The following is a 115,023-nucleotide window of genomic DNA, read 5'->3' on the forward strand; positions in this document are numbered from 1 at the left end:
CGTGATTCCGCGCGAGTTCATCCCGGCGGTCGAGAAGGGCATCCTGGAGACGTTGAAAGCAGGCGTGCTCGCGGGTTACCCCGTAGTCGACACGAAGGTCACGCTGACGTTCGGTTCGTACCACGATGTCGACTCGAACGAAAACGCGTTCCGCATGGCCGGCTCGATGGCGTTCAAGGACGCGATGCGCAAGGCGAAGCCCGTGCTGCTCGAACCGATGATGGCCGTCGAAGTGGAAACGCCGGAAGAATTCATGGGCAACGTGATGGGCGACCTGTCCGGCCGGCGCGGCATCGTGCAGGGCATGGAAGACATCGCGGGCGGCGGCGGCAAGCTGGTGCGCGCCGAAGTGCCGCTTGCCGAAATGTTCGGCTATTCGACGTCGTTGCGTTCGCTCACGCAGGGCCGCGCGACGTACACGATGGAATTCAAGCACTACGCCGAAACGCCGAACAACGTGTCGGAAGCGATCATCAACACGAAACATAAGTAAGCGGCATTTGACGTTCCATCGAAAGCCCGTTCACGACGAACGGGCTTTTTTTCGCGCACGCCAGTGCATGCAAGCAATGCACGCAAAGCAACGCAATGCCCGCGAGCGAGCGCGCCATTTTTGGCCATGCCAGAATGAATCGCGCGTCCAACCAGGGCTTGCGCATGGAGATGACTGATGAGCCACGACCACGATCACGATCACGACGACACCCGTGACAAAGCGGCGCACGGCCCGCACGGAACGCAGGATCAACCGATCGACTGGCGCGAACACGGCGTGAAGGTGATCCGCGGCGACCAGCTCGACACGAACACCGCGCAAACGCCGGGCATGAACCGCGCGGCCGCAATCAACGCGGCGCGCGTCGGCGCGCAGAAAATCTGGGCCGGCACAGTGACGATCCACCCGAACGCGAAGACAGGCGCGCATCATCACGGCGCGCTCGAAAGCGTGATCTACGTGGTGCGCGGCCACGCGCGCATGCGCTGGGGCGAGCACCTCGAATTCACCGCCGAAGCGGGCCCCGGCGACTTCATCTTCGTGCCGCCTTACGTGCCGCATCAGGAAATCAACGCGAGCACGGACGACCCGCTCGAATGCGTGCTCGTGCGCAGCGATAACGAGGCGGTCGTCGTGAACCTCAATATCGACGCGGTCGAACAGCCGGAAACCGTCTATTGGGTCGATCCGATCCACAAACATCCGCACCAGCACTGACGCCCCCGCCCTTTCCATACGACGCCTCATGACGCCGACCGCCACGCGCCTTCGTCTTCCGACACGACAGATCATTACGCTGTATGCGGCGCTGATTGCCGTGAACCTTGGCGCGTGGGCGTGGGCGCTGATCGCGTTGCGCCACTATCCGCTGCTGCTGGGCACCGCGCTGCTCGCGTACGGCTTCGGTCTGCGGCACGCGGTCGACGCGGACCATATCGCGGCAATCGATGCGGTCACGCGCAAGCTCATGCAGCAGGGCAAGCGGCCACTGGGCGTCGGCCTCGCGTTTTCGCTCGGCCATTCGACGATCGTGATCGCCGCGACGATCGGCATCGCGGCCACGGCGTTGTCGCTGCACAGCCGCTTCGACGCATTTAAGGCGGTCGGCGGCACGATCGGCACGATGGTGTCGGCGGCATTTCTGCTCGTGCTCGCGGGAGTCAACCTGACGATTCTGCGCGACGTGTGGCGCCGTTATCGCCACGCGCAGCGCAGCGGCGATCACAACGGCAACGACGCCGATGGCGGCCATGCAGCGGCCCACGCGAACCTCGAAGCCGCAGCGCGCGCCGCCGCACCGGCGGGATTGCTGTCGCGCGCGTTAAAGCCGCTCTTTCGCGTCGTCACGAAGAGCTGGCATATGTACCCAGTCGGCGTGCTTTTCGGCCTTGGCTTCGACACCGCGACCGAGATCGGCCTGCTCGCGATCGCCGCGGCCGAGGCCGGCAAAGGCCTGCCGCTCTATTCGATTCTCGTGTTTCCGGCGCTCTTCACCGCGGGCATGACACTCGTCGATTCGACCGACAACGTGCTGATGGTGCACGCATACGGCTGGGCCATGGACGACCCGAAGCGCAAGCTCTACTACAACGCGAGCATCACGTTTGTCTCGGCACTGGTTGCGATCGCGATCGGCGGCGTCGAGGCGCTCGGCCTGATCGCCGACAAGCTGGGTCTGTCCGGCCGCGCATGGGATGCGATCGGCGCGGTCAACGCGCAGTTCGGCACGCTCGGATACGGCATCGTCGCCACCTTCATGGCGTGCTGGATCGGTTCGATCCTGTTCCACCGCTGGCGGCGTGCCCCGTCGGCACCGTCCGCGCGGTAACCGCAATCGCCGCAATAACCGCAATCGCCGCGGCGACCGAAGCGCGCGCTGCAATAACGATGAATCCGCTGGCGCAGCGACGCGCGCTTCCCGCGCTTCATCGCACGCCCGAACTTACAAGCCGCCGCGCAACCGAACCCCAACCGTTGTCAGCGCGAGACAAGCCGCCCCGCTTTCTCGCGCCCGACAGCGCGGTTCGCGGCCGCAAACACGCCGCGGCACAAGGCAATCGCTTACACTGAGTCCTCATCCATCGTCGCAGTACCGCTCGCACCGCCGCGCCGCCTTTGCCTTATCGCGAGGTCGCGCGCGACGCTCAACAGAACGGACCGGACTATCTATCGATGAAGATCCCCGCGGACCACCCGTATCTGCCGTCCCTACGACGCGCCCTCGAAGCCGCACGCAGTGAAGCCGACCCGTACGGCAATCATGCAATCGACGAATTCCTCGCGGGCCGCCTGTCGCGCCGCGAACTGTTGCGCTACGCAAGCGTGATCGGCCTTTCGCTCGCGGGCACCGGTCTTTTCGCGTCGCGCGAAGCGCGTGCGCAAGGCGCGTCGAATGCGACGATCCGCGTTGCGCACCTGACGCCCGCCGGCGCCGTCGATCCGCTCACGGTGACCGACGCCGGCGGCCTCGCGCTTCTGAATCAAACCGGCGAGTTCCTCGTCGACGACGACAGCGAGAAACTGACGCTGCGCCCCGCCCTCGCCCTATCGTGGAAGCCGAACGACAAAGGCGACGTGTGGACCTTCAAGCTGCGCCAGAACGTGAAGTTCAGCAATGGCGAACCGTTCGCCGCGAAAGACGTCGCCGCTACCTTCGACCGCCTGACGGACCCGACGACGGGCTCAGCCGCGCTGTCGGTATTTAAGGGCGTGCTGTCGAAAGGTGCCACGAAGGTCGTCGACGATCACACGATCGAATTTCACCTCGACGCGCCGACCGGCAACTTCCCGTACTACGTTTCGTCGGACAACTACAACGCGATCATTCTGCCGGCGAGCTACCAGGGCGATTACGAAAAAAGCTTCGTCGGCACCGGCGCGTTCAAGCTCGAAAAGTACCAGCCGAAAGTCGGCGCGTCGTTCGTGCGCAATCCCGACTATTGGGGCGAAAAAGCATTACCCGAACGCGTGCAGTTCACGTTCTACGCGGATCAGCAGGCGCAGATTCTCGCGCTGCAAGGCCGCCAGGCCGACGTGATGGGCACGTTCACCGTACAGGGCGGCCGGGGTCTGCTGAACAACCCCGAATTCAAGGTGATCGGCGTGAAGTCGAGTGCGCATCGTCAGATTCATATGCGCAACGACAGCCCGCAGTTCAAGGACAAGCGCGTGCGCCAGGCGCTGGCGCTCGCGATCGACCGCGACGTGATCGTGCGCGGGCTCTTTCAGGGCCGCGCGCAGGTCGGTAACGACAGCCCGTTCGCGCCGGTGTTCTCGTCTTCGGACGCCGGTGTGCCGCAACGCAAGATCGATGTCGCGAAGGCCAAACAGTTGCTCGCGCAAGCGGGCGTGCCGAACGGCTTCGACATCACGCTGACCACAGAAAAGTACATGGAGCTGCCCGACCTCGCGGTCGTCGTGCAGAACTACGCGAAGGCGATCGGCGTGCGCATCAACCTGAAAGTGGAAAGCCAGTCGATGTATTACGGCGCGGGCGTGCCGGGCAAGTCCGACTGGCTCGATTCGCCGCTCGGCATCACCGATTACGGCGCGCGCGGCGTACCGAACGTATTCCTGAAAGCGCCGTTGACGAGCACGGGTACGTGGAATGCTGCGCATTTCCGGAATCCGCAATACGATCGGCTTGTGGCGAATTTCGACGCAGCGCTCGACATCACGTCACAAAAGCGCATTTCCGCCCAGATCCAGACACTCTTGCTCGATGAAACTCCGGTGATCATTCCGTTCTTCTACGATCAGTTGGTAGCGGCGCGCGCGAAGCTGAGCGGCGTGCGTTTTACTGCGCTCGCGCAGTTGTATTTCGATCGCGCGGTGATTGCCGCGTAGCCGGCCCCGATGTCGACTTCCGCCTCTACCGCCGCCACCGCAAAACGCGTCGCTTCAGGCAACGCGGCGCGTGTCGCGGGTTTTCTCGCGACGCGTCTTGCGCTTGCGCTCGTGACGTTGTGGCTGCTATCGGTGCTTGTGTTCGCAGGCGGCCAAATGCTGCCGGGCGATATCGGCCGCGCAATACTCGGGCCGCTCGCCGATGCGCGTGCGGTCGCCGCGCTCAATCATCAGCTCGGCGCGGACCGGCCGCTCTTCACGCAATACTCGCAGTGGATCACGCATCTGCTGCACGGCGATATGGGCACGTCGTACGCGTTTCGCGAACCGGTCGCGCCGTTTATCGGCAGCGCGCTCGCGAATTCAGCAAAGCTCGGCCTGCTCGCGTTTATCGTCGTCGTGCCACTCGGCATCGCGGGCGGCGTGTGGGCCGCATTGCACGAAGGACGATGGATCGACCGCACGATCAGCGTCGCGGGACTGTCGGCGACGGTGGTGCCGGAGTTCGTCTCGTCGATCGTGCTGATACTCGTGTTCGGTATCTGGCTGCGCTGGCTGCCGATCGAAGCGGCCGCGCCGCCCGGCGCCGGCGCGCTCGAACAATTGCGGCATCTGATTCTGCCGGTGCTGCCGCTCGTATTCATCTTCTTCGGCTATATCGCGCGGATGGCGCGCGCGGGCACCGTCGAAGCGCTCGATGCCGACTACACGCGCACGGCGATTCTCAAAGGCTTGCCGCCGCACGTCGTGATTTTCCGGCACGTGCTGCGCAATGCGCTGCTGCCGACGGTCACGGTCGCCGCGACCCAGCTCGGCTATATGATCGGCGGCCTCGTCGTCGTGGAGACGCTGTTTCACTACGAAGGTATCGGCTCGCTGATCTACAACGCCGCGAAAGCGAAGGACTTCCCGATGCTCGAGGCCGGCGTGCTGACGGTCGGCGTGGTCTATACGGTGGCCAATTTCATCGCGGACGCGCTGCATGTGACGTTGAATCCGCGTCTGCGCGTACGGAGCGCCGAATGAGGAGCCCCTTATGACGAGCGCCGCACCGGGTACACCTGAGGCGCGTGAGGCGTCTGCAGCAACAGGCACGGCGGCGGGCACGGTGGGTGCAAGCACCGCGACGCCCGCCGCCGCGCCGCCGCCGCGCGCGCAGGACCCGCGCTACGAGCGGCTGCTTCTGCTGCTGCGCTCGCCGAGCTTCGTCGTCGGCGCGCTGATCGTGCTGTGGTGGGTGGCCTGCGCGATTGCCGGCACGTGGATCGCGCCGCACGACGCGTACGCATCCGATCCGCTCAATTCGCTGCTACCGCCCGATCACACGCACTGGTTCGGCACCGACCAGCTCGGCCGCGACGTCTATTCGCGGGTGATTGTCGGCGCGCGCGACATCCTGACCATCGCGCCGCTCGCTACGCTCGTCGGCACTGTCGCGGGCACCGCGCTCGGTTTGATCGTCGGCTACTTCGGCGGCTGGGTCGATCATGTGATCGGCCGCGCGATTGACGCCGTGCTCGCGCTGCCGCTCGTGATCGTCGCGCTGCTCGCGCTCGCCGCGGTCGGCGCGTCGAACCTCACGGTGATACTCGTGATCGGCATCACGTTCATGCCGATTACCGCGCGCACTGTGCGCGCCGCGGTGCTTGCCGAACGCCATCTCGACTATGTCGCCGCCGCGCAGCTGCGCGGCGAGCACGCGCTCTACATCATGTTCGCCGAGATCCTGCCGAACGTGCTGCCGCCGATCGTCGTTGAAGCCACTGTGCGTCTCGGCTACGCGATCTTCTCGGTCGCAACCCTATCGTTTCTCGGCTTCGGCATCCAGCCGCCTTCCGCGGACTGGGGGCTCGCGCTGTCCGAGTCGTACACGCTGATGGCGGGCGGCGCATGGTGGACCGTCGTGTTCGATGCGGCGGCGATCGCATCGCTGGTGGTCGGCGTGAACCTGATCGCCGACAGCGTCGAAGGAGTACTGGACCGATGAGCGCGTCGCCGGCCGCAGCGTTTCCCGCCTTCGACGTGTCGAAGCGCGACCGTTCCGACGCGCTGACGATCGTCGGACTCACGGTCGCATACCGCGTGCGCGGTCGCGATCGCGAAGTGCTGCAGGACATATCGTTTCGCGTGCGGCGCGGTGAAGCGTATGGGCTTGTCGGCGAATCGGGCTGCGGTAAATCGACGGTCGCGATGGCCGTGCTGCGCTACCTCGCGCGCAACGGCCGCGTCAAGGCGGGCCGCATTTCGATCGATGGAGAGGATGTCGAATCACTCGATACGGTCGCGCTGCGCGCCATGCGCGCGAATGCGATCTCGATGGTCTATCAGGATCCATCGCGCGCGCTGAACCCTTCGTTGACAATCGCGCGCCAGGTCGCCGAAGCGTTCGAAGTATCGGGTGCGACCTACGACGAAGCGATGCAGCGCACGCTCGAGATGCTGCGACGCGTGCGTATCGCGGCGCCCGAGCGCGTGATGGAAAGTTATCCGCACGAATTGTCGGGCGGCATGCAGCAACGCGTCGTGATCGCGATGGCGCTCGCGTCGAACCCCGCGCTGCTGATCCTCGACGAGCCGACCACCGGGCTTGACGCGACCGTCGAAGCGGAAGTGCTCGAGCTGATCGCGCAACTGCGCAAGGAGTACGGCACCGCGGTGCTGTTTATCAGCCATAACCTCGCGGTGATCGGCAAGATGTGCGAGCGCGTCGGCGTGCTGTATGCGGGCAAGCTTGTCGAGGAAGGCGCGACGCGCGATGTGTTCAACCGGCCGCGTCACCCTTATACGGTCGGCTTGTTGCGCTGCCTGCCGAGCCCGGGCCGCAGCAAGGATACGGACCGGCTCGATACGATCGCGGGCAGCTTGCCGACGCCCGGTTCGATTACGCAGGGCTGCATTTATGCCGACCGCTGCCGGCTCGCCGACGATCGCTGCCGCCGCGAAGCGCCGCCGCCATACCGGATGAGCGCGCAACATGGCGATCAGATGGCGCGCTGTCACTATCATGAGCGCGCGATCGAGTTGCCGCGCACGAACGTGAATGCGTCGACGCAGGCTGAGGAATCTGCGAATTCGAATGCGGCGCAGTCCGCGCATTCCGTTGAAGCGCGAACAGACACGCAAGCGCCCGCGGTTGCAGTTGCTCCAAAGCCCAACGGCGCAGCACGCGTGCTGCGCGCCGAGGACATTTCGAAGACCTTCCACGCATCCGGCGTCGCGCTACGCGCTGTCGATTCGGTATCGCTCGAACTGGCGACGGGCGAAACACTGGGCCTTGTCGGCGAATCGGGCAGCGGCAAGACGACGCTCGCCAAGATGCTGCTCGGCCTGATCGCGCCCGACGCGGGCGGCGTGCTCGAACTCGACGGCATGCCCTTGGCCTCACGTGTGACACGCCGCAACGACGAACAGGTGAAGTCGCTGCAGATCGTGTTTCAGAACCCCGACTCCGCGCTCAATCGCGCGCATTCGGTCAAGCGACTGATCGGCCGCGCGCTGTCGCGACTCACATCACTGCATGGGCTCGCGCGTGAAGAGCGGCTCGCGACGCTCGCGGCCGCCGTGCGCTTGCCGGACCGCTATCTGAGCGCGCGCACGCGGCAATTGTCGGGCGGACTCAAGCAGCGCGTCGCGATCGCGCGCGCGTTCGCGGGCGACCCGCGTGTGGTTGTCTGCGACGAACCAACGTCCGCGCTCGACGTATCGGTGCAGGCCGCAATCCTGAACCTGCTTGCGGATTTGCAACGCGAGCACCACGTGAGCTACGTATTCATTTCGCACGACCTGCATGTGGTCCGTTATCTGTCGGATCGCATCGCCGTGCTGTATGTCGGACGGCTGCTCGAAATCGGTCCCGCCGCCGCTGTGTTCGATGGCCCACATCATCCGTACACCGAGGCGCTGCTGTCGTCGGTGCCGACACTCGATGCGCATGCAACGAATTCGGGCCGCGAGCGCATCCGTCTCGAAGGTGAACCACCGAGTCCCGCCGCGCCGCCTTCGGGATGCGTGTTTCATACGCGCTGTCCGCGCAAGATCGGCGCGATCTGCGAACAGCAGGACCCGCCCTCTGCCGATGCCGGCGACGGCCATCGCATCCGTTGCCATATCCCCATCGACGAGCTTCGCTCGCTTCAACGTCGCCGATGAAACATCGCGCGAGCTGATTTCGCGCCTCCGTTTCAGCGCAGAAACGTTTTCCACCGGTTTTCCCCTCCTCGCACTCGACGCTCGCGTAGCGCGCTACGCGCGGCGCGGCTTTGCGCGCAATGGCATGTTTATCGCTACATGCCGGGCGTCCGCTTTCGTCTGATCGTCACCATGTCGATCGACGTGAATCGGCAGGCACGCGGATCGACGGTCACGTCGATCCACAGGGAGCGTGGCTGACCGCACCGTGAAATGCGGTGCGGTCAGCATCAACAAAGCTACGGGGCAATCAGGGCGGCGGCGGATTGCGTGACGGCGAAGTCATGCGATCCGCCCGTCGACAGGATTGAAACAAAGGGAATCGCGGTGAAAGCGGGGCCGCAGATTCCAGGGAGATGTGCGATGAAACCCACGAAATTTATTACGCACTGCGATCTTTATGGTCACAGAGCGGTGGTGAAGGTCGCCCTTGGCGCGGCGCTCGTTGTAGTAATCGGCGCGCCGCCGTGGACGGCAGCACGAGCGGCAAGCACGAACGAAGCCGCACCAGCATGGCTCGTGCTCGCGGATGCGGCATTGCCGGCAAGCAGCATATCGATTGCCGCACTGCCCGGAAGCGGCGAAGCCGGCACGCCCGGCGAGCCCACCGCCGCAGGACAAGTTCCCACCGATGCAACATCCTCGACCGCTGCCGATGACGCCGCCGCGGTATTCACGCCAGATAGTTGTGTTGGCAACCAGAACAACTGTGGTCCTTACACGCATGGCGGCGCGCGCGGCGGCTCGGGTGCCGCGGCTGCGGGCGCCGCGGCGGGTGGCGGCAGCGGCTCGGCGGGAAACGCAGGCGGCTCGGCAGGCGGCAGCGCGGGAAGTGGCGCAGGGAGTAACGCGGGTAGCAATGCCGGCGGCGGTAGTAACGCGGGTGGTGGTGGTGGTAACGGTGGTGGTGGTAACGGTGGCGGCGGTAACGGTGGTGGTGGCAACGGTGGTGGCGGTAACGGCGGCGGTGGTGGCGGTGGCGGCGGTAACGGCGGTGGCGGTGGTGGTGGTGGTGGTGGTGGTGGCGGCGGCGGCGGTGGCGGTGGCGGTGGCGGTGGCGGTGGCGGTGGCGGTGGCGGTGGCGGTGGCGGCGGCGGCGGCGGTGGCGGCGGTGGCGGCGGTGGCGGTGGCGGCGGTGGCGGCGGCGGTGGCGGTGGCGGTGGCGGTGGCGGTGGCGGTGGTGGTGGCGGTGGTGGTCACGGCGGCGGCGATGGTGGCGGCGGTCACGGCGGCGGTGACGGCGGTGGTGGTCACGGCGGGCATGGTGGTGGTAACGCCGGCGGTGGCGATGGTTGCGGTGGCGGCAACGCAGGGGCTGGCGGTCCTGGCAGCGGTCACGGCAACGGCCACGGCGGTGGCCATGGAGGTGGTTTTGGCGGTGGCGGATTCGGCGGTGGCGGATTCGGCGGAAGCAACTCCGGCGGTGGCCACGGCGGCTTCGGTGGTGGCGGCTTCGGCGGAAGCGGCCACGGCGGCGGCTTCGGTGGTGGCCATGGCGGCGGCTATGGCGGCGGCTCAGGCGGCAGCGGTGGTGGCGGTCACGGTGGCGGGCACTAGGCTCGTATCGAACGATGCGCTCGCATCGTTCTTCCACCCGCGGCACGCGACTCATCGCGTAATCCGCCGATAAGGGCCGGCCAACGCCGGCCAGCGGCGGCGGTGACGCTTCGATCCCCCCGGTCGAACGTCACCGCCTTGACCGCGAAGGCGCGTATCGACACGTTTGCGCGTTGAATCCCGTCGATGTGCGGCATTGGAACCAATGCGCCTCGAGCGTCTCAGACTTGAGTTCCGTTCGACGAGCGCTCACCATGCAACGATTTTCGCACCGCGCTGCTGCGCGCATCGCCGCCAGCCTGCTATGCGCCGTGACGTGCGCTTCTTTAACCGCGCTTGCGCAAGCCGATGGAAGCGCCCCCGGCGTGCCATCCCGATCGATCACGCTAGCGAGACTGCAACCTGCCCAGTCGCATCCGATGCCAACCGCCGACCCGGCATTCTCCGCCTACACGCTCGAGCAGTTATGCAAACGCAAGAGCGACGGCGTCGCGCAGGGCCAGTGCCTCGGCGCCGTTCGCGGCATCATTCACGGCTACCAATACGGCGTGCTGTTTCTCGCGCAGCACGCGCAACTGAACGCCGGTGAAACACAACGCGTGTCGCTGTGCCTGCAGGACGTCAAGCTATCGTCGATCATCGACGACTACGTTGCCGATACGAGCCAGGTCGACACCGCGTCGCTGAAGGACACGCCCGCCGAAGTCGCGCTGCTCGGCTCCGTACACATGCATCACCCGTGCAACTGATTGCAGCGAGCCGGCCGACCGGTAGCGGCTAGAAAAGCCGTCTGCCCGTGTGCAGTACAGCGCAGGATCACAGCATCTCGAGCGGCTGCTTCCGAAGCGGCGGACGAAAGTGCGCATCGATCGCCGCGCAGTCGTCGGCGCTCAGCGCAATATCCGCCGCGCGCCGGTTATCGCGCACATGCTCGACACGTCCCGCCTTTGGAATCGCGAACACGTCGGGCTGCTGTAGCACCCACGCCAGCGCGATCTGAAACACCGATACGCCATGTGCGGCCGCGATGTCATTGAGCGGTGAGTGCTTCGGCAAACGCGCGTGATCGACCGGGCTATAGGCCATCGCCGGAATATTGCGCGCTTTAAGCCATGGCAGAAGGTCGAATTCAGGCCCGCGCCGCGCGACGTTAAAGAGAATCTGGTTCGTCGCGCAGGCATCGCCGTGCGGAACCGCAGCGAGTTCGTCCATATCGTCGGCGTCGAAGTTGCTGACGCCCCAGTGACGGATCTTGCCGGCCTGGCGCAACGCCTCGAAGCCCGCAACCGTTTCTTCGAGCGGCTCCGAGCCGCGCCAGTGCAGCAGGAACAGGTCGAGCCGGTCGGTCTTCAGGCGCTTGAGCGAGCGCTCGCACGCCGCCTGCACGCCGCGTCGGCTTGCGTTATGCGGATAGACCTTGCTGACGAGAAACACATCGTCGCGAACACCCGCGAGCGCTTCGCCGAGGAGCGATTCGGTCGAGCCTTCGCCGTACATCTCCGCGGTGTCGATGAGCGTCATGCCGAGTTCGATGCCTTCGCGCAGCGCGGCGATCTCCGCCGCGCGCTGCGACGCGCGCTCGCCCATCTCCCACGTGCCCTGCCCCAGCTTCGGAATGCGCTCGCCGTCGGGCAGCGTCACGGTGGCGATGTCGGTCGTCATTTGTTTCTCCAGAACGGGTTGCATTGCGCTGCTGCGAGTGTAGCGTTTCGGCGCATAACGCATCGGCAGACCAGGCAAAAGCCTGCTATAACGCCGCGCGCCGATGTCATAGAATTGCCGCTTGCCCTTCTTGTGCACAAGTCATGAACTCAACCACGGAAGACCGCTGGCGCGATTTGCGCCCGGACCCGGAAAACGATACGCCGCTTTACTTGCAACTCGCCCGCAAGCTCGGCCATGCCATTCATGACAATCGCTGGAACCCCGGGGAAGCATTGCCTTCCGAACGCGTGCTGTCCGACGCGCTCGGCGTGTCGCGCATCACGGCGCGCAAGGCGATCGCGCTGCTCGTCGAACAGGGGTTGATCCGCCGCACGCAGGGAGCGGGCAGCTTTATCACGCCGCGCTATGAAGATCCGTTGTCGCGGCTGTCAAGCTTCAGCGAAATGCTGCGCCGGCGCGGCTTCACGCCGAGCTCGCAGTGGCTGTCGCGCGAGATCCTGCCGGCGAACCGCGATGAAGTGATCCGTCTCGGGCTGTCGCCGGCGGCCGCCGTTACACGTTTGCGCCGCTTGCGGCTCGCGGACGGCATCGTGATGGCGGTCGAGAATTCGACGTTCCCCGCATCGGTCATTCCCGATCCGCATGCGATCGGCGATTCGCTGTATTCGTATCTCGAGCAGCGCGGCTTGTCGATCGTACGCGCGCTGCAACACTTTCGCGCGGTCAATGCGAGCGCGGAAATTGCGCAGCAGATGAGCATTGCGCAGAACGAAGCACTGCTGTTGATCACGCGTGTCGGCTATACGTCGGACCAGCGCGCGATTGAGCTGACCGATACGTATTGCCGCAACGACTACTACGACTTCGTGGCGGAACTGCGGAAATAGTGGATTGCCGGGTGGACTGCTCAGTGAGCCGTTGAGTGAGCCGTTGAGTGGACCGCTGAGTGGACCGTTGAGTGGACCGCTGAGTGGACCGTTGAGTGGACCGCCAGGTGGCGGGGTCGCGTCCTGCCGGTCGCGAAAGGCTAGCTCTCCCAGCACGCCTGATCGGTACCGATCGGCACCGGCGGCCGGCCATAGCGCGCCGGCGTCTCCGAAAGCTGCTCGGCCGGCGGCGTACCGAGCACGCGGCCAAACAGCGAATCGACCGCCTCGAGCAAATCCTTCACATCGTCGAATCTGACCTCGGGCGCGCGCCAGCCGTCCTCGATCTGCCCAAGCGACTGCAACCAGCGGCCGGTCTGCGCGAGCGACAGCCGCACGTGCCAGCTGCCGCCCTCTGTCGCGCGGCGCGCGAGCGCCACCATCGCGCCAAACGCGGCGAGATAGCCGGTGCCGTGATCGAGCGCCTGACACGGCAAATGCTTCGGACCATCGACGCCGGCCGCGCGCGCCTCCGTATGCGCAATGCCGCTTGCCGACTGCACGAGGCTATCGAAGCCGCGCCGCGTGGCCCACGGCCCTGCGTGCCCATAGGCGCAAATCGACACGCAGACGATGCCGGGCCTCAACTGCGCGAGCGCCTCCGGACCGAAACCATGCGCGGCAAGCGCGCCCGGCCGATACGCCTGCAGGAACACATCGGCATCGCGCGTGAGCGCTTCGAGTTGCGCGCGGCCCGCCGCGTCGCGCAGATCGAGCGTCGCCGAACGCTTGCCGCGGCCCGTGTCGATCACGAGCGGCGCGATATTCGGCAGATGCGGCCCGTTGACGAGCAGCACCTGCGCGCCGTGCGACGCGAGCGCGCGTCCCGCGACCGGCCCCGCGATGATCCGCGACAGATCGAGCACACGCACGCCGGAAAGCGGCCGGTCGACCAATCCGGCCGATGCAGCGGGTTGAGCGAGCGAGCCACTGCCGGCCAAGCCTGACGAAGCAATTGGCTGCGGCGGCGCATCGCCAATACGCTCGATCTCGAAGAGCGGCAGATTCGCAATCGCTTTCGCCTGTTCGAGCGCCGCCCATTCGCGCGGCGTGCGAATCAGCGCGCCAGGCAGACCCGCATCGGCGAGCGTCTGATCGAGCATGGCGCCGTCCCAATGGCGAATCGCCTGTGCGACGGAAGCTCTTTCGTTCGCGCAGCCGAGGATTTTCAGCACACCTTCGAGGTGATACGGAAAATTCGTGTGCAACTGCACCCACCGGCCGTCACGCGTCTCGAAGAAGCCGAAGATCGGGTTGCGCATGTCGAGCGGCGGACCATCGTTCACACGCAGATACCGTTCGCTGCGGAACGCGGTCAGCGCGTGCCCCACGTCGACGTGGACGCGTTGCCGCTGCCCGTTTTGCGCCCCGCTTTGCAGCCGATAACACTCCGCCGCGGCCAACCCCGTCGCCGCAATCGTCGCGGCCGCGAGCGTGCCGACGCGGAACACCGACGGCAGCGCGGGATCGTTGCCGGTGATCGATACGGCGTCGAGTGCCACGGCGTCGCAGCCGGCCACGGTCCACAGATGGTCCAGAGCAATGAGAGGCGTCATAGTGGGAAGCGGCGTCGCGCCGACGATGGGAATGGCCACCAGTCTAAAATTCCGCTTCCCGTCGATCAATCTTGATCGTTAGAATCAACATATATCGATTTATCCGGTTTTTGCCGACTCTTATGTCCGCCACCCGCCCCACAGGCGTTTCGCCTGGTCGCGCCACAGCAACTCCCTCGGGCCGCTATCTCTCGGCTGACGAAGCCGCGCAGGCCCTCGGCATCAGCCTGCCGACGCTCTACGCGTACGTCAGCCGCGGCATGCTGCGCTCCTCGCCCGATGCCGATTCGAAGCGGCGTCTGTACGACGCGGACGAAGTACGACGTCTCGCGCGGCGCAAAGCCGATGGCAAGCGCGCGGGCAAAGTGGCGCAGAAGGTGCTCGACTGGGGCGTGCCGGTCCTCGAATCCGCCATCACGCTGATCGCCGACGGGCGGCTCTTCTATCGCGGGCACGATGCAATCGAACTGGCGCGCACGGCCTCGCTCGAAGACACCGCCGCGTTGCTATGGGATTGCAGCGAGCGACGCATCGCGCAGGCGCCGGCCGCGCCGATCGCCGCCGCGCAATGGTCCGCATGGCTGAAATTGTGGAGCGACAGCACGCCGCTCGATCGCGCGCTTGTGCTGCTGCCCGCCACCGCGGCGCAAATGCCGCGCGTCTGGGCGCTTGGACGCGATGCGCAACTCGACACCGCGTGCGTGCTGTTGCGTCTCGTGGCCGCCGCGATGATCTCGGCCGCGCCGTCGAACGATCCGCTGCATCGGCAACTCGCGGCCGCATGGGGCGTGCGCAGCCGGCCGCAGGTCAACCTGTTGCGCGCGGCGCTCGTCGCGTGCGCCGATCATGAACTGAACGCGTCGACGTTCACGGTGCGCTGCATCACGTCGACCGGCACGCACCTGTTCGGCGCGATCGCAGGCGGCCTCGCCGCGCTGTCGGGGCCGCGGCACGGCGGCGAAACGGTGCGCGTCGCGGCGCTGTTCGACGATGCATCGCGCGCGCCCGACCTCGATCGCTTCCTCGCCACGCGTCTAGCACGCGAAGAACATAGCGATGCACGCAGCGTCAGCACACTTGAAACGCAGGCGCTGCGCGCGCCGCTGCCGGGGTTCGGTCATCCGCTCTATCCGGACGGCGACCCGCGCGCCAAGCTGCTGTTAGAGATGCTCACCGACTGCGCGCCCGCGCGTTCGCCGCTCGTCGAGGTGCAACGGCTCGCCGCGGCCATGCGCGACACGGCCGGCGTGCAGCCGACCGTCGACTATGCGTTGGCGGCAATCGAGCGCGTGCTTGCGTTGCCGTCTGGCGCGGCGTTCACGCTGTTTGCGGTGGGACGGGTGGCGGGCTGGATCGCGCACGCGATCGAACAGACAGCGGACGGCAGGCTGATTCGCCCACGCGCCCGCTATATCGGCGCATACGAAGGACATAGCTGATCGGCGTCACTCGCCGCGCCGATCACGCGGCCTGGACCGGTGACCTAAACCGGCAACAGCCAGCGCGGCAACCAGCTCCATGCCGACGTGCGCGTCAAAGGCCACCCGGTGAAGCGCCGGTTCCCCGACAGCACGACCCGCGCGCCATGGCTGCCGGCGCTCAGCCACGCGGTCGCGCCACGCGGCAGCCTGAAAGTGTCGCCGCGCGAGAGCCAATAATCCATCGCATCGCCTTCCATCGTCAGCCACACCTCGCCGGCCGTGACTTTGAGCAGGAGCGGCTGCGCGACACGCCACGCGGCCGCCGGCTCGCCGTGTTCGAGTTCAAACGTTCGGATTTCGCGCATCGCAGTGCTCCTTGCAAGGCATTTCGGTGAGTCAATTATTGACGTACGATGTTGCCAATCACATGCACAGTACTGAACACTTTCAACGGAACTGTGCAGTTAAAAAAACGGACACTTTGTGCAGTGCGGGCGAAAGCCGGCGGGCCGTTCAAGGAGACGCATGAAGCTCGATATCGAACTCGATCGCGAAAACGGTGTGCCGCTCACCGAGCAGATCGTCAATGGCGTGACGCAATGGATCGGTTCGCGCACCGCGCACGCAGGCACGAAGCTGCCGTCGATCCGCCAGTTCGCGGCCGATCATGCAATCAGCCGCTTTCCCGTGATCGAGGCGTACGACCGGCTCGTCTCGCTTGGCTATCTGGATTCGCGGCACGGCTCGGGCTTTTATGTCGCGCAGCGCGCACGCGCGGGCATCGATAGCAGCCGGGGCACGTCGGACCCGCGGCGCGCCGAAGAAGAGTCGTTCCATCTGCTGCAACAGATGAATCATCCGGGCGGCACGCTGAAGCTCGGCAGCGGCTTTATTCCCGAGGCGTGGCGCGATATGGACAGTCTCGCGCAGGCAATCCGCCACGTCTCGCGCACCGACGCCGCGAGCCTCGTCGACTACGCGACGCCGCTCGGCAATGCGGTGCTGCGCGAGCACTTGCGCAGCCGTTCCGCGCAACTCGGCATGGAAGTCGACGCATCGCAAATTCTCGTGACACAAGGCGCGAGCCAGGCGCTCGACCTGCTGATGCGTTACATGCTGAAAGCGGGCGACACGATGTTCGTCGAAGACCCCGGTTACTACAACTTGTTCGGGTTGCTGAAGCTGCATGGCGTGAAGCTCGTCGGCATTCCGCGCACACGCAACGGCCCGGATCTCGACGCGCTGCAGGCGCAACTGGCGCAGCACCGGCCGAAGCTGTTCTTCGTCAACAGCGTGTTCCACAACCCGACCGGCACGACGGTCGCGCCGCACGTCGCGTTCCGCCTGCTGCAACTCGCGCGCGAGTACGACTTCACGATTATCGAAGACGACATCTTCGCGGACTTCCAGAACGAAGCGACCGACCGGCTCGCGACGCTCGATCAGTTCGAGCATGTGATCTATATCGGCGGGTTGTCGAAAACCTTGTCGTCGTCGCTGCGGATCGGCTATACGATCGCGAGTCACGCGATCATCAAGGATCTCGCCGACATCAAGATGCTGACGAGCGTGGGCGGCTCGCGTTTCGCGGAAGCCGTGGCCGTGGCGATGCTCGAGCGCGGCATGTATCGCAAGCACATCGAACGGCTGCGGCGGCGCATGGGCGAAGCGCTTGGCGCGACCGTGCAGATGCTGGAAAGCGTGGGCTGGGAAGTGTTCGAAAAGCCGCTCGGCGGCAACCTGATCTGGGCGCGCGTGCCGCATATCGACGATTCGCGCGTACTGGCCGAATGCGGCGCTCCGCTCGGCGTCACCGTCGCGCCCGGTCACTACTTCCGTCCGAACGCGGAAACGTGTCCATGGATCCGCATCAACGCGGCGTACACACAGGACCCGCGCGCGCTCGCGTTTTTCGAAGCGGCGGCAAAGCTGTAAAAAGGGCAAAAGTCCGGCGCTTCACGACGCGCCTTCAGCCCGCGCACGCACTTTGTCATACGCGCACCCCCTGCCCGCTGATACAGTTTTTGCTTAAAATATCGCCCGACCGGTGCAATCCGGCTCGCTCTAGCGCTCATGACTCAAACGACAACGTCCGAGACACCTCCCGTCAAGCCCTCCGCCCGTTCGCTCACGGTCATGCTGTGGATCGTCGCGACTGGCTTCTTCATGCAGACGCTCGATTCGACGATCGTCAACACCGCGCTGCCCGCGATGGCGACGAGCCTCGGCGAGTTACCGCTGCACCTGCAATCGGTGGTGATCGCTTACTCGCTGACGATGGCGGTGATGATCCCCGTCTCCGGCTGGCTGGCCGACAAGCTCGGCACGCGGCGCGTCTTTATGAGCGCGATCTTCGTGTTCTCGGTCGGCTCGCTGCTCTGCGCGAGCGCACATACGCTGCCGCAGCTCGTGCTGTGGCGCATCTTGCAGGGCGCCGGCGGTGCGATGCTGCTGCCGGTCGGACGTCTCGCGGTGCTGCGCGTGTTTCCCGCCGAACGCTATCTGCCCGCGCTGTCGTTCGTCGCGATACCGGGCCTGATCGGTCCGCTGATCGGGCCGACGCTCGGTGGCTGGCTCGTGAAGATCGCGTCGTGGCACTGGATCTTTCTGATCAACGTGCCCGTCGGGGTGATCGGCGTGATCGCCACGTTTATCTTTATGCCCGACGCGCGCAATCCGGACACCGCGAAGTTCGATCTGAAGGGCTACCTGCTGCTCATCGTTGCCATGATCGCGATTTCGATGGCGCTCGACGGCCACGGCGAGTTCGGCTTCGCGCACGCCACGGTGCTCGTGCTGCTGATTTTGAGCCTCGGCTTTTTCACCGCATACGGGTTGCATGCGGTACGTGTGCCGCAGCCGATCTTCTCGCTCGACCTCTTCAAGATCCATACCTTCAGCGTCGGGATACTCGGCAACCTGTTCGCGCGCATCGGCAGCGGCGCGATGCCGTATCTGCTGCCGCTGCTGCTGCAGGTGAGCCTCGGCTACAGCGCATTCGAAGCAGGCCTGATGATGTTGCCGATCGCCGCGGCCGGCATGACCTCGAAACGGCTCGTCACGCGCCTGATCTTCCGATACGGCTATCGGCGCGTGCTCGTGACGAACACCGTGCTGGTCGGCCTCGCGATGGCGAGCTTCGCGCTGACGGGGCCGAACCAGCCGCTGTGGCTGCGGCTCGTGCAGCTCGCGTTCTTCGGCGGCGTGAACTCGATGCAGTTCACCGCAATGAATACGCTGACGCTCAAAGACCTCGGCACCGGCGGCGCGAGCAGCGGCAATAGCCTGTTTTCGCTGGTGCAGATGCTGTCGATGAGTCTTGGCGTCACGGTGGCGGGCGCGATGCTGACCACGTTCACCGGCATCATCCCGCGTGTCACTGAAGCAAACACGCTGCCTGCATTTCACGCGACATTTATTTGCGTGGGCATCATCACCGCGGGCACGTCGTGGATTTTTGCGCAGCTCGCCCAGGATATCCGCCGGCCTGCGGCGAAAACCGATCCTTCGGAGCGAACCTGATTTCACGCGCGAACACGCGTGCCCGTTCGACACGAACCGCAACAGGGCGCGATGCACTGTGTTGCAGCATCGATGTGCCAGCAACAAACGCATGCCATACGGGCCTTGCGCGATGGAGCCGCGCCATGCCTTGCCGGAAAGCCATCCGTCAGACGACGCGTCAGATTGCCCGTGCGCATGTTTCTTGCTGACCGATCCGGTAAACTAAAGACTTCGCGCAACTTGCGCACACCTGCAAATGATCGACACGATGAGCATGGTCGAACTCGACCCTCCCGGTTTTCAGCCGCCGCGCCCTGTCGCGGGGGAGGAGGGGTCCCGCCGCACGGTCCGCTACGGCGGATATACCGTGTTCAGCGTGTTTCAACCCGTGTTTTCGGTGTCGCATCGCCGCGCGATCGGCTATCACGCGTCGCTGCGCGTACACGACGAAAACGCGATGCAGGTGCCATCGCACGAAGTGTTCACGCAGGCCGCGCGGCGCGGCGATCTGCTCGAGCTCGGACGGCTTGCCGAATCCTTGCACCTCGGCAATTTCAACGCATTCGATAGCCACGACGAGTGGCTCTTCCTGAGCCTGCATCCTGCCGCGCTGATGGATATGAGCTATGGCGACGCGCTGCTCGCCGGCCTCAAGGCGCTCGGGTTGCCGCCGCAACGTGTCGTGCTCGAAGTCAGTGAGCAGGCGGGCGGCGAAACCACGCGCTTTGCCGAGATCATCGACGCGCTGCGCAAGTCGGGCTTTCTGATTGCGCTCGACGGCTTTGGCGCGAAGCATTCGAATATCGACCGCGTCTGGACGTTGCGACCCGATATCGTCACGCTCGACCGCGGCATTCTCGCGCAGGCCACCGAGCATTCGCATATCGAGCGCGTGCTGCCCGGCATCGTGTCGCTGCTGCACGAATCGGGGCAACTCGTGCTGATGGGCAACCTCACCACCGAGAACGACGCGCTGATCGCGCTCGAATGCAATGTCGATTTCGTGCAGGGCGGATTCTTCGCGTGTCCGAGCGTCGAACCCGTGAAGCCGCAGGTGGCCGTCAGCCTGATGGACGACCTGTCCGCGGCGCTGCGCAAGCGCGTGGCATCGCGCGGAGAAGCGCAGGCCGAACGGCTCGCGCCGTTCGTCGCCGCGCTCGAACAGGCGAGCACGCAACTCGCCGACGGCGCGACGATGGCGACCGCCGCCGCACCGTTGCTCGCCTTGCGCGAAACCGCGCGCTGCTTCCTGCTCGATGGCTCGGGCCGGCAAATCGGCGACAACGTGCTGCCGAGCGGGCGCGCTTCGCAGCGCGCGAAACGCTTCCGTCCGCTGCTGCATTCGGAGGGCGCAAGCTGGGAACGGCGGCCCTATTTCATCCAGGCGGTGCGCGCGCCGGGACATGTGCAACTCACGCCGCCTTATCTGTCGATCAATGAGGCGCACCTGTGCGTGACCGCGTCGATCGCCTCGCAGACCGCGCGCGGCATGCAGGTGCTATGCGTCGATATCAACTGGGACGGCGCCGCACCGCGTCCATGACGCCGGCTGATTTGCGATTTGCCGCAGCAGGCGGCGGACGGCGGACAGGCTGAATTCTGGCGGCGGCACTTGCGCGCTGAGCATCGATATCGCCGATGCGGAGGTTGTGTTCGTCGACGTACCGTCGACGCGTCCACCGTCTTCCTCGATCTGCACGCTGACGCGGAACAGGCGCACGAGTTCGATACGGTCCTGAGCGTCGATTGCCGCGCGCAAGCGCTCGACGAGCCGCGCATGCTCGGCCGGGTCCGCCGCTTTCGACGGCGCGCCCGCGCGCCGCAAGCGTTCTTTCGCACGATGCACGATCTGCCGGCAATGAACCGGCGTCTTCGCGAGGATCTTGGCGATTTCCGCGTAGTCGCAGTCGAGCGCTTCGTGCAGCACGAATGCCGCGCGCTCGTCGGGTTTCAGGCGCTCGAGCAGCAGCATGACGCCGTACGACATGTCCGATGCGTGAGATGCGGGTTCGTCGGCGGCGGGGGCGAGCGCGTCGGCGAGCCACGATTGCGGCAGCTTCCCGGAAACATGCGAGGCGCGCTCGATCCGCAAGCGGCGCAGGCGATCGATCGCGAGGCGCGTCGTGACGGTGGTGAGCCATGCGTCGGGCGAGCGGACGTCTGCGGGCGATGCGCCGTGCCATTTGAGCCACGCGTCCTGCACGACATCTTCGGCTTCGGCGCGGCTGCCGAGCATGCGCTGCGCGTGTGCGACGAGTTTGCGGCGCAGCGCTTCGAAGCTTGCGTCGGATGGGGACGGGGTACCGTCCATGCTCGCGTCCTCCTCCATTCCGCTCAAATGACTCGTCCCGTCTGTCCCGTGCATGTCGTCCGCCTCCGTCCGTTGCGCATCGTCATTCATTCGTCATGCTCCTCGATCGTTGTCGGGACCCTTGTCCGGACCTTTTGCGCCGCGCCCCGCTACCTGTAGACGCTCGACCTCGCCGCCCTGTGACAGCCGCTCGAAAAAATATTCTTCGTCACGTTCACTCGCACGGACGCGTCTTCGCTGACAGGATCCGCGCTCAACGCGTGCGCGGCCCTGCCACTCTCTTATGGACTCAGCGAGGACCTCATGCACGTGCGCTACCCCACCCTGTCAGCTTCCCCCTCCGGCCTTAACCTCGTGCCGACCGTCATCGAACAGTCGGGCCGCGGCGAGCGCGCCTACGACATCTATTCGCGGCTGCTGCGCGAACGCATCGTGTTTCTGGTCGGCCCGGTCAACGAACAGTCGGCAAGCCTGATCGTCGCGCAGTTGCTGTTTCTCGAATCGGAGAACCCCGATAAGGATATTGCGTTCTACATCAATTCGCCAGGCGGCTCCGTCTATGACGGTCTCGCGATCTACGACACGATGCAGTTCATCAAGCCCGACGTGTCGACGCTATGCACCGGCTTTGCTGCGAGCATGGGCACGTTTCTGCTGGCCGCAGGCGCAAAAGGCAAACGCTACGCGCTGCCGAATGCGCGGATCATGATCCACCAACCGTCGGGCGGCAGCCAGGGCACAGCGTCGGACGTCGAGATCCAGGCGAAGGAAGTGATTTATCTGCGTGGGCGGCTCAACGCTTTGCTTGCCGAGCGCACGGACCAAACCGTCGCGCAGATCGAAGCGGACACCGACCGCGACAACTTCATGTCCGCCGACGCTGCGAAAACGTATGGGCTGATCGACGATGTGCTCGAAACCCGCGCGGCGCTCGCGCACAAGGAGAACGCAAACGCGCTGTAGGTGCACGCCAGCACCGACCGATCGCGGCTGCCTCATGCCGGTTTCAGCGAAAACGCGACCGCCACTGCAATAAATGGACAAAAGCCCTCGCCGCGAGGGCTTTTTTGTCGATCAATGCTTGCCGTGGCCGTGTCGCGTGCGATCTAATACTTTCTCTGTTTCTTACCGCGGCTTTGCAGGCAGGGCATGTAAAGCGGGCAAGCATTCCAATGGAGAAAACCACATGGCGTCATCTTTCGACACCGTCAGCATGGCGCTGTTCTGCGACTTCGAAAACGTCGCGCTCGGCGTGCGCGACGCAAAGTACGAAAAATTCGATATCAAGCTCGTGCTCGAGCGTCTGCTGCTCAAAGGCAGCATCGTCGTCAAGAAAGCGTATTGCGACTGGGAGCGTTACAAAGGCTTCAAGGCGGCCATGCACGAAGCGAATTTCGAGCTGATCGAAATTCCGCATGTGCGGCAATCGGGCAAGAATTCAGCCGATATCCGCCTTGTCGTCGATGCGCTCGACCTGTGCTACACGAAGTCGCACGTGAACACCTTTGTGATTATCAGCGGCGATTCGGACTTCTCGCCGCTCGTATCGAAACTGCGCGAGAACGCGAAACAGGTGATCGGCGTCGGCGTGCAGCGTTCGACATCCGACCTGCTCACCGCGAATTGCGACGAGTTTATTTTCTACGACGACCTGGTCCGCGAAAGCCAGCGCGCCGCCGCCAAACGCGAGGCGGCACGCGCGCCGCAACCATCGGCGAAGCGCGCGCCCGACAGCGACAAGCAGCGCAAGGAAGATCTCGATACGCGCAAGACGAAGGCGATCGATCTCGCCGTGCAGACCTTCGATGCGCTTGCGACCGAACGCGGCGACAGCGGCAAGATCTGGGCGTCGGTGCTGAAAAATGCGATCAAACGGCGCAAGCCCGATTTCAACGAAACGTATTACGGCTTTCGCGCGTTCGGCAATCTGCTCGAAGAAGCGCAGGCGCGTGGTCTGCTCGAAGTTGGGCGCGACGAGAAGTCAGGCACTTATGTGTATCGCAACGTGGTAGCGGGGCCGGCGGGCGAGACGGCGGTGGAGTCCGCGGTCGAGGCGGTCCGTGAGTTCGGTGGCGAGCGCGCGAGCCGCGGCGAAAGCGAATCGCAAGCCGCTGTGGAGGTGCTGCGCGAGGTCATCGATGGTCCGCAGGCGACGCTTGCGGCGTCTGCCGAAGCAGCGGCCGATGCAGAAGAGCTGGAGTCTCGCGAGCAGGATGGGCGGGACGAACGAGACGTACCAGGCGCACGCGCCGCGGCGGGGCAAGCACCGGCTGACCATGCCGGCGGTCGCAACCGGAAACGCACCGAACGCAAACCGGCCGCGAAAAAAGCGAAGAAGCCAAAGAAGGGATCGGCCGAAGGCGGCGGTCAGGCGGCGGAATCGGCGGGGCCCGTCAATGCGGAGTTGCCGTTTCTTGCGGAGGCTTCGCACGAGCAGGACGCAGCGCACGAATCCCAACACGAAGTCGCCGCTTCCGCTGCCGGAACCGGGAGCGCGGAAACCGGAAAGCCCGGCAAAACCGCACGCAAGTCGACGTCTCGCGGACGGCGGCCGCGCAAGGCCACGACGGCCGCGGGCGCGGAGTGATCGTCACGCACGATCTGACGTCGCGGAAAGCGCAATGCAATGTCGGTTGCGCGTGGCACGCGCGGCGCAGGCGAGTCTGACGCGGCCCGCGTTGCGCGCGTCGGTACCGTGTGTGCTAGATTCGCGATGCTTCTGCAATGCAGTTTTCAACACTCGACGCGCGCGCCGTTGCGGTTTCCAGGTCTTCACCCGTGCTCAACCGCAAGACATCAACCGCACAAGCGTCATCAAGAAGGCATCGTTTCAATGAGCTATCTCCCTCAACTCGCGCTGGTGGCCGGCGTCATGCTGCTCGCGTGCGCGAGCCCTGGGCCCGACCTGATGGCCGTTACGTCGCAGGCGTTGGCGAGGCGCCGCGCCGGACTCTCTGCCGCGTGCGGCATTGCGACGTCGCATGCGTTATGGGCGACGCTCGCGATCTTCGGGCTCGGCCTGATCCTCGCGCAACTCGCGTGGCTCTACGGCGCGATCCGCGTGGCCGGCGCGCTTTATCTGATCTATCTCGGCATCAGGATGCTCGCCGGTCTGGGTCAGCCGGCGGGTAAGCTCGAAGCGAGCGCTGCGGCCGCATCCAGCATGCGTGGCGCGTATCGCCGCGGACTCCTGGTTGGCCTGACCAATCCGAAAGGCGCGGCATTTTTCGGCGGATTGTTTGTCACCGTGTTGCCCGCGCATGCGCCGTCATGGGTCCATGCGGCGACGGTCGCCGTGGTTACCCTCGTATCGCTTGGCTGGTTCAACGCGATGGCCATCGTGTTTTCGATGCAGCGCGTGCAGAACGGCTACGGCCGCATCCGCAAGGTTGTTGACGGCGCGATGGGCACGATTCTGATCGCGCTCGGAGCAAAGCTCGCGCTCGACCGGTAAGCACACCATACCGCGTGGCACAACCTTTATGGCGTGCCGCCACCCATCAGACTCGAGAGGTTCGGGTTATCCGCTTTCCGGGTGCGCGCGCTCGTGTACCGTTCGGGCCGGAAGGCGCCCGGCAGTTCGACCACGACCTGCGCGCCGGGTCCCGCGTTATTGCTGGCCGTGATCGTGCCGCCGTGGCTTTCGATGATCGTCTTGCAAATCGACAGCCCCATTCCCATGCCGTCCTGCTTGGTCGTGAAGAACGGCGAAAAAAGCTTTTCCTGATCGTTCGCCGCGATGCCGGTGCCGACGTCGCGCACAACCACACGCACGCCGCCGTCCACGCTCGCCGACGAGATCACCGTCAGCACGCGCGCGCCGTCGACGCGGTCCATCGACTGGCTGCCGTTCGTCATCAGGTTGATCAGCACCTGCTGCAGCTGCACCGCATGCACTTCGACGCGCGGCAGTTGCGGACACAGCTCGAGCTTCAGCACGACGCGACTCTTCGATAGCTGAGGCTGCGCGAGCAGCACGGTGTCCTGAATGATGCGGTTCACGTCGTCGAGCCTGCGCACGGTGCCGTCCTTGCGCGCGAGCGCGCGCAGTTGCCGGACCACATCGGTCGCGCGCTGCGCATCCTTGATCATCCGCTCGACCGCGAGCCACGCTTCGCCGACGTCCGGCTCGGTGCGCGCGAGCCAACGCAAACTGGCCGCGCCGTTCGCGGCGATGGCCGCGAGCGGCTGGCTCACCTCGTGCGCAATCGATGCGGTGAGTTCGCCGAGTGTCGCGATACGCGTCGCGTGTGCGAGGTCGTCGTGCGCCTGCTGCAGACGCCGTTCGGCCTGCTTCGCTTCGCTGATGTCGATGACCGCGCCCGCATACTCGGTCTTGCCGCCCTTGTAGTCGACAGGGTGCGCAAGCAGGCGAATATCCTTGACTCGACCGTCAGGCATCATCAGCCGATGCGTGGTGTCGACTTCATGATCGCCGGCGCCGAGCCGCTCGAACGCACGCGTCGCTTCGTCGATATCGTCGGGATGCGTGCGCGCGAATACGGCATCCAGATCGATCTTCGTGCCGCGCTCGTATTCGTAGAGTCGATACATTTCGTGGGACCAGAAAAGCGCCCCGGTATGCGGATTCAGCGCGAAGCTGCCGGTATGGCTCAGGCGCTGCGCGTCGGTCAGATACGCTTCGCTCAACCGCAATGCGTCTTCGGCGCGCTTGCGGTCTTCGATATCGAGAATCGCGCCGTACCAGCGTACGATGCGCCCCGATGCGTCGCGCCGCGGCTTCACGATCGACATGCACCAGCGATAGCCGCGCCCGTCGTTGCCGAGCCGGAATTCGCACGAACCTTCGACACCGCTAACGAGCAGCTGCCGCCACACCTGCATCGAACGCTCGCGATCGTCCGGATGCACGGCTTCCTGCCAGCCCCAACCTTGCGCGCGGTCGAGCGTCATGCCGGTGAAGCGCACCCAACGGTCGTTGACGAAATCGAGGTAGCCGTCTGCCTGGGTACTCCAGACCATCACGGGCACATGGCCCCACGGAAAGCGCAGATCGCGTTCGCCTGTGCCATGCGCTGGCTCGTCCGCGCGGCATTCAGCGAAGCGGATCGCCGCGGCCGCGAAACCGCCGGGCGCATCATGGTCCACCCCGTGGTCCGCGCCGTTCGCGTCATTCGCGCTGATGCTGACGAGAAACCGCTGATAACAGCCGCTCGCGTCGAGAATGCGCACGTGCATGCGCCGGTCGGCGTTGCCGCCATGCGCGCGCGCACAGCCTTCCTGCACGCAGTAGAGGTCGTCGGGATGCAACAGCCGCTGCCAGCCGAAGCCGAGCAACTCGGTCAGAGGCCTGCCCGTATAACGCGTCCACGCTGCATTGAGCGACGCCGCGCCGCCATCAGGTGAGCCGTTCCAGATCAGTGCGGGCGCCGTGTCGAGCAGATTGAGTGAATCGAGTTCGGGTGTCATTGACTCAGGCCACGATAGTTAGTAGAGCGCACCGGCGTTAATAGATCGAATGTTGCGGACGCCACGACGGCACCATGACCCGGCATGCCGACACGCGAGACCGTTCGCGTCGCAGATGCCGACAACCCTTAAGAGACCTCAGTGATTGCGCGCATTCCTTGCGCGCGCGGCGCGAACCTTGCGAGCCCGGACCGCGCGGCTGTGCCGCCTGACCTCGGACGGCGGCAGCGCGATGGGCATCACGCCTCAAGACACCGGACGCCGATAAACCGTCGTCGCGAAGGCCTCTTTGCATTGCCTCGCCTCGCTGCGGTCATCGCGTCGCGAATGAGTGTACTGGCATATTTTTCCATCATCAAGCACGCACGCCGAGTGCGGTAACGCACGCAAACGGGCGACGCGTCTACATGTATAACAATGCATTCAAACAGGAAACGATGCTTCGTGAAACGCGAAACCGCAACACACAGAACGACGACATCACGATGACAGCGGCATAGCGGTCGCAATGGTCGTAACCCGCTATTGCCGGTGGCCGGATCTATTGGCGTGGATGGGTACGGACAACATACGAATACAAAAACAAAAGCCCTCGCAAGGGAGGGCTTTCATTTTCACTACGTCGCTTCGCTACGCCACTAAAGATCATTCGCCACACGAGGTGATGCGAACAAACGGGCGGGACCGGATGCGACTGCTACTGTTCCTGCCGTATCACGAACTGCTTCAGGCGAAGTTCTTCGCTGCGAAGTCCCAGTTCACGATGTTCCAGTATGCTTCGACGAACTTCGGACGTGCATTGCGATAGTCGATGTAGTACGCGTGTTCCCATACGTCGATCGTGAGCAGCGGCTTCGCGTCGGTGGTGAGCGGCGTGGCCGCATTGCTCGTCGAGACGAGGTCGAGCGAGCCGTCCGGCTTCTTCACAAGCCAGGCCCAGCCCGAGCCGAACGTGCCGACTGCCGTCTTCGTGAACTCTTCCTTGAACTTGTCGAAGGAACCCCACTTCTTGTTGATCGCTTCTGCGAGCGCGCCGGTCGGTTGGCCGCCGCCTTGCGGCTTCAGGCTATTCCAGAAGAACGTGTGATTCCACACTTGAGCCGAATTGTTGAACACGCCGCCCGACGATTTCTTGACGATTTCTTCAAGCGTCAGATTTTCGTACTCGGTGCCCTTGATCAGATTATTCAGGTTAGTCACATAGGTCTGGTGATGCTTGCCGTAATGAAACTCGAGCGTCTCTTCGGACATGTGCGGCGCGAGTGCGTTTTTCGCGAACGGCAGAGGCGGGAGCTGATGTTCCATGGTGCTTTCCTTCTATCTGTTTATGGGGAAGTCTGCGGACAACGCTTGTAGAGCAATGGATTGTAGGCGAGTTGGGATAACCCCGCAAACCAACGGTCTTTTGACCAGGGGGATATCAATTGCGGGTCCGGCTTACGGAATTCACGCGGCGCGCGCGAACGCAACCGCAGGTCTGAACGTCGCGCGATGCCGCAGGCCGATCGCAGGGCATCTGCAATCCGGCGTTGCATCGAGTCAGTATCAAGCGGCGTACCCGGGCCGCTATTGCAGTCCTATCGGCGTTCTATCCGGGACTTCATGGGCGTTATATCCGCGCCTGTCTCCAACGCTTCCGTGACATTTCGTTCGCGTATTCGCGCGATATATGAATCGGCGTAATGAGTGCAATTGCTTCTTGCTTGAGCATGGCGACAAGGTCAAATCTACTTTGGACCGATGCGCTTCCAGCGCGCCTTAAAGCCCCGCCTTGACGCGCGCCTAGAACCCTTCCGTCAGACGCGGCTGCACATCGGATAGCGCAATGTCCGCCGAGCCTTCCGCGAGATGCACGGTCAGGCGGCGTCCCGGTTTCAGGGCCGTCGGCGCACGCACCGCGCGGCCGTTTTGCGCATCGAGTAGCGCGGCATATCCGCGCTCGAACGTGCGTTGCGGACTCAGCACTTCGAGCCGCGCGGCGAGCGCCGCGATATGCGCGGCATCGCGTTCATGCCGCCGCACGAACGCATTGCGCAAGCGTTCGTCGAGTCGGGCCAATGCGCTGCGGTGCACGGTCACGTCCGGACACCAGCGCTGCCAGCGCATGCGCAGCAAGGCAAAGCGCGCACGCGCGTCGCGAACCGGTCGCGCGCCTGCCGACGCGAGCCGCACGCTCAACTGATGCAAATGCGTACGTTGCCGCGCGAGCCTCTCAGCCGGCGACACGAGACGTCGCGCAAGCCAGTCGAGCTGTTGCGCACGACGCTCCATCATGCGGCCGAAGCCGCGCGCGAGTGCGGCGTGCCGATGGTCGAGATCGCGTAGCAACAGCACGCGCTGCGGGCTCACGAGTTCAGCCGCGCCGGTCGGCGTCGGCGCACGGACATCGGCGGCGAAGTCGGCAATCGTGAAGTCCGTTTCGTGACCGACGCCGCTCACGACTGGCACCTCGCTCGCCGCGATCGCGCGCGCGAGCACTTCCTCGTTGAACGCCCAAAGGTCTTCGATCGATCCGCCGCCGCGGCACACGATCAACACGTCGACTTCGCGCCGCGCGTTCGCCGTTTCGACCATCGCCGCGAGCCTCGCGCCCACGCCCACACCTTGCACCGGCGCCGGATAAACGATCACCGGAATATGCGGCGCGCGACGCGAAAGCGTGGTCAGCACATCGCGCAGCGCGGCCGCCTGCAGCGACGTGACGATGCCGATCGAGCGCGGATGCGCGGGCAGCGGCCGCTTGCGCTCGGCGGCAAAGAGGCCCTCGGCTTCGAGCTGTGCCTTCAGCTTCAAAAACGCTTCGTACAGGCGCCCCTGACCGGTGCGGCGCACCGCTTCGACGTTGAGCTGCAATTCGCCGCGCGGCTCGTACATCGTGACGAGCGCGCGCACCTCGATGCGATCGCCTTCGCGCGGCGTGAACTCCGCGTACTGCGCGCGGCCGCGGAACATCACGCAGCGCATCTGCGCTTGGGCATCCTTGATCGAGAAGTACCAGTGGCCGCTGGCGGCGCGCGTGAAGTTCGACACTTCGCCCGATACCCACACGAGCGGAAACGAGCGCTCGAGCATCGTGCCGATTGCGCGGTTCAATACGGACACCGGCACGACGGCATCGGCGCCGCTCGGGATGGATGAAGCGAAGGGACTATCTGAATTCATGCGATGTTCGGATTGGATCGGGTAGACGAAACGCGGTAATCGGGGCAGTTTCCTTAGGCCGAACAGACGATAGACCGAGTGGCCGGCCGCGTCCACCCTTCAAGAGATCGGGTTAGTCACGTTGTTAAAAGTGTCCACATGTCGGGATACTAAACAAGAGGGGTCGAAAACGCCCCGGAAAGCCCAATGAATTCGAGATAGGTTGCTGATTTTTATGGACTTTTTATCTCTTAAATGTATACCTAGCCCGGCGCGAGGCTTGGACGGCGGTGCTTGCAGTTGAATGCGGGGCAGGTTCTCCACAAAGTTATCCACAGGTGCGCCGGGTAGCGCCGGCGGTCGCAAAACGGCCGCTGGCGTGGTCGATGCTATTGCTGCCGACTTGCCGCGACGCGGCTTCGCGCGATAGAGTGCCGGGTCCCGCTGCCGGTACGTACGCACGCGGTGCCGTTGTGGTCCGCGTCCGCGGTTCGCTGCAATCAGAATTGCCTGGAGAAACCTGTCGATGCCGACCCCGTTCACCGTGTCACGCGCGCCTTGCCTGCCGCTCACATGCGCGCTCACGTGCGGCGTGCGCTCGCGCCGTCCGGCGGTAACTCAATACGAATGAACGAACTGCGAACTCGCATCGAGTCCACCATCGCGCGCGAGTGGCAGCGGCGCGGTCCGTTCGCCTGGGTGCTGTCGCCGCTGGCCTGCGTGTTCGGCGCCATCGCGGCCGCGCGCCGCGGCGCGTTCGCGGCGGGCTGGCTCGAGCGGGTCAACGTCGGCGTGCCGGTCGTCGTAGTCGGCAACGTCACCGTCGGCGGCACCGGCAAAACGCCGACTGTCATCGCGCTCGTCGAAGCGCTGCGCGCGGCAGGCTTCACGCCCGGCGTCGTATCGCGCGGCTACGGCGCGCGCGTGCGCACGCCGACCGCCGTGACCTCCGCGTCGGCAGTCTCGCAAGCCGGCGACGAGCCGCTTCTGATCGCGCGCCGCACCGGCGTGCCGGTGTGGGTCTGCCCCGACCGCGTCGCGGCCGCGCGGGCATTGATCGCCGCGCATCGCGACGTCGACGTGATCGTCAGCGATGACGGACTGCAGCACTATCGTCTCGCGCGCGACGTCGAACTCGTCGTGTTCGATCATCGCTTGGGTGGCAACGGTTTTCTGCTGCCGGCCGGTCCGCTGCGCGAATCGCTGTCGCGGCGCCGCGATGCGACGCTCGTCAACAGCCCCTACGAACGCACGCTGCCGCCCTGGCCCAATACGTACGCGCTGCAATTGACGCCCGGCGATGCGTGGCATCTCGACAATCCGCATCTGCGCCGGCCGCTTGCGCAATTCACCGGTGTCAGGGTGCTGGCCGCGGCAGGCATCGGCGCCCCCGAGCGCTTCTTCGCCACGCTGCGCGCGGCCGGCATTGCGCCCGATACGCGCGCATTACCCGACCACTACGCGTTCGCCGCCAATCCATTTGCCGATGTCGAGGCCGATGCGATCCTGGTTACCGAAAAGGATGCGGTAAAATTAGGGGCTTGGCGTGACGCGCGAATCTGGGTCGTTCCGGTCGAAGCCGCGCTCGATCATCGCCTTATCGAATCCGTTGTGGAGAAACTCCGTGGACGCCCGTCTGCTTGAAATCCTCGTCTGCCCGATCTGCAAGGGCCCGCTCAGCTACGATCGTTCGGCGCAAGAACTCATCTGCAACGCCGACAAGCTCGCCTACCCCATTCGTGATGGCATCCCCGTCATGCTCGTCGAAGAGGCGCGGCAGACCGTCGAAGGCACACCCGTCGATCTCAACCCGGGGTCGGTTGCGTGAGCAGCCGGCCAGGCAGTTCCATGAGCGGTTCGTCTGTCGCCGCCCCGCCCTTCATCGCCGTCGTTCCGGCCCGTCTCGCTTCCACCCGCTTACCGAACAAGCCGCTCGCCGACCTCGGCGGCAAGCCGATGGTCGTGCGCGTGGCTGAACGCGCGCGCGAGTCGGGCGCGCAGCAGGTGCTGATCGCAACCGATTCACCGCAGGTGCTCGAGGCCGCTCGCGAACACGGCTTCGACGCGATGCTGACGCGCGCCGATCATCCGTCCGGTACCGACCGGCTCGCCGAAGTCGCAGTGCAGCATGGATGGAGCGACGAAACGATCGTCGTCAACGTGCAAGGCGACGAACCGCTGATCGATCCGGCGCTCGTGCGCGGCGTTGCGTCGCACCTCGCAGTAAACGAAGGCTGTGCGATCGCAACCGCCGCGCATCCGATCAGCGATCCCACGGAAGTGTTCAATCCGAACGTCGTGAAGGTCGTGCTCGACGCACGCGGCGTTGCGCTTTACTTCTCGCGCGCGCCGATTCCCTGGGCACGCGATGCGTGGCAACCGCAATCGCCCGCGCAGTTGCCCAATCTCGCCGCGATGCCCGCGCCGCCTGCGTCCGCGACGGTCTACCGGCATATCGGCCTCTATGCGTACCGCGCGAAATTTCTGCGTACGTTTCCGTCGCTGACCCTTTCGCCGATCGAGCAGACCGAGGCGCTCGAGCAGCTGCGCGCGATGTGGCATGGCGAACGGATCGCGGTGCTCGTTACGCCCGATACGCCGCTGCCGGGCGTCGATACACCGGCCGACCTGGCGCGCGTGCAGGCGCTTTTCGGGTCGTCAGTGTAAAAACCCATGGCATAATCGGGACGGTTAGCGAACCACCGGCAAGGCCGTTCGCTATTGCGGTTCGCAATGGCAGTCGCCATCGCGGATGATGTAGCGGTTGCCACTGCCGTTGCCATCGCGATTGCCACTGCAGTTGCCACCGCAGTTGCCAAATATGTCCCGCTTGTCCGCTCGTTGTGCAGTCCACCATCGTATGCTGCAGCGCCGTCGCGTATCGCGCGTGACGAGCAGCGCGGCGCGTGGTCTGCGTCGATCCGGCGAGATGGCTTAAGGGCGAAGCTGCGGACCAGGCAGCGATCGAAGCAGCGTGATAAGCGCGGGTGCGCTGCGCGCCGAACAGAATTTACATAGAGATCTGGAGATATCGCATGCGTTTGATCCTGTTGGGCGCGCCCGGAGCGGGCAAGGGCACCCAGGCAAACTTCATCAAGGACAAGTTCGGCATTCCGCAGATTTCGACGGGCGACATGCTGCGCGCTGCGGTGAAGGCCGGTACCCCGCTTGGCATCGAAGCGAAGCGCTATATGGATGCCGGCGAACTCGTCACCGATGAACTGATCATCAACCTCGTGAAGGAACGCCTGCTCGAGCCGGACTGCAAGAACGGCTATCTGTTCGACGGCTTTCCGCGCACGCTGCCGCAGGCCGAAGCGATGAAGCAGGCGGGCGTCGCGATCGACTACGTGGTCGAGATCGACGTGCCGTTCGACGAGATCATCGTGCGGATGAGCGGCCGCCGCGTGCATGCGCCGTCGGGCCGCACGTATCACGTCAAGTTCAATCCGCCGAAGGTCGCGAACGTCGACGACGTGACCGGCGAGCCGCTGATCCAGCGCGACGACGACAAGGAAGAAACCGTGCGCAAACGTCTGGATGTCTATGTCGCGCAGACGAAACCGCTGATCGACTACTACCAGGCCTGGGCGCAGAAAGGCGATCCATCCACGACGCTGAAGGCGCCGGCGTATCGGCGTATCTCGGGGCTCGGCACGGTCGATGAAATTCGCACGCGCGTATTCGATGCATTGAAGTAAAAGCGTAGCGCTTGCGCACCACCCTTTCCGCACAGCGTTTTTAGAAAGCCGCCCCTTAGTGGGCGGTTTTTGTTTGTGCGATGGTTCGGAGACTGCGGCAGCCGTTTGATCAGACATCCGAATCATCGTCACGGTGATTACTGACGTGAGTCGCTGGGCCGGTGAGATGCCGTGCCTGCCTTTTACGCGCGAACCGCACCCGATACAATCGTTGCTTGACACGCAGTCGCGGCATCGGCCGCGGCAAACCGGTAGAAGGAGATTGTATGGATATCCGCGACAACGCATTTCTGATCACCGGCGGCGCATCCGGTCTCGGTGCGGCCACCGCGCGCCTCTTCGCCGAAAACGGCGGCAAGGTCGTGCTCGCCGATCTGAACGAGGCAGCCGGCACGCAACTCGCGAAGGAACTCGGCGGCGTGTTCGTCAAATGCGACGTCACGCGCGAAGACGATGCGGTGCAAGCGGTCGACGCCGCGGCGAAGCTGGGCGCGCTGCGCGGGCTGATCAATTGCGCGGGCGTTGCACCGGCCATGAAGACCGTCGGCAGGGACGGCCCGCATTCGCTCGACGCGTTTTCGAAGACCATCGCAATCAACCTGATCGGCACGTTCAACATGATTCGCCTCGCCGCGGCCGCGATGGCGAAGCTCGAACCGAATGCGGGCGGCGAACGCGGCGTGATCGTCAATACGGCGTCCGTTGCGGCTTTCGACGGTCAAATCGGCCAGGCCGCGTATGCGGCATCGAAGGCGGGTGTCGCCGGCATGACCTTGCCGGTCGCGCGCGACTTATCGCGCAACGGCATCCGCGTGATGACAATTGCGCCCGGCATCTTCGAAACGCCGATGCTGCTCGGCATGCCGCAGGAAGTGCAGGACTCGCTCGGCGCGATGGTGCCGTTCCCGCCGCGTCTGGGCAAACCGATCGAATACGCGCTGCTCGCGAAGCAGATTTTCGATAACCCGATGCTGAATGGCGAAGTGATTCGTCTCGATGGCGCGATTCGCATGCAGCCGAAGTAAACGTACGGAGTCGCTGTCGTATTGGATATGGCGATCGCGATGCGCTGTCGCGACGCATAAAGAAAAGCCTGCCGGCGAAAATGTTTCGCTAGCAGGCTTTTGTTCTTTGCGCACTTTGGTGCTTTCGTTGCTTCGAAGCCTTCGTATTCTTCGCGTTTTCGTGTGACAGAACGCGCCGCGCGCCGTATGCCGCACACGCCTTTCAGTTGGCACCATCCATCGCGGCCGTCAGTCCCGATCGTTGTGCTGCGTGCGCTGGCGAATTTCCTCGAGCTGCGATTCCACGACGGTTGCGTCGTCCGCATCGGGCCGGTCGCCGAGATAACGCTCGAGGTCTTCGAGCGCGGGCCGCAGATAGTCGAGCCGCGCGTAAGCAAAGCCACGGTCGCGCACTTCCTCGATGCTTTCCGGCAGCAGAATCACGAGCCGCTGCTGCACCGCGAGCAGACGCTGCCAACGCTCGGTCTGCAGATACGTCGACTTCAGGTTACGCAGCATGCGCGCGATAATCTCGCGCCGCGTCGCGGGCTGCAGCAGCATGCGCAGCGCGCGGCCGACCGAGTCGCCGGCCTTCGCGACATACGGCTCGAGCATCTCGACCATTTCGGATTCGGACAGCGAATGCCCGCTCGTCGGATCGAGCATCACATCGCCTTCGGGTGTCGTTACACGCAACAGGAAGTGCCCGGGAAACGATACACCGCGCACCGGAATATCGACCTGGCTTGCGATCTCGAGGTACAGCACGGCGAGCGAGATCGGGATACCGCGCCGCCGCTTGAGCACGACGTTGAGGTGGCTGTTGTCGGGATCGTAATAGTCGTTGACGTTGGCCGCAAACCCGAGTTCGCGAAAGAAGAACCGGTTCAGGATGCCGACTTTCTGCTTGACGTCCGCATCGTCGGGCATGCGCCGCTGCAGACGCAGGACCAGTTCGTCGATCTCCGCAAGCGTGCCTTGCAGATCGAGATCGGGGTAGGCGTCCTGCGCGAGCGAAAGCGCCGCTTCCGTCAGCGGAAGGCTTTCGTCCTCGGCGACAAGCGTGCTGAAATAGTCGAGAACCCGCGTCATCGTGATCACTTCACTCGCCTTCTGAAATACGCGTATTTGAAGCCCATCAGCCACAGCATACCGAAATATAGCGCGGCAAACAGAACGAGGCATGCGCCGAGCAGCACGATTCGCGTGAACGGCGCATCGTGCATGCCGATCCAGTCGAAGCTCGCGGAAAGCCACCGCATCACGCCTGCCAGCACGAGACACGCACCGAACAGTTGCACGAAAAAGCGCGTCCACCCTGCTGACGGCATATAGATGCCGCGCCGCCGCAAGCCGATAAAGAGAAACAACGCGTTCATGCAAGCGCCGAGCCCGACCGACAGCGTGAGCCCCGCGTGCGAGAAAATCGGCACGAAGACATAGTTGCACGCCTGCGTGAAAATCAGGACGCCGATGCCGATTTTCACCGGCGTCTTGATGTCCTGCTTCGCATAGAAGCCCGGCGCGAGGATCTTGATCAAGATCAGGCCAACGAGACCGACACCGTAAGCGGCGAGCGCGCGCCCCACCATCACGACCGCATTGCCGTCGAACTTGCCGTAGTGAAAGAGCGTCGCTGTGAGCGGCTCGGCAAAAAAGAACAGCGCGATCGCGCTCGGCGCGGCGAGCAGGAACGTGACGCGCAAGCCCCAATCGAGCAGCGACGAATACTCATGCGTATCGGCGTCGACGTGTGCTTTCGACAGACTCGGCAGCAGGATCGTGCCGAGCGCGACGCCGAGCAGCGCGGTCGGGAATTCCATAAGCCGGTCCGCGTAATTGATCCACGACACCGCGCCCGGCCCGATATGCGACGCGATATTCGTGTTGATGATGAGGCTGATCTGCGCAACAGAAACCGCGAACATCGATGGCACCATCTTCGCGAGCACGCGTTTCACCCCACGATGCGCGAGCGCGCGAATCGGATTGAGCCCGATGCGCGGCAGCATGTCGATCTTCTTCAATACCGGCAGCTGCACGATGAATTGCAGGATGCCGCCGGCAATCACGGCCCACGCGAGCGCATAGACGGGCGTGCGCAAATGCGGCGCGACGAACACGGCGGCGAAGATGAACGCAACGTTGAGCAGCACCGGCGCGAACGCGGGCATCGAGAAGTGCTTGTACGTGTTGAGCACGCTCGATGCGAGCGACGTCAGCGAAATAAAAACGATGTACGGGAACATGATCCGCGTCATCGTGACCGCAAGCGGGAAGGCGTCGCCGTCGGTGCGCAGGCCCGACGCGACGACGAGCACGACCCACGACGCGGCGACCACGCCCAGCAGCGATATGACGAGGAGCACCCACGCAAGCACAGTCGACGTTGCATCGACGAGCGCTTTCGTTGCGTCGTGGCCCTGCTGGTTCTTGAATTCGGCGAGAATCGGCACGAATGCCTGCGAGAACGCACCTTCGGCCGAAATACGGCGCAGCAGGTTCGGAATGCGGAAGGCGACGTAGAACGCGTCGGTGAATTGGCTGGCGCCGAACGCACGGGCGATCAGCGTCTCGCGGGCCAGTCCGGTCACGCGGGACAGCAGCGTGAAGCCGCTGACCGTCAACAGGGCTCGGAATAGATTCATGGGGCGCTTATTATACGGGTCCGTCCGGGACGAAAGAGGGTGTCAGAACGCGATTCGGACCCATCCGCGCGCAGGACGTTCGCGGCGCAAGCGTGATTTCGGCTGGAAATTGCGCGGCTTGTCAGTTGGGCGGTTCTGTTGCTATAATCGTCCGTTTCGAAGCTTGCTTGCCTTCTTTGCCTGCCCGCCACAAGGTCCCACGGCGCGGCACAGCGTCGGCATAGGCCAGTCTTCGCATTGTTGTCGTAATCTGAATCAGATCAACGCTCGCGGGCAATCGCTTCCGCGGGTTGAATCCAGAAGCAGCGCCGGGTATCCGGATCGGCCGTCGGCCGGTCGAAGGGGTCGGCACTGGAAACAGGAACAGGATAAGGAACCACGTCATGGCTAACACCAAACAAGCACGCAAGCGCGCCCGTCAGGCCGCCAAGGCCAACTCGCATAACTCGGCGCTGCGCTCGAAGTTCCGTACGGCAATCAAGGCCGTGCGCAAGGCAATCGAAGCCGGCGACTCAGCGAAGGCTGCTGAAGTGTTCAAGGCATCGTCGAAAACCATCGACATCATTGCCGACAAGAAAATCGTTCACAAGAACAAGGCCGCTCGTCATAAGAGCCGCCTGGCTGCAGCCGTCAAGGGCCTGCAAGCCCCCGCAGCACAGTAAATTCGCAAGTCCTGCCAACCCGCGCTATGCGGGTTGTTTCCTGTTTCCGCTGCTACATTGAAGCCCGCCTCGGCGGGCTTTTTTGTTGGCCGCTTTTTGTTGACCATCGTCGGCCGCAAGAGAATTGGCCGATACGGCTCGGGCATAAAAAAACCCGCCATGCGGGTTCGGATTGGGTCGGGCTTGATTGTTAGAACGTCCTGCCTTGTTGCGTCCCGTGGTGCGGTGGCAATTCACACGCTTCAGTGACGACGAGGTCGTTGTCTTTGGCGAAGTTCATCACAAAGTCAAACGCCATCGGCTCGATATCGCGCAAGCGCGAATCGAGAATCACGCATTTGAGGTCGCCAAGGATCGTAGGGCGGACGTACAGCGAATATTGCAGGCGCGCATTCGGCCCCCTCGCCCCCGGACCGAAACCCGACATCACGCCCGCAAGACGCTCCGACCAGTCGCTCGGCCGAAACTTCTTTCCCGTGCTGGTGATGCCTTGAATGAAGAACTCGGTTGGGGGTGTGTCGGCCATGTAGGAAACCCTGTGTGACTGCCCAGCGGAGCGCCAACGGAAAAGCTACCTGAAACACGACCACGCGAGGATCTGTACGCGCACGTTATGCGTACCCCGGTTGCGTAACTCCGTTACGTACCTCCGTGACGCAACCCAATTACGTAACTCAGCTACGTAACTCTGTTACGTACGATACGCCCGAAACGTTCATCGCAACTTCATGGCGCGTGGAAGTCCGCGCCAAGGGGCACTTACGCTGCGCCCTGTTCGCAAGCCGTGTTCCGCAAGCATGGAGCCTGCCTGCTGGGCTTTGAAAAACCTACGGATTATATCGCAGCGAGCCTCTTTCCGCACTGCACACAAGACTTTCGCGAACGATACAGCAACAATTTTTCTCACTGTCGAGGTGATTGGCCATATGGCCGATCGTCCATCCGGCTGACTCGTCAAACCTGGGAAAATCCTTTATGCTGCATTGACTTATCACAAACGACGGCGGCGCCGTCCGGCTTTTCAAGCCGGGTGAACCCGCCGTATTTGTTTCATGACCGCCAAAACTATCCGCCACTATCTGCAGTTCAAGGACTTCTCGCTAGCCGATTATGAATATGTGCTCGAACGCGCACGCATTCTGAAACGCAAGTTCAAGAACTACGAAACCTATCACCCGTTGCACGACCGCACGCTCGCGATGATCTTCGAGAAAAACTCGACGCGCACGCGACTGTCGTTCGAAGCGGGCATCTTCCAGCTCGGCGGCCATGCGGTGTTCATGAGCACGCGCGATACGCAGCTTGGCCGCGGCGAGCCGATCGAAGACGCCGCGCAGGTGATCTCGCGGATGGTCGACATCATCATGATCCGCACGTTCGGCCAGGACATCATCCAGCGCTTCGCCGAAAATTCGCGCGTGCCGGTCATCAACGGTCTCACCAACGAATATCACCCGTGCCAGGTGCTGGCCGATATCTTCACGTATTACGAGCATCGCGGGCCGATCCGCGACAAGACGGTCGCGTGGGTCGGCGACGCGAACAACATGCTGTACACGTGGATCGAAGCCGCGCAGATTCTCGGCTTCAAGCTGCGTCTGTCCACGCCGCCGGGCTACAAGCTCGACCGCGCAGTCGTCGCGTCCGAAAGTGCGCCGTTCTACCAGGAATTCGACGACCCGCATGAAGCATGCGCCGGCGCCGACCTCGTCACCACTGACGTCTGGACCAGCATGGGCTTCGAAGCGGAAAACGAAGCGCGCAAGAAAGCGTTCGCAGACTGGTGCGTCGATGCCGAGATGATGGAGCGCGCCAATAAGGACGCGCTTTTCATGCACTGCCTGCCCGCGCATCGCGGCGAAGAAGTCAGCGCGGAAGTGATCGACGGGCCGCAAAGCGTCGTGTGGGACGAAGCGGAAAATCGTCTGCACGTGCAGAAAGCACTGATGGAGTTTCTGCTGCTTGGGAAGCTCAATCACTAATGCTTGAGCGCTAATCTGCGAGCGCACGCTGGCGTTACCGCAGCGTGCCTCCGATGTGCCGCTTATGTTCCTCTAATGTTCCCCTTGCTCGCCGCCGCCCGTCCAAAACGCGGGACATCGGCCGGTTTAGTGTCAAAATAGCGTTTTTCCGCGCACCGGGGCCGCCGGCGCGCACTAGTCTTCCAGCTACGAGTCCATCATGAGCGATATCAAGAAAGTCGTGCTCGCCTATTCGGGCGGCCTCGACACCTCCGTCATCCTGAAGTGGTTGCAGGACAACTACGACGCAGAAGTCGTCACGTTTACGGCCGACATCGGTCAGGGCGAAGAGCTGGAACCGGCGCGCAAGAAAGCGCTGCAACTCGGCATCAAGCAGGACAACATCTTTATCGACGACCTGCGCGAAGAGTTCGTGCGCGACTTCGTGTTCCCGATGTTCCGCGCCAATACGATTTACGAAGGCGAGTATCTGCTCGGCACGTCGATCGCGCGTCCGCTGATCGCGAAGCGCCAGATCGAAATCGCACGTGCAACGGGCGCCGAAGCGGTGTCGCACGGCGCGACCGGCAAGGGCAACGACCAGGTCCGCTTCGAACTCGGCTACTACGCGCTCGAACCGGGCATCAAGGTGATCGCGCCGTGGCGCGAATGGGATCTGCTCTCGCGCGAGAAGCTGCTCGCCTACGCGGAGAAAGCCGGCATTCCGATCGATATGAAGCACAAGCAAGGCGGCGCGCCGTATTCGATGGACGCGAACCTGCTGCACATCTCGTTCGAGGGCCGTCACCTCGAAGACCCGAAGGCCGAGGCCGAAGCCGACATGTGGCGCTGGACGGTGTCGCCGGAAGCGGCGCCGGATCAGCCCGAATTTCTCGATATCGAGTACGAGCATGGCGACCCGGTAGCGCTGAACGGCAAGCGCCTGGCGCCGGCTGACATGCTGACCGAACTGAACCGCCTCGGCGGCAAGCACGGCATCGGTCGCCTTGATCTCGTCGAAAACCGCTATGTGGGCATGAAGTCGCGCGGTTGCTATGAAACGCCGGGCGGCACGATCATGCTGAAGGCACACCGCGGCATCGAATCGATCACGCTCGACCGTGAAGTCGCGCATCTGAAGGATGACCTGATGGCGCGCTACGCCTCGCTGATTTACAACGGCTACTGGTGGAGCCCGGAGCGCCGCGCGATTCAGGTGCTGATCGATCATACGCAGGAAAAGGTCAACGGCTGGGTGCGCGTGAAGCTGTACAAGGGCAGCGTGTCGGTTGTCGCGCGCGACTCGAAGGAGACGCTGTTCGACAAGACCATCGCCACCTTCGACGATGATGGCGGCGCGTACAACCAGGCGGACGCCGGCGGCTTTATCAAGCTCAATGCGCTGCGGATGCGGATTGCGGAAAATGCGCGTCGTAAGCGTGGGGCCTGATTCTTGGGTTTAGGTTTGGCCTTGGGTTTGGCCTTGGGTTTGGCCCGGGGTTTGGCCTTGCGTTAAACCGGGGCTGAAATCGAAAAAGCGCCGATGCACGAATGTGCATCGGCGCTTTTGCTTTGGGTCTCACGCAAGCTCGTCTGAGCGCGACGCAGCGCGTTTGAGCGCATTCCGCACCCGCCACCCTCAAAGAAAGATCGGCTCCGGCTCGAGCTCGACACCAAAGCGTGCCGCGACGTCACGCTGAATCGCCGTCGCAAGCGCAAGCACGTCGGCACCGGTCGCGCCGCCGCGGTTGACGAGCACCAGCGCCTGCCGGTCGTGAACCGCCGCCGCGCCCAGCGCGCGCCCCTTCCACCCGCAACGGTCGATCAGCCAGCCAGCGGCCAGCTTCATGCGCCCATCGGACTGCGGATACGAGATCACGCCCGGCTCCCGCTCCAGCAGCGCATTGAACTGCGCCGCGTCCACCACGGGATTCTTGAAGAAGCTGCCGGCATTGCCGAGTGCCAGCGGGTCGGGCAGCTTCGCGCGGCGCACGCTGACGACCGCATCGAAAATCGCCTGAGCGCTGGGCGCGTCGGCAGTCGTGGCCGCGTCGGCGTTTGTATTGGCGTTGCCGCCGCCGTTCCGGCGTGCGGCCAGTTCGCGCGCGACATCCGCATAGCCGGCACGCGGCGTCCAACCCTTCGGCAGCCTGAACGTGACCGACGTGATCACAAAGCGGTCGCGCCCTTCCCGCTTGAAAAAGCTGTCGCGATAGCCGAACCGGCACGCGCTTGCGTCCATGTCTACAATCCCGCCGGACGCGAGATCGACGGCGCGCAACGAGGCGAAGCGCTCGGACATTTCGAGCCCGTATGCGCCGATGTTCTGGATCGGCGCCGCGCCGACCGTGCCCGGAATCAGTGCGAGATTCTCAAGACCGGGCAAACCGTGCGCGAGCGTCCATGCGACGAACTCATGCCAGTTCTCGCCGGCCGCCGCCTCGACGAACCACGCGTCGGCGTCTTCACGCAGGACGCGCCGGCCGCGCAGCGCGATCAGCAGCACAAGCCCGGCGAAATCGCGCGTCAGCACGATATTGCTGCCGCCGCCCAGCACGAGCCGCGGCAGTCCGGCCGCGCGCGGGTCGCGCACCGCGGCGAGCAACTGGTCTTCGCGTTCGATCCGGCATGCCAGTTGCGCACGCACGTCGAAGCCGAAGGTGTTGTGCGCGCGCAGCGGATAGTCGGCGATAAGCGGGACGGAGGCGGTTTCAGACATCGGGTCGGGGATCGGCAAGGCGTCGAACTTATTTCGGTATCGGCGGGCGGGGTTCAGGTAAGTCTCAGGCGCGTCGTAGCAGGTCAGGACCGCCTCGTCGTGAACCCCGCGCCGGGGCTGGCCAGCAGGAGAAGCGATACGAAAAGCCGTACCAGCAACGTATAAACATCGAGCAAACTTGGGCAAACGAAGAGGCGTCGGTAAAATGACATCGATTCGTGATTATAGCGAGTGCATCGCGCGCGCCCGGTGGGCGGCATGGGGGCACCGCGGCACTATGGGAGAAAAAGATGCCATCGTTCGACGTCGTCTGCGAAGCCAACATGGTTGAGGTGAAGAATGCGATCGAGCAGTCGAACAAGGAAATTTCGACGCGCTTCGACTTCAAGGGATCCGATGCCCGCGTCGAGCAGAAGGAACGCGAGCTGACCGCGTATGCCGACGACGAGTTCAAGCTCGGCCAGGTCAAGGACGTGCTGCTCGGCAAAATGGCCAAGCGCAATGTCGACGTGCGTTTCCTCGATTACGGCAAGATCGAGAAGATCGGCGGGGACAAGGTCAAGCAGGTCGTCACGATCAAGAAAGGCGTATCGGGCGACCTTGCGAAGAAAATCGTGAGGCTCGTGAAAGACAGCAAGATCAAGGTCCAGGCGAGCATTCAGGGCGACGCGGTGCGCGTGACCGGCACCAAGCGCGACGATCTGCAAAGCGTGATTGCCATGCTGCGCAAGGACGTGACGGATACGCCGCTCGACTTCAACAACTTCCGGGATTGAGCGCGCGAAGCCAGGTGGGGCTCTCGCGGCTTTGATATCGCGGCTACGCGGTCACGACTCAGCGCCCCGGCTTCACAGCCCGGCTTCACAGCCCGGCGTCATAGCCCGGCTTCACAGCCCGGCTTCACAGCCGCGGCTTCAAAATCGCCGCTTAGTGCTTACGGTTTGCGCGGCCCCGTGCCGCCGGCTGCTCCGCCCGCCGCCTCCTTCTTCTTGTCGCCGATGCGGCTTTCCTTCCCAGCCACAAGCTTCGCGATGTTCCCACGGTGACGCCAGACCAGCAGCGCGCTCATCGCGACAACCGCAAGCGCAATCACGTTCGCACCGAACAGAAAGCCGTCGAATAGCGGCGCGAAGACAGCCGCGCAAATGGCCGCGAGCGACGAGTATCGCGTGAAGAACGCGACGATGAGCCAGGTCAGAAGCGTCGCGACGCCGAGTATCGGGTTGATCGCGAGCAGCACGCCGGCCGCGGTCGCCACGCCTTTGCCGCCCTTGAAGCGGAAGAATACCGGGTAGAGGTGGCCCAGAAATACGGCAATCGCGGCAATCGCGATCGCCGTTTCGTCGAGGCCGAAGCGCGGGCCCAGATAGCCGGCAAGCCACACAGCCACCCAGCCCTTGAACGCATCGCCGATCAGCGTCAGCACCGCGGCCTTCTTGTTGCCCGTGCGCAGCACATTGGTCGCGCCGGGATTTCCCGACCCATACGAACGCGGATCGGCGAGCCCCATCGCCGCGCTCACGATCACGGCAAACGACACCGAGCCGATCAGATAGGCCACGACGGCGACAATCAGGTTTTCCATGTCGAAACTCATATAGAAATCAAAAAGCGCGATGCAGGCGCTTCCACTATGCGCCGCTTCCTGGCAGCTACTCAGTTGCCTCGCAGTTGCTTCTCGCTGCTGCCAGGCAATTCCTCAGCAACGACGCCCGAGCATCGCGCGGACTTCCGCTGCGACGCCCCGCATTCGCGACGGCGCACATTCTACCGAAGCTGTCAGCGCCGGTCTGCGTGTGTCGGAACACCCACGCCTTGCCTGCTGCGCTCAGTCGACGCTCGCGCACTGCACCGGCTGCGCGCGAAGCAAGCCGGTCAGCACGGACGGCTCGATACTGACGAGAAATCCGCGCCGTCCACCATTGATCCATATCCGCTCCAATTCCAGAATGGACGATTCCACGTAGACCGGCATCGTCTTGCGCGTGCCGAACGGCGACGTACCGCCAATCAGGTACCCCGAATGCCGGTTCGCGACATCGGGCTTGCATGGCTCGACGCGCTTCGCGCCGATCTGCCGCGCGAGGTTTTTCGTCGATACGGTGCGGTCGCCGTGCATTAGCACGATGAGCGGCTTTGCATGCTCGTCTTCCATGACGAGCGTCTTCACGACGTGATGCTCATCGACGCCAAGCTGACGCGCCGATTCTTCGGTACCGCCATGCTCGATGTAGTCATACGGATGCTCGCCGAATTCGACGCCGTGGCGGCGCAGGAACTGCGTCGCGGGCGTCTCGGACACGTGTCTGGATTTGCTCATTCGGGGGATTGTAATGTCGGTCAGCGGTGGCGCGCCATCTGCCGAATGGCCAGGATTGTGCGGGCTTTGCGCCTGTGGCACGATTTTCCGCGATTCGTCGGTGGATTGATGAAGAGACGTTGTCCGGAGCGATGCATCGCGGATGCGTGTAGCTGGTGTGAGCCGCCTCGATGCGTTGCCGGCCTTGCATGGCGGTTCGCACCGGCTCGTGCCAGCGCCTCATGTGACCGCCGCATGCCGCCGCCACATGCCACTGCCGCATGCCAGCACCGCATGTCGCCGTATTACCGCCGCACCGTCTCGCCGCTTTACCGCCTTGCCGCCATGGAGATATGCCTTGAGTCATTCGCCGTACCCGCCATCCGCATCGGAACCGAGCACCGAGCCGCAAGCTCCCGCGAACGTGGCCATCGATGCCGCGACGCTCCTCGCATCGCTGCCCGCGCGCATCGCCGACATTCCGGCGCGCGGCGCCGCGCGCGACCCTGAGCATCTCGCGCTGATCGAAGATGAGCGTTGCCTCACCTATACGCAACTGGCCGCGGCCACGAACGAAACAGCGATGCGCCTGCGCGAGCTGGGCGTACGCGGCGGCGACCGCGTGATGATCGTCGCAGAAAACTGCGTCGCGCAAATCGTGCTGCTCTTCGCCGCGGCGCAACTCGATGCCTGGGCGCTGCTTTGCAACGCACGGCTCGCGCCGGCGGAACTCGATGCGATCGTCGACCACGCGAAGCCGCGCGTCGCAGCATTTGCAACGGGAACATCACCTGATGCCGAGCGGCATGCGCAGCGCCGCGGTGCGCGGCGCGCATCGGCACTCGCAACGGATATCGGCGCGTGGTCGTTCACCGTCGACGCATCCGCATCGGCCGAACCTTTGGAAACCGCGGCCGACCGCCAGTGCGCCGCGCTGATCTACACCACCGGCACAACCGGCGCGCCAAAGGGCGTGATGCTGTCGCATCGCAATCTGCTGTTTATCGCGGCGATGTCGAGCACGTTGCGGCGCGTCGGTCCCGACGACGTGGTCTACACGGTGCTGCCGGTGTCGCATGTGTACGGGCTCGCGTCGGTGTGCCTCGGCAGCCTGTATGCGGGCGCAAGCTTGCGGCTTGCGCCTCGTTTCGCGCCGCAAGCCGTCCACCACGCGCTTGCCGAAGAGTGCATCTCGATCTTCCAGGGCGTGCCCGCGATGCACGCAAAACTGCTCGACTACCTGCACACGCAACGTCTGCCCTGGCGTGCGCCGCGCTTGCGCTTTGCGTACTCGGGCGGCTCGCCGCTCGACGCGGCGCTAAAAGCGCGCGTCGAAAACCTGTACGGAGTCGCGCTGCACAACGGCTACGGGTTGACGGAGACAAGCCCGACCGTCGCGCAAACGTTGCTCGATGCACCACGCGCCGATTGCTCGGTCGGTCCGCCGATCCCCGGCATCGCCGTGCGCGTGATGTCGTCCGATGGCATGGACGTCGCAAACGGCGCGGTCGGCGAGCTATGGGTGCGTGGCCCAAATGTGATGCTCGGCTACTATCGCGACGCCGCCCTGACGCGCGCCGCCATCACCGACGACGGCTGGCTCAAAACCGGCGACCTCGGGCGGCAGGATCCGGACGGCGCAATGCATATCGTCGGGCGCAGCAAGGAGTTGATCATCCGCTCGGGCTTTAACGTGTATCCGGCGGAAGTCGAGCAGGTGCTGAACGCGCACCCGGATGTCGTTCAATCGGCAGTGATCGGCCGTCCGGCGGCCGACGGCAACGAGGAAGTGATCGCGTTCGTCGAACTCGCGGCCGGCGCGCGCGTATGGCCGGAGCAACTGATCGAATGGTGCGGAACGCGGCTTGCGCCGTACAAGCGGCCGGCCGAAGTGAAGCTGCTCCACGCGATGCCGGCGGCGTCGACGGGCAAGATACTGAAGCACAAGCTGCGCGAGCTTGCGTAAGGACTGGCTGGAGCAAGCTCGCGCAGCAGGCATCAGTCGCCGGTTACGACAGCGCCGCGACGGGCAATCAGCCCCGCGATGCTACGAGACCGCAGCGCCAACACAGCCCTTGCCGTGCTTGCCGCGTTTGCCACACTCATCCGCATTCACCGCCTCACCCGCACTCACCCGCGCTCACCCGCACTCACCGCCTCACCCGCGCTTAACGCCTCGCCCGCCTCACCCCCGCGGATGATGCGCCGCATGCAGCGACCTCAACCGCTCGCGCGCGACGTGCGTATAAATCTGCGTCGTCGAAATATCCGTATGCCCGAGCAGCAGCTGCACGACGCGCAAGTCCGCACCGTGATTCAGCAGATGCGTCGCGAACGCGTGCCGCAACGTGTGCGGCGACAGCGGTGCATGCACGCCGGCCGCAGCCGCATGGCGCTTGATGATGTTCCAGAACTGCTGGCGCGTCATGCCTTCCGCGCGCGCGGTAACGAACAGCGCATCGGCGGAACGCGCGCCCAGCAGCGCAGGCCGCGCCTCGCGCAAATACCGCTCGATCCAGCCATGCGCCTCTTCGCCGAACGGAATCAGGCGCTCCTTCGCGCCCTTGCCCAGCACCCGCACGACGCCCTCGTTGAGTCCAACCTCGACCGTCTTCAACGTGACGAGTTCGGTCACACGCAAACCGCTCGCGTACATCAGCTCGAGCATCGTCCGGTCGCGAAGCCCGAGCGGCGTATCGATATCGGGCGCGCCGAGCAGCGCCTCGACCTGCGCTTCGGTCAGCGTCGACGGAAAACGCGGCGGCTGTTTGGCCGAGCGGATGCGCAGTGTCGGGTCGGCGGCCGCGCGATGTTCGCGCACGGCCCATGCGTAATAGCGCCGAAAAACCGACAGACGCCGGTTCGCGGAAGTGGATTTGTCCTTCTGGCGCACCGCGCTATAAGCGGTGAGGTCGGGCTCGCCGGCCGTGTCGAGCGACGCATTGCGCGTCGACGCAAGCCATTCGGCAAATAACCGCAGATCGCGCCGATAAGCATCGAGCGTGTTGCGCGAGAGGCCATGTTCGAGCCACAGCGCGTCGCAGAACGCATCGATCGACGCGCTGCTCGACTGGAACAGAGGCGACGCAACGGGCGCGCCGGTGGCATCGGTGGTAACAGCGTCGCTCATGCGTAACTCGCGCCTTCGTGCGCCAGCAGCCAGCGCTTGACCGTGCGATAAAAGCCATCGCCGCCATGATGCGCAAAGCCGCCGATACCGCCCGATGCGACCACGCGATGGCATGGCACGACGATCGGCAGCGGATTCGATCCGCATGCCTGGCCGACCGCGCGCGGCACGCTGCCGATCTCTTTCGCAAGCTGTCCGTAGGTCAACACGACGCCGGGCGGAATCGCGCTGATGCCTTGCCAGACACGCCGCTGAAACGCGGTGCCGGGCGTGGCAAGCGGCAGGTCGAACGTCGCCGATGCGTGTTCGAGATAGCGTTCGATCTGCCTGACCGTTTCCTTCGCCAGCGCCGTATCAGGCGCGACGCTTGGCACGGAATCCGGCAGGTAGACGATCTCGCACACCTTCGCGCCGTCCACGCGAATGCCGATCTTGCCGAACGGCGCCTCGATCACTGCGTTGTACATGATGAACGTTTCCTCCCTAAAGCAGTCGCCGTTGTCTGCGTCACACGCGCACAACGGCACGCAACACGCAGCGCGCAACCCACACGCGTTCCAGCTATTCCACCCACCGATGCCAGCACTCTACGCCGCCTCCAGCGCCCATTGCACATGTTCGCGCACGAGCGCCGAAGGATCGTCGGCGCGGCCGCGCAGCGCATCGACAATTTCCAAACGCACCCGCGGCGCGAGCGTGGCCCGGTCCGCGCGCAACGCATTGCCCATGCCGACAGCGAGATTGCGCAGCCAGCATTCGTAGCCGATCCGTCGAATCGCGCTGCCTTGCATGCGCGTATCGAAGTCTTCCGCGCTCCAGCTGAACAGTTCGGTCAACGATGCACGGTCGAGCCCGTGCCGCACATCGAAGTCCGCGACCGGCGCGGCCTTCGCGAATTTGTTCCACGGACACACGAGCTGGCAGTCGTCGCATCCGTAGACACGATTGCCGATCAGCGGCCGCAAATCCCGGGGAATACTGCCCTTCAGTTCGATCGTCAGATACGAGATGCAGCGCCGCGCATCGACCTTGTACGGACCGACGATCGCCCCCGTCGGGCACGCATCGATGCAGCGCGTGCAGTGGCCGCAATGCGCGCCCGCGGTTTGCGGCGCACGCTCGGGCGCGCTTTGCGCGTCGGTCGGCAGCGGCAGATCGATGTAGATCTCGCCGAGGAAAAACAGCGACCCGGCGTCGCGCTGAAGCAGCAGCGTATGCTTGCCGCGCCAGCCGACACCCGCTTTCTGCGCGAGTTCGACTTCGAGCACGGGCGCCGAATCGGTAAACACACGAAACCCATACGGACCGATTTCGGCTTCGATACGTTCCGCGAGCTGCTGCAGACGATTGCGCATCACCTTGTGATAATCGCGGCCGCGCGCGTAAATCGACACGACGGCTGCGGACGGATCCGCGAGGCGTGCGACCTCGCGACTGCGCCAGTCAGGCTCGCCCGGCTCGGCTGCGCGCTGTTTGCCGCTTAGCGTCGCATGCGCTGTGCCGGCCGCTTCACTGCTCCGCTCGGCGCCCCGCGCACCGGCCGCGTCACCGGCCTGGTCGCTACTCCGCTCGCCGCCCTTTGCACCGGCCGCCTCGCCGGGCTGTTCGCCACGCCCACGATCGTCAGCACCACGCGCGACCTCCCCGGCGTCCGCGCTTTCATCCCCCTTTCCGGCATCTATCGAATCGGGCAAATGAGTCGGCAAATCAGCGGGCAAATAGGCCATGCGCGCGGTAATCACGCGTAGCGTGCCGGCCACAAGCTCGGCAGGCCGTGCACGTTTCATCCCATGTTTGGCCATATAATCCATCTCGCCGTGCCAGCCCGCGTGAAGCCATGCCGCGAGGCCCGCTTCGGCATCCGCGAGGTTCGTATCGCTGATACCCACCTCGCCGAAACCCAGCTCGCGTCCCCACGTCTTGATGCGCGACGCGAGCGCAGCCAGCGCGGCTTCATCGGCTGCATCGAACTGATGATGTAGCGGGCGATGTGTAGCGCGCGGGCCGCCGGTGGAGTCGGGCGTGCCGGAAACGGGATGCTGCTGGCTTCGGTCCATCACGTCATTTTACGAGAATGCCCGTTCAACCCGATCACGCGACACCGCCTTCTGCCAGCGTCCTGCTCGAGCGCACCACGATGCTCGCGGACGAAGCCGCGACCGCGGCGTTCGGCGAACGATTCGCGCGAGCGCTCGAAGCCGTGCGCGGCGAACAGCGCACAAGCGGGCACGCGTTCAAGGGTTTGCAGGTGCAGCTGATCGGCGACCTCGGCGCCGGCAAGACCACGCTCGTGCGCGCCACGCTGCGCGCACTCGGTCACACCGGCCGTGTACGCAGCCCGACCTATACGCTCGTCGAGCCTTATACGGTTGAGCTGCCCGGCAAGGGACCTGACCGGGAACTCGCGGTCTATCACTTCGATCTGTACCGTTTCAACGATCCGGCCGAATGGGCCGATGCGGGCTTTCGCGAATATTTCGACAGCGGCGCGGTCTGTCTCGTCGAATGGCCGCAGCGCGCGGGCACTGTGCTCGGTGTGCCGGATCTCGTCTTCTCGCTCGAAGTGGAGGGAGAGGGACGCAGGTTGACCGCCCTGGCGTATAGCGAATCAGGAAAAGCATGTCTCGAAAGATGTTGATCAAACCGTTCCGCTCGATCGAATCGGCCGCCACGGCTTCGCACAACTGGCGGCGCCGCCAGATTCTGCGCGCCGGCGCATCGACCCTCGTACTGGGTCTCTCGGTATCGGTGCCGCGCCTCGCGTGGGCAAGCTCGGTGCTCGGCGTGCGCGTCTGGCCCGCGCGCGACTACACGCGCGTGACGATCGAATCCGACCAGCCGTTGCAGACAAGCCAGCAGTTGCTGCAGGGCCCGGACCGGCTCGTCGTCGACCTGAACGGGCTCGACCTCGACCAAGCGCTGAAAGATCTCGTCTCGAAGATCGCGCCGAACGATCCGCAGATTCAATCGGTGCGCGTCGGGCAATACCAGCCGCACGTGGTGCGGATGGTGTTCGACCTCAAGGGTTCGGTGAAGCCGCAAGTCTTTACGCTGACGCCAGTCGGTTCGTACAAGTACCGGCTCGTGTTCGACCTGTATCCGGCTGTCGCGCCGGACCCGCTGATGGACCTGCTCGCGCAGACCGAGCGCAAGGAACAGCGTCTGCAGGAGCAAAGCGCGGCGCCGAATGCGACGCTCAACGGTCCGTCGTCGCCGCCCGCGTCAGCGGATAACAGCGATGCGTTCTTCCAGAAGTACGCGCAGAACGACGCGACCGCGCCTTCGGGTCCGGCCGCCGCACCGGGTACACCGCTCACGCCACTCACGCCGCGCGCGCAAGCTCAAACGCAAGCGCAGGCCCGCCTCAACCCGACGCCGACTCCCGCACCGCACGCGCCCGCAAAACCGGCGCAGCCGCCATCGGCGCTCGCGCGCAACGACGACAACGGCGCGGATAGCGACAACAACACCGACGACACCTACACGTTCACCACGCCGAAGGGCAAGAGCAACACGGTCCGTCTGCTAACGGTCGCGATCGACCCCGGCCATGGCGGCGAAGACCCGGGCGCGATCGGCGGCGGCGGCACGTACGAGAAGCACGTCGCGCTCGATATCGCGAAGAAGCTGCGCGCAAAGATCGATGCGCAACCGAACATGCGCGCGATGATGACGCGCGACCAGGACTTCTTCGTGCCGCTCAACGTGCGCGTGCAGAAAGCGCGGCGCGTCGGCGCGGACCTCTTCGTATCGATCCACGCCGACGCGTTTACGACGCCCGAAGCGCACGGCTCGTCGGTATTCGCGCTGTCGGAGCACGGTGCGTCAAGCGCCGCGGCACGCTGGATGGCGAACAAGGAGAACTCGTCGGATCAGATCGGCGGCATCAATATCAAGTCGACCGACGCGGCGGTGAACCGCGCGCTGTTCGATATGTCGACCACGGCGCAGATTCGCGACTCGCTGCGCTACGGCAACTTCGTGCTGAAGGAAGTCGGCGAGGTCAACAAGCTGCACAAGGGCTCGGTCGAGCAAGCGGGGTTTGCGGTGCTGAAGGCGCCCGATATTCCGTCGATCCTCGTCGAGACCGCGTTTATCAGCAACCCGGACGAAGAGCGGCGCCTGAACGACGACGCGTATCGCGACCGCATGGCAAGCGCGATCATGAGCGGCATCAAGCGCTATTTCGCAGCCAACCCTCCGCTGGCGAAGAGCCGGATGACGTAAGCACAAGGCGGCACACGCCGCCTTTACTGTGAACGAAGCGGCGCGAGTCGCCGGATCACCCACCCGCCGAACACATTCACCGCGAGCCCCACCATCACGACGGCTGCGCCGGCGATCTCCGCAGTCGACAGACGTTCGCCAAGTAGCATCGCCGCGGACGCAAGCCCGACGATCGGCACGAGCAGCGAAAACGGCACGACCTGGCTTGCCGGATGACGCGACAGCAAGCGGCTCCACAAACCATAACCAAGCAGCGTCGCGAGATACGCGAGATAGGCAACTGCCAGCAGCGAATTCACACTGATGTTCGACAGCGCGGCGACGATCCGCTGCGGTCCTTCGAGCCAGTACGACAACAACAGAAACGGCACCGGCGGAATCAGGCTTCCCCATACGACGAGCGCGACAAGGTCGATCTTCCCCACCTTCTTCGTGACGATATTGCCGAGCGCCCACATCACCGCGGCACACAAGGTGAGGATGAAACCGGCGAGCGTCATGGCACGACCGCCTTGCATGCCGATCACCGCGAGACCGCCTGCCGCGATCACGAGACCCGCGATGTTGTGCGCGCGAAACCGCTCATGCAGAAACAGCGCCGCGAACAGCAGCGTGAAAAACGCCTGCGCCTGCAGCACGAGCGACGCGAGGCCGGCCGGCATGCCGACATACATCGCCGAAAACAGGAACGCGAACTGGCCCAGCGAAATCGTCGCACCGTACGCGACGAGCCAGAACCATGGGATACGAGGGCGTCTCACGAAAAATACCGCCGGAACCGCGGCAAACGTGAAACGCAGCACGCCGAGCAGCATCGGCGGCACGCCATGCAGGCCCACCTTGATCAGCACGAAGTTGACGCCCCACACCACCACCACAACGAGCGCGAGCAACAGGTCTTTCGGCGCCATTCGCGCGTCTCCGGTTTTATCCTGCGTTGGCGAAAACATCAGAGTTTACCGAAGCGGGCGATGCGTCGCGAGCGGCCGGCCCGTGCGCAGGATGCCAGCGTGAAGCAACCTTCGGGCAGTAGAATGGGCATCCCGCCCCACTGACTGAACTTCCGTCACCATGTCCTCATCGATCAAAGCGGTTCTGAAGCCTCACTTGCGCGATATCGGCAACCTCGTTGTCCGGCGCGTGCTGCCCGCGATGGCCGCGCGCCTCGTCGGCCCGTTCATCTTCTTCGATCACATGGGCCCGGCTACGCTGGCGGCCGGCACCGGCATCGACGTGCGCCCGCATCCGCATATCGGACTCGCCACCGTCACCTATCTGTTCGACGGCGCGATCATGCATCGCGACAGCATCGGCTCAGAACAGAAGATCGTGCCAGGCGACGTCAACTGGATGACGGCCGGCGCCGGCATAGTTCATTCGGAACGCACGCCCGACGAAGACCGCGCGCGCGGCTCGCGCGTGCACGGCATCCAGACCTGGGTCGCGCTGCCGCTCGCCGATGAAGACTGCGCGCCGTCGTTCGAGCATCACGCGGCGCATACGCTGCCGGAGTTCGAACGCAACGGCGTCACGCTGCGCGTGATCGCCGGCACCGCATTCGGCCATACCGCGCCCGCCCATACGTTTTCGGGCACGCTGTATGTCGCCGCGCGATTCGCATCGGGTAGCGCGCTTGCGCTCGAGCCCGAGCACGAAGAACGCGGCGTCTATCTGGTCGAAGGCGATCTGTCGATCGATGGCACGCCGCTCGAGCCCGAGCAGATGGCCGTGCTGACGCCCGGCGAAACGGTGACGCTCGCGAGCCGCGACGGCGCAACGGTCATGCTGCTCGGCGGTGAAAAGCTCGAAGGCGAGCGCTTTATCGAATGGAATTTCGTCGCGAGCTCGCGCGACAAGATAGAACGCGCGAAAGAGGCGTGGACGAATCAGCAAATGGGCCAGGTGCCGGGCGAAACCGAATGGATTCCGCTACCGGAACGAAAATGAGCGCAAATGAGTGCAAAGACGCGCACAAGTAAGCACACAGATGAGTGCACAGATAAGCGCAAGCTGGCCGCGCTGACCGCGTCGCCGAACCGGGCACGGCAAGCCGCTTGCTCGTCATACGATATTGAACGGGCGCTTTTTGCCCGCAATTAATGCCCTCAACCAATCCGCTGAACAGTTTGACGACGAGGATGCGATGGACACCACTCTGGCCACTTTCGAAAAAGACGTAATCGCCGGCTCGACGCTCGCGCCGGTGCTGGTCGACTTCTGGGCGCCATGGTGCGGGCCTTGCAAGAGCCTGAGCCCGATGCTCGAGCGTCTCGAGGCCGAATACGACGGCAAATGGAAGCTCGTGAAGGTCAACGTCGACGAGAACCAGGAGCTCGCCGCGCACTTCCAGGTGCGCAGCATCCCGCACGTCGTGGCGTTCGCGGACGGCCAGCCGGTCGATCAGTTTATCGGCGTGCTGCCTGAAGGCCAGTTGCGCGCGTTTCTCGACCGGCTCGTGCCGAACGGCGCGGAAGCCGCGCGTGCGGCGGCCGCGGCGGCCGTCGCGGAAGGCCAGCGCGACGTAGCTTACGATTTCCTTAAAGAAGCGCTGGCGTTCGATCCGGGCTTCGAAGACGCGCGCATGGACCTGATCGAGCTGCTGCTCGCGGACAGCCGGGTCGACGAGGCGAAGCAGCAAATCGACCTGCTGTCGCCGAAAACGACGCAGGGCATCGACGCACGCTTCAACGCGATCAAGACACGCCTCGATGCGCTCGACGCCGCCGCCGACCTGCCGCCGACCGATGCGCTTGAAACGAAAGTGGCCGAGCACCCGGAAGATCTCGATGCGCGCTTCGATCTCGCCAGCGCGTTTATCGCGCGCCACAAATATGAAGGGGCGCTGGAACAGTTGCTGGAGATCGTCAAACGCGATCGAGGTTTTCGCGACGATATCGGGCGCAAGACCATGCTGTCGGTGTTCGATCTCGCGGCGCACAATCCCGAGCTCGTCGCGAAATGGCGGCGCAAGCTGAGCGCCTCGCTGTTTTAAGCGGCGCCGCGTAAGCTCAAACTGCCTTCGAACTGCGGCGACTCTGAAGCATCGAACTGCCTCAAGCCTCAAGCCTCAAGCGTCGAACTGCGGCAAGCCTCAAGCCGCAGTTCACGCCGCGCCGGTCAAACCCCAACCCGCTGCGCGATCGCGCGCAGCACATACGATACGGCCGCGAGCCCAAAGCTCGCGGTCACGCAAACGCTCGAACCAAACCCCGCGCAGTTGAGCCCAACCGGCCCCGCGTGCCCCGGCGACGTCGCGACATGCTCGGCTTCTTCGTCGATATCGCAAACGGCCGCTTCCGGATAGATCAGCGGTTCATCCGAATAGACGGCGCTGACCTTGAACTTCGCCTTCGGCCCGCGCGGGAAACCGTGATGCTTGCGCAGTTGCGCGCGCACCTTCGATAGCAGCGGGTCCTGAATGGTCTGCGCGAGATCGTCGATGCGAATGCGCGTCGGGTCGAGCTGCCCACCCGCGCCGCCGACCGTGATGAGCGGTTGCCCATGCTCGACGCACCATGCGATCAGCGCGGTTTTGGTCCGCACGCTGTCGATCGCGTCGATCACATAATCGAAGCCGCCGCCGAGCACCTTGTCGAAATTGTCGGGCTCGATAAAGTCTTCGATCACGCGCACGTCGCACTGCGGATCGATCAGTGCAATGCGCTCGGCCATCGCATCGACCTTCGGCTTACCGTAGTTGCCGTCGAGCGCATGGATCTGCCGGTTCGTATTGCTTTCGGCGACGTTGTCGAGATCGATCAGCGTCAGCGTGCCGATCGCGCTGCGCGCGAGCGCTTCGACCGCCCACGAGCCGACGCCGCCAATGCCGATCACAGCGACATGCGCACGCTCGAATGCGGCCAGCGCCGGCGCGCCGTAGAGCCGCGCAACCCCGCCGAAGCGCCGCGCGCGGTCGGCTTCAACACCGGTGTGGCTGGTAGTAACATCGATAGGCACGCTGACGTGAGGGGCTGACATGATCGGCTTGATATTGGACAAACTGCTGCGTCTGATAGACGCGGAGACTGGAACACACGAAGCCCCTATTTTGCCTGATCAGGCAAAAGGCTATTTCAGCAGTTACTTTCAGGCATGGCGTGGGTCGTCGCAAACGCCGCGGCCGAGCACCATGGCCGGTCGTATCGCATTGGCAGGACACGCGTTCGCGAACGCTCCGCTGCGCGGGCCATTTCTTCCCCACAGTAAAGAGACTTATTGACCCGGTTGAGTACAAGAAAATGCGTCCTTCGCTATACTGGCCCTACTGTAGCGCTTGCATAACAACATGAGCTCACTTGCTGAACTTCGAAAAAACTATTCACTCGGCTCGCTGGACGAAGCCGATCTGGATCGCGACCCGATCCGTCAGTTCGAAAAGTGGTTTGCTCAAGCGATCAAGGCCCAGTTGCCCGAGCCCAATGCGATGACGCTCGCCACCGTCGACTCACGCGGCCATCCGTCGGCACGTATCGTTCTGATCAAAGGCGTCGACCCGCGCGGCTTCGTCTTCTTCACCAATTATGAAAGCCGCAAAGGCCGCGAGATCGCGGGTAACCCGCGCGCAAGCCTGCTATTTCACTGGATCGAGCTCGAGCGCCAGGTGCGCATCGAAGGCTTCGTCGAAATGACGAGCGCCGCGGAAAGCGATGCGTACTACGCATCGCGGCCGCTCGAATCGCGAATCGGCGCATGGGCATCGGCACAAAGTCAGGAAATTGAAAGCCGAGCCGCGCTCGAGGCGCGCGAGCGCGAAATCATCGCGCAATACGGCGAACATCCGCCGCGACCGCCGCACTGGGGCGGTTATCGCGTGGTACCCGACACGATCGAATTCTGGCAAGGCCGGCCTTCACGGCTGCACGACCGGATGCGCTACACGCGCGACGGCAGCGGCGCCTGGCGGATCGCCCGCTTATCGCCATGAATGCGACCCTGATCTCAAGCTGTACATAGTAAGACCGGCAATACCGGCAAGAGGGCGCGGCTGCCCAGCGATTGCAACCGATTGCAAGCGGCCGCATACGCCAGCCATATCGCGCTCACCGCCGCGCTAAGCACGGCATCCCGCAGGCGCTAGCCGATTCGGCAGGCTTTGCTTTGATTCATAGGATACGGAGAGATCGCATGTTCTGGGAAAAGAAGCTGGCGCAGTGGGTTGACGAGGTCCGGACGAAATCGAATATTCCGGCCCGTCTGGTGCTATGGGACGGTCAGAAGCACGACTTCGGCAACTTCGCCGAGCCGCAGGTCACATTGAAGGTGAATACGGCGTCGGCGATGCCGCTTCTGCTCGACCCGAGCCTCGACAATCTCGGCGAAGCCTACGTGAAGGGCAAGATCGACATCGAGGGCAAGCTTTCGGACGTGATCAATATCGGCTACTCGCTTGCGCGCAGCACGGTCACGAACACGAGCAAGCTCGCGCGCGTGACGCGCTACTTCAATCATACGAAGTCGTCAGATAAAAAGGCGATTCAGTACCACTACGACGTATCGAACGAGTTCTACAAACTGTGGCTCGACGAGAACATGGTGTACTCGTGTGCGTACTTCGAGAACGGCGACGAAGATATCGGCACCGCCCAGCTGAAGAAGATCGATCACATTCTGCGCAAGATCCAGGTGCAGCCGGGCCAGCGCCTGCTCGATATCGGCTGTGGCTGGGGCGCGCTCGTGATGCGCGCGGCGCAGAAGTTCGGCGCGCAGTGTGTGGGCGTCACACTGTCGCAGAACCAGTTCGATCTCGCGACGGAGCGCGTGAAGGCGGCGGGCCTCTCGGACAAGATCGAGATTCGCCTGCAGGACTATCGCGACGTGACGGGCCAGTTCGATCGCATCACGAGCGTCGGCATGTTCGAGCACGTCGGGCGCAAGAATCTGCCTGGCTACTTCAGGAAGATTCACGACCTGCTCGTCGAAGATGGTGTCGCGATGAATCACGGCATCACGTCGAGCGATGCGGACAGCGGCGAGACGTCGCTGGGCGGCGGCGAGTTTATCGACCGTTATGTGTTCCCGGACGGCGAACTGCCGCATATCGGCCTCGTGCTCGAATCGATGCAGCGCGGCGGCATCGAGGCGATCGATATCGAAAGCCTGCGCCGCCACTACGCGCGCACGCTCGATATCTGGACCGAGAACTTCGAGGCGAAGGCCGCCGAGGCGAAGAAGCTCGTCGACGACGAGAAATTCCGTATCTGGCGCGTGTATCTCGCGGGCTGCTCGTATGCGTTCGAGCACGACGATGTATCGCTCTACCAGGTGGTGTGCCGGCGTGCGGGACGCAGTGCGAAGACCTTGCCGTGGTCGCGCCGGTATATGTATGACACGCCGCTTTGAGGCGGCTTTGCGAGCGTGACGCGGGTCCAGGCGACCTGATCTAACCCGCTGTGAAGCACCCGCTATGAAGCATTGCATGCGCCGGACGCGTCGAAGACGCGATCCGGCGCTTGCATAAGAGCAAAAAGGAATCGATGGAAGAACGCGGCATACGCGACGACAACGTGCCAGCCGGACAGCTCGATATGTTCGGAGGCGCAGCAGCAGACGATGCGACTGGAAACGCTTCGGCGGTGGCAGCATCGTCATCGGCGTCGACGCGCGGCGAGTCAACTGAGGATTCGCGCTCGCGTGCCGTGACCTCCGCTCGCCCGGCCCAATCCGACGAATCAGCGGGCGGCGAGTCGGATGCGAACGCGTCGTCGCTGCGCGCAGCCGCTTCTCGTCGCGCAGTCAAATCAAGCGAGCACTCCGTAGCGTCGTTTTGGGAAGACGAGGTCGAAGCGCCGCTCGCGGAATCCGAAACCGCGAGCCAGGCCACCCGCGCGAAGGCCTCCGGCAAATCCACTTCTGCCGAGCCCAAAAAACCCCGCTCCAAAGGCGTGCTCGCCGCCGAACCCAATACCGATGCAATCGCCATCGCCGCCGGGCTTCCGCCTCAAGTCCACCTCGGCACATCGACCTGGTCGTTTCCGGGCTGGCGCGGCATCGTCTATGGCGACGACTACAGCAACAGCAAGCTGTCGCGCGACGGCCTGACCGCGTACGGCGCGCATCCGCTGTTGCGCACGGTCAGCATCGACCGTTCGTTTTATACGCCGCTGACGCTCGCCGAATACCTGCGCTATGCACAGCAGGTACCCGAGCACTTCCGTTTTATCGTGAAAGCGCCCGCGCTCGTCACCGACGCGACCGTGCGTGCCGAACGCGGCGAGCCCGTTTCGCCGAACCCGTGTTTTCTGAATGCGCAGCTCGCCACCGATGAATTCGTGCGGCCGTGCATCGATGGTCTCGGCGCGAAGGCTGGTGCGCTCGTATTCCAGTTTTCGCCGCTGCCGGACGCCATGCTTGCGCAGCCGGCCGAATTGATCGAGCGGCTTGCCGCGTTTTTTGCCGCATTGCCCACGCTGCCCGAAGGCAGCTGCTATGCAGTCGAGATCCGCGACGCATGCGTGCTCACACCGCGTTTTATCCGCATGCTGAAAGCGGCCGGCGTCCGCTATTGCGTCGGCCTGCACGCGCGCATGCCGGACACGCTGCGGCAGGCGGCCGCGCTCGCGCTGCTCGATGACGTGCCGGCCGGCCCGCTGATCGTGCGCTGGAGCTTGCACAGCGGCTTCAAGTACGAACAGGCGAAGGCCAAATACGATCCCTTCGACAAGCTCGTCGACGAAGATCCGGCGACGCGCACAGCGCTCGCCGAGCTCGCGGCGCGCTATGCGATTGCGGGCCAGCCGGTGCTGATTGCAGTGAACAACAAGGCGGAGGGTTCCGCGCCGCTCAGTTGCGTCGAGCTTGCGCGGGAAATTGCAGCCGCGTGTGTGAGGCTGCGCGAAGAACGCGCTACGCCGGCGGCTGCCGGCGTGTGATCGAAAAACTGCGGGAAAAGCAGCAGTAAAGGCCGCGGGAAAAGCCGCAAGAAAAGCGGCCGGAAAAACTGCGCCGAAGCCTCCAGCGAGACGGGCGTTGAGATACGCGCGGGTGATAACGCGGCACGCACGCACACCAATCCGGCGTGCGCCCGCTCCCTCGCTCTCTTTATACGCGGCTGCTCTTGATCCGATGCGCGAACTTCTGCCGGAACTTCGCGACCTTCGGCGCGACGACAAACGAGCAATAGCCCTGATTCGGATGCTGTGCGAAATAATTCTGATGATAGGCTTCGGCCGACCAGTAATTACCGTCGAGCGGCAACACCTGCGTGACGATCTGCCCGTCGTAAATACCTTCCGAGCCGATCTGGCGAATCGCCTGCAATGCGGTGTCGCGTTGCGCATCGGAGTGCGTAAAAATCACCGACCGGTATTGCGTACCGACATCGTTACCCTGCCGGTTCAGCTGCGTCGGATCGTGAATCGCAAAGAAGATATCGAGCACTTCGCGATAGCTGATTTTCGACGGGTCGAACTCGACCTTCACGACTTCCGCGTGGCCCGTCACGCCATCGCACACCTGTTCGTATGACGGATGATCGACGTGGCCGCCCGCGTAACCGGACTCCACCGATACGACGCCGTCGACGTCGAGATACACCGCTTCGAGACACCAGAAACATCCGCCGCCTAGCGTGGCGGTTTCGACTGACTGACTCATGCTGCTCGCTCCTTGATCGAGTTCTGTCTTGCGACTCATGCACCAACTGTTCCACATAGGCGAATCGCCGCACGCAGCTTGCTACGCAACCGTAGGGCCTTGGCGGGATGGCCGCGCGATTCCGCTAAAATTGGGTCAATTCGCCGAAAATCTACATGACCTTCAATCCAGTTTTTGCCATTCGCGCGGTCCGCATCGCTCACAAGGCGCAAACACCGCGGGAGTTCCCGAACCGATGAAACGCGCCGTGCCGCCCAATTTCGACGCCGCCGCGTTCCGCAGCGCGCTAGGCGAATTCGCCACCGGCGTCACCGTCGTCACGACGCGCGCGCCGACCGGCGAGCTCATCGGCATCACCGCCAGTTCGTTCAATTCCGTGTCGTTGTCGCCGCCGCTCGTGTTGTGGAGTCTCGCGACGCGCTCCGCGTCGATGCCGGTATTCCGGACGAATAGCCATTATGTCGTCAATGTGCTCGCCGCATCGCAACTCGATTTGTGCAAGCGCTTCGCGACGCTAAAGGGCGACCGGTTCGAGGGGGTCTCGCATGCGGCCGGCGACAGCGGCATGCCGGTGCTCGACGGCGCGCTCGCGTGGTTCGAGTGCCATAACCGCAGCCGGTATGAAGAAGGCGACCACGTGATTTTCGTCGGCGAGGTGGAGCGCTGCGGCGTGCGCGACGACGCGCAGCAGGCGGGGCCGCTCGTGTTCCAGAACGGCGAATTCCATACGCTCAAGGGGCTCTAGCCGCTGTAGCGCGCAACGGCTCGAAGTTGGCGGTTCGAGATTCGCGGGGCGCGGTTTGAGATTCGTGGTTCGCGCTAGGCCTTCACGCCTGGCACAAGGCTAACCGGCACGCCGGAATCTTCCTTGAGCGTCTGCAACACGATATTCGAGCGGATGTCGAGCACGCCCGGCGCCTTGTACAGGCGCGTGAGCACGAAATCCGAATAGTGTTTGAGGTGATGCGCGAGCACGTGCAGCAGATAGTGCGTCTCGCCCGTCACGACGAAGGCGCCGATCACTTCGGGCCATTCGCGCACGGCTTCCGCGAAACGCTCGTGCCAGTTTTCCTGTTCGTTGCGCATCGATACCTGAACGAAAGCTTCGAGTTCGAAGCCCAGCACTTCGCGATTGAGACACGCGCGGTAGCGTTCGATGACACCCTGTTCTTCGAGCAGGCGCAAACGCCGCAAACAGGCAGACGGCGACAGCGATATCCGCTCCGCCAGATCGAGATTGCTGATTCGTCCTTCGTGCTGAAGCACCGTCAAGATACGGCAATCGGTGGCGTCGAGCGAGATCGCGTTCATTTTCGGTCTCCCTTTCCCGTCCTCGCCAAATTATGTTCCAAACAAGCGGAAATAACGAGTTTTTTTCGCAACCCTATTTCGTGCCAGCCGGCCTATCATCGAGATCATGGATACGAAAGCGAAAGGCGATCGGAAGAAGCGTGCGTTGTGGGACATCACACCCGCTGTCGATGCAGCCACGCCCGTCTGGCCCGGCGACACGCCGGTGGGTATCGAACGGGTCTGGCGCATGGAGGCCGGCTCGCCCGTCAATGTCGCACGCCTGACCCTGTCGCCGCACACCGGCGCGCATACCGACGCGCCGCTCCACTACGACGCCGACGGCGCGGCGATCGGCGAAGTGCCGCTCGATGTCTACCTCGGCCCGTGTCGCGTGATTCATTGCATCGGCGCGGCACCGCTCGTCACGCCCGACCACGTTAAGGCGGCGCTCGACGCCGTCCCGGCCCGCGTGTTGCTGCGCACTTATGCGCATGCACCGCTACGTGAATGGGATAGGGCGTTCTGCGCGGTTGCACCGGCAACGATCGACCTGCTCGCCGCGCGCGGCGTGCGATTAATCGGCATCGACACGCCCTCGCTCGATCCGCAAGACTCCAAAACGATGGACGCGCACTTGCGCGTGCGCGCACACGGCATGGCCATTCTCGAAGGCATCGTGCTCGACGAGGTCGAAGCCGGCGACTACGAGCTGATCGCGTTGCCGCTCAAGCTGACGACGCTCGATGCGAGCCCGGTGCGCGCGGTGCTGCGTGCACTGGACGGCGCGTCGAGCCCGAGCCCTAGCCCGAGCCAGCAAGACTAACGAACCGGTTGCCGGCGTTGCGACCGCCCCTGATTGACGGAAACCACAATGAATACCCGAGACGAAGCCGTGGCCCTCGACGAAGCCGACCCGCTCGCGCCGCTGCGCGCGCAGTTCGCGCTTGCGCCCGACACGATCTATCTGAACGGCAATTCGCTCGGCGTGCCGCCCGCGGCCGCAGCGCAGCGCGCGCAGGTCGTAATCGCGGCCGAATGGGGCGAAGGCCTCGTGCGTAGCTGGAACACGGCCGGCTGGTTCGCGCTCGCGAAGCGCCTCGGCAACAAGCTCGCGCCGCTCGTCGGTGCCGCGCACAACGAAATTGTCGTCACCGATTCGATTTCGGTGAATCTGTTCAAGCTGCTGTCGGCGGCCTTGCGTTTCCAGAGGCAGCGCGATCCGAAACGGCGCGTGATCGTCGCGGAGCGCGGCGATTTTCCGAACGATCTGTATATTGCGCAGGGCCTCGTTGCGCAGTTCGACGGCGCGTATGAACTGCGTTTCATCGACGATCCGTCGGAACTGCCGGCCGCATTGCAGCCGGACACGGCGGTCGCGATGCTGACGCAGGTCAACTACCGCAGCGGCTATATGCACGATATGGCCGCACTCACGCAGCTGATTCATCAGAAAGGCGCGCTCGCACTGTGGGACCTCGCGCATTCGGCGGGTGCGGTGCCGCTCGATCTGAATGGCGTCGGCGCCGACTGCGCAGTCGGTTGCACGTACAAGTATCTGAACGGCGGCCCCGGTTCGCCCGCGTTCGTCTGGGTGCCGCACCGCCATCAGAATGCATTCACGCAGCCGCTGTCCGGCTGGTGGGGACACCGCGCGCCGTTCGCGATGAATCCGGTCTTCGAACCCGAAGACGGCATCGGGCGCTTTCTGAGCGGCACGCAGCCGATCGTCTCGATGGCGCTCGTCGAATGCGGACTCGACGTGTTCCTGCAAACCGATATGCCCTCGATTCGCAAGAAATCGCTGGCATTGACCGATCTCTTTATCGAACTTGTCGAAGCGCGTTGCGACGCGTTTCCGTTGCGCCTCATCACGCCGCGCGAGCATGCGCGGCGCGGCTCGCAGGTGAGCTTCGCGCATCCGAACGGCTACGAAGTGATGCAGGCGCTGATTGCGCGCGGCGTGATCGGCGACTATCGCGAGCCGCACGTGCTGCGCTTCGGCTTGACGCCGCTTTACACGCGCTACGTCGATGTATGGGACGCGGTCGAGACGCTGCGCGACGTACTCGCGAACGAAACCTGGCGAGCCGCGGAATTCGCGCAGCGCGCGGCGGTGACCTGAGCGGACAAGCCAACGGACGAACGAAGCAGCGGATAAAGCAGCGGACAAGGAGCGCACGATGACCACCGACCCGATGAAGCTGCAGGACGACGAACGCCCGCACGGCCCGGGCGCCGCGCGCGACGGCACGCCTGGATCGCACGGGCCGCACGCGCCGCACAGTTCACATCCGCAGCACAGTCCACACGCGCCTCACATGGCCGCGGGCGACGGCAGTGATAACGACAACCACACCGGCAACCACAGCGCCAACCGCACCGGCCAGCACGCGGGCGAAGCCAGCGGCCCATCGAAGTCGATGACCTATGCCGACTACCTGTCGCTCGACACGCTGCTGTCCGCGCAGCATCCGCTGTCGCCCGATCCCAACGAGATGCTGTTCATCATCCAGCATCAGACGAGCGAGCTATGGCTCAAGCTCGCGCTCTACGAACTGCGCGGCGCGCTCGCCGCCGTGCATCGCGACGAGTTGCCGCGCGCGTTCAAGATGCTCGCGCGCGTGTCGCGGATCTTCGAGCAGCTGGTGCAGGCGTGGGACGTGCTCGCGACGCTCACTCCGTCCGAATACACGTCGATGCGGCCGTACCTCGGCAGTTCGTCGGGATTTCAGTCGTTTCAGTATCGCGAGCTCGAGTTTCTGCTCGGCAACAAGCATGCGGAAATGGTGGCGCTGCATGCGCAACGGCCCGAGGCCATGAACGCGATTCGCGGCTTGCTCGAAAAGCCATCGTTCTACGACGAAGTGGTGCGTCTGCTCGCACGGCGCGGCCTCGCAATTGCGCCGGAAAGACTGGAACGCGACTGGACGAAGCCGACCGAATACGACGCGAGCGTCGAGGCCGCGTGGCTCGAGGTCTATCGCAATCCATCGAAGCATTGGGAGCTGTACGAAATGGCCGAAGAGCTGGTCGACCTCGAAGACGAGTTTCGCCAGTGGCGCTTCCGGCATGTAACGACCGTCGAGCGGATCATCGGCTTCAAGCAGGGCACCGGCGGAACGCCGGGTGTGCCGTATCTGCGCAAGATGCTCGACGTCGTGCTGTTTCCCGAACTGTGGCACGTGCGCACGGTGCTATAGCCGTCCGCGCTTTCCACGCATCTCCACGTCCCTTCCCCACCTCCGCTTTCATGCCGCACCGCCGCACGAAAACCTCGTCGCGCCGCCTTGACTTTCGTCGCAGCGAATACGATCATAAGTTCACAAACTGAGCAAATGCTCCACGTCCGCGCCCAAGCTCCACGCGCCACGTGACGCACTGCTCATCGCGCACTGACCAGCCTGACGGCACCGGCAACACCGACAGCACGAAATCGACGCGGGCCGCACTCACCACGGCCACGCGCGGAAAAGACTTAGGAGACACATCATGAACAGCGTCCCGAGCGGCAGCGGCGCGAATGCGCACGTCATCCTGCATATCGGCGCAGGCTCGTTTCATCGCGCGCATCAGGCGTGGTATCTGCACCGGCTCAACGAAGCGCGCGTCGAAGGCGAGCCGCACTGGTCGCTTTCCGTCGGCAATATCCGCAACGACATGAATGCCGTGATGGACGCGCTGGCCGCGCAAAACGGCGTCTACACGCTCGAGACCGTCACGCCGCAAGGCGAGCGCGCGTACGAGGCGGTCCACTCGATCACCCGCGTGCTGCCGTGGTCCGCCGATCTGAAAGCGCTGATCGATGCGGGCGCCGATCCGGCCTGCAAGATCATCTCGTTCACCGTCACCGAAGGCGGCTATTACCTCGACGAGCACGACCACCTCGATACGGCGAACCCCGACCTCACGGCGGATCTGAACGGCGCGCGCACCACGATCTACGGCGCGCTCGCCGCGATTCTCGAAGCGCGCATGCAGCGCGACGCCGGCCCGGTCACGCTGCAGACCTGCGACAACCTGCGCAGCAACGGGCATCGCTTTCACGCAGGCATGACCGCGTTTCTCGACCGGCGCAACGCGACCGCGTTGCGCGCGTGGTTCGATGCGAACACCGCGAGCCCGAGTTCGATGGTCGATCGCATCACGCCACGGCCGACGCCCGATGTGCGCGAGCGTGTGCGCGCCGCGACCGGCATCGACGACGCATGCCCGGTGATGGGCGAATCGTTTATCCAGTGGGTGATCGAAGATCAGTTTCGCGCGGGGCGCCCCGCATGGGAAAAAGTCGGCGCGGAACTGGTCGACTCGGTAGTGCCTTATGAAGAAGCGAAAATCCGCATTCTGAACGCGACGCATAGCTGCATCGCATGGGCCGGCACGCTGGTCGGCTTGCGCTATATCCACGAAGGCACGATCGACCGCGAGATCCAGCAGTTCGCGTACGACTACGTGACGCAAGACGTGATTCCGTGTCTCACGCCAAGCCCGATCGACCTGGGCCGCTATCGCGACGTCGTGCTCGAGCGCTTCAGCAATCCCTTTATCCAGGACACGAACCAGCGTGTCGCGGCCGACGGCTTTTCGAAGATCCCGGGCTTTATCGCGCCGACGCTTTCCGAAACCTTCGCGCGCGGCAAGACGCCGGCTGCGACCGCGATGCTGCCTGCACTGTTCTTCCGCTTTCTCGACCGCTGGCAGCAGGGCAAGCTGCCGTACACCTATCAGGACGGCGTGATGGACGAAAAGGTCGCGCGCGGTTTCTTCGCGGCGGCGGATCCGGTCAAGGCGTATTGCGCGGACCGGCTGCTGTGGGGCCGCATGGCGCAGACGCCGCAGCTTGAGGATGCGGTGCGCGCGGCACTTGCGCGCGTCGACGAGTGGCTCGACAAGCGTGCTTGAGTGCACAAGTTGGGACGCAAGTTGCACGCAAATCAGAATTCCTGCGGTCCATGGTCCCAAGCTTCATCAAAAACGCGTTTAAGGTCTAACGCGCATGGCATCGCCCGCCGCATGCGGCTAAAGTAGCGCATCTTTATCGACGAAGGTACCGCGCACATGTATCTCGGCATCGATCTCGGCACGTCCGAAGTAAAAGTCCTGCTGCTCGCGTCCGATGGACGCGTGATCGGCACAGCGGGCTCACCGTTTACCGTATCGCGACCGCATCCGCGCTGGTCCGAGCAGAACCCGATCGACTGGTGGGAAGGTACGCGTGCCGCCTTGTTCGCATTGCGCGACAAGCACCCCGACGAATTCGCGCAGATTCGCGGCATCGGCCTGTCGGGCCAGATGCACGGCGCCGTGTTGCTCGATGCGCAGGACCGCGTGCTGCGTCCGGCGATTCTGTGGAACGACATGCGCAGCGTCGAAGAATGCGCGGAGCTGACCGAGCGCGCGCCCGAACTGCATCGTGTGGCCGGCAATCTCGCGATGCCAGGCTTCACCGCGCCGAAGCTGCTGTGGGTCGCGCGGCACGAGCCCGACATTTTCAAACAGACCGCCTGCGTGCTGCTGCCGAAAGACTACTTGCGTCTGCAACTGACGGGCGGCAAGGTGTCCGATCCGTCGGATGCGGCCGGCACCTTGTGGCTCGATGTCGCGAAGCGCGACTGGTCCGATTCGCTGCTCGCCGCGTGCAATCTGTCGCGCGCGAACATGCCGGGTCTCGCGGAAGGCAGCGCGCCGTCGGGCATGCTGAAGCCCGAGCTGGCGCGCGAGTTCGGCTTGCGCGAACCGGTCGTCGTGGCGGCGGGCGGCGGCGACAATGCGACAAGCGCGATCGGCATCGGCGCGACGCAACCGGGCGACGGTTTCGTTTCGCTCGGCACGTCGGGCGTGCTGTGCGTGATCGGCGACAGCTTCCGGCCGAATCCCGAGTCCGCGGTGCACGCGTTCTGTCACGCGATTCCAAACCGCTGGCATCAGATGAGCGTCGTACTGTCGGCGGCAAGCTGCCTGCGCTGGGTCTGCAAGCTGACCGGCACGAACGAGACGACGCTGCTGCCCGAAATCGAAGCGCTGCCTGAAGAGGCGCTCACGCATGCGCCGATCTTCCTGCCGTATCTGTCGGGCGAGCGCACGCCGCATAACGACCCGTACGCGCAAGGCGTGTTCTTCGGCATGACGCACGCGACCGATCGCGCGCTGCTCGGTTATGCGGTGCTCGAAGGCGTGACGCTCGCGTTGACCGACGGGCTCGATGCATTGAAGGCGGCCGGCACCGAAGCGAACGCATTGTCGCTGCTCGGCGGCGGCGCGCGCAGCAATTACTGGGGGCAACTGCTCGCGGACGCGCTCAATACGAATACGCGCAAGCATGGCGGCGGCGAAACGGGCGCTGCATTGGGCGCCGCTCGCCTCGGCTGGCTCGCGGCCGGCGGCGACCCCGCGCAGGTGCTGACGAAGCCGCCCGTCGAAATCGAATTCACGCCGAATCCGCGGCGGCATGCGGTGCTGCGTCGGCGCCTCGAGCATTACCGCGCGCTGTATCGGCAACTGAAGCCGCTGTTCGCGGAAACAGCGACAAGCGATTCGAAGGCGTAACGGTCACGTCGAACCGCTTGCCAGGCAGAAGCCTCACGTCATCCAATCACCGTGCCCAAGTCCAGCGAAAAACTCGATCTCGCGACGCGTGCTGCCTGGCTCTACTACGTGGCAGGCAACACGCAGAACGAGATTGCCGAGAAGTTGCAGGTGTCGCGCCCCGTCGCGCAGCGGCTCGTTGCGTTCGCGGTCGAGAAAAACCTGATTCGCGTGCGCGTCGATCATCAGCTGGCCGAGTGCCTCGCGCTCGCTGACGAGCTATCTAAACGCTACGGGCTGTCGATGTGCGAAGTCGTGCCCGTCGATAACGATACGCAGGAAGAAATCGACCGCAAGCTCGCGGTCGCGGGCGCGCAGGTCATGGAGCGGTTCCTCGGCGAAGAAAAGCCGATGGTGGTTGCAGTGAGCAGCGGGCGCACGCTGAAGGCCGTCGTCGATCAGGTCGGGCAGCTCGAGCGACCGCAACATCGGCTTGTATCGATGGTCGGCGCGATCGCGCATGACGGATCGTCGAACCGTTATGACGTCGCGCTTCACATCTCGGAGAAGACCGGCGGCAAGTACTTTCTGTTGCCGGCGCCGTTGATTGCCGATAGCGAGGCCGAACGCGCGCAGTGGTGCAATCACCGGCTCTATCGCATTGTCGAATCGCTTTCGGGCGAAGCTGATGTCGCGTTCGTCGGCATCGGCAATATCGGGCCGCAGTGTCCGCTGCACGAAGACGGATTTATCACGTCCGATGAAGTCGCGGAATTGATGCAGGTCGGTGCCGTCGCCGAACTGCACGGCTTGCCGATTTCGGCTGACGGCGCACGCATCGAGTCGCCGACCGAACGGCGTGTAACCAGTATTCGCCCGGTTTCCCCGCCGAAGCGGCCGACCATCGGCTTCGCCTGCGGCGAACGCAAGCGCACCGCTGTGATTGCCGCGCTCAAGGGCGGCTGGCTGTCAGGGCTCGTGACCGACGAGCTTTGCGCGCGCGCGGCGCTTGAAGAAGCCGCCGATGCCGGCGTCAAAGAGACCGCGCGTTAATTCTGCCGATTCGCCGTTTTAGTTGCGGCGAGCTGCGCTACGCGACCTCACCATCGCACAGTGTTTCTCATTACGTCGCCGCGTCTTCGCAGCGCTATCGCTTCTTTCGTATCACCTGTGTCACCGATGCCCTCTTGTTAGGTAGCTTCAAACGCTGACTAACCGAGGAGAAGTCGAATGCATCGAATCGCGATTGTGGGCGCGGGCCAGGCGGGCTTGCCGCTCGCCTTCGGACTGCTCGATAAGGGCTATGAGGTCACCGTCGTATCGGATCGCACACCGGATCAGATTCGCGGCGGCAAGGTGCTGTCCTCTCAATGCATGTTCGGCTCCGCGCTGCAGATCGAAAGCGATCTCGGCATCGACGACTGGCACGACCTGTGTCCGCCCGTCGACGGCATTTCGTTTTCGCTGCAAAGTCCCGATCCCGGCGGAGGTCCGCTGATCGACTGGAAGGCGCGGCTCGATCGGCCGGCGCGGTCCGTCGATCAGCGCATCAAGATGGCTCAGTGGCTCGTGAAGCTCGAAGCGCGCGGCGCGCGCGTGCTGATCCAGAAGGCCGGTGTTGCGGATCTCGAAGCGCTTGCCGATACGCATGATCTGGTCATTGTGTCTGCCGGCAAGGGCGATGTCGCGCAACTGTTCGAGCGCGATGCATCGCGTTCGACGTTCGATGCGCCTCAACGCGTGCTTTCGCTGACCTATGTGCACGGACTCAAGGAGGCCGACGACTACTCGCGTATCTCGTTCAACGTGATTCCCTCGGTTGGCGAATACTTCGTGATTCCGGCGCTGACGCTAAGCGGCCCTTGTCACATCATGTTTTTCGAGGGCATTCCGCAAGGGCCGTTCGATATATGGCGCGAGGCGCTTACGCCTGGCGACCATCTCGATGCGGCCAAACGCCTGCTGCGGACCTGGCTGCCGCGCGAAGCCGATCGCGCGAAGCGCGTGGAATTGACCGATGCGCACGGCATTCTGGCCGGCGCGTTTGCGCCTGTCGTGCGCAAGCCGGTGCTGCAATTGCCGTCGGGGCGACCCGTGTTCGGGCTTGGCGATGCGATCGCGATCAACGATCCGATTTCGGGCCAGGGCTCGAGCAGCGCCACGCACGCATGCAAGGTCTATCTCGATGCGATTCTCGCGCACGGCGATGCACCGTTCACGCGCGACTGGATGGAGCAAACGTTCGAGCAATACTGGACGTACGCGGAGGCGGTCACGCAGTGGACGAATTCGTTGCTGATGCCGCCGCCGCAGTATCGTCTGAAGCTGCTCGATGCGGCCGTACGGTCGCCTGCGATCGCAAGCGCGATCGTCAACGGCTTCGATCATCCGCCGTCGTTCTTCCCGTGGTGGTCCGATGCAGAGGCATGCGAACGGTTTATCGCGGATCGGCAGGATAGCGTGTCCAACGCGCCCGCCTCACGTGACCTTCAACGCGACGGCATGAACCAGCGATTCGCGACGCCGTAAAACATCTCGTCGACTTCGCTCTCCGAGAACTCGCGGAGCATCTCGCCGTAGCGCCGATAAACCTCCGCGAAGCCGACCGAAAGCCCCGCGATCGGCATATGGCTGCCGAACATACAGCGCGATACGCCGATCGTTTCGATCGTCGTCGACACCCATCGCGCTGCGTCCTCCGTCCGCCATTGCATGCCGAACAGGCATTCGAGCGCGGAGACGTCCATGCGCACGTTGTCGCATGCGGCGAGTTCGGCAAGGTTTCGCTTCCAGCGCGAGAAACCTTCGTCTGAGAGGTCGAGCGGCCAGCCGATCAAGGCGCTCGTGAAGCCGATATCGGGATGCTTGCGCACGACTTCGATGACATCGGGCAGTTGATGCGCGAACGCATAGAGCCCGCATTTCAGGCCGTAGCGCTTTAACAGCGGGAGCTGTTTGCTCCATGCGGGGTCGCGCATCACATGCGGACGCGTCGCAAAACGCCTGAGCGGATTCGTGTCGTCCCAGATCACATGCTCGCGAACGGCGGTCAGATTCGGCAAGCTCGCGTACCGGTCGAGCTTCGCTTCGAGTTCAGGGTCGAGAAATTCGACGAGCGCGCACAGCGCGATGCGCAGTCCCGAGCGCTCGCTTTCGTTCGCCTGCTGTTGCGCCCACGCGGCTTCCTTGTAGGCGTCCGTCGAAAGAAACTCATGCCATACGGCGCCTTCGGCGCGATAGCCGCCGGCGTCGGCGACAGCGGCCAGATAGTCGGCCGGCAGAAAACGGCGCGGCAGCGCGTCGTAGTTGCCGACGAACGCTTCGAAGCCCGGATCGCGGCGTTCGAAGAACGGATGCGTATTTTGCGTGTGATCGAAGAAGTGGAGGTGCGAGTCGATGATTCTCTGCGGAGTGGTCATGGCGCGGCCTCGTCGCGATGGCGTTGTCGGTGAAGACACGGCACATCGCAAAGCTTAAGCGTTCGCGACCGGGCGTCCAAGGCAGGTGCGCACACTCTTTAATGCTCGCGGGCTGAGGCCGCGCGCCGAACGAGAGCGGTGCGCTGCGCAGGACAGAGCGCCAAGGCAAGGCGCGGCACTGCGAGGCGCGAAACAGGCGACACTAAAGCGACGACAGATACTGCTGCGGCGACGCGCCGAACAGCCGCTTGAACATCACGGTAAACGCGCTCGGCGTGCTGTAACCGAGATCGATCGCGACATTCGCGACCGCCGCGCCCAGCGCGAGGCGGGTCGTCGCTTCCGCGGCGCGCATATGCTGACGCCAATGCCCGAAGCTCATGCCGGTCTCGTCCTTGAAATGACGCGCCAGCGTTCTTGCGCTCGTGCCGATCTCGTCGGCCCAGCGCTCGAGCGTGTAGTCGGTGGCCGGCTCGAGCATCATGCGCTCGCAAATCGCGAGCAGCCGCGGTGAGCGCGGCAACGGCAACCCGCCCTCGCCTAACGACGGCGCTTCCTCGAGCATCTTCAGCAGCAGCGGCACGGCAACCGCCGTACGGCTGTCGGGCTCGTAGTCGAGTCCGTCGCGCAGCATGCTCGTCAGCAGTTCGCGCAGCAGCGGCTCGACCGGGATCAGCCGGCCGCTCGCCCAGATCCAGTTCACCGCTTCAGGTTCGACGCTGACCGTGCACAGCGTGAGGCTGCCGATCGCGTGCAGTTCGTGATCGATATTCGGCGGCACCCACAACGCGCGCGACGGCGGCAATGTCCAGGTGCGCGTAGGCGTCAGCACGCGCACGACGCCGTCGAGCGGCACCACGAGATGCCCATGTTCATGCCGATGCCACGGCTCGCGCTGTCCGTTTTCAGACGTGATCGCGCGCACGGTCACATCGCGCGGCAATCGGCGGCGCGAATGCGGATAACGGGTGAGCAGGAATTCCTTCATGAACGTGACGCGATCGGTCTATGCGTTTCGGCCAGGTTTTGTCCAAAACTGAACACTTGTTGTCAACCTTTGAGAAAGCGTAACCGATATTCTGACGGTCGGCAAGTAAACGCGAATCGTTCTTATTCATTAGCATGGCAGTTCGGTTCGCCACCTACTCACAAAACGACCGGGACCGTCGAGGAACAATGAAAATCGGGGAACTCTCAAGCGGGCTACGAATGACGATGATCGCCGCGGTAGTCGGCGGCACGATGTTGCGGGCGCAGGCTGCTGACGTGCAGGTAGCCGATGCACCGGCCACGCCCGCCACTGCCACCGCCGACACCAACGCCAGCACGACGACCAGCGCGGACGCCACCAGCACGAACAGCACCGGCGCAGGCAGCACAACCTCAACCGACCCCGCCCGCGTCCTGCCGACGATCAAGGTGACATCGAACGCTGCCGCCGATCCGCAGAATCCGCAAGGCCCGGGCGTCGGCTACGTCGCGACGCGCACGAAGACTGCCACGAAAACCGACTCCGACCTGCTGACGAATCCGCAGAGCGTGTCGGTCGTCACGCGCCAGCAGATGGATGACCTCGGCGCGCAAACGGTCGATCAGGCGCTGCGCTACACGGTGGGCGTCAACACCCAGGACGGCACCGATGTCCGCTTCGACCAGATCTACGGCCGCGGCTTTCCGCTCGACTCTTACCTCGACGGTCTTCATCTTTATCAGTCACCGCGCTTCGCGACGCCGCGCATCGATCCGTACTTCCTCGATCGCATGGAAGTGCTGCATGGACCGGCGTCCGTGCTGTATGGACAGGGCAGCCCCGGCGGCCTCGTCAACTATGTGAGCAAGCTACCGCTCGCCGTGCCGTATCACGAAGTCGTGATGCAGATCGGCAATCACAACAACTACCAGCTCGGCTTCGATTTCAGCGGCCCTGTCGACAAGGACGGCACCGTTCTGTATCGCGTGACGGGCCTTGGCCGCACGTCGGACACGCAGGTCGGCGACATCCAGGATCAGCGTATTGCGATCCAGCCGTCGGTCACGATCAGGCCCGACCGCAATACGACGTTCACGCTACAAGGCAGCTTCCAGCGCGACCCGAACGGCGGCCTGTTCAACCCGGTGCCGTCGAGCGGCACGCTCTTCCACAATCCGAACGGCAAGTTCAGCCCGGACCAGTATCTCGGCGATCCGAACCGAGACGGCATGCATCGCACGCAATACTGGTTCGGCTATCAGTTCGACCACGCATTTAATGACGTTTTCAGCGTGTCGCAGAACGTGCGCTATCTGCACATCGATGAGAACTACTACCAGACTTCGGTCAACGGTCCCGCGTTTCTCCCCGATCAGGCGACCATGCCGATGTGGGCGAACGTCGACCACGAGCACTTCTCGCAATTCGAAGTCGATACGCACGGGCAGGCGAAGTTCGCGACAGGTCCGGTCGAGCATACGGTGCTGCTCGGCCTCGACTATCAGCGCGACATCCTCGGCGATTCGACGGGCGGCGGCGTGGTCGGCAACGTCAACCTGTTCAATCCGGACTTTTCGGCGCTGCCGACGATTCCCGCATCGACGCGTCTCGACTACGCGTTGAGCACCGTCGGCGTCTATGCGCAGGACCAGATGCGGCTGCTGAAGCATTGGGTACTCACGCTCGGCATGCGCGAGGACTGGGTCGGCACCAATCTCACGCAACGCTCGCCGACGCTCGCCTCGGGTTCGCACGCGAACGATCACGCGTTCACCTATCGTGCGGCCCTCGCCTACGAATTCGACAGCGGCATCGCGCCGTATGTGTCGTATGCGAAGTCGTTCCAGCCGCTCACGGGGCTCGCGTTCGGCAACGTGCCGTTCGCGCCGACGCGCGGCAAGCAGGTCGAGGTCGGCGTGCGCTATCAGCCGAAGGGCTTCGACGGCTTCTTCTCGCTGGCGGCCTACAACCTGACGCAGGAGAACGTAACGGTGCCCGACCCGGCACACCCGGGCTTCTCGGTCCAGACCGGCGAAGTGCGTTCGCGCGGCATCGAGGCCGAAGCGCATGCGAACGTGACCGAAAGCCTGAAGCTCATCGCGTCGTATGCGTATGTGGACCAGAACATCACGTCGAGCACGATTCCGGCGACGCTCGGCAACCGCCAGCCGATCACGCCGCGCACCACCGCGTCGGCATGGGCCGACTACACGCTGCATCGCGGGCCGCTGCGCAATCTCGGCTTCGGCGCGGGCGTGCGCTATGTGAGCGAATCGGCGGGCGACGTGTTCAACTCGTTCGAAGTGCCGGCGCGCGTGCTGGTCGACGTCGGGGCGCACTACGACATCGAGAAATGGCGTCTCGCGTTGAACGTCAACAACCTGTTCAATCGCGAATACATCTCGTATTGCACGGCGTCGGTCATCTGTTACTGGGGCGCGACGCGGACCGTGCTCGGAACGGCGCTCTACCAATGGTGAACCCGACGCGACGCCGGATGCTGACGGGCGGCACCGCTGCGGGAGTGGTGTCGTCGTGCGGTTTTGCCGGGGCTTTTGGGTTCTTTGCACGCGCGGCGGTTGCGGCGGACTCCAGCGCCGCGATGGTGAGAAAGAACGCAGGCAGCGCAGGCGAAAACTCAAGCGCAGTTGGCGCCGATGAAGCCGCTGACGCCGCTAAAGCCACAGCCGCCCGCACGTGCGCGACACAACGCATCGTCGTGCTCGACTGGCCGTTGACTGAGATCGTGCTGTCGCTCGGCGTCGTGCCGGTCGGCGTCTCGCGTCCTGTCTGGTACACGCGGCTCGATGGCGTGCCGCCGTTGCCGCCTTCCGCGGTCGACACGGGTTTGCTGTACCAGCCGAACTTCGAAGTCATCGAGACGCTGAAGCCCGATCTGATCGTCGTCACGCCCGCGCACGCACCCATGCGCACGCTGCTCGAACGCATTGCGCCGACGTTTGCGGTGCCGCTATACGGCGGCGGCGTTCGCGGCGGCGGTGGCGGCGCACATTCCGATGTCTATGCAGCCGTACGCAGCGCCACGCAGCAACTCGCACAACGCCTGTGCCGCGAGACACAGGCGCAAACGCTGATCGCGCAAGCCGACGCGCAACTGAAGCAGGTTTCGCAACGGCTGGCGGCATTTCGTGCGAGCGGCAAGCCCGTTTATCTGCTGCGTCCGATCGACGATAGACATGTATCGGTGTTCGGTACACCGAGCCTTTTCGGCGGCATATTGAGCCGCCTCGCGCTGACCAACGCATGGCAAGGCGCGACCGACTTGCAAGGCGCTGCCGAAGCCGATTTCGCGTCGCTTGCGAAGCATCCCGACGCACAGGCCGTCCTGATCGGGGTGCCGCCCGGCGTTGCCGCGCAGCTCGCGAAAAGCCCGCTGTGGAACGCGCTGCCGTTCGTCGCACGCAATCGCGTTGCCCATATCGACGCGAACATACCGCCGCTGGGCGGCATCGTCGCGTCGATGCGTTTTGCCGGCAGTCTCGGCGATGCATTGCAAGGAGCGGCATGATGAACCGCATCATCGCAACCGGCGCTCAGCAAACTCGCCGCACCGGATGGATGCCGCTGCTGCTGGTTACCGTCACGGTATGGCTCACCGGCCACACGCTCGGCGCGCGTCTGCCCGTCGATCAATGGCAGGGCGCGCTCTTGTTATCCCGCGACGCGACGCTGCCGCAGCTCGTGATCCACTACAGCTGGTTGCCGCGGCTAGCGATGGCGCTGGCAGCGGGCGCGGCGCTATCGCTTGCGGGCGTCGTGTTCCAGCAGGTGCTACGCAATCCGCTCGCCGAGCCGCTGACGCTCGGCGTGTCGGCCGGCGCCTATCTCGCGCTAACCATCGCGGCGATCATCGCACCGGCACTCGTCCCCGATCTGCGTTTCGGCGTCGCGCTCGCGGGCGCAAGCGTCGCGATGCTCGTCACGCTGGCGCTCACCTGGCGACGCGGTTTCGCACCGGTTTCGGTCGTGCTCGCGGGCATGATCATGAATCTGTACTGCGGTGCGCTCGTCCTCGTGTTGACGATCACGTACGAGCGCTCGCTGGCTGCGATCTTTATCTGGGGCGGCGGATCGCTGAGTCAGAACGGCTGGGCCACAGTCGCGTGGTTCGTGCCGCGCGCGCTTGTCTGCACGGCCGGCATCGCGCTGCTGGCGCGGCCGCTCACGCTCTTTTCACTCGACGACGGCAGCGCCTCGCAACTGGGCCTGTCGCTGCGCTGGATGCGACCGGCCGCGCTCGCACTCGCGGTGATCCTCAGCGCATTCGTGGTCAGCGCAGTCGGCGTCATCAGTTTTATCGGACTGGCGGGTCCAGTCCTCGCCCGTCTTGCCGGCGCGCGACGGCTGCGCGATCAGTTGCTCTGGGCGCCGCTCGTCGGCGCGGGGCTGTTGACACTCGCCGATCAGGCGGTGCAAAGCCTGCCCGGCATGTTCGGCGAGTTACTGCCGACCGGCGCCGCGCTCGCGTTAGGCGGCGGTCCGCTGCTGCTGGCGATGCTGCGCAAGCTCAGAACCGACGATCCGCGCATGCTCAGTGATCCGAATGACGCGCCGCGTCGCACGCTGCGCGGCACGACGCTCGTTCTCGTTACCGCGCTCGCCGTCGCGATGGTCGTCTCGTTAGGCGTGACGGTGACCGCGCACGGCTGGCATTGGACCCCGGCCGCGCAATGGCCCACGTTCGCGTTCTGGCGCGTGCCGCGCACGATCGCATCGCTGGGCGCGGGCGTGATGGTCGCGCTCGCCGGTGCAATGCTGCAGCGGATGACGGGCAATCCGATGGCGAGCCCCGAACTGCTCGGCGTGAGCGGCGGCGCAATGCTCGGCATGCTCGGCGCGGCGCTCGCGGTCAGCGCACCGTCCGCGCCGTTGCTGCTTTTGAGCGCCTGCGCGGGCGCTTTGATCTGCCTTGCGGCAATCATTGTGCTCGGACGTCGCAGCGGCTTTGCACCGCAACAGGTGCTGCTCGGCGGCATCGCACTCAGCGCGTTCGCGCAGTCGGCGGTCATGCTGGCAACCTCGAGCGGCGGCGCGTATGCCGCATTGCTGCGACCGCTCACGTACGGCTCGACGTATATCGTGCTGCCCGGCATGGCGACGGTCGTCGCGCTCTGCACGTGCGCGGGCGTGCTCGTCGCCTACCTGTGTTCGCGCTGGCTCGACATGCTGCCGCTCGGCGCCGACGTGGCCGATGCGCTTGGTGTGAGCAGCAAGCGCGCGCGGCTCGTGCTGCTCGTCGCGGCCGCATCGATGACCGCGATCGGTACGGTCGTGATCGGACCGATGTCGTTTGTCGGCCTGATGGCGCCGCATCTCGCCCGTTTGCTCGGTTTTGCCCGCGCGCGTTCATCGATGTTCGTAACGATGCTGATCGGCGCGACGCTAATGGTCGTCGCGGACTGGCTCGGACGCGTGGTGATTTTCCCGCAGCAGATGCCGGCCGGCGTGCTCGCGGCGCTGATCGGCGCGCCGTGGCTGATGTGGCTGCTAAGGCGCTAGCGTGAAGCGCCAGCAGGATCGACGAAAACTGAAGACGTGAAAGACCTGAAAAACCAACGCGAGGCGATCGGGCCTTGATTTGCGGCACGCGAGTCGAGGCACCGTCCCCGAAGGAAGAACCCCATGTCCCTGCTTGTTTATCTGTTACGCAGTTCGCGCTGGATCCTGCCGGTTGCGTTCGTCGCGAGCCTGATCAGCGGCTTCGGCAACGCCGGCCTGATCGCCCTGATCAATCAGGCGCTCGGCGCGTCGAATGATCGGCTGGCCGAACTCGGCTGGCGTTTTCTCGCGCTCGGCGTGGTCGTGCTGCTCACGCGCGCGCTGTCGCAAACGCTTTTCATGTACCTCGGACAACGCGCGAAAGCGCAATTGCGCATGCAAACCATTGAGCACATCGGCACGGCCGCCTACCCGCATCTCGAACGGCAAGGCGGTTCGAGCGCGCTCACGGTGCTGACGCAGGATCTCGATACGATCGTGGTGTTTTTTATCGGCCTGCCGACGCTTGCGATGCAAGGCGCGGTCATCGCCGGATGTCTCGTCTATCTCGCGTATCTGTCGTGGACGATTCTCCTGCTTGCGCTCGTGACGATCGGACTCGCGGCACTCGGCTTTCGCCTCGCGCATACGCGCGCGATGAAAGACCTGCGCGCGTCGCGGCGACGCGAGGACGATCTGGTCCGCCACTTTCGCGCGCTATTCGACGGCGCCAAGGAACTGAAGCTGCATCGCGCAAGAAAGCAGGCCTTTATCGACGAAACGCTTGCCCCGAATGTCGAAGCGGTACGCGTGCAGCGCACGCGCGGTTACGTGCTCTATGCGGCCGCCGCCAGCTGGGGCAATCTGATTCTGTTTGCGTTTATCGGCGTTACGCTCTTCGTGCTCGCGCGGCTCACGCATGTCGATGCGCATGTGATGTCCGGTTACGCGATGGTGTTTCTGTACATGATCATGCCGATCGAAGGGCTGCTTTCCGCGATTCCGTCGCTCGGCTCCGCGAAGGTTGCGTTTGAGCATATCGAGAAGGTCAACGCGGACATGCCGCGCGAACTCGCGCCGGACGTCGCGCCCGTGCGGTCGTTTCAAAGCATCGAGCTCGAACATGTCACGCATCAGTACTTTCGCGACAACGAAAGCGAGCCGTTTACGCTTGGCCCGCTCGACCTGACCTTCGCGCCCGGCGAGGTTGTATTTCTGATCGGCGGCAACGGCAGCGGCAAGACCACGCTGGCCAAGCTGCTGGTTGGCCTGTACACGCCGGAAAGCGGGCGCATTCTGCTGAACGGCGAGCCGATCGACGATGCGCAGCGCGACCGCTATCGCCACCATTTCTCGGCCGTGTTCAGCGACTTCTTCCTGTTCGATAGCCTGTTCGGCATGACCGTGCACGACATCGACGCGCGCGCGCAGCAATTGCTCGACGACTTGCAGCTCACGCACAAGGTCAGCGTGCGCGACGGCGTGTTCTCGACCTTGGGTCTATCGCAAGGTCAGCGCAAACGTGTCGCGCTGCTGGTCGCGTATCTGGAAGACCGGCCGTTTTACGTGTTCGACGAGTGGGCCGCCGACCAGGATCCGCTGTTCAAGGATGTGTTCTATCGGCGCCTGTTGCCCGATCTGAAGGCGAGAGGCAAAACCGTGCTCGTGATTTCCCACGACGATCGCTACTTCGCGCTCGCCGATCGCAGCATCAAGCTCGATGACGGGCAGATCGTCGCGAACGCGCAGCACGAGTCCGGTCGCGCGGCGATCGCGCATTCCGTATCACCCTTGCAGCCGAAGGCATCGATATGACCGATTCCGATACACAGGCGCAGCGCTCCGCGTTGCGTACGCCCGCAGACCCGTACCGCACGGTCGTCGCACAAGGTGACGGCGGCGAAGCGCTCTACACGCTCGACGGCGCGTCGTTCGTGATCGAGAACCGCACGGTGCTGCATCCGCTTACGCTGAATCTGTCGAAGGGCTGCTTCTACGGATTGATCGGCCACAACGGTTCGGGCAAGTCGACGCTGATCAAGCTGCTCGCGCGGCAACAGCCGCCGACGGCCGGCTCGATCCATCTGCTGGGCGAGCCGATCGACGGCTGGAGCCAGCGCGCGCTCGCGCGCAAGATCGCGTATCTGCCGCAGCAATTGCCGCCCGCGCAGGGCATGACGGTGCGAGAACTGGTCGCACTGGGCCGCTATCCATGGCATGGCGCGCTGGGGCGCTTCAGCGCGCAGGACAACGCGAAAGTGGACGAAGCGCTGGAATTGACCGATACCACGGGCTTCGCCGATCGCCGCGTCGACAGCCTGTCGGGCGGGGAGCGCCAGCGCGTGTGGATCGCGATGCTCGTCGCGCAGGACAGCGACTGCCTGCTGCTCGACGAGCCGATCTCCGCGCTCGACATCGGTCATCAGATCGAGGTGCTCGAACTGGTGCACGAACTATGCGCGACGCGCGGGCTCGGCGTGGTCGCGGTGCTGCACGATATCAATATGGCTGCGCGCTTTTGCGACCATCTGATTGCGCTGAAGGAAGGCCGGCTGATCATGCAAGGCTCGCCCGAACAGGTGATGCGGGATCACGTGCTCGAAGCGATTTACGGCATTCCGATGGGGACCATCGAACATCCGCGCGGCGGGCGGCGCATCAGTTTCGCTTACTAGCGAAGCGCCCGACATCGTCACATCGCGGTTACGTCGCGCGGTCACATCGCGCGGTTACGTCGCCTTCACATCGCGCCGCTGGTCTCGATCTTCGCGCCCGACGCGATCGCCTGCAGCGCCGCGCTGCGCGCGCTTTCGATCGCCGCGGCCTCGCTCGCATACATCGTGTCGCTTTCCACGCGCTGATACGGCAGGAGTTCGGCGTCTTCGGCCGCCTGGGTCGACATGGTGCGTACAGCCGCGTACGCGGTCCAGCCGCCGTTCTGAATCGACTGCATCGCCGACAGTACGAGTTGATATCGTCCAAGCGTTTCGATGTGCATGATCATCTCCAGTCAAAAAGGGGCTTGTTCTGCAACGCGGACAACGCCCGGTGACCGGCGTTATCCGCTCCATTGCGCGTGTCCGGCTTCGCGTGTTTGTCCCCGCTTGTCCGTCCTCGCTTTTCCGCTTTTAGGCGCTCAACTGCGCAAGCAGCGCTTCGACGCTGCGCTTCGCGTCGCCGAACAGCATCCGCGTGTTCTCCTTGTAGAAGAGCGGATTGTCGACGCCCGCATAGCCGCTCGCCATGCTGCGCTTCGACACGATCACCGTGTTCGCCTTCCACACTTCGAGCACCGGCATGCCGGCAATCGGACTGCCCGCATCTTCGAGCGCCGCGGGATTCACGATGTCATTCGCGCCGATCACGAGCACGACGTCGGTGCTCTTGAAGTCGTCGTTGATCTCGTCCATCTCGAGCACGATGTCGTACGGCACCTTGGCTTCGGCGAGCAGCACGTTCATGTGGCCAGGCAAACGGCCCGCAACCGGGTGAATGCCGAAGCGCACCTTCACGCCCTTGTCGCGCAGCTTGCGTGTGATTTCGCTGATCGTCGTTTGCGCCTGCGCGACGGCCATGCCGTAGCCGGGCACGATCACCACTTCGGTTGCGTCGCGCAGCAGCGCGCCGACCTCGTCGACCGAGACCGGCACGACTTCGCCTTCGATCGCAGCCGCCGTGGTCGACACCGTGCCGAAGCCGCCGAAAATCACCGACACGAACTTGCGGTTCATCGCGCGGCACATGATGTAGCTCAGAATCGCGCCGCTCGAACCGACCAGCGCGCCGGTCACGATCAGCAGATCGTTGCTGAGCATGAAGCCGGTGGCGGCCGCCGCCCAGCCCGAGTAGCTGTTGAGCATCGATACGACCACCGGCATGTCCGCGCCGCCGATTGCCATCACCAGATGGATGCCGATCAGCGCGGCGATCGCGGTCATCGTCAGCAGCGGACCGATGCCTTGTGCGGGCTCCGGCGCCGTCAGGAACAGATAACCGAGCGCGAGGCTGGCGAGCACGCCGACGATGTTGAGCAGATGCCGCATCGGCAGAATCAGCGGCTTGCCGCCGATGGTGCCTTGCAGCTTCAGGAACGCGACGATCGATCCGGTGAACGTCACGGCGCCGATAAAGACGCCGAGATAGATTTCGACGTCATGGATCGATTGCCCTGCGCCGCTGAACGCCGTTGCATTCTCCGCAGCCGGCGACAGATAGCTCGCGATCGCGACCAGCACCGCCGCGAGACCGACGAAGCTATGCAACGCTGCGACGAGCTGCGGCATTTGCGTCATCTCGACGCGCCGCGCGAGCACCGCGCCGCCCGCCACGCCGATCGCCATCAACGCGATGACGACAGGCAGCGCAGCGCCGTTCGAAAGCCACAACGTGGTGACGATCGCGATCGCCATGCCGGCGACGCCGTACAGATTGCCGCGCCGCGCGGACGCGGGGTGGCTCAGGCCGCGCAGGCTCAGGATAAACAACGCGCTCGCGGCCAGATAGGCCATGCTGCCGATTCCACTGCTTGTTCCGATCTGCATGTCGGTCTCCTTATTCGCCGCGCTGGAACATGTTCAGCATGCGTTGGGTCACGAGGAACCCGCCCGCGATATTGATCGTGGCGATCAGCAGCGCGAGCCCCGCAAGCACGGTCACGAGCGAACTCGGCGTGCCTAACTGCAGCAGCGCGCCGATCACGATGATCCCGCTGATCGCATTGGTGACGCTCATCAGCGGCGTATGCAGCGCAGGCGTCACGTTCCACACGACCTGATAGCCGATGAAGATCGCCAGCACGAACACCGTGAAGTGCGCGACAAACGCAGGCGGCGCGACTGCGCCCAGCGCGACGATCAGCACGGCCGCAACGATAAGGCCGACGATGCCGAGGGTCGTGGCGCGGCGGCGTTGTTCCGCAGTCACCGCCGCGGCGCCCGCGCCGTGGCCGGCCGGTTTCGCTTGCGCTGCCGCGTTTGCCGCATTCGATGCCGCGGGTGCCGGCGGCGCCGCCCGTTTCGGCGTCGGCCATTTGTTCTCGCCGTTGCGGATCACGGTCATGCCGACGATCACTTCGTCATCCATATTGACGACGATCTCGCCGTTCTTTTCCGGCGTCATATCGGTGAGCAGATGCCGCAGGTTCGTGCCGTACAGCTGGCTCGATTGCGTCGCCATGCGCGAAGGCAGATCGGTGTAGCCGACGATCGTCACGCCTTCGGCTTGCGCCGCGACGCCAGGCTGCGTGAATTCGCAATTGCCACCCTGCTCGGCGGCGAGATCGACGATCACGCTGCCGTAGCGCATGCTGCGCACCATGTCCTTCGTGATGAGCTTGGGCGCCGGCTTGCCCGGAATCAGCGCGGTCGTGACGATCACGTCGACTTCCTTCGCCTGCGCGGCAAACAGCGCCATTTCCGCTTCGATAAACGCGGCGCTCATTTCCTTGGCGTAGCCGCCGGAGCCGCTGCCGTCTTCCTGGTAGTCGAGCTCGAGGAATTCGGCGCCCATGCTCTCGACCTGCTGCCGCACTTCGGGCCGCGTATCGAAGGCGCGCACGATGGCGCCGAGACTGCGCGCGGCGCCGATTGCCGCCAGCCCCGCGACGCCGGCGCCGATCACCATCACCTTGGCCGGCGCAATCTTGCCGGCTGCCGTGATCTGCCCCATGAAACCGCGGCCGAACTGATGCGCGGCTTCGATGATCGCGCGATAGCCGGCCATATTCGCCATCGAGCTCAGCGCGTCGATTTTCTGCGCGCGCGAGATGCGCGGCACGCAGTCCATCGCGAGCACGGTTACGTTGCGCGCGCGCAGCTGTTCGAGCAGCTCCGGATTTTGCGCGGGCCAGATGAAGCTGATCAGCGTGGTGCCTTCGCGCAACAGCGCGATTTCATCGACGCCGCCCGCGGCCTCGCGCAACGGCGCGCGCACCTTCAGGATGATGTCGGCGGCCGCATGCAGCGCTGTCGCGCTTTCGGCGATCTGTGCGCCAGCTGCGCGATACGAATCGTCGGAAAACGCGGCGAGTTCACCCGCGCCTGTTTCGACCGTTACGTTAAAACCGAGCTTAGACAGATGCCCGATCACCTCCGGCGTCAATGCGACACGACGCTCGCCCGGATAGCGCTCCCGCGGTACTCCAATCATCATCGGCATGGCAATGCTCCCAATCGACGTTTCAAATCCTGTTCTGCGGCGCGCGGGATGCCGCGCGATTGCACGCAAGGCGCGCGCAGCCGCTCGCGCCTTGCGATGGCGGCATGCCTTCGCAAGGTCCGAAATCCTGTTGTCAGATGGTCGGTCAGCCGCCGAAGTGCGGTCTTTCGGCGGTCATGCTAGCGCGGCCCATGGAGGGGGCCACGCGGTGGTCCATTGGCGGGAATGGACCGTCGTGCTTCAGGCGTTAGCGCATCACGCGCTTACTTTTGCTTCCAGCTCGGCCACACGCTTCTTCAGCGCGCGGTCTTCGGCGAAGCGCACGCTTTCGTCGCGGATAATCGCGACGATGCCGCTCACTGCGCCATCAGGCGCATGCAATAGCGCGACCGTGAACGCGATCGACATCGCGCGTCCTGCCTTGTCGACGGCCGGCACTTTCAGCAGATCGTGGCCGTAGCGCGTCTGCCCGGTCGCCATCGTCTTGCTGTAGCCCTCCCAATGACGGCCGCGCAGCCGCTCGGGAATGATCAGGTCGAGCGACTGGCCAAGCGCCTCTTCCTGCGTGAAGCCGAACATGTGCTCGGCTGCCGGGTTCCATAGCGTAATCGCACCGTCCGGACCGGAGACGATGACGGCGTCGCCGATTGCATTGACCAGCTGTTCAAAATCGATGGTGGGGGCCATAGTCTATCGTCCGGGGCTGTGGGCGATGCCCGCGTTGCGTTGCGAGCAAGTGTCTCTGTGTGTCTTGATCATGGTTCTGCCGCCGCTCCGGGTTTGCTTTCCGCTTCTGCTGCTGCGAAAAAGAGGAACGGCGGCCGTTTGCTTCGAACTGCGTGCTACTTACTGCATGCTACCGCGAGAGTGCGCCGATCAGACCGCGCGCGCGTCGCGCATCGACGCGATCTGGTCGTGGCTGTAGCCGAGCTCCGCCAGCACTTCGTCGGTATGCTCGCCGAGCAGCGGCGACGACGTGATCTCGGGCTTCAGGTCCGAGAACTTGATCGGGCTGCCGACCGTCAGGTACTTGCCGCGCACCGCGTGGTCCACTTCCACGATCGAGCCGCTCGCGCGCAGCGATTCGTCGTTCGCGAGTTCCTTCATCGTCAGCACCGGCGCGCACGGAATGTCGAACTTGCGCAGGATGTCGACTGCCTCGAACTTCGTCTTGTCGGCGAGCCACCCTTCGATCGTTGCGAAGATATCGAAGATGTGCGGCTGGCGCGCTTCAGCGGTCGCGTAGTGCGGATCGGAGATCCATTCCGGCTTGCCGATGGCGCGGCAGATCGGCTCCCACGCGTGACCCTGAACCGTGAAGTAGATGTACGCGTTCGGATCGGTTTCCCAGCCCTTGCACTTCAGCACCCAGCCCGGCTGGCCGCCGCCGCCCGCGTTGCCGCCGCGCGGCACCACGTCGCTGAACGTGCCGTGCGGGTACTGCGGATACTCTTCGAGGTAGCCGAGGCGATCGAGACGCTGCTGGTCGCGCAGCTTCACGCGGCACAGGTTCAGCACGCTGTCCTGCATCGACACCGCCACCTTCTGGCCCTTGCCCGTTTGCTGGCGGCCGATGATGGCCGTCAGAATGCCGATCGCGAGGTGCATGCCGGTGTTGCTGTCGCCGAGCGCGGCTGCGCTGACCGTCGGCGGGCCGTCCCAGAAGCCGGTCGTCGAAGCCGCGCCGCCTGCGCACTGCGCGACGTTTTCATAGACCTTCAGGTCCTGGTAGTGGTGGCCGTCGCTGAAGCCCTTCACCGAAGCAACGATCATCTTCGGATTCAGTTCGTTGATGCGCTCCCACGAAAAACCCATCCGGTCGAGCGCGCCCGGGCCGAAGTTTTCGACCAGCACATCCGATTCCTTGATCAGCTTTTCCAGCACTTCCTTACCGGCGGCCGTCTTCGTGTCGAGCGTCAACGAGCGCTTGTTGCTGTTGAGCATCGTGAAGTACAGCGCGTCGGCATCCGGAATGTCGCGCAGCTGATTACGCGTGACGTCGCCCGAGCCCGGACGCTCGACCTTGATCACGTCCGCGCCGAACCATGCGAGCAATTGCGTGCACGCCGGGCCGGCCTGAACGTGGGTAAAGTCGATGATCTTGATGCCTTCAAGGGGTTTGTTGCTCATTCGTATCTCCAGTGGGCCGGGGCTTACTTCTTCACGCCGCTTTGCGGGTTGAGGTTGGTCAATCGGCCGCTTTCAGTACCGGCCGCTTCGTCGATAACTGCATTGATCAAGGTGGGCTTGCCCGACTTGATCGCTTCCTGCAGCGCCTTGGTCAATTCTTCCGGCGTCGTCGCGTTGAAGCCGACACCGCCGAATGCTTCGATCATCTTGTCGTAACGCGCGCCCTTCACGAACACGGTCGGCGCGACGTCCTTGCCGCCGGTCGGGTTCACGTCGGTGCCCTTGTAGACGCCGTTGTTGTTGAACACGATCGTGCAGACCGGCAGGTCGTAACGGCAGATCGTTTCGAGTTCCATACCGCTGAAGCCGAATGCGCTATCGCCTTCGATCGCGACCACTTGCGTGCCGCTCGTCACCGCGGCGCCAATCGCGAAGCCCATGCCGATGCCCATGATCCCCCACGTGCCGGAGTCGAAGCGGCGGCGCGGTTCGTACATGTCGATCACGGCGCGCGCGTAGTCGAGCGTGTTCGCGCCTTCGTTGACGACGTTGATGTCGGGACGCGTCTTCAGCACGTCGCGGATCGCGCGCAGCGCGCTGTGGAAGCTCATCGGCGACGGGTTCTTGGCGAGCGTCGCGGCCATCTTTTCGAGGTTCGTGTTCTTCTTCTGCGTGACAGCGGCGATCCACTCCGACGGCGGCTGCGGGAAGCTCGCGCCCATGCCGGCCACGAGTTCGGACACGCACGAGCCGATGTCGCCGATCAGCGGTGCTTCGATCGCGACGTTGCTGTCGATTTCCGTCGGTGCGATATCGATCTGCACGAAACGCTTCGGCGCGGCGCCCCAGGTCTTGCCCTTGCCATGCGCGAGCAGCCAGTTCAGACGCGCGCCGATCAGCACGACGCAGTCCGCTTCCTGCAGCACAAACGAGCGCGCGGCGGACGCCGATTGCGCGTGCGTGTCGGGCAGCAGGCCCTTGGCCATCGACATCGGCAGATACGGAATGCCGCTCTTTTCAACCAGTTCGCGAATCTGCTTGTCGGCCTGCGCGTAGGCGGCGCCCTTGCCGAGCAGAATCAGCGGGCGCTTGGCGCCCTTGATCACGTCAAGCGCGCGCTTGACCGAATCCGGAGCCGGCAACTGGCGCGGCGCCGCGTCGACGACCTTGATGAGCGACTGCTTCGCCTTCACGGCGTCGATGGTTTGGGCCAGCAGCTTGGCCGGCAGGTCCAGATAGACGCCGCCCGGACGGCCCGACACGGCTGCGCGAATCGCGCGCGCCACGCCAACGCCGATGTCTTCGGCGTGCAGCACGCGGTACGCGGCCTTCGCGTACGGCTTTGCCGCGTTGAGCTGATCCATCTCTTCGTAATCGCCCTGCTGCAGGTCGACGATCTCGCGCTCGCTCGAGCCGCTGATCAGGATCATCGGGAAGCAGTTGGTGGTCGCGTTCGCGAGCGCGGTCAGGCCGTTCAGGAAGCCCGGCGCCGACACCGTCAGGCAGATGCCCGGCTTTTGCGTCATATAGCCGTGAATCGCGGCCGCGTTGCCCGCGTTCTGCTCGTGACGGAAGCCGATAAAGCGCATTCCTTCAGCCTGCGCGAGACGTGCGAGGTCGGTGATCGGAATGCCGACGAGACCGAAAATCGTATCGATGTCGTTCAGCTTCAGTGCATCGATGACGAGGTGGAAGCCGTCGGTCGTGGCGGCTTGGTCGCTCCCCTGCGCGGTCGTAGCGTCAGGGCGCGAAATTTCAACAGTAGACATTCACTCTTCTCCAGATCGTTATGACTGTTAGGCCGTCGCGCCTCGTGTGTTGGTAACCGGTGCTGAAGACCTCGATCGGACTCTTCGCAGCACTGTGATATACCATATATCACACACCAAGTTGGATTCAATAGCTTTTTGCCCTTAGGGCGTCAGTTTTTGCAGCATCGAAGCGGCTAAATTGCTTCAATCGATGTCAGCTTTCCCATAGAAACTTCATTAATTTCAGTGCTCTACTCCTTTCGATAGCTTTTTGTGCAGCACAACACAACGTCTGACGATATCTGGAATGTGATATATCACATTGACTCAAACAAAGGCCCGCGAGGGCCGTTTCAGCGCGCATCCAACTTCCATCTGGCGCGCGCGTCGATCCAGACTTCGAACTTCGATCCCGCCGCTCACTCCAGAAAGTCGCAATGCGCGCTCACGTAGGTTGCGAGTTCGAGCGAGTGTTGCCGCGCGAACCGCTCCGCGCCTTCGGTGTCGCGCGCCTCGAGCGCCTCGATGATGTGCATGTGTTCGGTGATCGAACGCGATGCGCGGTCGCTCTGCGAGATCGTCAACCTGCGGATCGCCCGCACATGCGCGAACACGTTGCGGATCGTGTGCGCGATCGAATGCGACTTCGACAGCTTGACGAGCGCCTCGTGAAACGTGATGTTCGCCTCCGAGTACTCGTCGATATGGCGCGCCGGCGCCTGCCGCTCGTCGTGGAAGCGGTCGAACAGGCGTCTTAGGTCTGCGATCTCGTCGTCGGTGGCCTTCAGCGTCGCGAGGCGCGCGGCCATGCTTTCGAGCGCCGCCCACATCTGGATCATCTCGACGATCTCGCGGCGCGTCTTGCGCCGGATAAACACGCCGCGCCGCGGCACCGCGCGCAAAAAGCCTTCCTGTTCGAGCAGCGTCATCGCCTCGCGAATCGGCGTGCGGCTCACACCGAGCGCCTCGGTGATCGTGCGTTCGTCGAGCCGGATCGGTTCGCGCGAGCCGTAAATGTCGGCCTCCGCGATCGCCTGGCGCAGCTTCGCGTACGCGAGATCGCGCAGTGACGCGCCCGGATTGAGCGGCTGCAGCGAGAGCGCAAAAGGCGCCGCACGCGCCTCCGAAGAGGCCGGCGACGCCGGTATCGTCAATGTCGCGTCGTCCATTACTCGTTGGACCCGAGCGGCGTTGGCCGATAAGCGTTGCGCGCGCCGGCCGCATTGGCATACGCGAGTTGCTCGCTCTCTTTCGCCGAATTCTCGATCCACCGTGCCCGCATCGGCGCGAGCAGGAATTTCGCCGACACGCTGCCCGCGATCGCGATGCACGCGCAGAAGATGAACACCGTGTTCCAGCCGCCATGCTCGGACAACACCGACGCGATCGGCACGAGCAACGCGGCGGTGCCCTTCGCCGTGTACAGCGTGCCCGCGTTACCGGCGGCGTATTTCGCGCCGAACGTGTCCGCGCAGGTCGCCGGGAAGTTCGAGAAGATGTCGCCGTAGAACACGAAGATCATCCCGGAGAACGCCATGAACAGATACGGGTTGTGACCGAAGTGCATGAGCCCGAGCAGCGCGAGCCCTTCACCGAGGAACGTGATGAACATCGTGTTCTCGCGGCCGATGCGATCGGAGATCGCGCCGCAAATCGGCCGCGTGAAGCCATTGCAGACGTTGTTGATCGACAGCGTCAGCGTGAGCAGCGGCAAGGTCGCGGCGAAGAACGAGATCGGCGTCGCGGCAAAGCCGTACTCCTTGGCGATCGGGCCGATCTGCGCGGTGGCGATGATGCCGCCCGTCGCGACGCAGACGAACATCGCGTACAGCACCCAGAACACCGGCGCACGGACCATTTGGCCCGTCGTATAGTCGATCTTCGTGGCGACGATGCGTTTGACGTTGCGCGCGAACTCGGGCGGCTTCGGGCGCACGAGCATGGTCGCGAGCAGCAGGATCACACCGCCCTGCAGGCAGCCGAAGAAGATCAGCGCATGCTGATAGCCCGAGCGCGCGATCATCGACGCGATCGGAATCACCGTCAGCGCAGCGCCCGCGCCGAAGCCCATTGCGGTCAGGCCAGCGGCGAGACCGCGCCGGTCCGGAAACCACTTGAGCGCATTGCCGACACAGGTGCCGTACACGCAACCCGCGCCGACGCCGGAAATCACTGCGGCGAGATAGAGCACGCCAAGATTCGGCGCGTACGCGTCGAGTATCCAGCCGAGTCCCGCGCAAATCCCGCCGCCGATCACGACCGGACGTGGACCGAAGCGATCGACGAGGTAGCCTTCAATCGGCACCAGCCACGTCTCGGTAACGATAAAAATGGAGAAAGCTGTTTGAATGGATGCGAGACCCCAATGATGCGCTGCATTCATCGGCTCGACGAAGAGGGTCCAGGCGTATTGAAGATTCGCGACGAGGCCCATGCAGATAACGCCGATCGCGAGTTGCATCCATCGGCTGGGCTGGCGGCCTGATTGGCGTTTGGCATCGCCGCCTTGTGCATTGACTGGCTGTCGCAAGAGTCGTCTCCGTTAATAGCTTCTGGTGTGACGTCGATGCTCGGGTTCCGGAGACACTTGCAATGCAGGTAGTACCGAACGGGATGCAGCTGACGCCCGACGATGGTGGGGCGTTTTGTGCTGCAGCAAAAATCAAACTTTTTTATCGTTTGAATAAGGGGGCGTGAATAGCCGTCATGCTGGGTTATTTGTCAGAAAGGGATTGGTAATTAAACTCGCGGCGAATGCGTGAGCAAAGCGGATAGCCGGATGGGGCGCATCCGGCCTTGTTCTGTCGTTAGTGAAGGGGTTACGCAGCCTGCGCGGCGGCGCTTTGATATATGGACAGTTCGTGACTCCGACTGTCCTTTCTGACCGACGTGTTTGATCTGTGATCCAGATCGTTCGTTTGACTATATATATAGAGCGCGCGCCGCAGCTGCGCGCTCGAGCCCATCAATCAGGCAATCAGGCGGCCAGTTCCTGCGCGATCCTTCGGCGGAACGCGAGCCCATTAGCATCGAACAGGTGACAATGGTCCGGCTCCGCGCCGAGCTTGATCTTCGTGCCCTTCGCGTGCCGCTCGAGCGGCGGAATCCGCGCGATCAGCCCTTCGGGCGCGACGCCGCACTCCGCGTACAGATAGGCGGCATCGCCGAGCGACTCGACCGTCATCACGTTCGCCGATACACCGAACTCGGTCGAATCGACATGCGTATGCTCGGGCCGGATTCCGACCGTCACCTTGTCGCCTTCCTTCGCGCTGCCCGGTTCGACCGCGACGCGTTGGGTCTCGCCCGTTTCATAGCGCACCAGCACGCCGTCGGGCGTGACCGACTGCACGATGCCGTCCATGAAGTTCATCTTCGGCGAGCCGATAAAGCCCGCGACAAAGCGGTTCGCCGGCGCGTGATACAGCGTGTTAGGCGTGCCAACCTGTTCGAGATTGCCGGCCGACAGCACGACGATCTTGTCGGCGAGCGTCATCGCCTCGACCTGATCGTGCGTCACGTAGATCATCGTCGTCTTCAGTTCGTCGTGCAGCCGCGCAAATTCGAGGCGCATTTTCACGCGCAGCGCCGCATCGAGGTTCGACAGCGGCTCGTCGAACAGAAACACCTTCGGCTTGCGCGTGATCGCGCGGCCGATCGCGACGCGCTGGCGCTGCCCGCCCGACAGCTGCTTCGGCTTGCGCTCGAGCAGGTGGTCGATATGCAGGATCTTCGCCGCATTGCGCACGGCCTGATCGATTTCGGGCTTTTTCGCGCCCGCAAGCTTGAGGCCGAACGCCATGTTGTCGTAGAGCGTCATATGCGGATACAGCGCATAGGACTGGAACACCATCGCGATGCCGCGCTTCGCCGGCGGCACCTCGTTCATGCGCGTGCCGTCGATGCTCAGATCGCCGCTGCTGATGTCCTCGAGGCCCGCGATCATCCGCATCAGCGTCGACTTCCCGCAGCCGCTCGGACCGACGAACACGACAAACTCGCCATCCGCGATGTCGAGGTTGATGTTGCGCATCACTTCGTTGTCGTCGTAGCGCTTGCTGATATTGCGCAATGCCAGGCTAGCCATGATGTGTCTCCAATGTTGCTTGCGATTGCTACTGTTGCGTGATGGTGCGATGTTGCGTCCACTCCGCGACCAGCGCCGGCAGTAGCCGCATATCGTCGAATACGTGCTGCGCGCCGGCCGCGCGCAATGCGCCAACCTGATGTTCGCTCGCATGACCGCCGCCGACGAAGCCGATCACCGTCATGCCGGCCGCCGTCGCCGCGGTCACGCCTGTCACGCTGTCCTCGACGACGAGGCACGCGTCGGGCGTCACGTTCAGGCCGCGCGCGGCCGCCAGATAGACATCGGGCGCCGGCTTTGGCCGCTCGACCGAATCCGCGCAGAAGAGCCGCCCACCGAAAAACTTCGCGAGCCCCGTGCGCGCCAGCGCTGCTTCGACATACGGACGAAAGCTGTTGCTCGCGCACGCCTTCGTCAACGGAATCGCCGCGAGCGCCTCACCAATGCCGTCGACAGTCGGCGCCTGCACGGCCGCCGCTTCGACCTTCGTGCGAATCGCGCCGATATCGCCGTCGGCGAACTGCTTGCCCAGTTGCGCGGCCGTGCCTTGGAGCACGCGCTCGATACGCAGGCCGAGCAGCGGCATCACGACGGGCGCGACATCGGCATCGGGCCAGCGCGCCTCGAGTTCGCGCACGAGCATCGCGGCCGCGACGGCTTCGCTGTCGATCAGCACACCGTCGCAATCGCAGATCAGCGCGAGGCCGGGTTCCATGCGAGGTTCTGTCCGAGTCTCTGTCCGGTTTTCTGTCACTTGACCGCCCCGAACGTAAGGCCGCGCACGAGCTGCTTCTGCGACAGCCAGCCGACGATCAGAATCGGCGCGACCGCAAGCAGCGACGCAGCGGACAGCTTCGCCCAGAACAACCCCTCAGGGCTCGAATACGAGGCGATGAACACCGTCAGCGGCGCCGCGTTCGAACTCGACAGGTTGATGCTCCAGAACGCTTCGTTCCACGACAGAATGACGAGCAGCAGCGCCGTCGACGCCAGCCCCGGCAACGCCATCGGCATCAGCAGATAGACGATTTCCTGCCACGTCGCGGCGCCGTCGATACGGCCGGCTTCGAGAATGTCGCGCGGAATCTCGTTGAAGTACGTGAACGCCATCCACACGGCAATCGGCAGGTTGATCAGCGTATAGACGATGATGAGCCCCGTCACGGTGTCGAGCAGGCCGCTGTTTTTACACAGCAGATAGATCGGCACGAGCACGCCGACCGACGGCATCATCTTCGTCGACAGCATCCACAGCAAGGTCTGCTGCGTGCGCTTGCTCGGGAAAAAAGCCATCGCATATGCGGCCGGCACCGCGAGGAGTAGACACACGATCGTCACGCCAACGGAAATCAGCACCGAGTTCCACGCGAAGCCGAAGTAATTGCTGCGCGCGAACACCTCGCGGAAGCTCTCCAGCGTCGGCGTGAAAAACAGCGACGACGAATACGCCTGCTGTTCGGTCTTGAACGCGGTGATCGTCATCCAGAAGATCGGGAAAAACAGCGCGATCGAGATCAGCCACGCGAGAATCCCGGGAATACTGCGCCGTACGACAGCCAGCGGCGATGCCGCCGGCGCGGTCGTCGTTGCGCTCGTAACGGGTGTAGCAGCGACTTGACTCATTTTTCGTACTCCCCTTTCAGGTTCTTCGCGAGCATCTTCACGAGGAAGAACGACACGATGTTCGCGACGACGACCGCGAGAATGCCGCCCGCCGATGCGAGGCCGACATCGAACTGCTGCAGGCCCAGTGCGTAGATCAGGTACGACAGGTTGGTCGTGGCGTTGCCGGGACCGCCGCCGGTCGTCGTATAGATTTCAGCGAAGATCGACAGCAGGAAAATCGTTTCCATCATCACGACCACGGCGATCGCGCGTCGCAAGTGCGGCAGCGTGATGAAGAAGAACATCGCGAACGGTCCGGCGCCGTCGATCTTCGCCGCTTCTTTCTGCTCCTGATCGAGCGACTGGATCGCGGTGAACAGAATCAGAAACGCGAACGGCAGCCACTGCCACGCGACGATGATGATCACCGACGTCAACGGATAAGTCGCGAACCAGTCGATCGGCGTCAGGCCGACCGCGCGCATCCCATCGGCCACGAGGCCGTACACCGGGTGCAAGATCATGTTCTTCCAGATCAGCGCGCTGACCGTCGGCATCACGAAGAACGGCGCGATCGCAAGCAGGCGCGCGATGCCCTGCCCGTAGAACTTGCGGTCGAACAGCACGGCCATCAGCACGCCGCCCACCACCGTGATCACGAGCACCGCGATGATCAGCTGCAGCGTATGCACGATCGACGGCCAGAACGACGGGTCGGTGGCGAGGTAGTGGTAGTTATCGAAACCGGCGAACCCTTTTTCATCGGGGTTCAGCAGGTTGTAGCGCGTGAACGAAAACCAGATCGTCATCGCGAGCGGAATCGCCATCCACAGCAGCAACACTGCGACAGAAGGCGATACGAGCCAGCGCGCGGATGCAGCTTTGCGCGACTCGCGTTCCTGTTCGGTTTGGGGTTCGGCGTGCGACAGAGGAAGGCGCAGATGAGGCATGATGGGCCACCTGTTCGGAATTGCGCGAGCCGCTGCGCTTCTTTCAAGCTACGCATTGCGGTGCGCGGTGCTGCCGGGGGTCCGGCCGGGCCTTGCCGCCCGGCCGGGGTTTGCTTCAAACGACGTTACTTTTGCAGGCCGGCCTGACGCACCGCGCGATCCGCGGTCGCGTTGCCGGCCGTCAGGGCCTGGTCGACGCTCATCTGGCCCGCAACCGCGCCCGAGATGCTCTGACCGACCACCGTACCGAACGACTGGAACTCAGGAATCCCGACGAACTGCACACCGGTGTACGGCACGGGCTTCAACGTCGGATGGTTCGGGTCGGCCGTTTCGATCGCCTTCAGCACGAAGTCCGCAAACGGCGCGGCCTGCTTGTACTCGGGGCGCTGATACGTCGACTGGCGCGTGCCCGGCGGCACCGACGCCCAGCCTTCGTCCTTCGCGACCATCTCGATGTATTCCTTCGACGTCGCCCACTCGATGAACTTCTTAGCGGCATCTTGCTGCTTCGACGTCTTCGGAATCGCGAGCGCCCATGCCCAGAGCCAGTGCGAACCGTTCGGCGTGACCTGCGTCGGCGCCGCGGCAAAACCGACCTTGTCCGAAATCTGCGATTGCTGCTTGTTGTACAGGATGCCGGCCGCAACCGTCGCGTCGATCCACATTGCGCACTTGCCCGACGACATCAGCGTCAGGTTTTCGTTGAAGCCGTTCGAGCTCGCTCCCGGCGGGCCGTATTTCTTCAGCAGATCGACGTAGAACGACACGGCCTTTTTCCACTCCGGCGTGGTCAGCTGTGCATGCCACTTCTCGTCGAACCAGCGGCCGCCGAACGTATTGACGAGCGTCGTCACGTAGGCCATGTTCTCGCCCCAGCCAGCCTTGCCGCGCAAACAGATGCCGTACATGCCAGCCGACTTGTCGGTCAGCTTGTCGGCGAATTGCGCGATCTGGTCGTAGGTCGGGTTATCGGGCATCTTCAGGCCCTTCGCCGCGAACAGGTCCTTGCGGTAGAACGTCATCGAGCTTTCAGCGTAGAACGGCAACGCATACAGCGTGTTGTTGTACGACAGCCCGTCGCGCGCGGTCTTCACGACATCGTTGAGGTCGTAGCTTGCCGGCAGATCCGTGAGCGGCGAGAGCCAGCCGCGCTTGCCCCATTGCGGCGTTTCATACGCGCCGATCGTCATCACGTCGAACTGGCCGCTGCCGGTCGTGATGTCGGTCGTCGCGCGCTGACGCAGCACGTTTTCCTCGAGAATCACCCAGTTCAGCTTGATGTCCGGATTCGCCTTTTCGAACGCGGGCGAGAGCTTCTTCAGCTCGATCATGTCCGGATTGTTAAGGGTCGCGATCGTCACGGTCGACGCCGCCGACGCATTGAGCGCCACGCACGCGGCCGCTGCGGCGCCGATCGCCGTCAGCGTAGGTTTCAGGGCTGGTTTCATCGTTTGTCTCCTTTATCGTACGTTCGTGTTGGCTTGCGATGGGCGACTCACGGATCCTCGCAGTTCCGGCCGGCAGCCGAGTCGCTGGCGATGGTAAAAAAAGTCAGCTCATCCAGTTGCCGCCGTCGACATTCAGCGTTTGCGCGGTGATGTAGTCCGCATCGGCCGAGGCGAGAAACAGCGCCGCGCCGGTCAGATCCGCCGGCAGCCCCATCCTGCCAAGCGGCACCGCTTCGCCGACGAGTCGCTTCTTCTCGCCGAGCGGCCGGTTCTCATAACGTGCGAACAGCGCATCGACCTGCTCCCACATCGGCGTATCGACGACGCCCGGTGCGATGCCGTTCACGTTGATCCTGTGCGGCGCGAGGGCAAGCGCCGCCGATTGCGTATAGCTGAGTACCGCCGCCTTCGTCGCGCAGTAGTGCGAGACGAGCGCCTCGCCGCGGCGCCCGGCCTGCGACGACATATTGATGATCTTGCCGCCGTGGCCCTGCTCGACCATGCGCTGCGCAACCGCCTGCATCAGGAAGAACATGCCCTTCACGTTGACCGCGAAAAGCTTGTCGTAGATGTCCCAGGATTCGTCGAGCAGCGGCCGCATATCGAAGAGCGCCGCGTTGTTGAACAGGATATCGATACGGCCGAAGTGCTCGACCGTTTGAGCGACGATGCGCTCGATGTCTTCACGCCACGTGACGTCCGCGCTGATCGCTAGCACGCGGTCGCTGTGCGTTTCACGCAGCGGGTGGGCGAATTCGCCGGCCGGCTTGACGTCGACCAGCACGCAGCGCGCGCCCTCGTCCAGATACCGGCGCGCGACCGCTTCGCCAATGCCGCTTGCCGCGCCGGTGAGAATGGCCACCTTGTCTTGCAGTCGCGCTGCCACGCCGTGTCTCCCAATCGTTCGTCTGGTGCAAATCTTTGCGCCAGTGAGCGAACGCTCTCTGTGCGATCAATTGCTCTCTTTGTGATCGAATGATCGGATACGTGTCCGGCCATGTCAAGGCACGCCGCAAGATTTCGATGGTGCAGCGCGGCAGTTGCGTGGCGTTTGCCGGCATTGCCTGGGGTTTAGCCGGAGTTCGCTCAAGACGGAGGCGCGAAATGTTGCTTGAGCGTGTGCTGCCGCCGGTTTCAGTCGGCTTGTTCGCCGGTTCGTTGGGTTCGCCGGGTTTGAGCCGCCTCGCCCTATCAATTTACACGGCGTCAGCGTTCAATCAATGGCAAGATGTTTAGATACGTTATATCATTTCGGCCTTGCTACGGAGCGCCACCATGTCCGCTTCATCCGACGACCGCCTCGCACACCGGCTCGCGCGCGCACAAGCCGTCGCCGACGCGCGCGGCCTCGCGCTCACCACCTTGCGCCGACAGGTCTACACGCTGATCGCCGCGAGCGAGCGGCCGATCGGCGCGTATGACCTGCTCGACGCGCTCGAACCGCAGCGCGGCCGCGTGCCGCCGACCACCGTCTACCGCGTGCTCGACTTCCTCGTCGAGCATGGCTTCGTACACCGGATCGAGTCGAAGAACGCGTTTCTCGCATGCTGCGACGTCGAGCATCCGCATCAAGGCCAGTTTCTGATCTGCGAGGCATGCGGCGAAGCCGTCGAGATTCCCGGCGCGGAACTCGCCCAACAGCTTGCCGGCAGCGCGCCCGCGCATGGCTTCGAAGTTCGCCGGCAGGTCGTCGAACTGAGCGGGTTGTGCGCCAGTTGTCAACGCGATCCGCACGGCGCGCCGTAGCGCCAGCGTCTCCATTCAACCTTCAATCCAACCGATCACGCACAAACAGGGCTGCACGATGAACAAGAAGAACCCGAGGTGGAGCGCAGTACGCGCCACGTTGAGACTGACCCACTATCTGTTCGCGGCGACGCTCGCGCTCGCCATCGGCCAGACGGCGGCATACGCACAGACGGCGTCCGCCGCCGCGAGCGGCGGCAAGATCCCGGTGGTCGCGGCCGAGAACTTCTACGGCGATGTCGTGAAGCAGCTGGGCGGCGATCAGGTCGACGTCACGAGCATCCTCAGCAATCCGGACCAGGACCCGCATCTGTTCGAAGCGAGCCCGAAAACCGCGCGCGCCTTGCAGCATGCGAGCCTTGTCGTCTATAACGGCGCCGACTACGATCCGTGGATGGCGAAGCTGTTGACCGCGTCGAAGAATGCCAGGCGCACGGTGATCGTCGCGGCGGACCTCGTCGGCAAGAAAAGCGGCGATAATCCGCACCTCTGGTACGAGCCGTCGACGATGCCCGCCGTCGCGCGCGCCGTGAGCGCCGCGCTCGTGGCCGCTGACCCGGCGCACAGGAGCACGTACGATGCGAATCTCGCGAAGTTTCTCGATTCATTGAAGCCGATCGATGCGAAGGTCGCCGCGCTGCATGCGCGCTACGCGGGAGTGCCGGTCACGGCGACCGAACCGGTGTTCGGCTATATGTCAGACGCAATTGGCCTCGATATGCGCAACCTGCGTTTTCAGCTGGCGACAATGAACGACACCGAAGCGAGCGCATCGGACATCGCTGCATTCGAACGCGACTTGCGCGAGAAGCGCGTGCGTGTGCTGATCTATAACAGCCAGGCCACCGAGGCGCTGACCCGACGGATGCTGAAGCTCGCGCAGCAATCACAGGTGCCGGCGATGAGCGTCACTGAAACGGAGCCCGCGGGCAAGAACTATCAGCAATGGATGCTCGCGCAACTCGATGCGCTTGGCGCGGCGCTCGCGGCAGGTGATCAAGCCGGCAGCAAAGGAACACATCAATGACCGAAAGTGATCGTCCGCCGTCCGCACCTTCTGCAGATACGACAACGAAAGCAGCAACGGATGCGGCGCCAGTACTGGAGCTCGAGCGCGTCACGCTCGAGCTCGGCGGACGCACGATCCTGAGCGACACGAGCCTCACGATCCGGCAAGGCGAATTTATTGGTGTGCTGGGGCCGAACGGCGCCGGCAAGACTACCTTGATGCGCGCGGTGCTCGGCCTCGTGCCCGCCGTAAGCGGCGTTGTGCGTGTGCTCGGCGAGCCGGTCGTCTGCGGCAATCCGTCGATCGGCTATATGCCGCAGACGCGCAGCGCGCTCGCCGGCCGGCGCGTGCGCGGGCGCGATTTCGTCGCGATGGCGGCGGACGGCCATCGCTGGGGCCTGCCGCACGCTGACGCAAAGACGCGCGCCGATGTCGCGCGCGTGCTCGACCTCGTCGGCGCGAGCGCATTGGCCGACCGGCCGCTGTCCGAACTGTCGGGCGGCGAGCGGCAGCGTCTGCTGCTGGCGCAATGCCTGCTCGGCAATCCGCGCCTGCTGCTGCTCGACGAACCGCTGATCAGCCTCGATCCGCATCATCAGAGAAGCGTTGTCGAACTCGTCCGGCGCGTGCAGCAGGAACTCGGCATCGCGGTGCTGTTCTCCGCGCACGAGCTGAATCCGCTGCTGCATGCGCTCGATCGCGTGCTGTATCTCGGTAATGGCGTCGCGGCGCTCGGCACCGTCGACGAAGTGATTACAAAGCCCGTGCTGTCGCGTCTTTATGGATCGACGATCGACGTGATCCGCATGAACGGTCGCATTTTCGTGATGTCGGGCGACGTCGAAGTCGAAAAGCACGACCACGAACACGAAGACGACGGCGGCGCACATAGCCACAGTCACGGCGGCCATGGACACGGGCACAGCCACGGACATGACCACAGCGACGGTGGCGCACGCGAACACGGGCGCGGCCACGCACACAACGATCACCGCACGTCACGCGACGGACACACACACGATGTTTGAATATGACTTCATGGTCAACGCATTCGCGGCGTCGGGGATCGTCGCGGTGCTGTCGGGGATCGTCGGATACTTCCTCGTGATGCGCGGGCAGACGTTTGCCGGCCACGCGCTATCGCACGTCGGCTTCACCGGCGCGACCGGCGCCGTGCTGATCGGCATCTCGCCGATCTGGGGGATGATCGGTTTCACGCTGGCGGCCGGCGTCGGCATGGGCGCGCTGGGCGAGCGGCTGGCGGGCCGCGACGTCGCGATTGGCGTGACCCTCTCGCTCTCGCTTGGCTTCGGGCTGCTGTTTCTGCATTTCTTCACCGCGTACGCGACGCAGGTCACCGCGCTGCTGTTCGGCAATGTGCTCGGCGTCAATACGTCGACAGTCGCGTTGCTCGCCGCGATCGGCGTGCTGAGTCTCGTCGCGCTCGCGGCGATCATGCGGCCGCTGCTGTTTGCATCGCTGCAGCCGGAACTCGCGGAAGCGAAAGGCGTATCGCTGCGGCTCGTGTCGGTGCTGTTTCTCGCCATCGCGGCGCTCGCGGTGGCGGCCTGCACGCAGATCGTCGGCGTGCTGCTTGTATTCACGCTGATGGTTGGGCCCGCCGCCGCCGCACAGAACATGACGACGCGGCTGTCGACAGGCCTCGTGCTCGCCGCCGCGTTCGCGCTCGCGCAGGCGTGGCTTGGCGTCACGCTCGCGTTTTACACCGATTGGCCGACCAGCTTCTGGATTACGTTGCTCGCGGCGCTCGTCTACGGGGTAAGTTTGTTGCGGCGTCGATAGCGGCGTGTGCAGGCTTCGATGACGCCGATAACGATGGCGCACGCATTAGCGCAACGATGCAATGCGCGGCGCGGCGCGGCGCGGCGCGGCGCGGCAACGATAGAAGCACGACAGAAGCCGCCGCGCATCCTTCGCGTCGCGCGCCGGCCGCGCTCACACCGCCCTCACCCGCCCTCACGCAAGCAACACCTTTGCATGATGCGCGAGATGATCTTCGATAAACGTCGAAATAAAGTAATACCCGTGGTCGTAGCCCGCATGCCGCCGCAGCGTCAGCGGTTGACCGGCCGCCGCGCAGGCTGCCTCGAATGCGTCCGGATTCAGCTGCTCGTCAAGAAACTGATCGGCGAGCCCCTGATCGACCAGAATGCCCGCGGCAAACTTCTCTGACGCGCGGCCGACCAGTTCGCTTGCGTCGTAGTTGCGCCACGCGTCACGGTTTTCGCCGAGATACCCGCTGAACGCCTTCTCGCCCCAAGGGCAGCGCATCGGCGCCGCAATCGGCGCGAACGCCGATACCGACTTGTACAGCACCGGATTGCGCAGCGCGAGCACGAGCGCGCCGTGCCCACCCATCGAGTGGCCGAAAATGCCAAGCCGCGCCGCGTCGATCGGCAGATTCGCGCAGACCGTCTCGCGCAAATCGTCACGCACGTACGAGTACATCCGGTAACGCGCCGCCCACGGCTCGCGCGTCGCATCGACGTAAAAACCCGCGCCGACGCCGAAATCCCACGCATCGCTTTCGCCCGGCACATTGGCGCCGCGCGGGCTCGTGTCCGGCGCGATCAGCGCGATGCCGTGTTTCGCGGCGAAGCGCTGCGCGCCCGCCTTGATCGGGAAGGTTTCTTCGGTGCACGTCAGACCGGCGAGATAGAACAGCGCCGGCACCTTGCCGTGCGCGGCCTGCGGCGGCAGGTACGCGGCAAAGCGCATCGGCAGGCCGATCGTGCGCGAATCGTGCTGATAGAACTGCTGCATGCCGCCGTGGCAGGCGTGCGACGAGCGTGTTTCTAACATCGCGGGCTCCCTGGCCTGGTCTCAATACATCACAACAGAGCGGATCGATTCGCCCTTCTTCATCAGATCGAAGCCCTCGTTGATGCGCTCGAGCGGCAGATGATGCGTGATCAGGTCGTCGATATTGATCTTGCCTTCCATATACCAGTCGACGATCTTCGGCACGTCGGTGCGGCCGCGCGCGCCGCCGAACGCGGAGCCCTTCCACTGGCGCCCCGTCACGAGCTGGAACGGCCGCGTGCTGATTTCCTCGCCCGCCGCCGCGACGCCGATGATGAACGACTGGCCCCAGCCCTTGTGCGTGCATTCGAGCGCATCGCGCATCACCTTCGTATTGCCGATGCACTCGAACGAGTAGTCGGCGCCGCCGTCGGTGAGTTGCACGATGCGGTCGACGACATTGCCGACTTCCTTCGGGTTGATGAAGTCGGTCATGCCGAATTTCGTGGCCAGTTCGATACGGCCCGGGTTCAGGTCGACACCGATAATCTTGTTGGCGCCGACCATCTTCGCGGCCTGGATCACATTGAGGCCGATGCCGCCGAGGCCGAACACGACGACGTTCGCACCCGCTTCGACTTTCGCCGAATAGACGACCGCGCCGACACCCGTCGTTACCCCACAGCCGATATAGCAGACCTTGTCGAACGGCGCGTCCTCGCGGATCTTCGCGACGGCGATTTCGGGCACGACAATGTAATTCGAGAATGTCGACGTGCCCATGTAGTGAAAGAGCGGCTTGCCGTCGAGCGAGAAGCGCGTGGTCGCGTCAGGCATCAGGCCTTTGCCCTGCGTCGCGCGGATCGCCTGGCACAGGTTCGTCTTGCGCGACAGGCAGAATTTGCATTGGCGGCACTCGGGCGTGTAAAGCGGAATGACGTGGTCGCCCTTCTTCAGCGTGGCGACGCCGGGCCCGACGTCGACGATGACGCCCGCGCCTTCGTGACCGAGGATCGCCGGGAAGATACCTTCCGGGTCCGCGCCGGACAACGTGTAGTAGTCGGTGTGGCAAATGCCGGTCGCCTTCACCTCGATCAGCACTTCACCGGCGCGCGGACCCTCGAGATCGACTTCTTCGATGGTGAGCGGTGCACCGGCTTTCCATGCGATGGCGGCTTTGGTCTTCATCAACGGTTCTCCTCGTGTCTTGCGAAGCGGATAGCGGATAGCGAGTTGCGGATAGCAAATGGCAAATAACGGCGGGGTCTTGCATGCGCACCGTGCATGTTGGCGGTGCGCAGCCGATCTGTAAAGGTCGCGATCGATAATGGGCATGCCGGGTGCCGCGCGGCGCATTGCGCAATAGGTTTACCTTATTGACCGTTCCTTGCGCCGCGTTTTCATATATCGAACTGACTCACCTCCGGCCCATCCGCGCACCATCACGCAGCACGCTGCCGCGGCGGCGCGTCGGCTTTCGAAACGCTCACTGATGACCATGCACGACACACAGGCAAACGACATGCAGCCAAACGACCCGCAGGCATCCGACGATCCCATCCAGCTGACCATCGACGGCGGCATCGCACGCATCACATTGAATCGCGCCGAGCGACGCAACGCGTTGACCTTTGCGCTGTGGCAGCGCCTTGGCGACACGTTCGACGCATTGAGCGCCGAGCGCGAGATACGTGCGATCGTGCTGACCGGCAGCGCAAACAGCTTCTGCGCGGGCGCCGACATCTCCGAGTTCGGCAAAGTGCGCGCCAACGCCGAACAGGCGCGCGCCTACGAAAACGCTTACGAAGGCTGCTGCAACCGCATCGCCGCGTCGCCGAAACCGACCATCGCCGCGATCAACGGCTACTGCATGGGCGGCGGCTGCAATGTCGCGATGTCGTGCGACTTCCGCTTCGCCGTGCCGGGCGCGAAGTTCGCAATTCCGGCCGCGAAGCTGTCGATCGTCTACGGCATTGCGGGCACGCGACGGCTGCTGTCGCTGGTTGGCCTTGCGAACGCGAAGCGGATTCTTTACGCCGCCGAGACGTTCGATGCCGAGCGCGCGCTGCGCATCGGCTTTATCGACGAAATCACCGACGATCCGCTCGCTGCAGCGCTTGCGTTTGCACAGCGGCTCAACGCATGCGCACCGCTCACGATCTCGGGGGCGAAGACGATACTCGATGCGCTTGCGTCCGGTAACGGCGCGCTACGCGACGGTGTCGTCGAGCGGCTGCTCGATGAGGCCGCGCAAAGTGCTGACTTTCGCGAAGGGCGTGCGGCGTTCGCGGAAAAACGCGCGCCGAAATTTCGCGGTGAATAAGTGCGAAGGAATGAGCACGATGAAGCGAGCGTAATGGAGTAACCGATATTGATCCGGTCGCTGTTGGCCGTCGCGACGCGATCACCGTCGATGGAATCGATCGGACAGGGCTCGACGCGCAGCGCGTGGTGTTTCCGTGGATACGCCAAAGCGGCATCATGTGACGCGGCAAATACAGACCATGTCGGATCCGATATGTCCCCCGCTCGCACTTCGGTTCGCGCGTTCGTCCGCGCCGCGCTTCTCCAATGGCGTGCAGCAGCAGGCGCGGCAACCGATCCCGTACGGGGGCACGCCTCGTGCACACCTCGGGCGTGCACCCATCGCCCAGGAACGCCTCTTCACCCATATCAACGGCGCGAAGCCCGAGATAGCCGTCACCGGGCTTGTTACGCTTTTTCGGCGCGCATACCGTTAGGAATATTCCTAAACCGATATGGAGAGAGACAATGCACGCGAACACGGTCCACCCGTGCGACGAGCGGCTGCCCGCAGGCCGGCTACTGACGCTCGGCGTTCAGCACGTACTCGTCATGTATGCGGGCGCGGTAGCGGTGCCGCTCATCATCGGCAGCGCGTTGAAGCTGCCGAAAGACCAGATCGCGTTCCTGATCAGCGCCGACCTGTTCTCGTGCGGCATCGCGACGCTGATCCAGACGCTCGGCTTATGGATCTTCGGCATCCGCCTGCCCGTCATCATGGGCTGCACGTTCGCCGCGGTGAGTCCGATGATCGCGATTGGCACGAACCCGAGCCTCGGCATACTCGACATCTTCGGCTCGACGATCGCGGCGGGCGTGATCGGCATTCTGCTCGCGCCGGCGATCGGCAAGCTGCTCCGCTTTTTTCCGCCGGTGGTTGTCGGTGTCGTGATTTCGGTGATCGGCTTGTCGCTGATGGAAGTCGGCATCAACTGGGCGGCGGGCGGCGTCGGCAATCCGGACTACGGCAATCCGGTGTATCTCGGACTGTCGCTTGCGGTGCTGATGCTGATTCTGCTTATCAACAAATTCGGCAAGGGCTTTATCGCGAACATCTCGGTGCTGCTCGGCATCGTCGCGGGCTTCGCGATTGCGGCGCTGCTCGGCCGCGTCAATATGGAAGGCGTGACGAACGCGCCGTGGATGGGCTTTGTCATGCCGTTTCACTTCGGCTTGCCGCACTTCGATCCGCTGTCGATCGCGACCATGGTGACCGTGATGTTCGTCACGTTTATCGAATCGACGGGCATGTTCCTCGCGGTCGGCGACATGGTCGAGCGGCCCGTCGATCAGAAGACGCTCGTGCGCGGCCTGCGCGTCGACGGTCTCGGCACGCTGATCGGCGGCATCTTCAACTCGTTTCCGCATACGTCGTTCTCGCAGAACGTCGGGCTGATCGGTGTGACGGGCGTGAAGAGCCGCTATGTATGTGCGATGGGCGGCGTGATTCTCGTGCTGCTCGGTCTCTTTCCGAAGATGGCGCAAGTCGTTGCGTCGGTGCCGGCGTTTGTGCTCGGCGGCGCCGGCATCGTGATGTTCGGCATGGTCGCGGCGAACGGCATCAAGGTGTTGTCGAAGGTAGACTTCACGAAGAACCATCACAACCTGTTTATCGTTGCGGTGAGCATCGGGCTCGGACTTGTGCCGGTCGTGTCGCCGCACTTTTTCGCGAAGCTGCCGCCGGCGCTGTCGCCGCTGCTTCATAGCGGCATTCTGCTCGCGTCGGTATCGGCGGTGGTGTTGAATCTGATCTTCAACGGCGTAAAGAGCGAACGGGCGGCCGCGCGTGAACTGCGCCGCGCGGAGCACGACTTCGAAGCCAATGCCGATGCGCGAGACGCAGCCGCGGGTGATGGGATGATGCGGGCTGCTGATTGACAGTGCGGCCGTTGTGCCGTCAGGCCGTTATGCGGCGATGCGTGGCCACACCTGGCCATTCGGCCGAATGGTGGCGAAGAGGCGACATTCATAGAATGGACCGCTCGCCTTTCCATTCCGTCACATGTCGCAACACGCACTACAGGTCGCCATCGATGAACCACCCGAGCACACGCATCGCTTCGGCGACATCTCGTTTGGCGGCGTTCGATGGGATCTGAGTCACCTCGACTCATTCACGTTCAAAACCGACCTTGGCCTCGGCACGGATATCACCGTGCTGGTGCTGTTCTCATGCCACTGCTTCACGCACAGTCTTCGTTGGGACAAGCGCCCGCAAGGCTTAATACCCGTTCGCGAAATCTATGACGATGGCAAGGAGCGACGCGTACTTGATGCTCAGAGATACGAATTATCGCGACGCTTCTTAAGAGAGGTCGTGATGACCATGCCGTCGCGTCGCATCGTCGTGGCCGACGACAGGCAACCGAATTTCGTTACGGTGGAAAACGTGAACACCGACGGCACCACGTCGCTCTACGCGATATTCTTCGAGGCGCGCAAGGATAAGAGCCGCAAGCACAGGATGGTGCTGCGCATTCAGTCTGCCTACCTGCTGGATGACGGACTCACGAAACGTCAGGCCAGCGCGAGAAGGATCGGCTTCACGACACTGCTGCGCGCAACGTATCTGGGCAAGAAGATTCGACCGTAAGAAGCCGGTGTGTGCTGGCCCAAAGCAAACCGGCGACGCGGCGCACAAAATACAGCGCCAGAAAAACCAACGGCCACCTTCCGGTGGCCGTTGTATGCGAGATTCTCTATCTACCTTTCGGCAGAACTCCCACTCCATGATGGGACCCGGTGACCCGGGCGGCGCTACGTTTTTCGCACTCGCTTGTACGTAGTTTTCAGACCAAGATTTTATCCCCGCCCTCACCCCTCGTCAAGCCAACCGCCCGGCCATTTCGATCATCCAATCAGCCAGCAGCAGCCGACGATGCAGCAGCCGGTGCAGCCGGTGCAGCCGGTGCAACACCGTAGTCGACCGGTGCATCGGCCGGCCGCGGCGCTTCGCCGGCCCGTTCGATCCATCCGCCGCCCAGTGCCTGATAGAGATCGATCAGGTTCGTGAGGCGCTGCACGCGCGCATCGGTGAGCAGCAGTTGCACCTGATAAAGATCAGTCTGCGCGGTCAGAACCGACAGATAACTGTCCACGCCATTCCGGTAGCGCAGATCCGACAGATCGAGCCGGCGTTGTTCAGCAAACGTGTCGCGCTCGAGCGCGGCAATCTGCTGATCGAACGTGCCGCGCGCCGCAAGCCCGTCGGCCACTTCGCGGAACGCGGACTGGATCGCCTTCTCGTACTGCGCGATCTGGATGTTCTTCTGCACATGCGCGAGATCGAGGTTCGCGACGTTCGCACCGCCTTCGAAGATCGGCACCGTGATCTGCGGCGCGAAGCCCCACGCGGCCGAACCGGCCTTGAAAAGACCACCGAGCGTCGGGCTCAGCGTGCCGAAGTTGCCGGTCAACGAAATGCGCGGGAAGAATGCGGCGCGCGCGGCGCCGATATTCGCGTTCGCCGCGAGCAGATTCTGCTCCGCTTCCATGATGTCCGGACGGCGCGTCAGCAGATCGGACGGCAAGCCCGCCGGAATGTCCGTTAGCAGATTCTGGTCGTTGAGCGAGCGGCCCGGCGCCAGGTCGGCCGGCAGCGGTTCGCCGACCAGCAGCACGAGCGCGTTCTCGGCCTGGGCACGCGCGCGTGCTTCGGTCTGCAGGTTCGCGCGCGCCTGTTCGACGACGGTTTCAGCCTGACGCAGATCGAGCTCGGAACCGGTGCCGGTTTCGTACTGCAGCTTCGTGATGTTGTACGAATCCTGCGCGGTGCGCAGCGTATTCTGCGTGACCTTCAACGCCTCGTCGAAGCCGAGCATCGACACATACTGGTCCGCCACCGACGACACCAGCGCGATCTCCGCCGCCTTGCGCGCCTGCGCGGTCGCAAGGTATTGCGCGAGCGCCTGGTCCTTCAGGCTCTGGATGCGCCCGAAGAAGTCGATTTCCCACGACGCGTTGAGCCCAACCGAATACTCGTTCGAGATGGTCTTGTTGAGAAACGACAGGTTCTTCGGCGTGCGCGATTTCGACTGCGATGCCGCCGCTTCGATAGCCGGGAACAGCTCCGAGCGCGTAATCTGATACTGCGCGCGCGCCGCCTGAATGTTCAGCACCGACACGCGCAGATCGCGATTGTTCTTCAGCGCGATTTCGATCAGCTGCTTGAGCCGCTCGTCGACGAAGAAGTCGCGCCAGCCGATGTCGGTTGCCGCCGCGCCGTGTGCGGAGCGCTCGGCCGATACGGGCCCCGGCTGCGTCGCGTAGACGCCGCCTTGCGGGAACGTCGTCGACACCGGCTCTGCCGGACGCTCGTACTTCGGCGCCATCGTGCAGCCGGCAGCGAACAGCGCCACCGATGCTGCGATCAAAGAATGTTTGAGCATCTTAGTGTCCTTCCTTGCCCGAGCCGCCGCCATTGTCAGCGCCGCCCGAGGGAGCGCCGCCCGACGGATCATGCGGATGATGCTCGTTGTAATGCGCGAGCGCCTCGTCCGGATCTTCCTTCTCGCCGCTGAAGCTGCCGCGGATCACGACGAAGAACATGGGGATCATGAAGATCGCGAGGAACGTCGCGGTCAACATGCCGCCGATCACGCCGGTGCCGATCGCATGCTGGCTCGCCGAGCCTGCGCCGTTACTGATCGCAAGCGGCATCACGCCGAGAATGAACGCGAGCGACGTCATCAGAATCGGCCGCAAGCGCAGGCGCGCCGCTTCGAGCGCCGCTTCGATCGGACCCATGCCCTGCCCTTGCTGCAGCTCGCGCGCGAACTCGACGATCAGAATCGCGTTCTTCGCCGACAGACCGACCGTGGTGAGCAGGCCGACCTGGAAGAACACGTCGTTCTCGAGCCCGCGCAGCGTCGCGGCGAGCAGCGCGCCGAGCACGCCGAGCGGCACGACCATGATCACCGAGAACGGAATCGACCAGCTCTCATAGAGCGCCGCCAGACACAGGAACACGACGAGGATCGAGATGCCGTACAGAATCGGCGCCTGCGAACCAGACTGGATTTCCTGGAACGACAACCCGGTCCAGTCGTAGCCGATACCCGCGGGCAACTTCTTCGCCAGCGCTTCCATCGCCGCCATCGCCTGACCCGTACTCTTGCCCGGCGCCGCCTGCCCCTGGATTTCGATCGACGAAATACCGTTGTAGCGCTCGAGCTTCGGCGAACCGTAAATCCACTTGCCGGTGGTGAATGCCGAGAACGGCACCATCCCGCCCGACGTGTTGCGCACGTACCAGTCGTTGAGATTGTCCGGCGTCATGCGGAACGGCGCGTCGGCCTGCACGTAAACCTTTTTGATCCGGCTATCGGTATCGAGAAAGTTGTTCACGTACGCCGAGGCCCATGCGATCGAGAACGTCTGATCGATCGTCGCGGGCGTCACGCCAAGCGCCAGCGCCTTTTCCCGGTCGATCGTCACCTTGAACTGCGGCGTATCGTTCAGGCCGTTCGGGCGCACCTGCGCGAGCGTCGGATCTTTCGCGGCCATGCCGAGCAGCTGGTTGCGCGCCTGCATCAGCACTTCGTGACCCAGGCCCGCGCGGTCCTGCAACTCGAAATCGAAGCCCGCCGCCGTGCCGAGTTCCGGAATCGAAGGCGGGTTCACCGGGAACACGGTGGCCGTCTTATAGGTCGAGAAATGCTGGAAGAGACGGCCGACCAGCGCCTGCACCTTCTGATCCGAATGCTGACGCTGCGCATAGTCCTTCATCCGCACGAACACGAGGCCTGAGTTCTGGCCGCGGCCCGCAAAGCTGAAGCCGTTCACCGTGAAGGTCGACTCGACAATGGCCTTTTCGTCGTTGAGCAGGTAGTCGGAGACGTCTTTCAGCGCGCGCGCTGTCGTCTCCTGCGTCGAGCCGACCGGCGTCTGCACGAGCACGAACATCGTGCCCTGGTCTTCATCGGGCAGGAACGACTTCGGCAGGCGCGCGAACAGCATGCCCACCGCGACGATCACCACGAGATAGATGATGAGCCAGCGGCTCGAGCGCTTGATCACATGGTGCACGCCCTGGTGATACCGGTCGCGGCTCTTGTCGAAGTTCCGGTTGAACCAGCCGAAGAAACCCTTCTTCTCTTCGTGATGACCCTGCGGAATCGGCTTCAGGATCGTCGCGCACAGCGCCGGCGTCAGAATCAGGGCGACGAGCACGGACAACACCATCGCCGCGACGATGGTCAGCGAGAACTGCCGGTAAATCGCCCCGACCGACCCGCCCGAGAACGCGACCGGCACGAACACCGCGGACAGCACGAGCGCCACGCCGATCAGCGCGCCGGTAATCTGGTCCATCGCCTTGCGCGTTGCGTCGCGCGGCGAGAGCCCTTCTTCGCTCATCACGCGCTCGACGTTCTCGACCACCACGATCGCGTCGTCCACCAGCAGACCGATGGCGAGCACGAGACCGAACATCGACAGCACGTTGATCGAGAAACCGACTACGCTCATGATCGCGAACGTGCCGAGCAGCACGACCGGCACCGCGATGGTCGGAATCAGCGTCGCGCGCAGGTTCTGCAGGAACAGATACATCACGAGGAACACGAGCACGATGCCCTCGAGCAGCGTCTTCACCACTTCCTCGATCGACAGCCGCACGAACGGCGTGGTGTCGTACGGATACTTGACGACGAGACCGTGCGGGAAGTACGGCGCGAGCTGGTCGATCTTCTGGCGCACGAGCTTCGCGGTCTGCAGTGCGTTCGCGCCCGTTGCGAGCTGGATGCCGAAGCCGGCCGTGGGCGCACCGTTGTACTTCGTGTCGAAGTTATAGTTTTCGCCGCCGAGATCGATGCGCGCAACGTCCTTCAGGCGCACCTGCGAACCGTCCTGGTTCACCTTCAGCAGAATGTCGCCGAACTGCTCCGGCGTGCTCAACAGCGACGCCTCGGTGATCGTGGCCTGCAGCACCTGGCCGGGTATCGACGGCGTGCCGCCGAGCGAGCCGCCCGCTACCTGCACGTTCTGCGCGAGGATCGCGTTCTGCACGTCGACGGGCGTCAGGCTGTAGTTCGTCAGCTTGTTCGCGTCGAGCCAGATCCGCATCGCGTACTGCGTACCGAACAGCGTAACCGTGCCGACACCGTCGATCCGGCTCAACGGATCCTGGATGTGCGACGCGACGTAGTTCGCGAGGTCGTACTTGCTCATGCTGCCGTCTTGCGACACGAACGCGAGCACGAGCAGGAAGCTGCTGCTCGACTTCGTCACCTTCGTGCCGAGCTGCTGCACGACCTGCGGCAGAAGCGGCGTAGCCAGCTGCAGCTTGTTCTGCACCTGCACCTGCGCGATGTCGGGGTTCGTGCCGGCCGCGAAGGTCAGCGTGATCGTCGCGGTGCCGGAGTCATCGGAGGTGGACGACAGATACAGCAGGTGGTCGAGGCCGCTCATCTGCTGCTCGATCACCTGCGTGACTGTGTTTTCAACGGTCTTCGCCGATGCGCCCGGATACGTCGCGCTGATCTGGATGGACGGCGGCGCGATGGTCGGGTACTGCGCGATGGGCAGCGTGAAAATCGACGCAAGCCCCGCCAGCATCAGCACGATGGCGATCACCCACGCAAAGATCGGGCGATCGATAAAAAACTTTGCCATGTAACAGGCTCCCTGTTGTTACGTGCCCGGGTTACGCGCCCGGGTTTCGTGCCCAGTTACGCGCCCGACGCGGCGGAGGCGCCCGATGCGGCTTGTGCGGCCGCGCCGGAAGCGGGGGTGGCGGGAAGCTGCGCGGCAACGGTCCTGACCTTGTTGCCCGGATGCACCTTGTCGACGCCCTGCACGATCACGCGGTCGCCCGGCTGCAAGCCGTCTTCGACGACCCAGTTCGAGCCGTAAAGGCCCGAGGTGACGAGCGTGCGCAGTTCGACCTTGTCGTCCTTGCCGACGACGAGCGCGGTGGCCTGCCCCTTCTGGTCGTGTGTGACGCCGACTTGCGGCACGAGCAGCGCAGCGTCGTTGACGCCTTCCTGGATGCGCGCGCGCACGAACATACCCGGCAGCAGCACGCGATCCTTGTTGTCGAAGATCGCGCGGATGGTGACCGAGCCGGTGGTCTGGTCGACCGTGACGTCGGTGAACTGCAGCTTGCCGGTTTCGCCGTACGGCCGGCCGTCTTCGAGCAGCAGCGTGACCTTGGCCGCGTTCGGACCGGTGGTTTTCAGACGGCCGGACTGGATGTCGCGGCGCAGCTTCAGCCCCTGCAGGCTCGACTGCGTGAGGTCGACGTACATCGGGTCGAGCTGCTGGACGGTCGACATCAGCGTGGCCTGGCTTGCCTGCACGTAGGCGCCCGGCGTGACCTGCGAGATGCCGACGCGACCCGTGACCGGCGACACGACGTCCGTATAGCCGAGGTTGATCTGCGCGGTATCGACCGACGCCTTGCCCGCGGCGACGTCCGCCGCCGCCTGGCCTTCCGAGGCGACCGCGTTGTCGTAGTCCTGCTTGCTGACCGCGTTCGCGGCGACCAGCACCTTGTAGCGGTTGGCCTGCGCCGTGGTCGTGGCGAGATTCGCCTGCGCTTTCGCGAGCGCGGCTTTCGCATTGTTCAGCGCCGCGATGTACGGCGCCGGATCGATCTTGTACAGCCGTTGACCGGCCTTGACTTCGCTGCCTTCGACGAACTCGCGCCGCAGCACGATGCCGTCGACCCGCGCGCGCACCTGCGCGACGAGGTACGCGCTCGTGCGGCCCGGCAGTTCGGTGATCACGGGCACCGGCGTCGGCTGGACGGTGACGATGCCGACTTCGGGGTCTTGCGGCGGAGGAGCTGATTGTTTTGGTCCGCAGGCCGCCAGCAGCACGGCAAGCGCCGCGGCAGGAAGCAGGCTGAACGAAGCCCAGCGGATAGTTACCCGTTTGACGCGCATGGAGCGACCTCTGTCAGAGACTGAGAAGAAAAAAATGCGCGCCGCTGCCACGCTGCCAGGTGTGGTTTCCGGGTGAAGACGGCAGGATCACGGCGCAGGATCGAGCGGGATCACGAGGATCGGGCAGGACCAGACGGCGGGATCGCGACGGCGCGCACGGGCGTCTTGCGACGCCCGCGACCGGAAGCCCATGGATGCGATTGCTGCGGGAGCACCACTCTTCGAATTGCGCCGAACCGGGAAATGCCGCCCCGCGCGGCCCCGTCAGAAAGGCGGCGCAAAGGTAATTGAAAGAATCAATGACGGAACTTAACCGGTCGGGTGAGCTGGGTCATCCGATCGTTTAGGGTGCTATTATAGATACGTTCACGAATGCATGTAAAAGTTTGTTCGTAATGCACTGACGCGTGTCCACGCAAAAGCAATTTCCGTGAGAACGACTACACGAGATGATCTTTATCATCGACGTTTAAAAACCTCAGGGAAATCCAGCAATACAGGCAGGTCTGAAGAATGGTCCGACGAACCAAGGAAGAAGCACTGGAAACACGAAGCCGCATTCTCGATGCGGCCGAACAGGTGTTCTTCGAGAAGGGGGTTTCTCGCACTTCCCTGTCAGATATCGCACAGGCCGCGGGCGTCACGCGCGGCGCGATCTACTGGCATTTCGAAAACAAAGGCGATCTCTTCACCGAGATGTTCGATCGTGTACTGATGCCGCTCGACGAACTGAAGGCGGCGTCGCTCGATCCGCAGGAGCCGGATCCGCTCGGCAAGCTCATCGACATCCTGACCACCGTGTTGCGCAACACCGCGGTCGATCCACGGCAACGCCGCGTGTTCGACATCCTGTTTCTGAAGTGCGAGTTCGTCGAAGAGATGGGGCCGGTCATGGCGCGCCATCAGAACGATATGCGCGAAGGGATGGCGAACATCGAGGGTGGGTTGCGCAATGCGGTGTCGAAGGGTCAGTTGCCGGCGGACCTCAATACGACGCGCGCCGCGTCGATCCTGCATTCGTTCGTGAGCGGCGCACTGCGCGACATGCTGTTCCTGCCGTGCTCGGTCGACTTCGGCAAGCACGCGCGGGAGATGGTCGAGGCCGTGATCGACATGCTGCGATACAGCCCGACGCTGAGAGTCGGCCCCGGTGAAAAGCCGACGGAGCCGCCGGTATGAACCGCGGCGCGAGAGCGCCTAGCTACCGCTGAACCAGCGCGCCACGTAGAGAAGCAACGCGACGAAGAAAATCATCGCGGCCCATGCCCAGTGCGGCACGGCATGCGGCGTGTGATCGTGATGCGCGCGCGCGGCGAAGGTCGAATGCATTGCGCGGCCGGTCAGCGCGCTGCCATGGTCGTGCCGCGCCCGGCGCGCGACGCCGGCAAGACTGATCGGCCGCAGAAACACATGCTGGCGCCGCGGCTGCGTGCCGCGCGACTGGTTCGGCCCCTGCCCGTGCTTGGCCTGTACGACCGCGCAGAATTCCGTGAAGA

The 115,023-nt window shown here is 63.9% G+C and carries 98 protein-coding genes (2 of these 98 running past the window's edge); 55 read left to right on the top strand and 43 right to left on the bottom strand.

Features of this window, described 5'->3' with window-relative positions; genetic code table 11:
* From fusA to KZJ38_RS19685, 7 genes are all read left to right on the top strand, one after another.
* Positions 1-493: the 3' end of an elongation factor G gene (gene fusA / locus KZJ38_RS19655; protein ID WP_281425792.1), read on the top strand. 1,613 nt of this gene lie to the left of the window's left edge; only the last 493 of its 2,106 coding nucleotides appear in the window; its start codon lies beyond the left edge, outside the window; the stop codon is at positions 491-493.
* A gap of 177 nt (positions 494-670) precedes the next feature.
* Positions 671-1,213, top strand: coding sequence for a cupin domain-containing protein (locus KZJ38_RS19660; protein WP_219797830.1), 543 nt, complete (start codon positions 671-673; stop codon positions 1,211-1,213).
* A gap of 28 nt (positions 1,214-1,241) precedes the next feature.
* On the top strand, positions 1,242-2,324 hold the full coding sequence (locus KZJ38_RS19665; protein WP_219797831.1) for a HoxN/HupN/NixA family nickel/cobalt transporter: 1,083 nt from the start codon (positions 1,242-1,244) through the stop codon (positions 2,322-2,324).
* Between the two features lie 344 nt (positions 2,325-2,668).
* Positions 2,669-4,342 carry an ABC transporter substrate-binding protein gene (locus KZJ38_RS19670; RefSeq protein ID WP_219797832.1) on the top strand — a complete coding sequence of 558 codons (1,674 nt, stop codon included), beginning with the start codon at positions 2,669-2,671 and terminating at the stop codon, positions 4,340-4,342.
* Positions 4,343-4,351: 9 nt separating this feature from the next.
* Complete coding sequence (locus tag KZJ38_RS19675; protein ID WP_219797833.1) at positions 4,352-5,368, top strand: ABC transporter permease; 1,017 nt, start codon at positions 4,352-4,354, stop codon at positions 5,366-5,368.
* 10 nt (positions 5,369-5,378) lie between these two features.
* Positions 5,379-6,329, top strand: coding sequence for an ABC transporter permease (locus KZJ38_RS19680; RefSeq protein WP_219797834.1), 951 nt, complete (start codon positions 5,379-5,381; stop codon positions 6,327-6,329).
* Positions 6,326-8,491: an ABC transporter ATP-binding protein gene (locus KZJ38_RS19685; RefSeq protein ID WP_219797835.1), complete on the top strand. Its 2,166-nt coding sequence runs from the start codon at positions 6,326-6,328 to the stop codon at positions 8,489-8,491. The genes KZJ38_RS19680 and KZJ38_RS19685 overlap by 4 nt, the downstream gene beginning before the upstream one ends.
* A 443-nt stretch (positions 8,492-8,934) precedes the next feature.
* Here the strand turns inward: KZJ38_RS19685 and KZJ38_RS19690 are convergent, their stop codons facing one another.
* The gene (locus KZJ38_RS19690) at positions 8,935-9,159 is read right to left on the bottom strand and encodes a hypothetical protein (RefSeq protein WP_219797836.1); all 225 of its coding nucleotides are present in this window, start codon (positions 9,157-9,159) and stop codon (positions 8,935-8,937) included.
* A 230-nt stretch (positions 9,160-9,389) separates the two neighbouring features.
* On the opposite strand from KZJ38_RS19690, the gene KZJ38_RS19695 reads away from it, so the two are divergent.
* Positions 9,390-10,160, top strand: coding sequence for a hypothetical protein (locus KZJ38_RS19695; RefSeq protein WP_219800562.1), 771 nt, complete (start codon positions 9,390-9,392; stop codon positions 10,158-10,160).
* Between the two features lie 346 nt (positions 10,161-10,506).
* Positions 10,507-10,836: a hypothetical protein gene (locus tag KZJ38_RS19700; RefSeq protein WP_425518261.1), complete on the top strand. Its 330-nt coding sequence runs from the start codon at positions 10,507-10,509 to the stop codon at positions 10,834-10,836.
* A 67-nt stretch (positions 10,837-10,903) separates the two neighbouring features.
* Here KZJ38_RS19700 and KZJ38_RS19705 read toward each other — a convergent pair whose 3' ends face one another.
* The gene (locus tag KZJ38_RS19705; RefSeq protein WP_219797838.1) at positions 10,904-11,749 is read right to left on the bottom strand and encodes an aldo/keto reductase; all 846 of its coding nucleotides are present in this window, start codon (positions 11,747-11,749) and stop codon (positions 10,904-10,906) included.
* Positions 11,750-11,892: 143 nt separating this feature from the next.
* Here KZJ38_RS19705 and KZJ38_RS19710 point away from each other — a divergent pair, with 143 nt between their 5' ends.
* On the top strand, positions 11,893-12,639 hold the full coding sequence (locus KZJ38_RS19710; RefSeq protein ID WP_219797839.1) for a GntR family transcriptional regulator: 747 nt from the start codon (positions 11,893-11,895) through the stop codon (positions 12,637-12,639).
* A 140-nt stretch (positions 12,640-12,779) separates the two neighbouring features.
* On the opposite strand, the gene KZJ38_RS19715 is transcribed toward KZJ38_RS19710, so the two are convergent.
* Positions 12,780-14,234 carry a CoA transferase gene (locus KZJ38_RS19715; protein ID WP_219800484.1) on the bottom strand — a complete coding sequence of 485 codons (1,455 nt, stop codon included), beginning with the start codon at positions 14,232-14,234 and terminating at the stop codon, positions 12,780-12,782.
* A gap of 122 nt (positions 14,235-14,356) precedes the next feature.
* Between KZJ38_RS19715 and KZJ38_RS19720 the strand changes: the two genes are divergently transcribed.
* Positions 14,357-15,673 carry a citrate/2-methylcitrate synthase gene (locus tag KZJ38_RS19720; protein WP_219797840.1) on the top strand — a complete coding sequence of 439 codons (1,317 nt, stop codon included), beginning with the start codon at positions 14,357-14,359 and terminating at the stop codon, positions 15,671-15,673.
* A gap of 44 nt (positions 15,674-15,717) precedes the next feature.
* On the opposite strand, the gene KZJ38_RS19725 is transcribed toward KZJ38_RS19720, so the two are convergent.
* Positions 15,718-16,020 carry a DUF2917 domain-containing protein gene (locus KZJ38_RS19725; protein WP_219797841.1) on the bottom strand — a complete coding sequence of 101 codons (303 nt, stop codon included), beginning with the start codon at positions 16,018-16,020 and terminating at the stop codon, positions 15,718-15,720.
* Positions 16,021-16,180: 160 nt separating this feature from the next.
* Here KZJ38_RS19725 and KZJ38_RS19730 point away from each other — a divergent pair, with 160 nt between their 5' ends.
* From KZJ38_RS19730 to KZJ38_RS19740, 3 genes are all read left to right on the top strand, one after another.
* Positions 16,181-17,590, top strand: a complete 1,410-nt coding sequence (locus tag KZJ38_RS19730) for an aminotransferase-like domain-containing protein (protein WP_219797842.1) — start codon at positions 16,181-16,183, stop codon at positions 17,588-17,590.
* A 201-nt stretch (positions 17,591-17,791) separates the two neighbouring features.
* Positions 17,792-19,177, top strand: coding sequence for a multidrug transporter subunit MdtD (gene mdtD / locus KZJ38_RS19735; RefSeq protein WP_219800485.1), 1,386 nt, complete (start codon positions 17,792-17,794; stop codon positions 19,175-19,177).
* 250 nt (positions 19,178-19,427) lie between these two features.
* Positions 19,428-20,702, top strand: a complete 1,275-nt coding sequence (locus KZJ38_RS19740; protein WP_219797843.1) for an EAL domain-containing protein — start codon at positions 19,428-19,430, stop codon at positions 20,700-20,702.
* On the opposite strand, the gene KZJ38_RS19745 is transcribed toward KZJ38_RS19740, so the two are convergent.
* Positions 20,658-21,470 (bottom strand): sigma-70 family RNA polymerase sigma factor, encoded by an 813-nt coding sequence (locus tag KZJ38_RS19745; RefSeq protein ID WP_219797844.1) that lies wholly within the window; start codon positions 21,468-21,470, stop codon positions 20,658-20,660. The two genes, KZJ38_RS19740 and KZJ38_RS19745, sit on opposite strands and share 45 nt — an antisense overlap.
* Positions 21,471-21,773: 303 nt before the next feature.
* Here KZJ38_RS19745 and clpP point away from each other — a divergent pair, with 303 nt between their 5' ends.
* From clpP to KZJ38_RS19760, 3 genes are all read left to right on the top strand, one after another.
* Positions 21,774-22,433, top strand: coding sequence for an ATP-dependent Clp endopeptidase proteolytic subunit ClpP (clpP, locus tag KZJ38_RS19750; RefSeq protein ID WP_219797845.1), 660 nt, complete (start codon positions 21,774-21,776; stop codon positions 22,431-22,433).
* A gap of 223 nt (positions 22,434-22,656) precedes the next feature.
* Positions 22,657-24,057: an NYN domain-containing protein gene (locus KZJ38_RS19755; RefSeq protein ID WP_219797846.1), complete on the top strand. Its 1,401-nt coding sequence runs from the start codon at positions 22,657-22,659 to the stop codon at positions 24,055-24,057.
* 246 nt (positions 24,058-24,303) lie between these two features.
* Complete coding sequence (locus tag KZJ38_RS19760; RefSeq protein WP_219797847.1) at positions 24,304-24,924, top strand: LysE family transporter; 621 nt, start codon at positions 24,304-24,306, stop codon at positions 24,922-24,924.
* Between the two features lie 26 nt (positions 24,925-24,950).
* Here KZJ38_RS19760 and KZJ38_RS19765 read toward each other — a convergent pair whose 3' ends face one another.
* The 3 genes from KZJ38_RS19765 to xseA form a co-directional block, all read right to left on the bottom strand.
* Complete coding sequence (locus KZJ38_RS19765; RefSeq protein ID WP_219797848.1) at positions 24,951-26,900, bottom strand: PAS domain-containing sensor histidine kinase; 1,950 nt, start codon at positions 26,898-26,900, stop codon at positions 24,951-24,953.
* A 726-nt stretch (positions 26,901-27,626) separates the two neighbouring features.
* On the bottom strand, positions 27,627-28,205 hold the full coding sequence (locus tag KZJ38_RS19770) for a superoxide dismutase (protein WP_219797849.1): 579 nt from the start codon (positions 28,203-28,205) through the stop codon (positions 27,627-27,629).
* A 477-nt stretch (positions 28,206-28,682) separates the two neighbouring features.
* The gene (gene xseA, locus KZJ38_RS19775) at positions 28,683-30,062 is read right to left on the bottom strand and encodes an exodeoxyribonuclease VII large subunit (RefSeq protein WP_219797850.1); all 1,380 of its coding nucleotides are present in this window, start codon (positions 30,060-30,062) and stop codon (positions 28,683-28,685) included.
* Between the two features lie 606 nt (positions 30,063-30,668).
* Here xseA and lpxK point away from each other — a divergent pair.
* The 5 genes from lpxK (at position 30,669) to KZJ38_RS19800 (ending at position 34,767) form a co-directional block, all read left to right on the top strand.
* Entirely contained in the window at positions 30,669-31,685 is a 1,017-nt protein-coding gene (gene lpxK, locus KZJ38_RS19780; RefSeq protein WP_219797851.1) for a tetraacyldisaccharide 4'-kinase, read from the top strand.
* Positions 31,666-31,869 (top strand): Trm112 family protein, encoded by a 204-nt coding sequence (locus KZJ38_RS19785; protein ID WP_075155923.1) that lies wholly within the window; start codon positions 31,666-31,668, stop codon positions 31,867-31,869. Before lpxK ends, KZJ38_RS19785 begins: the two co-directional genes overlap by 20 nt.
* 20 nt (positions 31,870-31,889) lie before the next feature.
* Positions 31,890-32,708, top strand: coding sequence for a 3-deoxy-manno-octulosonate cytidylyltransferase (kdsB, locus tag KZJ38_RS19790; RefSeq protein ID WP_219797852.1), 819 nt, complete (start codon positions 31,890-31,892; stop codon positions 32,706-32,708).
* Between the two features lie 368 nt (positions 32,709-33,076).
* A complete protein-coding gene (adk, locus tag KZJ38_RS19795; protein ID WP_219797853.1) occupies positions 33,077-33,742 on the top strand; it encodes an adenylate kinase in 666 nt (221 codons plus the stop codon).
* 266 nt (positions 33,743-34,008) lie between these two features.
* On the top strand, positions 34,009-34,767 hold the full coding sequence (locus tag KZJ38_RS19800; protein WP_219797854.1) for a 3-hydroxyacyl-CoA dehydrogenase: 759 nt from the start codon (positions 34,009-34,011) through the stop codon (positions 34,765-34,767).
* 228 nt (positions 34,768-34,995) lie between these two features.
* Here the strand turns inward: KZJ38_RS19800 and KZJ38_RS19805 are convergent, their stop codons facing one another.
* Both KZJ38_RS19805 and murJ read right to left on the bottom strand, forming a co-directional pair.
* Positions 34,996-35,838, bottom strand: coding sequence for a SirB1 family protein (locus KZJ38_RS19805; RefSeq protein ID WP_219800487.1), 843 nt, complete (start codon positions 35,836-35,838; stop codon positions 34,996-34,998).
* Positions 35,839-35,843: 5 nt separating this feature from the next.
* Positions 35,844-37,394 (bottom strand): murein biosynthesis integral membrane protein MurJ, encoded by a 1,551-nt coding sequence (gene murJ / locus KZJ38_RS19810; RefSeq protein WP_219797855.1) that lies wholly within the window; start codon positions 37,392-37,394, stop codon positions 35,844-35,846.
* A 383-nt stretch (positions 37,395-37,777) separates the two neighbouring features.
* Here murJ and rpsT point away from each other — a divergent pair, with 383 nt between their 5' ends.
* Complete coding sequence (gene rpsT, locus KZJ38_RS19815) at positions 37,778-38,056, top strand: 30S ribosomal protein S20 (RefSeq protein ID WP_219797856.1); 279 nt, start codon at positions 37,778-37,780, stop codon at positions 38,054-38,056.
* Between the two features lie 190 nt (positions 38,057-38,246).
* Here rpsT and KZJ38_RS19820 read toward each other — a convergent pair whose 3' ends face one another.
* Entirely contained in the window at positions 38,247-38,582 is a 336-nt protein-coding gene (locus KZJ38_RS19820; RefSeq protein WP_075155917.1) for a DUF3579 domain-containing protein, read from the bottom strand.
* 526 nt (positions 38,583-39,108) lie between these two features.
* Between KZJ38_RS19820 and argF the strand changes: the two genes are divergently transcribed.
* The gene (argF, locus tag KZJ38_RS19825; protein ID WP_219797857.1) at positions 39,109-40,038 is read left to right on the top strand and encodes an ornithine carbamoyltransferase; all 930 of its coding nucleotides are present in this window, start codon (positions 39,109-39,111) and stop codon (positions 40,036-40,038) included.
* Positions 40,039-40,237: 199 nt separating this feature from the next.
* The gene (locus KZJ38_RS19830) at positions 40,238-41,467 is read left to right on the top strand and encodes an argininosuccinate synthase (protein ID WP_219797858.1); all 1,230 of its coding nucleotides are present in this window, start codon (positions 40,238-40,240) and stop codon (positions 41,465-41,467) included.
* A 189-nt stretch (positions 41,468-41,656) separates the two neighbouring features.
* On the opposite strand, the gene murB is transcribed toward KZJ38_RS19830, so the two are convergent.
* Positions 41,657-42,736, bottom strand: coding sequence for a UDP-N-acetylmuramate dehydrogenase (gene murB, locus KZJ38_RS19835; RefSeq protein WP_219797859.1), 1,080 nt, complete (start codon positions 42,734-42,736; stop codon positions 41,657-41,659).
* Positions 42,737-43,026: 290 nt separating this feature from the next.
* On the opposite strand from murB, the gene KZJ38_RS19840 reads away from it, so the two are divergent.
* Positions 43,027-43,512, top strand: a complete 486-nt coding sequence (locus KZJ38_RS19840; protein WP_219797860.1) for a YajQ family cyclic di-GMP-binding protein — start codon at positions 43,027-43,029, stop codon at positions 43,510-43,512.
* Between the two features lie 158 nt (positions 43,513-43,670).
* On the opposite strand, the gene plsY is transcribed toward KZJ38_RS19840, so the two are convergent.
* Complete coding sequence (gene plsY / locus KZJ38_RS19845) at positions 43,671-44,321, bottom strand: glycerol-3-phosphate 1-O-acyltransferase PlsY (protein ID WP_219797861.1); 651 nt, start codon at positions 44,319-44,321, stop codon at positions 43,671-43,673.
* Positions 44,322-44,564: 243 nt separating this feature from the next.
* Complete coding sequence (gene ybaK, locus KZJ38_RS19850) at positions 44,565-45,056, bottom strand: Cys-tRNA(Pro) deacylase (RefSeq protein ID WP_219797862.1); 492 nt, start codon at positions 45,054-45,056, stop codon at positions 44,565-44,567.
* 142 nt (positions 45,057-45,198) lie between these two features.
* Here ybaK and KZJ38_RS19855 point away from each other — a divergent pair, with 142 nt between their 5' ends.
* Entirely contained in the window at positions 45,199-47,001 is a 1,803-nt protein-coding gene (locus tag KZJ38_RS19855) for a class I adenylate-forming enzyme family protein (RefSeq protein ID WP_425518262.1), read from the top strand.
* Between the two features lie 219 nt (positions 47,002-47,220).
* On the opposite strand, the gene xerD is transcribed toward KZJ38_RS19855, so the two are convergent.
* The 3 genes from xerD to queG all read right to left on the bottom strand — a co-directional run bounded on the left by xerD (position 47,221) and on the right by queG (position 49,976).
* The gene (gene xerD, locus KZJ38_RS19860; protein ID WP_219797863.1) at positions 47,221-48,165 is read right to left on the bottom strand and encodes a site-specific tyrosine recombinase XerD; all 945 of its coding nucleotides are present in this window, start codon (positions 48,163-48,165) and stop codon (positions 47,221-47,223) included.
* Positions 48,162-48,632 (bottom strand): methylated-DNA--[protein]-cysteine S-methyltransferase, encoded by a 471-nt coding sequence (locus KZJ38_RS19865; RefSeq protein WP_219797864.1) that lies wholly within the window; start codon positions 48,630-48,632, stop codon positions 48,162-48,164. Before KZJ38_RS19865 ends, xerD begins: the two co-directional genes overlap by 4 nt.
* Positions 48,633-48,752: 120 nt before the next feature.
* Positions 48,753-49,976, bottom strand: coding sequence for a tRNA epoxyqueuosine(34) reductase QueG (queG, locus tag KZJ38_RS37030; protein ID WP_425518371.1), 1,224 nt, complete (start codon positions 49,974-49,976; stop codon positions 48,753-48,755).
* Positions 49,977-50,239: 263 nt separating this feature from the next.
* On the opposite strand from queG, the gene tsaE reads away from it, so the two are divergent.
* Positions 50,240-50,803, top strand: a complete 564-nt coding sequence (gene tsaE, locus KZJ38_RS19880; protein WP_219797865.1) for a tRNA (adenosine(37)-N6)-threonylcarbamoyltransferase complex ATPase subunit type 1 TsaE — start codon at positions 50,240-50,242, stop codon at positions 50,801-50,803.
* Positions 50,785-52,392: an N-acetylmuramoyl-L-alanine amidase gene (locus KZJ38_RS19885; protein ID WP_219797866.1), complete on the top strand. Its 1,608-nt coding sequence runs from the start codon at positions 50,785-50,787 to the stop codon at positions 52,390-52,392. Before tsaE ends, KZJ38_RS19885 begins: the two co-directional genes overlap by 19 nt.
* Positions 52,393-52,415: 23 nt before the next feature.
* Here the strand turns inward: KZJ38_RS19885 and KZJ38_RS19890 are convergent, their stop codons facing one another.
* Complete coding sequence (locus KZJ38_RS19890; RefSeq protein WP_219797867.1) at positions 52,416-53,303, bottom strand: EamA family transporter; 888 nt, start codon at positions 53,301-53,303, stop codon at positions 52,416-52,418.
* A gap of 160 nt (positions 53,304-53,463) precedes the next feature.
* Between KZJ38_RS19890 and KZJ38_RS19895 the strand changes: the two genes are divergently transcribed.
* Positions 53,464-54,339, top strand: a complete 876-nt coding sequence (locus tag KZJ38_RS19895; protein ID WP_219797868.1) for a pirin family protein — start codon at positions 53,464-53,466, stop codon at positions 54,337-54,339.
* 196 nt (positions 54,340-54,535) lie between these two features.
* The gene (trxA, locus tag KZJ38_RS19900) at positions 54,536-55,384 is read left to right on the top strand and encodes a thioredoxin (protein ID WP_219797869.1); all 849 of its coding nucleotides are present in this window, start codon (positions 54,536-54,538) and stop codon (positions 55,382-55,384) included.
* 125 nt (positions 55,385-55,509) lie between these two features.
* Here trxA and tcdA read toward each other — a convergent pair whose 3' ends face one another.
* Positions 55,510-56,370 (bottom strand): tRNA cyclic N6-threonylcarbamoyladenosine(37) synthase TcdA, encoded by an 861-nt coding sequence (gene tcdA / locus KZJ38_RS19905; RefSeq protein WP_219797870.1) that lies wholly within the window; start codon positions 56,368-56,370, stop codon positions 55,510-55,512.
* Positions 56,371-56,677: 307 nt separating this feature from the next.
* On the opposite strand from tcdA, the gene pdxH reads away from it, so the two are divergent.
* The 3 genes from pdxH to KZJ38_RS19920 all read left to right on the top strand — a co-directional run bounded on the left by pdxH (position 56,678) and on the right by KZJ38_RS19920 (position 60,260).
* The gene (gene pdxH / locus KZJ38_RS19910) at positions 56,678-57,316 is read left to right on the top strand and encodes a pyridoxamine 5'-phosphate oxidase (RefSeq protein ID WP_219797871.1); all 639 of its coding nucleotides are present in this window, start codon (positions 56,678-56,680) and stop codon (positions 57,314-57,316) included.
* 200 nt (positions 57,317-57,516) lie between these two features.
* Positions 57,517-58,731: an SAM-dependent methyltransferase gene (locus tag KZJ38_RS19915; RefSeq protein ID WP_219797872.1), complete on the top strand. Its 1,215-nt coding sequence runs from the start codon at positions 57,517-57,519 to the stop codon at positions 58,729-58,731.
* Between the two features lie 185 nt (positions 58,732-58,916).
* Positions 58,917-60,260 (top strand): DUF72 domain-containing protein, encoded by a 1,344-nt coding sequence (locus tag KZJ38_RS19920; protein WP_425518372.1) that lies wholly within the window; start codon positions 58,917-58,919, stop codon positions 60,258-60,260.
* Between the two features lie 169 nt (positions 60,261-60,429).
* On the opposite strand, the gene msrA is transcribed toward KZJ38_RS19920, so the two are convergent.
* Positions 60,430-60,984 (bottom strand): peptide-methionine (S)-S-oxide reductase MsrA, encoded by a 555-nt coding sequence (gene msrA / locus KZJ38_RS19925; RefSeq protein ID WP_219797873.1) that lies wholly within the window; start codon positions 60,982-60,984, stop codon positions 60,430-60,432.
* A gap of 235 nt (positions 60,985-61,219) precedes the next feature.
* On the opposite strand from msrA, the gene KZJ38_RS19930 reads away from it, so the two are divergent.
* Positions 61,220-61,729, top strand: coding sequence for a flavin reductase family protein (locus tag KZJ38_RS19930; protein WP_219797874.1), 510 nt, complete (start codon positions 61,220-61,222; stop codon positions 61,727-61,729).
* A gap of 74 nt (positions 61,730-61,803) precedes the next feature.
* Here the strand turns inward: KZJ38_RS19930 and KZJ38_RS19935 are convergent, their stop codons facing one another.
* Positions 61,804-62,295, bottom strand: coding sequence for an Lrp/AsnC family transcriptional regulator (locus KZJ38_RS19935; protein WP_219797875.1), 492 nt, complete (start codon positions 62,293-62,295; stop codon positions 61,804-61,806).
* A gap of 106 nt (positions 62,296-62,401) precedes the next feature.
* On the opposite strand from KZJ38_RS19935, the gene kynB reads away from it, so the two are divergent.
* The 7 genes from kynB (at position 62,402) to KZJ38_RS19970 (ending at position 71,328) form a co-directional block, all read left to right on the top strand.
* Positions 62,402-63,100, top strand: a complete 699-nt coding sequence (gene kynB, locus KZJ38_RS19940; RefSeq protein WP_219797876.1) for an arylformamidase — start codon at positions 62,402-62,404, stop codon at positions 63,098-63,100.
* A 48-nt stretch (positions 63,101-63,148) separates the two neighbouring features.
* The gene (gene kynU / locus KZJ38_RS19945) at positions 63,149-64,399 is read left to right on the top strand and encodes a kynureninase (protein WP_219797877.1); all 1,251 of its coding nucleotides are present in this window, start codon (positions 63,149-63,151) and stop codon (positions 64,397-64,399) included.
* Between the two features lie 58 nt (positions 64,400-64,457).
* Positions 64,458-65,477 (top strand): tryptophan 2,3-dioxygenase, encoded by a 1,020-nt coding sequence (gene kynA / locus KZJ38_RS19950; protein WP_425518264.1) that lies wholly within the window; start codon positions 64,458-64,460, stop codon positions 65,475-65,477.
* Positions 65,478-65,766: 289 nt separating this feature from the next.
* On the top strand, positions 65,767-67,176 hold the full coding sequence (gene dalD, locus KZJ38_RS19955; protein ID WP_219797878.1) for a D-arabinitol 4-dehydrogenase: 1,410 nt from the start codon (positions 65,767-65,769) through the stop codon (positions 67,174-67,176).
* A gap of 156 nt (positions 67,177-67,332) precedes the next feature.
* The gene (xylB, locus tag KZJ38_RS19960; RefSeq protein WP_219797879.1) at positions 67,333-68,820 is read left to right on the top strand and encodes a xylulokinase; all 1,488 of its coding nucleotides are present in this window, start codon (positions 67,333-67,335) and stop codon (positions 68,818-68,820) included.
* Between the two features lie 51 nt (positions 68,821-68,871).
* Positions 68,872-69,852 (top strand): sugar-binding transcriptional regulator, encoded by a 981-nt coding sequence (locus KZJ38_RS19965; RefSeq protein ID WP_219797880.1) that lies wholly within the window; start codon positions 68,872-68,874, stop codon positions 69,850-69,852.
* Between the two features lie 177 nt (positions 69,853-70,029).
* Positions 70,030-71,328, top strand: a complete 1,299-nt coding sequence (locus tag KZJ38_RS19970) for a styrene monooxygenase/indole monooxygenase family protein (RefSeq protein WP_219797881.1) — start codon at positions 70,030-70,032, stop codon at positions 71,326-71,328.
* Here the strand turns inward: KZJ38_RS19970 and KZJ38_RS19975 are convergent.
* Together KZJ38_RS19975 and KZJ38_RS19980 are read right to left on the bottom strand one after the other, a co-directional pair.
* A complete protein-coding gene (locus KZJ38_RS19975; protein WP_219797882.1) occupies positions 71,289-72,218 on the bottom strand; it encodes an amidohydrolase family protein in 930 nt (309 codons plus the stop codon). The two genes, KZJ38_RS19970 and KZJ38_RS19975, sit on opposite strands and share 40 nt — an antisense overlap.
* 202 nt (positions 72,219-72,420) lie before the next feature.
* On the bottom strand, positions 72,421-73,206 hold the full coding sequence (locus KZJ38_RS19980) for an AraC family transcriptional regulator (RefSeq protein ID WP_219797883.1): 786 nt from the start codon (positions 73,204-73,206) through the stop codon (positions 72,421-72,423).
* Positions 73,207-73,394: 188 nt separating this feature from the next.
* Here KZJ38_RS19980 and KZJ38_RS19985 point away from each other — a divergent pair, with 188 nt between their 5' ends.
* The 5 genes from KZJ38_RS19985 to KZJ38_RS20005 all read left to right on the top strand — a co-directional run bounded on the left by KZJ38_RS19985 (position 73,395) and on the right by KZJ38_RS20005 (position 81,362).
* Positions 73,395-75,668, top strand: a complete 2,274-nt coding sequence (locus KZJ38_RS19985) for a TonB-dependent siderophore receptor (protein WP_246641562.1) — start codon at positions 73,395-73,397, stop codon at positions 75,666-75,668.
* Positions 75,662-76,717 (top strand): iron-siderophore ABC transporter substrate-binding protein, encoded by a 1,056-nt coding sequence (locus KZJ38_RS19990; RefSeq protein WP_246641563.1) that lies wholly within the window; start codon positions 75,662-75,664, stop codon positions 76,715-76,717. Before KZJ38_RS19985 ends, KZJ38_RS19990 begins: the two co-directional genes overlap by 7 nt.
* Positions 76,714-78,708, top strand: coding sequence for a Fe(3+)-hydroxamate ABC transporter permease FhuB (fhuB, locus tag KZJ38_RS19995; protein WP_246641564.1), 1,995 nt, complete (start codon positions 76,714-76,716; stop codon positions 78,706-78,708). The genes KZJ38_RS19990 and fhuB overlap by 4 nt, the downstream gene beginning before the upstream one ends.
* A gap of 123 nt (positions 78,709-78,831) precedes the next feature.
* Positions 78,832-80,502, top strand: coding sequence for a cyclic peptide export ABC transporter (locus KZJ38_RS20000; protein WP_219797884.1), 1,671 nt, complete (start codon positions 78,832-78,834; stop codon positions 80,500-80,502).
* Positions 80,499-81,362 (top strand): ATP-binding cassette domain-containing protein, encoded by an 864-nt coding sequence (locus KZJ38_RS20005; protein ID WP_219797885.1) that lies wholly within the window; start codon positions 80,499-80,501, stop codon positions 81,360-81,362. Before KZJ38_RS20000 ends, KZJ38_RS20005 begins: the two co-directional genes overlap by 4 nt.
* A 65-nt stretch (positions 81,363-81,427) precedes the next feature.
* Here the strand turns inward: KZJ38_RS20005 and KZJ38_RS20010 are convergent, their stop codons facing one another.
* From KZJ38_RS20010 to KZJ38_RS20075, 14 genes are all read right to left on the bottom strand, one after another.
* Positions 81,428-81,685: a hypothetical protein gene (locus KZJ38_RS20010; protein ID WP_219797886.1), complete on the bottom strand. Its 258-nt coding sequence runs from the start codon at positions 81,683-81,685 to the stop codon at positions 81,428-81,430.
* A gap of 130 nt (positions 81,686-81,815) precedes the next feature.
* Positions 81,816-83,228: an NAD(P)(+) transhydrogenase (Re/Si-specific) subunit beta gene (locus tag KZJ38_RS20015; RefSeq protein ID WP_219797887.1), complete on the bottom strand. Its 1,413-nt coding sequence runs from the start codon at positions 83,226-83,228 to the stop codon at positions 81,816-81,818.
* Positions 83,229-83,238: 10 nt separating this feature from the next.
* A complete protein-coding gene (locus KZJ38_RS20020) occupies positions 83,239-84,843 on the bottom strand; it encodes a Re/Si-specific NAD(P)(+) transhydrogenase subunit alpha (protein ID WP_219797888.1) in 1,605 nt (534 codons plus the stop codon).
* Between the two features lie 255 nt (positions 84,844-85,098).
* Complete coding sequence (locus KZJ38_RS20025; RefSeq protein ID WP_219797889.1) at positions 85,099-85,530, bottom strand: PAS domain S-box protein; 432 nt, start codon at positions 85,528-85,530, stop codon at positions 85,099-85,101.
* 189 nt (positions 85,531-85,719) lie between these two features.
* A complete protein-coding gene (gene frc / locus KZJ38_RS20030; RefSeq protein WP_219797890.1) occupies positions 85,720-86,973 on the bottom strand; it encodes a formyl-CoA transferase in 1,254 nt (417 codons plus the stop codon).
* Positions 86,974-86,996: 23 nt separating this feature from the next.
* On the bottom strand, positions 86,997-88,742 hold the full coding sequence (gene oxc, locus KZJ38_RS20035) for an oxalyl-CoA decarboxylase (protein ID WP_246641565.1): 1,746 nt from the start codon (positions 88,740-88,742) through the stop codon (positions 86,997-86,999).
* A gap of 401 nt (positions 88,743-89,143) precedes the next feature.
* Positions 89,144-89,893 (bottom strand): GntR family transcriptional regulator, encoded by a 750-nt coding sequence (locus KZJ38_RS20040; RefSeq protein ID WP_219797891.1) that lies wholly within the window; start codon positions 89,891-89,893, stop codon positions 89,144-89,146.
* Positions 89,893-91,185, bottom strand: a complete 1,293-nt coding sequence (gene oxlT / locus KZJ38_RS20045) for an oxalate/formate MFS antiporter (protein ID WP_219800499.1) — start codon at positions 91,183-91,185, stop codon at positions 89,893-89,895. The genes KZJ38_RS20040 and oxlT overlap by 1 nt, the downstream gene beginning before the upstream one ends.
* Positions 91,186-91,701: 516 nt before the next feature.
* Positions 91,702-92,811, bottom strand: coding sequence for an ABC transporter ATP-binding protein (locus KZJ38_RS20050; protein WP_219797892.1), 1,110 nt, complete (start codon positions 92,809-92,811; stop codon positions 91,702-91,704).
* 28 nt (positions 92,812-92,839) lie between these two features.
* The gene (locus KZJ38_RS20055; protein WP_219797893.1) at positions 92,840-93,526 is read right to left on the bottom strand and encodes an HAD family hydrolase; all 687 of its coding nucleotides are present in this window, start codon (positions 93,524-93,526) and stop codon (positions 92,840-92,842) included.
* A 35-nt stretch (positions 93,527-93,561) separates the two neighbouring features.
* Entirely contained in the window at positions 93,562-94,434 is an 873-nt protein-coding gene (locus tag KZJ38_RS20060) for a carbohydrate ABC transporter permease (protein WP_219797894.1), read from the bottom strand.
* Positions 94,431-95,366: a carbohydrate ABC transporter permease gene (locus tag KZJ38_RS20065; protein ID WP_219797895.1), complete on the bottom strand. Its 936-nt coding sequence runs from the start codon at positions 95,364-95,366 to the stop codon at positions 94,431-94,433. Before KZJ38_RS20065 ends, KZJ38_RS20060 begins: the two co-directional genes overlap by 4 nt.
* A gap of 125 nt (positions 95,367-95,491) precedes the next feature.
* Entirely contained in the window at positions 95,492-96,817 is a 1,326-nt protein-coding gene (locus tag KZJ38_RS20070) for an ABC transporter substrate-binding protein (protein ID WP_219797896.1), read from the bottom strand.
* Between the two features lie 103 nt (positions 96,818-96,920).
* Positions 96,921-97,703: an L-iditol 2-dehydrogenase gene (locus KZJ38_RS20075; RefSeq protein ID WP_219797897.1), complete on the bottom strand. Its 783-nt coding sequence runs from the start codon at positions 97,701-97,703 to the stop codon at positions 96,921-96,923.
* A gap of 389 nt (positions 97,704-98,092) precedes the next feature.
* Here KZJ38_RS20075 and KZJ38_RS20080 point away from each other — a divergent pair, with 389 nt between their 5' ends.
* The 4 genes from KZJ38_RS20080 to KZJ38_RS20095 are packed head-to-tail and all read left to right on the top strand — an operon-like array spanning position 98,093 to position 101,375.
* On the top strand, positions 98,093-98,563 hold the full coding sequence (locus tag KZJ38_RS20080) for a Fur family transcriptional regulator (protein WP_219797898.1): 471 nt from the start codon (positions 98,093-98,095) through the stop codon (positions 98,561-98,563).
* Between the two features lie 58 nt (positions 98,564-98,621).
* Positions 98,622-99,590, top strand: a complete 969-nt coding sequence (locus KZJ38_RS20085; RefSeq protein WP_219797899.1) for a metal ABC transporter solute-binding protein — start codon at positions 98,622-98,624, stop codon at positions 99,588-99,590.
* Positions 99,587-100,600 carry an ABC transporter ATP-binding protein gene (locus KZJ38_RS20090; protein WP_219797900.1) on the top strand — a complete coding sequence of 338 codons (1,014 nt, stop codon included), beginning with the start codon at positions 99,587-99,589 and terminating at the stop codon, positions 100,598-100,600. Before KZJ38_RS20085 ends, KZJ38_RS20090 begins: the two co-directional genes overlap by 4 nt.
* A complete protein-coding gene (locus KZJ38_RS20095; RefSeq protein WP_219797901.1) occupies positions 100,593-101,375 on the top strand; it encodes a metal ABC transporter permease in 783 nt (260 codons plus the stop codon). Before KZJ38_RS20090 ends, KZJ38_RS20095 begins: the two co-directional genes overlap by 8 nt.
* A 174-nt stretch (positions 101,376-101,549) precedes the next feature.
* Here the strand turns inward: KZJ38_RS20095 and fghA are convergent, their stop codons facing one another.
* Complete coding sequence (gene fghA, locus KZJ38_RS20100) at positions 101,550-102,395, bottom strand: S-formylglutathione hydrolase (protein ID WP_219797902.1); 846 nt, start codon at positions 102,393-102,395, stop codon at positions 101,550-101,552.
* A 21-nt stretch (positions 102,396-102,416) separates the two neighbouring features.
* Positions 102,417-103,523, bottom strand: a complete 1,107-nt coding sequence (locus KZJ38_RS20105) for an S-(hydroxymethyl)glutathione dehydrogenase/class III alcohol dehydrogenase (protein ID WP_219797903.1) — start codon at positions 103,521-103,523, stop codon at positions 102,417-102,419.
* 304 nt (positions 103,524-103,827) lie between these two features.
* Here KZJ38_RS20105 and KZJ38_RS20110 point away from each other — a divergent pair, with 304 nt between their 5' ends.
* The 3 genes from KZJ38_RS20110 to KZJ38_RS20120 all read left to right on the top strand — a co-directional run bounded on the left by KZJ38_RS20110 (position 103,828) and on the right by KZJ38_RS20120 (position 107,232).
* A complete protein-coding gene (locus KZJ38_RS20110) occupies positions 103,828-104,658 on the top strand; it encodes an enoyl-CoA hydratase/isomerase family protein (RefSeq protein ID WP_246641566.1) in 831 nt (276 codons plus the stop codon).
* Between the two features lie 449 nt (positions 104,659-105,107).
* Entirely contained in the window at positions 105,108-106,517 is a 1,410-nt protein-coding gene (locus KZJ38_RS20115) for a nucleobase:cation symporter-2 family protein (RefSeq protein WP_219797904.1), read from the top strand.
* Between the two features lie 124 nt (positions 106,518-106,641).
* Positions 106,642-107,232, top strand: coding sequence for a hypothetical protein (locus KZJ38_RS20120; RefSeq protein ID WP_219797905.1), 591 nt, complete (start codon positions 106,642-106,644; stop codon positions 107,230-107,232).
* 265 nt (positions 107,233-107,497) lie between these two features.
* Here the strand turns inward: KZJ38_RS20120 and KZJ38_RS20125 are convergent, their stop codons facing one another.
* The 3 genes from KZJ38_RS20125 to KZJ38_RS20135 are packed head-to-tail and all read right to left on the bottom strand — an operon-like array spanning position 107,498 to position 113,527.
* Positions 107,498-109,027: an efflux transporter outer membrane subunit gene (locus tag KZJ38_RS20125; RefSeq protein WP_219797906.1), complete on the bottom strand. Its 1,530-nt coding sequence runs from the start codon at positions 109,025-109,027 to the stop codon at positions 107,498-107,500.
* A 1-nt stretch (position 109,028) separates the two neighbouring features.
* The gene (locus KZJ38_RS20130) at positions 109,029-112,253 is read right to left on the bottom strand and encodes an efflux RND transporter permease subunit (RefSeq protein ID WP_219797907.1); all 3,225 of its coding nucleotides are present in this window, start codon (positions 112,251-112,253) and stop codon (positions 109,029-109,031) included.
* 56 nt (positions 112,254-112,309) lie between these two features.
* Positions 112,310-113,527 carry an efflux RND transporter periplasmic adaptor subunit gene (locus tag KZJ38_RS20135; protein WP_219797908.1) on the bottom strand — a complete coding sequence of 406 codons (1,218 nt, stop codon included), beginning with the start codon at positions 113,525-113,527 and terminating at the stop codon, positions 112,310-112,312.
* A 513-nt stretch (positions 113,528-114,040) separates the two neighbouring features.
* Between KZJ38_RS20135 and KZJ38_RS20140 the strand changes: the two genes are divergently transcribed.
* Positions 114,041-114,706, top strand: coding sequence for a TetR family transcriptional regulator (locus KZJ38_RS20140; RefSeq protein ID WP_219797909.1), 666 nt, complete (start codon positions 114,041-114,043; stop codon positions 114,704-114,706).
* Positions 114,707-114,724: 18 nt separating this feature from the next.
* On the opposite strand, the gene KZJ38_RS20145 is transcribed toward KZJ38_RS20140, so the two are convergent.
* Positions 114,725-115,023, bottom strand: the 3' portion of a protein-coding gene (locus KZJ38_RS20145) for an SRPBCC family protein (RefSeq protein ID WP_219797910.1). Its footprint extends 436 nt past the window's final position; only the last 299 of its 735 coding nucleotides appear in the window; its start codon lies off the right edge, out of view; it ends in the stop codon at positions 114,725-114,727.

Origin of the sequence: Paraburkholderia edwinii (genome assembly GCF_019428685.1) — a bacterium.
In the GTDB taxonomy this organism is placed as follows: Bacteria; Pseudomonadota; Gammaproteobacteria; order Burkholderiales; family Burkholderiaceae; genus Paraburkholderia; species Paraburkholderia edwinii.

What these genes read in the sequence shown, in the direction of transcription:
- KZJ38_RS19660 (WP_219797830.1), top strand. Translation starts at nt 671, where the DNA reads ATGAGCCACGACCACGATCACGATCACGACGACACCCGTGACAAAGCG.
- KZJ38_RS19665 (WP_219797831.1), top strand. Translation starts at nt 1,242, where the DNA reads ATGACGCCGACCGCCACGCGCCTTCGTCTTCCGACACGACAGATCATT.
- KZJ38_RS19670 (WP_219797832.1), top strand. Translation starts at nt 2,669, where the DNA reads ATGAAGATCCCCGCGGACCACCCGTATCTGCCGTCCCTACGACGCGCC.
- KZJ38_RS19675 (WP_219797833.1), top strand. Translation starts at nt 4,352, where the DNA reads ATGTCGACTTCCGCCTCTACCGCCGCCACCGCAAAACGCGTCGCTTCA.
- KZJ38_RS19680 (WP_219797834.1), top strand. Translation starts at nt 5,379, where the DNA reads ATGACGAGCGCCGCACCGGGTACACCTGAGGCGCGTGAGGCGTCTGCA.
- KZJ38_RS19685 (WP_219797835.1), top strand. Translation starts at nt 6,326, where the DNA reads ATGAGCGCGTCGCCGGCCGCAGCGTTTCCCGCCTTCGACGTGTCGAAG.
- KZJ38_RS19695 (WP_219800562.1), top strand. Translation starts at nt 9,390, where the DNA reads ATGCCGGCGGCGGTAGTAACGCGGGTGGTGGTGGTGGTAACGGTGGTG.
- KZJ38_RS19700 (WP_425518261.1), top strand. Translation starts at nt 10,507, where the DNA reads ATGCCAACCGCCGACCCGGCATTCTCCGCCTACACGCTCGAGCAGTTA.
- KZJ38_RS19705 (WP_219797838.1), bottom strand. Translation starts at nt 11,749, where the DNA reads ATGACGACCGACATCGCCACCGTGACGCTGCCCGACGGCGAGCGCATT.
- KZJ38_RS19710 (WP_219797839.1), top strand. Translation starts at nt 11,893, where the DNA reads ATGAACTCAACCACGGAAGACCGCTGGCGCGATTTGCGCCCGGACCCG.
- KZJ38_RS19715 (WP_219800484.1), bottom strand. Translation starts at nt 14,234, where the DNA reads ATGACGCCTCTCATTGCTCTGGACCATCTGTGGACCGTGGCCGGCTGC.
- KZJ38_RS19720 (WP_219797840.1), top strand. Translation starts at nt 14,357, where the DNA reads ATGTCCGCCACCCGCCCCACAGGCGTTTCGCCTGGTCGCGCCACAGCA.
- KZJ38_RS19725 (WP_219797841.1), bottom strand. Translation starts at nt 16,020, where the DNA reads ATGCGCGAAATCCGAACGTTTGAACTCGAACACGGCGAGCCGGCGGCC.
- KZJ38_RS19730 (WP_219797842.1), top strand. Translation starts at nt 16,181, where the DNA reads ATGAAGCTCGATATCGAACTCGATCGCGAAAACGGTGTGCCGCTCACC.
- mdtD (WP_219800485.1), top strand. Translation starts at nt 17,792, where the DNA reads ATGCTGTGGATCGTCGCGACTGGCTTCTTCATGCAGACGCTCGATTCG.
- KZJ38_RS19740 (WP_219797843.1), top strand. Translation starts at nt 19,428, where the DNA reads ATGAGCATGGTCGAACTCGACCCTCCCGGTTTTCAGCCGCCGCGCCCT.
- KZJ38_RS19745 (WP_219797844.1), bottom strand. Translation starts at nt 21,470, where the DNA reads ATGGACGGTACCCCGTCCCCATCCGACGCAAGCTTCGAAGCGCTGCGC.
- clpP (WP_219797845.1), top strand. Translation starts at nt 21,774, where the DNA reads ATGCACGTGCGCTACCCCACCCTGTCAGCTTCCCCCTCCGGCCTTAAC.
- KZJ38_RS19755 (WP_219797846.1), top strand. Translation starts at nt 22,657, where the DNA reads ATGGCGTCATCTTTCGACACCGTCAGCATGGCGCTGTTCTGCGACTTC.
- KZJ38_RS19760 (WP_219797847.1), top strand. Translation starts at nt 24,304, where the DNA reads ATGAGCTATCTCCCTCAACTCGCGCTGGTGGCCGGCGTCATGCTGCTC.
- KZJ38_RS19765 (WP_219797848.1), bottom strand. Translation starts at nt 26,900, where the DNA reads ATGACACCCGAACTCGATTCACTCAATCTGCTCGACACGGCGCCCGCA.
- KZJ38_RS19770 (WP_219797849.1), bottom strand. Translation starts at nt 28,205, where the DNA reads ATGGAACATCAGCTCCCGCCTCTGCCGTTCGCGAAAAACGCACTCGCG.
- xseA (WP_219797850.1), bottom strand. Translation starts at nt 30,062, where the DNA reads ATGAATTCAGATAGTCCCTTCGCTTCATCCATCCCGAGCGGCGCCGAT.
- lpxK (WP_219797851.1), top strand. Translation starts at nt 30,669, where the DNA reads ATGAACGAACTGCGAACTCGCATCGAGTCCACCATCGCGCGCGAGTGG.
- kdsB (WP_219797852.1), top strand. Translation starts at nt 31,890, where the DNA reads ATGAGCGGTTCGTCTGTCGCCGCCCCGCCCTTCATCGCCGTCGTTCCG.
- adk (WP_219797853.1), top strand. Translation starts at nt 33,077, where the DNA reads ATGCGTTTGATCCTGTTGGGCGCGCCCGGAGCGGGCAAGGGCACCCAG.
- KZJ38_RS19800 (WP_219797854.1), top strand. Translation starts at nt 34,009, where the DNA reads ATGGATATCCGCGACAACGCATTTCTGATCACCGGCGGCGCATCCGGT.
- KZJ38_RS19805 (WP_219800487.1), bottom strand. Translation starts at nt 35,838, where the DNA reads ATGACGCGGGTTCTCGACTATTTCAGCACGCTTGTCGCCGAGGACGAA.
- murJ (WP_219797855.1), bottom strand. Translation starts at nt 37,394, where the DNA reads ATGAATCTATTCCGAGCCCTGTTGACGGTCAGCGGCTTCACGCTGCTG.
- rpsT (WP_219797856.1), top strand. Translation starts at nt 37,778, where the DNA reads ATGGCTAACACCAAACAAGCACGCAAGCGCGCCCGTCAGGCCGCCAAG.
- KZJ38_RS19820 (WP_075155917.1), bottom strand. Translation starts at nt 38,582, where the DNA reads ATGGCCGACACACCCCCAACCGAGTTCTTCATTCAAGGCATCACCAGC.
- argF (WP_219797857.1), top strand. Translation starts at nt 39,109, where the DNA reads ATGACCGCCAAAACTATCCGCCACTATCTGCAGTTCAAGGACTTCTCG.
- KZJ38_RS19830 (WP_219797858.1), top strand. Translation starts at nt 40,238, where the DNA reads ATGAGCGATATCAAGAAAGTCGTGCTCGCCTATTCGGGCGGCCTCGAC.
- murB (WP_219797859.1), bottom strand. Translation starts at nt 42,736, where the DNA reads ATGTCTGAAACCGCCTCCGTCCCGCTTATCGCCGACTATCCGCTGCGC.
- KZJ38_RS19840 (WP_219797860.1), top strand. Translation starts at nt 43,027, where the DNA reads ATGCCATCGTTCGACGTCGTCTGCGAAGCCAACATGGTTGAGGTGAAG.
- plsY (WP_219797861.1), bottom strand. Translation starts at nt 44,321, where the DNA reads ATGGAAAACCTGATTGTCGCCGTCGTGGCCTATCTGATCGGCTCGGTG.
- ybaK (WP_219797862.1), bottom strand. Translation starts at nt 45,056, where the DNA reads ATGAGCAAATCCAGACACGTGTCCGAGACGCCCGCGACGCAGTTCCTG.
- KZJ38_RS19855 (WP_425518262.1), top strand. Translation starts at nt 45,199, where the DNA reads ATGCGTGTAGCTGGTGTGAGCCGCCTCGATGCGTTGCCGGCCTTGCAT.
- xerD (WP_219797863.1), bottom strand. Translation starts at nt 48,165, where the DNA reads ATGAGCGACGCTGTTACCACCGATGCCACCGGCGCGCCCGTTGCGTCG.
- KZJ38_RS19865 (WP_219797864.1), bottom strand. Translation starts at nt 48,632, where the DNA reads ATGTACAACGCAGTGATCGAGGCGCCGTTCGGCAAGATCGGCATTCGC.
- queG (WP_425518371.1), bottom strand. Translation starts at nt 49,976, where the DNA reads ATGGATTATATGGCCAAACATGGGATGAAACGTGCACGGCCTGCCGAG.
- tsaE (WP_219797865.1), top strand. Translation starts at nt 50,240, where the DNA reads ATGCCCGTTCAACCCGATCACGCGACACCGCCTTCTGCCAGCGTCCTG.
- KZJ38_RS19885 (WP_219797866.1), top strand. Translation starts at nt 50,785, where the DNA reads ATGTCTCGAAAGATGTTGATCAAACCGTTCCGCTCGATCGAATCGGCC.
- KZJ38_RS19890 (WP_219797867.1), bottom strand. Translation starts at nt 53,303, where the DNA reads ATGGCGCCGAAAGACCTGTTGCTCGCGCTCGTTGTGGTGGTGGTGTGG.
- KZJ38_RS19895 (WP_219797868.1), top strand. Translation starts at nt 53,464, where the DNA reads ATGTCCTCATCGATCAAAGCGGTTCTGAAGCCTCACTTGCGCGATATC.
- trxA (WP_219797869.1), top strand. Translation starts at nt 54,536, where the DNA reads ATGGACACCACTCTGGCCACTTTCGAAAAAGACGTAATCGCCGGCTCG.
- tcdA (WP_219797870.1), bottom strand. Translation starts at nt 56,370, where the DNA reads ATGTCAGCCCCTCACGTCAGCGTGCCTATCGATGTTACTACCAGCCAC.
- pdxH (WP_219797871.1), top strand. Translation starts at nt 56,678, where the DNA reads ATGAGCTCACTTGCTGAACTTCGAAAAAACTATTCACTCGGCTCGCTG.
- KZJ38_RS19915 (WP_219797872.1), top strand. Translation starts at nt 57,517, where the DNA reads ATGTTCTGGGAAAAGAAGCTGGCGCAGTGGGTTGACGAGGTCCGGACG.
- KZJ38_RS19920 (WP_425518372.1), top strand. Translation starts at nt 58,917, where the DNA reads ATGTTCGGAGGCGCAGCAGCAGACGATGCGACTGGAAACGCTTCGGCG.
- msrA (WP_219797873.1), bottom strand. Translation starts at nt 60,984, where the DNA reads ATGAGTCAGTCAGTCGAAACCGCCACGCTAGGCGGCGGATGTTTCTGG.
- KZJ38_RS19930 (WP_219797874.1), top strand. Translation starts at nt 61,220, where the DNA reads ATGAAACGCGCCGTGCCGCCCAATTTCGACGCCGCCGCGTTCCGCAGC.
- KZJ38_RS19935 (WP_219797875.1), bottom strand. Translation starts at nt 62,295, where the DNA reads ATGAACGCGATCTCGCTCGACGCCACCGATTGCCGTATCTTGACGGTG.
- kynB (WP_219797876.1), top strand. Translation starts at nt 62,402, where the DNA reads ATGGATACGAAAGCGAAAGGCGATCGGAAGAAGCGTGCGTTGTGGGAC.
- kynU (WP_219797877.1), top strand. Translation starts at nt 63,149, where the DNA reads ATGAATACCCGAGACGAAGCCGTGGCCCTCGACGAAGCCGACCCGCTC.
- kynA (WP_425518264.1), top strand. Translation starts at nt 64,458, where the DNA reads ATGACCACCGACCCGATGAAGCTGCAGGACGACGAACGCCCGCACGGC.
- dalD (WP_219797878.1), top strand. Translation starts at nt 65,767, where the DNA reads ATGAACAGCGTCCCGAGCGGCAGCGGCGCGAATGCGCACGTCATCCTG.
- xylB (WP_219797879.1), top strand. Translation starts at nt 67,333, where the DNA reads ATGTATCTCGGCATCGATCTCGGCACGTCCGAAGTAAAAGTCCTGCTG.
- KZJ38_RS19970 (WP_219797881.1), top strand. Translation starts at nt 70,030, where the DNA reads ATGCATCGAATCGCGATTGTGGGCGCGGGCCAGGCGGGCTTGCCGCTC.
- KZJ38_RS19975 (WP_219797882.1), bottom strand. Translation starts at nt 72,218, where the DNA reads ATGACCACTCCGCAGAGAATCATCGACTCGCACCTCCACTTCTTCGAT.
- KZJ38_RS19980 (WP_219797883.1), bottom strand. Translation starts at nt 73,206, where the DNA reads ATGAAGGAATTCCTGCTCACCCGTTATCCGCATTCGCGCCGCCGATTG.
- KZJ38_RS19985 (WP_246641562.1), top strand. Translation starts at nt 73,395, where the DNA reads ATGAAAATCGGGGAACTCTCAAGCGGGCTACGAATGACGATGATCGCC.
- KZJ38_RS19990 (WP_246641563.1), top strand. Translation starts at nt 75,662, where the DNA reads ATGGTGAACCCGACGCGACGCCGGATGCTGACGGGCGGCACCGCTGCG.
- fhuB (WP_246641564.1), top strand. Translation starts at nt 76,714, where the DNA reads ATGATGAACCGCATCATCGCAACCGGCGCTCAGCAAACTCGCCGCACC.
- KZJ38_RS20000 (WP_219797884.1), top strand. Translation starts at nt 78,832, where the DNA reads ATGTCCCTGCTTGTTTATCTGTTACGCAGTTCGCGCTGGATCCTGCCG.
- KZJ38_RS20005 (WP_219797885.1), top strand. Translation starts at nt 80,499, where the DNA reads ATGACCGATTCCGATACACAGGCGCAGCGCTCCGCGTTGCGTACGCCC.
- KZJ38_RS20010 (WP_219797886.1), bottom strand. Translation starts at nt 81,685, where the DNA reads ATGCACATCGAAACGCTTGGACGATATCAACTCGTACTGTCGGCGATG.
- KZJ38_RS20015 (WP_219797887.1), bottom strand. Translation starts at nt 83,228, where the DNA reads ATGCAGATCGGAACAAGCAGTGGAATCGGCAGCATGGCCTATCTGGCC.
- KZJ38_RS20020 (WP_219797888.1), bottom strand. Translation starts at nt 84,843, where the DNA reads ATGCCGATGATGATTGGAGTACCGCGGGAGCGCTATCCGGGCGAGCGT.
- KZJ38_RS20025 (WP_219797889.1), bottom strand. Translation starts at nt 85,530, where the DNA reads ATGGCCCCCACCATCGATTTTGAACAGCTGGTCAATGCAATCGGCGAC.
- frc (WP_219797890.1), bottom strand. Translation starts at nt 86,973, where the DNA reads ATGAGCAACAAACCCCTTGAAGGCATCAAGATCATCGACTTTACCCAC.
- oxc (WP_246641565.1), bottom strand. Translation starts at nt 88,742, where the DNA reads ATGTCTACTGTTGAAATTTCGCGCCCTGACGCTACGACCGCGCAGGGG.
- KZJ38_RS20040 (WP_219797891.1), bottom strand. Translation starts at nt 89,893, where the DNA reads ATGGACGACGCGACATTGACGATACCGGCGTCGCCGGCCTCTTCGGAG.
- oxlT (WP_219800499.1), bottom strand. Translation starts at nt 91,185, where the DNA reads ATGCAACTCGCGATCGGCGTTATCTGCATGGGCCTCGTCGCGAATCTT.
- KZJ38_RS20050 (WP_219797892.1), bottom strand. Translation starts at nt 92,811, where the DNA reads ATGGCTAGCCTGGCATTGCGCAATATCAGCAAGCGCTACGACGACAAC.
- KZJ38_RS20055 (WP_219797893.1), bottom strand. Translation starts at nt 93,526, where the DNA reads ATGGAACCCGGCCTCGCGCTGATCTGCGATTGCGACGGTGTGCTGATC.
- KZJ38_RS20060 (WP_219797894.1), bottom strand. Translation starts at nt 94,434, where the DNA reads ATGAGTCAAGTCGCTGCTACACCCGTTACGAGCGCAACGACGACCGCG.
- KZJ38_RS20065 (WP_219797895.1), bottom strand. Translation starts at nt 95,366, where the DNA reads ATGCCTCATCTGCGCCTTCCTCTGTCGCACGCCGAACCCCAAACCGAA.
- KZJ38_RS20070 (WP_219797896.1), bottom strand. Translation starts at nt 96,817, where the DNA reads ATGAAACCAGCCCTGAAACCTACGCTGACGGCGATCGGCGCCGCAGCG.
- KZJ38_RS20080 (WP_219797898.1), top strand. Translation starts at nt 98,093, where the DNA reads ATGTCCGCTTCATCCGACGACCGCCTCGCACACCGGCTCGCGCGCGCA.
- KZJ38_RS20085 (WP_219797899.1), top strand. Translation starts at nt 98,622, where the DNA reads ATGAACAAGAAGAACCCGAGGTGGAGCGCAGTACGCGCCACGTTGAGA.
- KZJ38_RS20090 (WP_219797900.1), top strand. Translation starts at nt 99,587, where the DNA reads ATGACCGAAAGTGATCGTCCGCCGTCCGCACCTTCTGCAGATACGACA.
- KZJ38_RS20095 (WP_219797901.1), top strand. Translation starts at nt 100,593, where the DNA reads ATGTTTGAATATGACTTCATGGTCAACGCATTCGCGGCGTCGGGGATC.
- fghA (WP_219797902.1), bottom strand. Translation starts at nt 102,395, where the DNA reads ATGTTAGAAACACGCTCGTCGCACGCCTGCCACGGCGGCATGCAGCAG.
- KZJ38_RS20105 (WP_219797903.1), bottom strand. Translation starts at nt 103,523, where the DNA reads ATGAAGACCAAAGCCGCCATCGCATGGAAAGCCGGTGCACCGCTCACC.
- KZJ38_RS20110 (WP_246641566.1), top strand. Translation starts at nt 103,828, where the DNA reads ATGACCATGCACGACACACAGGCAAACGACATGCAGCCAAACGACCCG.
- KZJ38_RS20115 (WP_219797904.1), top strand. Translation starts at nt 105,108, where the DNA reads ATGCACGCGAACACGGTCCACCCGTGCGACGAGCGGCTGCCCGCAGGC.
- KZJ38_RS20120 (WP_219797905.1), top strand. Translation starts at nt 106,642, where the DNA reads ATGTCGCAACACGCACTACAGGTCGCCATCGATGAACCACCCGAGCAC.
- KZJ38_RS20125 (WP_219797906.1), bottom strand. Translation starts at nt 109,027, where the DNA reads ATGCTCAAACATTCTTTGATCGCAGCATCGGTGGCGCTGTTCGCTGCC.
- KZJ38_RS20130 (WP_219797907.1), bottom strand. Translation starts at nt 112,253, where the DNA reads ATGGCAAAGTTTTTTATCGATCGCCCGATCTTTGCGTGGGTGATCGCC.
- KZJ38_RS20135 (WP_219797908.1), bottom strand. Translation starts at nt 113,527, where the DNA reads ATGCGCGTCAAACGGGTAACTATCCGCTGGGCTTCGTTCAGCCTGCTT.
- KZJ38_RS20140 (WP_219797909.1), top strand. Translation starts at nt 114,041, where the DNA reads ATGGTCCGACGAACCAAGGAAGAAGCACTGGAAACACGAAGCCGCATT.